Source organism: Bradyrhizobium sp. GW821-FHT12B03 (genome assembly GCF_058807535.1).
Genome location: NZ_JBXAQU010000001.1, coordinates 724,839 through 839,018 on the forward strand (window position 1 = coordinate 724,839; position 114,180 = coordinate 839,018).

Annotated in this window: 107 protein-coding genes and 1 pseudogene (2 of these 108 running past the window's edge); 54 read left to right on the plus strand and 54 right to left on the minus strand. The window is 62.4% G+C overall.

The features are described 5' to 3' along the window. The 6 genes from AC1RUR_RS03525 to AC1RUR_RS03550 all read right to left on the minus strand — a co-directional run. On the minus strand, positions 1–64 hold the 5' portion of the coding sequence (locus tag AC1RUR_RS03525; RefSeq protein WP_492841338.1) for a PfkB family carbohydrate kinase. Its footprint begins 827 nt before the window's first position; only the first 64 of its 891 coding nucleotides appear in the window; its start codon is at positions 62–64; the stop codon falls past the left edge of the window. Positions 65–106: 42 nt separating this feature from the next. Further along, entirely contained in the window at positions 107–964 is an 858-nt protein-coding gene (locus AC1RUR_RS03530) for a MurR/RpiR family transcriptional regulator (RefSeq protein WP_492841340.1), read from the minus strand. Beyond that, the gene (locus tag AC1RUR_RS03535; RefSeq protein ID WP_492841342.1) at positions 961–1,917 is read right to left on the minus strand and encodes an ABC transporter permease; all 957 of its coding nucleotides are present in this window, start codon (positions 1,915–1,917) and stop codon (positions 961–963) included. Before AC1RUR_RS03535 ends, AC1RUR_RS03530 begins: the two co-directional genes overlap by 4 nt. Before the next feature lie 47 nt (positions 1,918–1,964). Beyond that, a complete protein-coding gene (locus AC1RUR_RS03540; protein ID WP_492841344.1) occupies positions 1,965–3,461 on the minus strand; it encodes a sugar ABC transporter ATP-binding protein in 1,497 nt (498 codons plus the stop codon). A gap of 156 nt (positions 3,462–3,617) precedes the next feature. After that, on the minus strand, positions 3,618–4,685 hold the full coding sequence (locus AC1RUR_RS03545; protein WP_492841346.1) for a sugar ABC transporter substrate-binding protein: 1,068 nt from the start codon (positions 4,683–4,685) through the stop codon (positions 3,618–3,620). Between the two features lie 42 nt (positions 4,686–4,727). Beyond that, positions 4,728–5,714, minus strand: a complete 987-nt coding sequence (locus AC1RUR_RS03550) for a TIM barrel protein (RefSeq protein WP_492841348.1) — start codon at positions 5,712–5,714, stop codon at positions 4,728–4,730. A 259-nt stretch (positions 5,715–5,973) separates the two neighbouring features. On the opposite strand from AC1RUR_RS03550, the gene AC1RUR_RS03555 reads away from it, so the two are divergent. The 3 genes from AC1RUR_RS03555 to AC1RUR_RS03565 all read left to right on the plus strand — a co-directional run bounded on the left by AC1RUR_RS03555 (position 5,974) and on the right by AC1RUR_RS03565 (position 9,803). Continuing rightward, positions 5,974–7,632 carry an ABC transporter substrate-binding protein gene (locus tag AC1RUR_RS03555; protein ID WP_492841350.1) on the plus strand — a complete coding sequence of 553 codons (1,659 nt, stop codon included), beginning with the start codon at positions 5,974–5,976 and terminating at the stop codon, positions 7,630–7,632. 92 nt (positions 7,633–7,724) lie between these two features. Further along, entirely contained in the window at positions 7,725–8,840 is a 1,116-nt protein-coding gene (locus AC1RUR_RS03560) for a carbohydrate ABC transporter permease (protein WP_492841352.1), read from the plus strand. Between the two features lie 102 nt (positions 8,841–8,942). Further along, positions 8,943–9,803, plus strand: a complete 861-nt coding sequence (locus AC1RUR_RS03565; RefSeq protein WP_492841600.1) for a carbohydrate ABC transporter permease — start codon at positions 8,943–8,945, stop codon at positions 9,801–9,803. 204 nt (positions 9,804–10,007) lie between these two features. Here the strand turns inward: AC1RUR_RS03565 and acmB are convergent, their stop codons facing one another. Continuing rightward, positions 10,008–11,204, minus strand: coding sequence for a methyl acetate hydrolase AcmB (acmB, locus tag AC1RUR_RS03570; protein ID WP_492841354.1), 1,197 nt, complete (start codon positions 11,202–11,204; stop codon positions 10,008–10,010). 272 nt (positions 11,205–11,476) lie between these two features. Between acmB and AC1RUR_RS03575 the strand changes: the two genes are divergently transcribed. After that, a complete protein-coding gene (locus tag AC1RUR_RS03575; protein WP_492841356.1) occupies positions 11,477–12,478 on the plus strand; it encodes an AraC family transcriptional regulator in 1,002 nt (333 codons plus the stop codon). 52 nt (positions 12,479–12,530) lie between these two features. Here the strand turns inward: AC1RUR_RS03575 and AC1RUR_RS03580 are convergent, their stop codons facing one another. From AC1RUR_RS03580 to AC1RUR_RS03595, 4 genes are all read right to left on the minus strand, one after another. Further along, a complete protein-coding gene (locus tag AC1RUR_RS03580) occupies positions 12,531–13,619 on the minus strand; it encodes a PQQ-dependent sugar dehydrogenase (protein ID WP_492841358.1) in 1,089 nt (362 codons plus the stop codon). Beyond that, positions 13,616–14,020, minus strand: coding sequence for a DUF2255 family protein (locus tag AC1RUR_RS03585; RefSeq protein WP_492841360.1), 405 nt, complete (start codon positions 14,018–14,020; stop codon positions 13,616–13,618). Before AC1RUR_RS03585 ends, AC1RUR_RS03580 begins: the two co-directional genes overlap by 4 nt. A gap of 15 nt (positions 14,021–14,035) precedes the next feature. After that, the gene (locus AC1RUR_RS03590; protein ID WP_492841362.1) at positions 14,036–15,052 is read right to left on the minus strand and encodes a zinc-dependent alcohol dehydrogenase family protein; all 1,017 of its coding nucleotides are present in this window, start codon (positions 15,050–15,052) and stop codon (positions 14,036–14,038) included. 251 nt (positions 15,053–15,303) lie between these two features. Further along, complete coding sequence (locus AC1RUR_RS03595; protein WP_492841602.1) at positions 15,304–15,831, minus strand: LexA family protein; 528 nt, start codon at positions 15,829–15,831, stop codon at positions 15,304–15,306. Between the two features lie 177 nt (positions 15,832–16,008). Between AC1RUR_RS03595 and AC1RUR_RS03600 the strand changes: the two are divergent. The 5 genes and pseudogenes from AC1RUR_RS03600 to AC1RUR_RS03620 form a co-directional block, all read left to right on the plus strand. Continuing rightward, positions 16,009–16,169 (plus strand): annotated as a pseudogene (locus AC1RUR_RS03600) (ABC transporter ATP-binding protein); the annotation flags it as partial. A gap of 262 nt (positions 16,170–16,431) precedes the next feature. Next, positions 16,432–17,361 carry an IclR family transcriptional regulator gene (locus AC1RUR_RS03605; protein WP_492841364.1) on the plus strand — a complete coding sequence of 310 codons (930 nt, stop codon included), beginning with the start codon at positions 16,432–16,434 and terminating at the stop codon, positions 17,359–17,361. Between the two features lie 26 nt (positions 17,362–17,387). Then, a complete protein-coding gene (locus tag AC1RUR_RS03610) occupies positions 17,388–18,518 on the plus strand; it encodes an acyl-CoA dehydrogenase family protein (protein WP_492841366.1) in 1,131 nt (376 codons plus the stop codon). After that, a complete protein-coding gene (locus AC1RUR_RS03615) occupies positions 18,515–19,711 on the plus strand; it encodes a CaiB/BaiF CoA transferase family protein (RefSeq protein WP_492841368.1) in 1,197 nt (398 codons plus the stop codon). Before AC1RUR_RS03610 ends, AC1RUR_RS03615 begins: the two co-directional genes overlap by 4 nt. 53 nt (positions 19,712–19,764) lie before the next feature. Next, positions 19,765–21,081, plus strand: coding sequence for an MFS transporter (locus tag AC1RUR_RS03620; RefSeq protein ID WP_492841370.1), 1,317 nt, complete (start codon positions 19,765–19,767; stop codon positions 21,079–21,081). A 235-nt stretch (positions 21,082–21,316) separates the two neighbouring features. Here the strand turns inward: AC1RUR_RS03620 and AC1RUR_RS03625 are convergent, their stop codons facing one another. After that, positions 21,317–22,213 carry a LysR family transcriptional regulator gene (locus AC1RUR_RS03625; protein WP_492841372.1) on the minus strand — a complete coding sequence of 299 codons (897 nt, stop codon included), beginning with the start codon at positions 22,211–22,213 and terminating at the stop codon, positions 21,317–21,319. Positions 22,214–22,513: 300 nt separating this feature from the next. Between AC1RUR_RS03625 and AC1RUR_RS03630 the strand changes: the two genes are divergently transcribed. The 3 genes from AC1RUR_RS03630 to AC1RUR_RS03640 are packed head-to-tail and all read left to right on the plus strand — an operon-like array spanning position 22,514 to position 24,751. Further along, the gene (locus AC1RUR_RS03630; protein WP_492841374.1) at positions 22,514–22,909 is read left to right on the plus strand and encodes a (R)-mandelonitrile lyase; all 396 of its coding nucleotides are present in this window, start codon (positions 22,514–22,516) and stop codon (positions 22,907–22,909) included. Between the two features lie 40 nt (positions 22,910–22,949). Further along, a complete protein-coding gene (locus AC1RUR_RS03635) occupies positions 22,950–23,945 on the plus strand; it encodes an aldo/keto reductase (protein ID WP_492841376.1) in 996 nt (331 codons plus the stop codon). 41 nt (positions 23,946–23,986) lie between these two features. Further along, positions 23,987–24,751 carry an SDR family NAD(P)-dependent oxidoreductase gene (locus tag AC1RUR_RS03640; RefSeq protein WP_492841378.1) on the plus strand — a complete coding sequence of 255 codons (765 nt, stop codon included), beginning with the start codon at positions 23,987–23,989 and terminating at the stop codon, positions 24,749–24,751. An 823-nt stretch (positions 24,752–25,574) separates the two neighbouring features. On the opposite strand, the gene AC1RUR_RS03645 is transcribed toward AC1RUR_RS03640, so the two are convergent. The 6 genes from AC1RUR_RS03645 to AC1RUR_RS03670 are packed head-to-tail and all read right to left on the minus strand — an operon-like array spanning position 25,575 to position 32,422. After that, positions 25,575–26,558 carry an ABC transporter ATP-binding protein gene (locus AC1RUR_RS03645; protein ID WP_492841380.1) on the minus strand — a complete coding sequence of 328 codons (984 nt, stop codon included), beginning with the start codon at positions 26,556–26,558 and terminating at the stop codon, positions 25,575–25,577. Beyond that, entirely contained in the window at positions 26,551–27,558 is a 1,008-nt protein-coding gene (locus AC1RUR_RS03650) for an ABC transporter ATP-binding protein (protein ID WP_492841382.1), read from the minus strand. The genes AC1RUR_RS03645 and AC1RUR_RS03650 overlap by 8 nt, the downstream gene beginning before the upstream one ends. Further along, entirely contained in the window at positions 27,555–28,982 is a 1,428-nt protein-coding gene (locus AC1RUR_RS03655) for an amidase (RefSeq protein ID WP_492841384.1), read from the minus strand. The genes AC1RUR_RS03650 and AC1RUR_RS03655 overlap by 4 nt, the downstream gene beginning before the upstream one ends. Position 28,983: 1 nt before the next feature. Then, entirely contained in the window at positions 28,984–29,883 is a 900-nt protein-coding gene (locus AC1RUR_RS03660) for an ABC transporter permease (RefSeq protein WP_492841386.1), read from the minus strand. A gap of 2 nt (positions 29,884–29,885) precedes the next feature. Beyond that, the gene (locus tag AC1RUR_RS03665; RefSeq protein ID WP_492841388.1) at positions 29,886–30,827 is read right to left on the minus strand and encodes an ABC transporter permease; all 942 of its coding nucleotides are present in this window, start codon (positions 30,825–30,827) and stop codon (positions 29,886–29,888) included. Continuing rightward, positions 30,827–32,422, minus strand: a complete 1,596-nt coding sequence (locus tag AC1RUR_RS03670) for an ABC transporter substrate-binding protein (RefSeq protein WP_492841390.1) — start codon at positions 32,420–32,422, stop codon at positions 30,827–30,829. Before AC1RUR_RS03670 ends, AC1RUR_RS03665 begins: the two co-directional genes overlap by 1 nt. Before the next feature lie 143 nt (positions 32,423–32,565). Between AC1RUR_RS03670 and AC1RUR_RS03675 the strand changes: the two genes are divergently transcribed. Further along, positions 32,566–33,561 (plus strand): LysR family transcriptional regulator, encoded by a 996-nt coding sequence (locus AC1RUR_RS03675; RefSeq protein ID WP_492841391.1) that lies wholly within the window; start codon positions 32,566–32,568, stop codon positions 33,559–33,561. Positions 33,562–33,998: 437 nt separating this feature from the next. On the opposite strand, the gene AC1RUR_RS03680 is transcribed toward AC1RUR_RS03675, so the two are convergent. Together AC1RUR_RS03680 and AC1RUR_RS03685 are read right to left on the minus strand one after the other, a co-directional pair. Further along, positions 33,999–35,489, minus strand: coding sequence for an amidase (locus tag AC1RUR_RS03680; RefSeq protein ID WP_492841393.1), 1,491 nt, complete (start codon positions 35,487–35,489; stop codon positions 33,999–34,001). A 41-nt stretch (positions 35,490–35,530) separates the two neighbouring features. Next, complete coding sequence (locus tag AC1RUR_RS03685; RefSeq protein ID WP_492841395.1) at positions 35,531–36,181, minus strand: TetR/AcrR family transcriptional regulator; 651 nt, start codon at positions 36,179–36,181, stop codon at positions 35,531–35,533. Between the two features lie 172 nt (positions 36,182–36,353). Between AC1RUR_RS03685 and AC1RUR_RS03690 the strand changes: the two genes are divergently transcribed. Next, positions 36,354–37,664 carry an amino acid deaminase gene (locus AC1RUR_RS03690; RefSeq protein WP_492841397.1) on the plus strand — a complete coding sequence of 437 codons (1,311 nt, stop codon included), beginning with the start codon at positions 36,354–36,356 and terminating at the stop codon, positions 37,662–37,664. 110 nt (positions 37,665–37,774) lie between these two features. On the opposite strand, the gene AC1RUR_RS03695 is transcribed toward AC1RUR_RS03690, so the two are convergent. From AC1RUR_RS03695 to AC1RUR_RS03775, 17 genes are all read right to left on the minus strand, one after another. After that, entirely contained in the window at positions 37,775–38,704 is a 930-nt protein-coding gene (locus tag AC1RUR_RS03695) for a CobW family GTP-binding protein (protein ID WP_492841399.1), read from the minus strand. Beyond that, a complete protein-coding gene (locus AC1RUR_RS03700) occupies positions 38,701–40,179 on the minus strand; it encodes an amidohydrolase family protein (RefSeq protein WP_492841401.1) in 1,479 nt (492 codons plus the stop codon). The genes AC1RUR_RS03695 and AC1RUR_RS03700 overlap by 4 nt, the downstream gene beginning before the upstream one ends. Positions 40,180–40,264: 85 nt before the next feature. After that, a complete protein-coding gene (locus AC1RUR_RS03705; RefSeq protein WP_492841604.1) occupies positions 40,265–41,875 on the minus strand; it encodes an ABC transporter substrate-binding protein in 1,611 nt (536 codons plus the stop codon). Between the two features lie 17 nt (positions 41,876–41,892). Then, positions 41,893–43,560, minus strand: coding sequence for an ABC transporter ATP-binding protein (locus tag AC1RUR_RS03710; protein ID WP_492841403.1), 1,668 nt, complete (start codon positions 43,558–43,560; stop codon positions 41,893–41,895). Beyond that, complete coding sequence (locus AC1RUR_RS03715) at positions 43,557–44,444, minus strand: ABC transporter permease (protein WP_492841404.1); 888 nt, start codon at positions 44,442–44,444, stop codon at positions 43,557–43,559. Before AC1RUR_RS03715 ends, AC1RUR_RS03710 begins: the two co-directional genes overlap by 4 nt. Positions 44,445–44,456: 12 nt before the next feature. Next, positions 44,457–45,398: an ABC transporter permease gene (locus AC1RUR_RS03720; RefSeq protein WP_492841406.1), complete on the minus strand. Its 942-nt coding sequence runs from the start codon at positions 45,396–45,398 to the stop codon at positions 44,457–44,459. A 113-nt stretch (positions 45,399–45,511) separates the two neighbouring features. After that, on the minus strand, positions 45,512–46,279 hold the full coding sequence (gene cnbZ / locus AC1RUR_RS03725; RefSeq protein ID WP_492841408.1) for a 2-amino-5-chloromuconate deaminase CnbZ: 768 nt from the start codon (positions 46,277–46,279) through the stop codon (positions 45,512–45,514). A 1,237-nt stretch (positions 46,280–47,516) separates the two neighbouring features. Next, on the minus strand, positions 47,517–48,296 hold the full coding sequence (locus AC1RUR_RS03730; protein WP_492841410.1) for an SDR family oxidoreductase: 780 nt from the start codon (positions 48,294–48,296) through the stop codon (positions 47,517–47,519). A 46-nt stretch (positions 48,297–48,342) separates the two neighbouring features. Beyond that, positions 48,343–49,203: a VOC family protein gene (locus AC1RUR_RS03735; RefSeq protein WP_492841412.1), complete on the minus strand. Its 861-nt coding sequence runs from the start codon at positions 49,201–49,203 to the stop codon at positions 48,343–48,345. After that, positions 49,200–50,108, minus strand: a complete 909-nt coding sequence (locus AC1RUR_RS03740) for a VOC family protein (protein WP_492841414.1) — start codon at positions 50,106–50,108, stop codon at positions 49,200–49,202. The genes AC1RUR_RS03735 and AC1RUR_RS03740 overlap by 4 nt, the downstream gene beginning before the upstream one ends. Beyond that, entirely contained in the window at positions 50,105–50,788 is a 684-nt protein-coding gene (locus AC1RUR_RS03745; protein WP_492841416.1) for a TetR/AcrR family transcriptional regulator, read from the minus strand. Before AC1RUR_RS03745 ends, AC1RUR_RS03740 begins: the two co-directional genes overlap by 4 nt. Before the next feature lies 1 nt (position 50,789). Beyond that, a complete protein-coding gene (locus tag AC1RUR_RS03750; protein WP_492841418.1) occupies positions 50,790–51,104 on the minus strand; it encodes a non-heme iron oxygenase ferredoxin subunit in 315 nt (104 codons plus the stop codon). Positions 51,105–51,113: 9 nt separating this feature from the next. Beyond that, complete coding sequence (locus AC1RUR_RS03755; RefSeq protein WP_492841420.1) at positions 51,114–51,875, minus strand: SDR family oxidoreductase; 762 nt, start codon at positions 51,873–51,875, stop codon at positions 51,114–51,116. A 12-nt stretch (positions 51,876–51,887) separates the two neighbouring features. Continuing rightward, complete coding sequence (locus AC1RUR_RS03760; RefSeq protein WP_492841422.1) at positions 51,888–52,373, minus strand: aromatic-ring-hydroxylating dioxygenase subunit beta; 486 nt, start codon at positions 52,371–52,373, stop codon at positions 51,888–51,890. 14 nt (positions 52,374–52,387) lie between these two features. Beyond that, on the minus strand, positions 52,388–53,659 hold the full coding sequence (locus AC1RUR_RS03765) for an aromatic ring-hydroxylating oxygenase subunit alpha (RefSeq protein ID WP_492841424.1): 1,272 nt from the start codon (positions 53,657–53,659) through the stop codon (positions 52,388–52,390). A 22-nt stretch (positions 53,660–53,681) separates the two neighbouring features. Then, complete coding sequence (locus AC1RUR_RS03770; protein ID WP_492841426.1) at positions 53,682–53,981, minus strand: oxidoreductase C-terminal domain-containing protein; 300 nt, start codon at positions 53,979–53,981, stop codon at positions 53,682–53,684. After that, entirely contained in the window at positions 53,923–54,900 is a 978-nt protein-coding gene (locus AC1RUR_RS03775; protein WP_492841428.1) for an NAD(P)/FAD-dependent oxidoreductase, read from the minus strand. Before AC1RUR_RS03775 ends, AC1RUR_RS03770 begins: the two co-directional genes overlap by 59 nt. 173 nt (positions 54,901–55,073) lie before the next feature. Between AC1RUR_RS03775 and AC1RUR_RS03780 the strand changes: the two genes are divergently transcribed. The 3 genes from AC1RUR_RS03780 to AC1RUR_RS03790 all read left to right on the plus strand — a co-directional run bounded on the left by AC1RUR_RS03780 (position 55,074) and on the right by AC1RUR_RS03790 (position 57,696). Continuing rightward, on the plus strand, positions 55,074–56,057 hold the full coding sequence (locus tag AC1RUR_RS03780; RefSeq protein ID WP_492841430.1) for an amidohydrolase family protein: 984 nt from the start codon (positions 55,074–55,076) through the stop codon (positions 56,055–56,057). Positions 56,058–56,150: 93 nt separating this feature from the next. Beyond that, entirely contained in the window at positions 56,151–56,549 is a 399-nt protein-coding gene (locus AC1RUR_RS03785; RefSeq protein ID WP_492841432.1) for a hypothetical protein, read from the plus strand. A 172-nt stretch (positions 56,550–56,721) separates the two neighbouring features. Continuing rightward, on the plus strand, positions 56,722–57,696 hold the full coding sequence (locus AC1RUR_RS03790) for a Bug family tripartite tricarboxylate transporter substrate binding protein (RefSeq protein WP_492841434.1): 975 nt from the start codon (positions 56,722–56,724) through the stop codon (positions 57,694–57,696). Position 57,697: 1 nt separating this feature from the next. On the opposite strand, the gene AC1RUR_RS03795 is transcribed toward AC1RUR_RS03790, so the two are convergent. Next, complete coding sequence (locus AC1RUR_RS03795) at positions 57,698–58,552, minus strand: MaoC/PaaZ C-terminal domain-containing protein (protein ID WP_492841436.1); 855 nt, start codon at positions 58,550–58,552, stop codon at positions 57,698–57,700. Between the two features lie 245 nt (positions 58,553–58,797). On the opposite strand from AC1RUR_RS03795, the gene AC1RUR_RS03800 reads away from it, so the two are divergent. After that, positions 58,798–59,988: an ABC transporter substrate-binding protein gene (locus AC1RUR_RS03800; protein WP_492841606.1), complete on the plus strand. Its 1,191-nt coding sequence runs from the start codon at positions 58,798–58,800 to the stop codon at positions 59,986–59,988. Between the two features lie 40 nt (positions 59,989–60,028). After that, positions 60,029–60,931 carry an SDR family oxidoreductase gene (locus AC1RUR_RS03805; RefSeq protein ID WP_492841438.1) on the plus strand — a complete coding sequence of 301 codons (903 nt, stop codon included), beginning with the start codon at positions 60,029–60,031 and terminating at the stop codon, positions 60,929–60,931. A 46-nt stretch (positions 60,932–60,977) separates the two neighbouring features. On the opposite strand, the gene AC1RUR_RS03810 is transcribed toward AC1RUR_RS03805, so the two are convergent. After that, on the minus strand, positions 60,978–61,502 hold the full coding sequence (locus AC1RUR_RS03810) for a MarR family winged helix-turn-helix transcriptional regulator (protein WP_492841440.1): 525 nt from the start codon (positions 61,500–61,502) through the stop codon (positions 60,978–60,980). A 236-nt stretch (positions 61,503–61,738) separates the two neighbouring features. Here AC1RUR_RS03810 and AC1RUR_RS03815 point away from each other — a divergent pair, with 236 nt between their 5' ends. The 3 genes from AC1RUR_RS03815 to AC1RUR_RS03825 all read left to right on the plus strand — a co-directional run bounded on the left by AC1RUR_RS03815 (position 61,739) and on the right by AC1RUR_RS03825 (position 65,223). Further along, positions 61,739–62,620, plus strand: coding sequence for an SDR family oxidoreductase (locus tag AC1RUR_RS03815; RefSeq protein ID WP_492841442.1), 882 nt, complete (start codon positions 61,739–61,741; stop codon positions 62,618–62,620). A gap of 54 nt (positions 62,621–62,674) precedes the next feature. After that, positions 62,675–63,475 (plus strand): enoyl-CoA hydratase/isomerase family protein, encoded by an 801-nt coding sequence (locus tag AC1RUR_RS03820; protein ID WP_492841444.1) that lies wholly within the window; start codon positions 62,675–62,677, stop codon positions 63,473–63,475. Between the two features lie 122 nt (positions 63,476–63,597). Beyond that, positions 63,598–65,223 (plus strand): AMP-binding protein, encoded by a 1,626-nt coding sequence (locus AC1RUR_RS03825; protein WP_492841446.1) that lies wholly within the window; start codon positions 63,598–63,600, stop codon positions 65,221–65,223. On the opposite strand, the gene AC1RUR_RS03830 is transcribed toward AC1RUR_RS03825, so the two are convergent. Then, positions 65,224–66,027: an enoyl-CoA hydratase/isomerase family protein gene (locus AC1RUR_RS03830; protein ID WP_492841448.1), complete on the minus strand. Its 804-nt coding sequence runs from the start codon at positions 66,025–66,027 to the stop codon at positions 65,224–65,226. Positions 66,028–66,163: 136 nt separating this feature from the next. Here AC1RUR_RS03830 and AC1RUR_RS03835 point away from each other — a divergent pair, with 136 nt between their 5' ends. Then, positions 66,164–67,039: an SDR family oxidoreductase gene (locus AC1RUR_RS03835; protein ID WP_492841450.1), complete on the plus strand. Its 876-nt coding sequence runs from the start codon at positions 66,164–66,166 to the stop codon at positions 67,037–67,039. An 11-nt stretch (positions 67,040–67,050) separates the two neighbouring features. Here the strand turns inward: AC1RUR_RS03835 and AC1RUR_RS03840 are convergent, their stop codons facing one another. Further along, positions 67,051–68,064: an NADP-dependent oxidoreductase gene (locus AC1RUR_RS03840; RefSeq protein WP_492841452.1), complete on the minus strand. Its 1,014-nt coding sequence runs from the start codon at positions 68,062–68,064 to the stop codon at positions 67,051–67,053. 127 nt (positions 68,065–68,191) lie between these two features. Between AC1RUR_RS03840 and AC1RUR_RS03845 the strand changes: the two genes are divergently transcribed. The 3 genes from AC1RUR_RS03845 to AC1RUR_RS03855 are packed head-to-tail and all read left to right on the plus strand — an operon-like array spanning position 68,192 to position 70,699. Continuing rightward, positions 68,192–68,644 (plus strand): MaoC family dehydratase, encoded by a 453-nt coding sequence (locus AC1RUR_RS03845; protein WP_492841454.1) that lies wholly within the window; start codon positions 68,192–68,194, stop codon positions 68,642–68,644. Next, the gene (locus AC1RUR_RS03850; RefSeq protein WP_492841456.1) at positions 68,641–69,522 is read left to right on the plus strand and encodes an HpcH/HpaI aldolase/citrate lyase family protein; all 882 of its coding nucleotides are present in this window, start codon (positions 68,641–68,643) and stop codon (positions 69,520–69,522) included. Before AC1RUR_RS03845 ends, AC1RUR_RS03850 begins: the two co-directional genes overlap by 4 nt. Next, positions 69,515–70,699: an acyl-CoA dehydrogenase family protein gene (locus tag AC1RUR_RS03855; RefSeq protein WP_247490542.1), complete on the plus strand. Its 1,185-nt coding sequence runs from the start codon at positions 69,515–69,517 to the stop codon at positions 70,697–70,699. The genes AC1RUR_RS03850 and AC1RUR_RS03855 overlap by 8 nt, the downstream gene beginning before the upstream one ends. Before the next feature lie 18 nt (positions 70,700–70,717). Here AC1RUR_RS03855 and AC1RUR_RS03860 read toward each other — a convergent pair whose 3' ends face one another. The 5 genes from AC1RUR_RS03860 to AC1RUR_RS03880 form a co-directional block, all read right to left on the minus strand. After that, a complete protein-coding gene (locus tag AC1RUR_RS03860; RefSeq protein WP_492841458.1) occupies positions 70,718–71,863 on the minus strand; it encodes an acyl-CoA dehydrogenase family protein in 1,146 nt (381 codons plus the stop codon). Between the two features lie 24 nt (positions 71,864–71,887). Continuing rightward, positions 71,888–72,817 carry a 3,5-dioxohexanoate:acetyl-CoA acetone transferase gene (gene kce / locus AC1RUR_RS03865; protein ID WP_492841460.1) on the minus strand — a complete coding sequence of 310 codons (930 nt, stop codon included), beginning with the start codon at positions 72,815–72,817 and terminating at the stop codon, positions 71,888–71,890. 42 nt (positions 72,818–72,859) lie between these two features. Next, positions 72,860–73,651, minus strand: a complete 792-nt coding sequence (locus AC1RUR_RS03870) for an enoyl-CoA hydratase-related protein (protein WP_354117747.1) — start codon at positions 73,649–73,651, stop codon at positions 72,860–72,862. A gap of 29 nt (positions 73,652–73,680) precedes the next feature. Beyond that, entirely contained in the window at positions 73,681–74,439 is a 759-nt protein-coding gene (locus tag AC1RUR_RS03875) for an SDR family oxidoreductase (protein WP_492841463.1), read from the minus strand. A gap of 64 nt (positions 74,440–74,503) precedes the next feature. Beyond that, a complete protein-coding gene (locus AC1RUR_RS03880; protein WP_492841465.1) occupies positions 74,504–75,685 on the minus strand; it encodes an acyl-CoA dehydrogenase family protein in 1,182 nt (393 codons plus the stop codon). 125 nt (positions 75,686–75,810) lie between these two features. Here AC1RUR_RS03880 and AC1RUR_RS03885 point away from each other — a divergent pair, with 125 nt between their 5' ends. Then, a complete protein-coding gene (locus AC1RUR_RS03885; protein WP_492841467.1) occupies positions 75,811–77,109 on the plus strand; it encodes an enoyl-CoA hydratase-related protein in 1,299 nt (432 codons plus the stop codon). Between the two features lie 26 nt (positions 77,110–77,135). Next, the gene (locus AC1RUR_RS03890; protein WP_492841469.1) at positions 77,136–78,326 is read left to right on the plus strand and encodes a CaiB/BaiF CoA transferase family protein; all 1,191 of its coding nucleotides are present in this window, start codon (positions 77,136–77,138) and stop codon (positions 78,324–78,326) included. Between the two features lie 32 nt (positions 78,327–78,358). Here the strand turns inward: AC1RUR_RS03890 and AC1RUR_RS03895 are convergent, their stop codons facing one another. From AC1RUR_RS03895 to AC1RUR_RS03905, 3 genes are all read right to left on the minus strand, one after another. Next, a complete protein-coding gene (locus tag AC1RUR_RS03895) occupies positions 78,359–78,748 on the minus strand; it encodes a Zn-ribbon domain-containing OB-fold protein (RefSeq protein WP_492841471.1) in 390 nt (129 codons plus the stop codon). Next, positions 78,748–79,905 carry a thiolase family protein gene (locus tag AC1RUR_RS03900; RefSeq protein WP_492841473.1) on the minus strand — a complete coding sequence of 386 codons (1,158 nt, stop codon included), beginning with the start codon at positions 79,903–79,905 and terminating at the stop codon, positions 78,748–78,750. The genes AC1RUR_RS03895 and AC1RUR_RS03900 overlap by 1 nt, the downstream gene beginning before the upstream one ends. Positions 79,906–79,981: 76 nt before the next feature. After that, the gene (locus AC1RUR_RS03905) at positions 79,982–81,178 is read right to left on the minus strand and encodes an ABC transporter substrate-binding protein (protein ID WP_492841475.1); all 1,197 of its coding nucleotides are present in this window, start codon (positions 81,176–81,178) and stop codon (positions 79,982–79,984) included. Between the two features lie 262 nt (positions 81,179–81,440). On the opposite strand from AC1RUR_RS03905, the gene AC1RUR_RS03910 reads away from it, so the two are divergent. After that, positions 81,441–82,613 carry a phosphotransferase gene (locus tag AC1RUR_RS03910; RefSeq protein ID WP_492841477.1) on the plus strand — a complete coding sequence of 391 codons (1,173 nt, stop codon included), beginning with the start codon at positions 81,441–81,443 and terminating at the stop codon, positions 82,611–82,613. A gap of 26 nt (positions 82,614–82,639) precedes the next feature. Here AC1RUR_RS03910 and AC1RUR_RS03915 read toward each other — a convergent pair whose 3' ends face one another. Then, a complete protein-coding gene (locus AC1RUR_RS03915; protein ID WP_492841479.1) occupies positions 82,640–83,506 on the minus strand; it encodes a MaoC/PaaZ C-terminal domain-containing protein in 867 nt (288 codons plus the stop codon). A 236-nt stretch (positions 83,507–83,742) separates the two neighbouring features. On the opposite strand from AC1RUR_RS03915, the gene AC1RUR_RS03920 reads away from it, so the two are divergent. From AC1RUR_RS03920 to AC1RUR_RS03940, 5 genes are read left to right on the plus strand one after another with little or no spacing between them, the layout of a single operon-like run. After that, positions 83,743–84,753, plus strand: coding sequence for a branched-chain amino acid ABC transporter permease (locus tag AC1RUR_RS03920; RefSeq protein WP_492841481.1), 1,011 nt, complete (start codon positions 83,743–83,745; stop codon positions 84,751–84,753). A gap of 11 nt (positions 84,754–84,764) precedes the next feature. Then, positions 84,765–85,784, plus strand: a complete 1,020-nt coding sequence (locus AC1RUR_RS03925) for a branched-chain amino acid ABC transporter permease (RefSeq protein WP_492841483.1) — start codon at positions 84,765–84,767, stop codon at positions 85,782–85,784. 1 nt (position 85,785) lies between these two features. After that, positions 85,786–86,484, plus strand: a complete 699-nt coding sequence (locus AC1RUR_RS03930; protein WP_492841484.1) for an ABC transporter ATP-binding protein — start codon at positions 85,786–85,788, stop codon at positions 86,482–86,484. Then, positions 86,481–87,176: an ABC transporter ATP-binding protein gene (locus tag AC1RUR_RS03935; RefSeq protein ID WP_492841486.1), complete on the plus strand. Its 696-nt coding sequence runs from the start codon at positions 86,481–86,483 to the stop codon at positions 87,174–87,176. Before AC1RUR_RS03930 ends, AC1RUR_RS03935 begins: the two co-directional genes overlap by 4 nt. 33 nt (positions 87,177–87,209) lie before the next feature. Next, positions 87,210–88,427, plus strand: a complete 1,218-nt coding sequence (locus AC1RUR_RS03940; RefSeq protein WP_492841488.1) for an ABC transporter substrate-binding protein — start codon at positions 87,210–87,212, stop codon at positions 88,425–88,427. A gap of 19 nt (positions 88,428–88,446) precedes the next feature. Here AC1RUR_RS03940 and AC1RUR_RS03945 read toward each other — a convergent pair whose 3' ends face one another. Then, positions 88,447–89,466, minus strand: a complete 1,020-nt coding sequence (locus AC1RUR_RS03945; RefSeq protein ID WP_492841490.1) for a zinc-binding dehydrogenase — start codon at positions 89,464–89,466, stop codon at positions 88,447–88,449. Between the two features lie 179 nt (positions 89,467–89,645). On the opposite strand from AC1RUR_RS03945, the gene AC1RUR_RS03950 reads away from it, so the two are divergent. From AC1RUR_RS03950 to AC1RUR_RS03980, 7 genes are all read left to right on the plus strand, one after another. Next, positions 89,646–91,304, plus strand: coding sequence for an AMP-binding protein (locus AC1RUR_RS03950; RefSeq protein WP_492841492.1), 1,659 nt, complete (start codon positions 89,646–89,648; stop codon positions 91,302–91,304). Then, the gene (locus AC1RUR_RS03955) at positions 91,301–92,062 is read left to right on the plus strand and encodes an SDR family NAD(P)-dependent oxidoreductase (protein ID WP_492841494.1); all 762 of its coding nucleotides are present in this window, start codon (positions 91,301–91,303) and stop codon (positions 92,060–92,062) included. The genes AC1RUR_RS03950 and AC1RUR_RS03955 overlap by 4 nt, the downstream gene beginning before the upstream one ends. A 10-nt stretch (positions 92,063–92,072) precedes the next feature. After that, positions 92,073–92,858 (plus strand): SDR family NAD(P)-dependent oxidoreductase, encoded by a 786-nt coding sequence (locus tag AC1RUR_RS03960; protein ID WP_492841496.1) that lies wholly within the window; start codon positions 92,073–92,075, stop codon positions 92,856–92,858. 40 nt (positions 92,859–92,898) lie between these two features. Then, positions 92,899–94,143: an acyl-CoA dehydrogenase family protein gene (locus AC1RUR_RS03965; RefSeq protein WP_492841608.1), complete on the plus strand. Its 1,245-nt coding sequence runs from the start codon at positions 92,899–92,901 to the stop codon at positions 94,141–94,143. 5 nt (positions 94,144–94,148) lie between these two features. Continuing rightward, positions 94,149–95,189, plus strand: a complete 1,041-nt coding sequence (locus tag AC1RUR_RS03970; RefSeq protein ID WP_492841498.1) for a phosphotransferase family protein — start codon at positions 94,149–94,151, stop codon at positions 95,187–95,189. 20 nt (positions 95,190–95,209) lie between these two features. Further along, positions 95,210–95,872, plus strand: a complete 663-nt coding sequence (locus AC1RUR_RS03975; RefSeq protein ID WP_492841500.1) for a nitroreductase — start codon at positions 95,210–95,212, stop codon at positions 95,870–95,872. Positions 95,873–95,947: 75 nt separating this feature from the next. Beyond that, on the plus strand, positions 95,948–97,099 hold the full coding sequence (locus AC1RUR_RS03980; RefSeq protein ID WP_492841502.1) for a CaiB/BaiF CoA transferase family protein: 1,152 nt from the start codon (positions 95,948–95,950) through the stop codon (positions 97,097–97,099). 29 nt (positions 97,100–97,128) lie between these two features. On the opposite strand, the gene AC1RUR_RS03985 is transcribed toward AC1RUR_RS03980, so the two are convergent. Together AC1RUR_RS03985 and AC1RUR_RS03990 are read right to left on the minus strand one after the other, a co-directional pair. Further along, the gene (locus AC1RUR_RS03985; RefSeq protein WP_492841610.1) at positions 97,129–98,331 is read right to left on the minus strand and encodes an ABC transporter substrate-binding protein; all 1,203 of its coding nucleotides are present in this window, start codon (positions 98,329–98,331) and stop codon (positions 97,129–97,131) included. 46 nt (positions 98,332–98,377) lie between these two features. After that, a complete protein-coding gene (locus tag AC1RUR_RS03990; protein ID WP_492841504.1) occupies positions 98,378–99,517 on the minus strand; it encodes an acyl-CoA dehydrogenase family protein in 1,140 nt (379 codons plus the stop codon). Between the two features lie 81 nt (positions 99,518–99,598). Here AC1RUR_RS03990 and AC1RUR_RS03995 point away from each other — a divergent pair, with 81 nt between their 5' ends. The 5 genes from AC1RUR_RS03995 (at position 99,599) to AC1RUR_RS04015 (ending at position 105,413) form a co-directional block, all read left to right on the plus strand. Continuing rightward, complete coding sequence (locus tag AC1RUR_RS03995; RefSeq protein ID WP_492841612.1) at positions 99,599–100,465, plus strand: FadR/GntR family transcriptional regulator; 867 nt, start codon at positions 99,599–99,601, stop codon at positions 100,463–100,465. 48 nt (positions 100,466–100,513) lie between these two features. After that, on the plus strand, positions 100,514–101,326 hold the full coding sequence (locus AC1RUR_RS04000; protein WP_492841506.1) for an enoyl-CoA hydratase/isomerase family protein: 813 nt from the start codon (positions 100,514–100,516) through the stop codon (positions 101,324–101,326). 257 nt (positions 101,327–101,583) lie between these two features. Then, entirely contained in the window at positions 101,584–103,575 is a 1,992-nt protein-coding gene (locus tag AC1RUR_RS04005; RefSeq protein ID WP_492841614.1) for an acyl-CoA dehydrogenase family protein, read from the plus strand. A 10-nt stretch (positions 103,576–103,585) separates the two neighbouring features. After that, a complete protein-coding gene (locus AC1RUR_RS04010; protein ID WP_492841508.1) occupies positions 103,586–104,782 on the plus strand; it encodes a CaiB/BaiF CoA transferase family protein in 1,197 nt (398 codons plus the stop codon). Positions 104,783–104,915: 133 nt separating this feature from the next. Beyond that, on the plus strand, positions 104,916–105,413 hold the full coding sequence (locus AC1RUR_RS04015) for a cytochrome P450 (protein ID WP_492841510.1): 498 nt from the start codon (positions 104,916–104,918) through the stop codon (positions 105,411–105,413). 3 nt (positions 105,414–105,416) lie between these two features. Here AC1RUR_RS04015 and AC1RUR_RS04020 read toward each other — a convergent pair whose 3' ends face one another. Continuing rightward, on the minus strand, positions 105,417–105,911 hold the full coding sequence (locus AC1RUR_RS04020; RefSeq protein ID WP_492841512.1) for a MarR family winged helix-turn-helix transcriptional regulator: 495 nt from the start codon (positions 105,909–105,911) through the stop codon (positions 105,417–105,419). A 209-nt stretch (positions 105,912–106,120) separates the two neighbouring features. Here AC1RUR_RS04020 and AC1RUR_RS04025 point away from each other — a divergent pair, with 209 nt between their 5' ends. The 8 genes from AC1RUR_RS04025 to AC1RUR_RS04060 all read left to right on the plus strand — a co-directional run. Beyond that, positions 106,121–106,432, plus strand: coding sequence for a hypothetical protein (locus tag AC1RUR_RS04025; RefSeq protein ID WP_492841514.1), 312 nt, complete (start codon positions 106,121–106,123; stop codon positions 106,430–106,432). Positions 106,433–106,468: 36 nt separating this feature from the next. Continuing rightward, positions 106,469–107,788, plus strand: a complete 1,320-nt coding sequence (locus AC1RUR_RS04030; protein ID WP_492841516.1) for a Rieske 2Fe-2S domain-containing protein — start codon at positions 106,469–106,471, stop codon at positions 107,786–107,788. Between the two features lie 54 nt (positions 107,789–107,842). Beyond that, a complete protein-coding gene (locus tag AC1RUR_RS04035; RefSeq protein ID WP_492841518.1) occupies positions 107,843–108,805 on the plus strand; it encodes a PDR/VanB family oxidoreductase in 963 nt (320 codons plus the stop codon). A gap of 117 nt (positions 108,806–108,922) precedes the next feature. Further along, entirely contained in the window at positions 108,923–110,062 is a 1,140-nt protein-coding gene (locus AC1RUR_RS04040) for an ABC transporter substrate-binding protein (protein ID WP_492841520.1), read from the plus strand. A 66-nt stretch (positions 110,063–110,128) separates the two neighbouring features. After that, on the plus strand, positions 110,129–111,421 hold the full coding sequence (locus AC1RUR_RS04045) for a CaiB/BaiF CoA transferase family protein (protein WP_492841522.1): 1,293 nt from the start codon (positions 110,129–110,131) through the stop codon (positions 111,419–111,421). Next, positions 111,418–112,614: a thiolase C-terminal domain-containing protein gene (locus AC1RUR_RS04050; protein ID WP_492841524.1), complete on the plus strand. Its 1,197-nt coding sequence runs from the start codon at positions 111,418–111,420 to the stop codon at positions 112,612–112,614. The genes AC1RUR_RS04045 and AC1RUR_RS04050 overlap by 4 nt, the downstream gene beginning before the upstream one ends. Continuing rightward, positions 112,611–113,057: a Zn-ribbon domain-containing OB-fold protein gene (locus tag AC1RUR_RS04055; protein ID WP_492841526.1), complete on the plus strand. Its 447-nt coding sequence runs from the start codon at positions 112,611–112,613 to the stop codon at positions 113,055–113,057. The genes AC1RUR_RS04050 and AC1RUR_RS04055 overlap by 4 nt, the downstream gene beginning before the upstream one ends. A 329-nt stretch (positions 113,058–113,386) precedes the next feature. After that, positions 113,387–114,180, plus strand: partial view of a methyl-accepting chemotaxis protein gene (locus AC1RUR_RS04060; protein ID WP_492841528.1) — the 5' end (the start) only. It continues 1,300 nt past the right edge of the window; the window shows 794 of its 2,094 coding nt (coding positions 1–794); it begins with the start codon at positions 113,387–113,389; its stop codon lies beyond the right edge, outside the window.

Consider the following 114,180-nt stretch of genomic DNA (forward strand, 5'->3'; position numbering starts at 1 on the left):
CGTGGACCATGATGTCGAGATGCAGACTGCCGCAGACGATGACGTCGAACTTCGGTCCAGGCATGAAGTGTCCTCTCGACGGGGGCCGGTCAGGCCCACCCTTGGGTTAGCGTCGTTTGCCCTGGACGGCTGCCATGGTGCTGGCAAGGTTCTTTTCGGCCTGGCCGTAACCCTTTTGCGCAACCGCGATGAAGATCGCATCCATGATGTTGAGCTGGGCGATCCGGGCGGCGGCATTCTCGCCGGTCAGCGGCGACCCCTGCGCCGTCGAGCACAAGACGACGTCGGCAAGTTCGGCGATGGGGCCCGTATCATAGTTCGACACGGCGATGATGGAGGCGCCTTTGCTTTTCGCGAATTGCACGGCGTCGACAAGGCCAGAAGAGCGGCCCGAATGGGAGAAAGCGATAGCAAGATCGCCGGGCCCGAGCAGGTTTGCGGACATCGCCATCATATGCGTGTCATCGAATACCGAGGCGCGGATGCCGATTCGCAGGAATTTATGTGCCACGTCGCGTGCGATCTGGGCCGAACCGCCGAGACCGTAGAAGTCGCGCTGCCGGCTGGTATGGATCAGATCGGCGGCGCGTTTGAACGCCTCGATGTTGAGGATGGCAAGGGTTTCCTCGAGCGCCTGGATCGAGGTCCGGAACACCTTTTGGAGGATCATCTCCGCCGTATCTTCCGGCGTCACCTCCTGGTGCAGATCGACCGAAGGCAGGTGCTTGTATTCGACGAGCGCCGCGCGCAACTCTCGAAATCCCTCGAAGCCGAGCTTCTTGGCCGTCTTGACGACCATCGCCTCCGAGACTCCGGAATCGTCCGCCACCCGCTTCAGAGGAAGGGTGTCGTCGAAATCCGTCCGTAACAGGAATTCGGCTATGCGGACCTCGAGAGGCGACATATCCGGCAGCATCATGCGGATTCGTGGTCCCACTGCACGTGGATCGATCGGTACACTCATTCCTTGCCTCGGGTCAGTCGGTCGATCAGCATCGCCATGATGATGATGATACCCGTTGCGAGCAATTGATAGAAGGCCTGGACATTGAGCAAGGTCAGGCCATTGCGCATCGTACCGAGCACGATGGCGCCGATGATGGTGCCGACGATCGAGCCCTTGCCGCCCGAAAGCGACGCACCGCCGATTGCCGCAGCGGCGATGGCTTCCAGTTCCCAGAGATTGCCGAGCGTCGGCTCGGCTGCGCCGAGCCGGGCGATCAGGATGAGTGCGGCTATGGAGGCGAGAACGCCCGAGATCACATAGGCGGCGATCTTGGTGCGGGCGATTGGGACACCGCTGACTCGGGCAGCTTCTTCATTGCCCCCCACAGCCAGGATATATTCACCCAGCGGAGTGCGGCCGAGAACGACCCAGACAATCGCGCCGATGATTGCGACGATGACCACGGGCACCGGCAGGATCCAGATCGACGACGAGAACAAGGTGCGGAAAGCCGTGGGCACGCCCAGCACCGGCGTGCCGCCTGTGTAGATGAGCGCAATCGCGCGTAGCAGGCTGAGCGTTCCGAGCGTAACGATGAATGGCTGCAGGCCGGCAAACGCGATGAGGCAACCGTTGAGCAGACCACAGGCCGCACCGATTGATAGCGCCAGCATGGCCACCACCGGGATGGGATAGCCCGCCACGAGCGCGGTCGCTGCGATGACAGCGCTGAGCGCCGCCGTCGGCCCCACCGACAGATCGATGCCTCCCGAGATGATCACAAGCGTCATGCCGATGGCAACGCAGGCGTTCAGGCTGGATTGCTGAAGGATGTTGATGAGGTTGCGCTCGGTCAGGAACACGCTCGAAAGGTTTGAAAACACGAGAACGATCAGCACGAGCCCGATCAACGTTCCCATGTCGCGTAGGCCGATCGGAAGGAATTTCGTGCGCGGAGGCGCGGCGGTCATGGTTTGGTCCGTGTTAATGGTCATGGTGTCGCTCGGAAAGTTGGAAGTCAGACGGCGAGGCGCATCAGTGCCTCTTCATCGAGGTCCCGGCGCTCGACGACGCCGGCGAGTTCGCCCCGCCGGATGACGAGTGCCCGATCGGAGAGCCGCAGGATTTCAGGCAGATCGGAGGAGACGACGACGATGGCGCGGCCCTCGCGCGCGAGATCTTCGATCAGTTGGTAGATCTCGGCCTTGGCACCAACATCGATACCGCGGGTCGGCTCGTCGAAGATCAGCACGTCAGCCTGGGCCATCTGCCAGCGACAGATGATGGCCTTCTGTTGGTTGCCGCCGGAGAAGTTCTTGATTTGTTGATCGATGCCGGACGGCCGCAGGGCGACGCGCTTGGTGAGGGTCGCGACCGTGTCGCGCACCCCGGAGAGATTGATCATGCCAAGGCGGGTGAAGCGCCCCAGCCGCGGCAGCGCGACGTTGGAGACGATCGAGCGCATCGGCACGATTCCCTCTTTCTTGCGGTCTTCCGGTAGCAGCGAGATTCCGGCACGGATGGCCTCCCGCGGGGTCCTGAACCTCAGCGCCCGGCCCTTAACCGTGATCGTTCCGCTGGTCGGCTGGTCGAGGCCGGCGATCAGGCGCACGAGTTCAGTCCGCCCTGCGCCGACGAGGCCGGCAACCCCCAGAATCTCACCTGCGTGCAATTCGAAGCCGACGCCGCGTACGACTTCGCCACGCCCGAGATTTTCGACCTTGAGCACGACGTCGGACCGCGTGTGGTTCTGCCGATGGTTCTGTTCGAGTGCGCGGCCGACCATGAGGCGAATCAACTCGCTCTCGCTGGTCGCGCGGAGATCCGTGCGACCCGCCACCTTCCCGTCGCGCAGGATCGTGGCCCGCGAGGCGACGCGGAATACTTCGTCGAGCTTGTGGGAGACATAGATCACCGCCACGCCGCGCGCGGCGAGCTGATCGATGATGCCGGTGAGTTTCTCGAATTCATGCGGCGTCAGGCTCGAGGTCGGTTCATCCATCGCGATGACGCGAGCGTCTGCGAGGAGCGCCTTGGCGATTTCGACGATCTGCCGCTGGGCGACCCGGAGCTGCTTGATCGGGGTCGTTACATCGATCGAGGGATCGAGCCGGGCCAGCAGGGCGCGGGCCTCGCGCCGCATGCGCGCCCTGTCGGTGAACAGTCCAAGATGCAGATGCTGATTGCCGAGGAACATGTTCTGAGCCACGTCGAGTTCAGGGACCTGCTGCAGCTCCTGGTGGATCAGGGAGATGCCGGCCCCGCGTGCCGCTCGCGGGCTGGTGATGTCTCGCGCCGCCCCGCCGATGCGGATCTCGCCCTCGCTCGCGCGATAGACGCCGGACAGGATTTTCAGCAACGTCGATTTGCCCGCGCCATTCTCTCCGATCAGCGCATGGACCTCGCCGGCATGGACGTCGAAGCTCACGTCTTTCAGCGCCTGGACGCCGGGGAAACTCTTGGAGATACCCCGCAAGGACAGGTGCGGCTCCGCATTCGGGGCAGGCTGGTCCATCTCAACTCCGCTTCCAGGTTCGAGCTCTCATCGACCAATTCGTCCAGAGCCCGGTTGCCTCGAACTTGCTCAAAACATGCCGCCGGCGGGAGAAGGTCTCGGGCCGGCGGCATGGGTCCACTGCGGGAGGACAGTGGATCGGCGGCCGTCGGCGCCTTATTTGGCGGCGGCGTCCGCGATCAGGTTTTTCCGCACCGATGCCTCGTCGCCGGTGTAACGGGCCATATTGTCCTTGTTGACGAGGGCCTGTGGGGTCGCGACGACACGGGGCAGCTTCTGGCCGGCGCGAAGGCGAAGCGCAACCTCGACGGCCACCTCGCCGGTCAGCACAGGGAAGGAATCGACGGTGGCGGTGAGCTCGCCAGCCTTGATTGATTTGTAGGCGTCCGAAATGCCGTCCGTGCCGATGACCGCGATCTGCTTCAGCTTGCCGGCAGCCTTCACGGCCTCGACCACGCCGAGCGCCATGCCATCATTGTTGCAGTAGAACCCGGCGATGTCGGGATGCTGCTGGATGATCGTCGACGCCGCATCATAGGAAATCTGGCGATCCCAATTGCCGGGGACGCTCGCCACGACGCTGAGCTTCGGCCCTTCAGCGGCAATGGTTTCCTTGAACCCCGCCGTGCGTTGCACGGCCGCATAGACTCCCGCCATGCCTTCGATAACGGCGATCTTGCCGCCTTGGGGCCGGTTGGCGATGAACCAGCGGGCGGCACGCACGCCGTTGTCGCGCTGCACGTTGCCGACATAGTTCTTGGCTGCGCGTAGTACTGCGTCATTGACGTTGACGACGAGCACCTTGGCCTTCTCGGCGGCTTCGACGGCGGGAACGAGATTGGCGTCGGTCTGCGGGGAAACGAGAAGGATGTTGTAACCGCTGGTCAGCATGTTCTCAGCGATACCGAGCTGCCCGAGTTGATCTCCCTCATCCTGGGCAGCCTGGAGGTCGACCGGAACGCTGAAGCTCTTGCCGGCCTTCTTGTAGCCGTCACCGAGACTGCGCCAGTATTCGTTGGTCAAGGTCTTGGCGATGGCGCCGATCTTGACGCTCGGATCACTCTTCGGCATCGCGCCGAACTTGGTCTCAAGCTGCGACCAGTCGAGCCGATCGGTATCGCGGTCGGAATCGAGCGGTTTCAACGCCTGCGCCTGCGCGGCAACAGACAGGCTTGCCAATAGGGCGGACGTCAGGATGGTCCGCTTCAACCCTAGCTTCGACATTCATTTCCTCCTGGTTTATTTGTTGTTCGACTTTCGCTTTTTTCAGAGCGCAAATAGCGCCGCCTGCACGATCTTCTGGCTGGCCACCGCGTTCTGGGTGGCGATGGCCTGGCTGAGAGCCGGTGCCTTGCGGAGCCGCTCGACGACGTTTCTCATGGCGAGCACGCTGTCGATATTGGCAGCGCATTCGGCGACGGGATCGAGCCCGGAAACATCCGGGAAAGTGTCGAAATAGAGCAGGCCGTCATAGCCGACGCTGTCGAGCGCATGGAGCAACTCGATCGTCTGCTGAGGATGAACCGCGCCGACCATCAGCCCATCGTCGCGCTTGCCGTAGCCGTCATTGAGATGGACGCCGAGCAGACGGCTGTGACGAGCCGCGAGCATCGCCGCATAGGCCGGCATTTCTTCCGCGTAGAGCACGTGGGCGAAATCGAGGGTGACGCCGAGGTTCGGTCTGTCGGCCTCGCGAATCGCCAGAAGCGTGGTCGCGACATCGGGAAGGAGCGCGAACGAGCGCGGCTCGTTGGGCTTATATTCGAGGCTGACCTCGACGGCTGGATCGTGCGAAGCGACCTCGCGTATCGCCTCGACCTCCATCTCCCACAAGGCTTTGTAGTCGACCTGGAAGGAGTAATCGAAGCCGTCCTGCCCGAGCCAGAGCGTCATGGTTCGGCCACCGGCCTCGCGCATCGAGTCGATGCCCTTGCGGGTCAAGTCGATCGCCTTGCGCCGGACCACAGGATCTGGGTTCGTGAAAGCGCCGATCTTGAAGCCGGGATCGGTGTAGTAGCGCATGGCATAGCCATTGAGCCCGACTCCGGAGCCTGACAGCCGCTCAACGAGTTCTGCCTCGGTATGGCCGTCGAGGTGATCAGGGTAATTCAGATCTACGGCGTTGAGGCCGGGAACGGTGGCTGCGCGCTCGATGAGATCGAACGTGGTGGCTTTACCATTCTTGAATGGCCAGTATTTTTCAGCGCCGACTCGAAACGAGTTCAGACGAGCCGCAAACTTAAATTCGGGCAAATTAGCGTCTCCGATCTCCTGCTTCCGTTCTCAATTCATAACGCGAAACTTCACGACTTTACAATAAAAAATAAACTAGTAAAGTTTCCCTGTGTCTCTTGCGACCACCCTTCGCGATGCATGCCGGCGGAAAGTCGTCATGCTTTGAACGGGGTCGATGAGGGCCGACCAAACCAAGAAGCTGGCCTCAAAGGGCTGCTCGATCTGGTCCGATGGATTGACCCGTCGGACTGGACATCATCAAAGGGAGGGCTTTGTCGTGAGAACGAGTGATTTTGAGCGTCTGACTGGTTTGCATACGGATCGTCGCAGCCTGCTAAAGGGTGCGGCTGGGCTCGGCGCCGTTGCTCTCGGCGCGAGTGTGCAAAGTGCACCTGCTGCCGCGCAGGGCGGCAGCGTTCTCGACCAGATTCTGCAAATACCTGGAGTCGGGAAAGGGTCGCCGACGGATGCCGATTGGCAGAAGGTCGGTGAGTTGTGCCTCGGCGCGACCAAAGCCAGCGTCAAGCCCGGAGAATTCAAAGGCGTTGAGCTGTCCTTCATGGGGCTCAACAACCAGAACCTGCATAATCTGCTCTTCCGCGGTTTTCTGCGGCCATGGGAAGCCTACACTGGCGCCAAGATAACCTGGATCGATCTCGCGCAGGCCGACTACAACCCGCGCCTGCAGCAGGCAATCGCAACCAGCACCGTTGATTTTGATATTCTCGAAATGGGCGCTCCTTTCGAAGGCGACGTCTGCGGCAAGGGGCTCGCATCCGAGATGCCTGACTGGGTCAAGAAACAGATCGAGATCGACGATTATGTCGAGTATCTCAAGCCGCCCGTGGGCACCTGGGACGGCAAGGCCTACCGCGTCACTGTCGACGGCGATTGCCACAACTTCAACTACCGCACCGATTACTTCACGGATGCCGATCTGAAGAAGGCCTGGACAGCTGAAGGGCACAGGGGCGAGTGGGGTGTGCCGAAGACCTGGCAGCAGGTGCAGGAGGTCACGAAGTTTCTCAAGGGCAAGAAGATCAAGGGCAAGGATGCGGTCGGCTATCTCGATGCACCCAAGGCCTGGGGTGGCTTCGGCTTTTATTTCCTGGGCAGCCGTGCGTCGGCCTACGCCAAACATCCCGATGACAAGGCATGGCTGTTCGACGTCGAGACGATGAAGCCGCGCATCAACAATCCAGCCTGGATTCGCGCGATCAAAGATGTCGTCGATGCGCTGCCGGCCGAGCCCGCAGACCAGATCAATGCTGATCCCGGTACAACGGCGTTTCAGGAATTCCTGGCTGGCACGGGCTCGATGCTGTCCTGGTGGGGCGACGTCGGTCAGATGGCCAATACCAGCGACACCTCGGTGATCGGCGACGTGGTCGGCTTCGATATTCTGCCCGGCTCGGAAGACGTCTATAATTCCAGGACGGGCAAGTGGGACAAGTTGGCCAGCGGGCCGAATTATGCGCCCAATTGCGCCTATCTCGGCTGGGGCGTCTATGTCATGGCTCGCGTCGACAAAGATGCTTTGAAGCACAAGGCGGCCTGGAGTGCCGCCGCCCATTTGGGCGGCAAGGAGCTCTCGCTCTGGACCGTGATGTATCCGTCCGGCTTCCAGGCTCATCGCCAGAGCCACTTCAAGATCGATCAATGGGGCCAGGCGGGTTACAAGAAAGACTACATCGCCTCCTATCTGAATTCGCAGTCCGGCTCGTACAACCACCCGAACCGGGCGGTAGAACCGCGCATTCCCGGCATCTTCCAATATTACAGCTTGGCGGAAGACGAGTTGGCCAAGATCTTTGCCGGCAAGGTCGATGTGGAGACCGGGGCGAACGCGATTGCGGCGGCTTGGGAAAAACTGACTGACCAGTTGGGTCGATCCAAGCAGATCGCGTTGTACAAGGCTTCGCTGGGGATGTCGTAGACATCAGCCCACCGTGCAACTCCCCTCCCCAAGCAGGGGCGGGGGTTACCGGTTGGCCTGATCTTGGTTCGAGATAAGACCGCAGGGGTCCAATGACGAGTGTGCCTTCTGGGGCAACCAAGCCGCGTGACCAGTTCGAATTTCTCGATATTTCCGAGGAGCGTCGCTGGTGGGGGCGGATACTGCTCATCGCCGCCACGCTCGGCCTTCTGGCGGCTGTCCTGTTTCAGGGCCTTCATGCCGCGAACGTCATCACGATCGGCTTCGAGACCTGGCGGCCGATCCTTTATGTCTACATCGCCTGGGCCGTGATCCTTGGCTCGGCCCAAGTCATCACGCGCGGAGCGGACGGGCAGAAGGCGCTATTCGTCTTGCCCGCCATTCTCTTCACCGCGCTGATGGCCATTTTTCCAACCGTCTTTGGCATCTACATCGCCTTCACGGACTGGAATCTCAGCTCAGCCTCGGGGCGGCAGTTCAACGGCCTCGATAATCTGCGCTCGCTGATGCAAGACGTGTTCTTCTGGAACGCGATGCTGAACATGGTCTATTACGTTCTGGCCGTGGCGGTCCAATATGCGATCGCCTGGGGACTTGCCTTGCTTCTGAACGCCGAGATCCGCGCGCGAAAATTCTTCCGTGTTGCTTTTCTCATGCCCTTCATGCTGAGCCCCGTCGCCGTGAGCTGGATGATCGGCAAGTCGATCATGGAATATCGGTTCGGCCCGGCCGCGACGCTGGCCCGACTGCTTGGCTGGGACAATCCGGCCTTCTTCGCTAGTCCCTGGATCGCCCGCCTCAGCATCATGGCGATGGACGCGTGGGTCTCGATCCCCTTCATCACAATTCTGCTGCTCGCGGGCCTGCAGGCCATACCAAAGGAGCTCCTCGAGGCCGCCAAGGTCGACGGCGCTAACAGATGGCAGACGTTCTGGCGGGTTATATTCCCGCTGATGCTGCCGATCAGTACCACGGCCATTGTTCTCCGCGTCATCTTCGAGCTGAAGCTCGCCGATGTCGTGATCAACATGACCGGTGGCGGACCTGGTGGCGCAACGGACACGGTCTCAAGCTTCATTTTTCGCGAATACCGCGACCGGTCGAATGTTGGCTACGGCACCATGCTGGCGGAAGTCTACTTCGTGTTCATAGCGATTTTCGTCTCTCTGCTTCTCAAGCTCGCCAGTCGCTGGACGCGCAACATCTGAGTTAATGATAGCCGCACGTCTAACGGAGAAGGTTAATTGACCATCATCGCAAAGAGCCCGGCAGTCGCCGTCGGCTCGAGCCCAACAGGCTTCAGCAAGGCCCTGATCGGCCGAGTGCTGGTCTATGGTGCATTGTTGTCATGGGTTTTCGTCTCGCTGTTTCCGATCTACTGGACGGTATCGACCTCATTTAAGGTCGCGGTAGATGTAACGCAGGGACATCTCGTACCTTGGTGGGATTTCCAGCCGGATTGGAAGGGCTGGCGCTCGCTCGGCATGTCGCCCGACACGATCTTGACGACTTCGAACGTCCGCGACGAGTTCATTCTGCGCTTCGAGAACAGCATCATCATGTCGATTGGCGGGTCATTCGTCGCCTGTGTCATCGGCTCACTTGCCGCCTACGGCCTTAGCCGATTTTCCTACAAATTCCTGGTCTGGCGCAACAAGGACATCTCCTTCTTCTTCCTGTCTCAGTTGATCCTACCGCCGGTGGTTCTGGCGATGCCGTTTCTGGTTCTCTACAAGGAACTGGCCCTGCTCGACACGCGCGTCGGCCTCATGGCCGTCTATACGCTCACAGTCTTGCCCATCGTGATCTGGATCATGCGCGACCAATTCGACACTATCCCTTTCGAGATCGAGCAGGCGGCTTATGTCGATGGCTGCTCGGTCTGGGGCGCTTTCCTGCGCATTGTATTGCCAATCGCGCTCCCTGGCATGGTCGCCGCCTTTGTGCTGTCAGTCATCCTGTGCTGGAACGAATACTTCTTCGCCGCGCTGCTCACGAGCACAAATGCCAAGACCCTGCCGGTGATGGTTGCGAGCCAGACCGGCTCGCAAGGCATCAACTGGTGGTCGATGGCCGCACTCTCGACCTCCGCGATCGCGCCACTGGCCATTCTTGCCGTATTCCTGGAACGCTACATCGTGCAGGGGCTGACGGCGGGGGCCATTAAATGAGAGCTCGGGAAATCCGATCGGCGCCATGTCACGAGCGATCAACGCCGACTTAGATTTGGTCCATCGCGGTGGATGGAGTTCTCGACGTGCGCGGTGGCGGGTATGAGGCCGCGGCGCACAGATGAACCATGTTGCTCGTCAGGCGCTGTGAGGGGCCATTTCGACCTGCGGCGACGTTGTCGCCACAGGTCCCTTTCGTTGTGACTAGGCTGCGGCCATCATGGCGTGATCGTATACGGCCTTCTCGAACTCCAGGTAGCCGCCGACCGAGGGAGGATCGACGAAGGGCAGTATCTGCGTCGCCCAATATCCGCCGATGCCATTCTTCCGGTCGATCCAGTAGTAAAGATTGGCGAGGCCGGCCCAGGCGAGCGAACCCGCCGGGCGCCCCGTCGGCGCATCCTTGTCGTTGATCATGAAGGTGAGCGCCCAGCTCTTCGGCATGCCGGGGAAGAACTCGGCATAGTTCGACAGGCTCGGGATGACGCCGGGCAGGCCCTTGATCTTCATGTCACCCTGCAGACCATTTTGGGCGGCCATGTCGATCGTTTCCCTTTTTAGGACGGGCCCGCCCGGTGCCTGTCCGTCATTCAACCACATCCGGATGAATTTCACGTAGTCCAGCGGTGTCGAATAGAGGCCGTGCCCGCCCATCTGGACCTCCGGGTCCTGCGGAAGCGTGAAATCTGTCAGCGGCGAGAGCTCTCCGCTTTCGTCGCGCTGGTGCATCGTCGCCATGCGCCGGCGCATCGACTGGTTCATCGTGAAGGCGCTGTCGTTCATGCCGAGCGGCTCGAAGATGCGTTCCTTCATGACCTCTCCGAGGCGCTTGCCGGCGATGCCCTCGACGACTTGCCCCGCCCAGTCGATGTTGGTGCCGTATTCCCAGCCATCACCTGGATCGAACAAGATCGGCGTGTTGATTGAGGCCTGCGAGGATGTGATCACGCTCGGCTGGCCATGCTCCTGCGCCAGCCTGTTGTAAGTCTCGTTGAAGAAATCGTAGGCAAAGCCCGCGGTATGGAGCAGCAGCATCCGTGTGGTGATGTCGCGCTTTGGCGCCCGCAGCTTCGGATTGCCGCTATCGTCAAAGCCGTCGATGACCCGCAACTTGCCGATCGCCGGCGCATAGGACTTGGCCGGCGCGTCGAGATCGAGCTTGCCGTCCTCGACGAATTGCAGGCATGCGGTGCCGGTGATCGCCTTCGTCGTGGAGAAGATCGCAAAAACGCAGTCGGTCGTCATCGCCTGCTCGCCGCCGAGTGCGCGCTTTCCGATCGCTCCTTCGTAGATGTTGCCGTTGCGGTCGGTCGCCACCGCCGCCACCCCGGGAACGCCCGGCGTCGAATTGACTGCCTTGTTCAGGACGGCGTCGCACGCCGTCTGCAATCCAGTACTCATGCTTTCCTCCTTTGGTGCAGCCGCTCGCGATCTGCCGGGATCCGGCAGTCGGGCAGTCTGCTGTCGTTGGCATATTGCCCGGGCCTGCCCGGGCGGCGTCTTGGATAACCCGCCGCGGGCCCTGGCTGTGTCTGGAAACGGAAAAAGATGTCTGTGGTCGGCAATTTCTTTTGCCGAGCTCAGGCGGGCAGTGGCTGGTCCACTATTCAAGCCATGGGGGGATAGGTAGGGTTAGGCCGCTTTGCAGACGACTTTTCAAGGAGGGAATGTCGATGTTGAGGCAGGCGCTGCTTTTTGATGCTCAGGGAAATCCGATCAAGCAGAACCATAAAGTTCTATCTGACGACTGGGACGAAATCCGCGACTGGTCCAACAGAGTCTACATGCCCTACCGGGTGTCTCCGACGGGCAGATTGGCGCGTCCTGACTCGACCATGCATTCCGCACAGATCGGGCGCATCACGGTTACGCGCTTTGCATATGGAATTCCCGTCAATATCAAGGACTGGTCGCAAGAGGCCGGAAATGCGGTGGTACTTACCACGATAGGCGGCAACGCCCGCCACTTCCTCGACCGAAGTCGTGCGGAGGAAACGGCGGTCGGTGAAAGCTTTGTCGTGGATTGCAGTCGAACCGATTACAATGTCGACTTTGACCCCGACCACCTCCAGCTCAATCTGACGATCCCGCATAGCGTGTTGGAGCAGGTGTGCCGGGACTGGTTCGGCTTCGTGCCTGACAACGCGCTCTGGCAATACAAGACCCGGATCGGCGGCAACAATTCGAGTTGGCTGGCGCTGATGGAATACCTGGTGCGCTGCATCGCAGAAGCGCCCGGCCGCCTCGCGCGGGACCGCGTGGGCCAACATCTCGAGCAGACGATATGCATCCATTTGTTGAACGAATGGGCTGACCGCGCCGGCATGGACCTTCAAAATCCTGCCAACAACCTCGCCCCGCGCGCGGTAAAGATCGCTGAACAATACATGGCTGACCATGCAGTCGAGCTACCGCCGATGACCGAGGTTGCGCGCGCCGCCGGGGCGAGCCTTCGGACATTAACAAGCGCCTTCAAGAAATTCCGTGGCTACGCGCCGAGCCAGTTCCTGAGAGAACAGCGGCTCCAGGGCGTCAGGCGTGACCTTCAGTGCGCAGGTGCCGGCCAGACTGTATCGAGCGTCGCGCATGTCTGGGGTTATATTAATCTTGGCGAGTTCGCGCGTGCCTACCGGGCGCGATTTGATGAACTGCCATCGGAGACGATCAGACGCTGATTGTCGTTTCAACGTCTGCTGATCGGCACGTTCCCGCGAGGGCAGTGATAACCTAGCCCTTCAGTGAGAGCTTGAGCAGACGATCAGGCGACGGACCTTGTGCTCTCGGAGACCTGTTTGTCGTAATGACATAGAGGTGATCTTCGACCGACATGACCATCCGCAGGCGGTCTCCCGAACTGAAGATGAGTTTGAGGGACCGATCTTTCAGATCGAGAACATAGAGCCCCCGACTGCCGAGCGCTGCGACGAGAAGATCGTTTCCGGAAAACGCGATTCCGGACGGCGCCCATGTCTCGTTGCCCGACTGCACGAAGGGGGCCCGCATTCCCTCATACTGTTGATCACCCTGCACAAGCGGCCAGCCATAGTTGCTTCCAGGCGTGATGAAATTGATCTCGTCGTGCCCGGATTGGCCGTGCTCGGCGACATAGAGGTCGCCCGCCGTGTTCCAGGCGAGGCCCTGCGGATTGCGATGGCCGTAGGAGAAGACGTAGGAGTCCGGAAACGGATTGTCACCCGGCACCTTGCCGTCGAACGTCATGCGCAGGACCTTGCCCGCCAGGCTGCCGCGATCCTGCGGCGCTGCGTGGTCCTCGACCCATCCCGTCGTGACGTAGAGATTTCCGTCGGGTCCTATCGCGATGCGTCCGCCGTTGTAGAGCGGGTGACCGGGAATGCGATCCAGCAACACGCGGGTTTCTCGCCACGCTTGTCCGTCGAAACGGGCCCGGATGACCTTGTTGGTCAGCCGACCTTCCGAACGGTAGGTATGATAGAAATACGCCACCCCGCTGTCGGTAAAGTCCGGTGCCAGCACCATGCCCAGAAGGCCGCCGCCATTCTCGTCGACGACGGGATCACTGGTCTGGAGCGTATAGCGGGACAGGCGGCCATGCTCGACGATGACGATGTTGCCGACCTTTTCCGCGACGATGATCCGGTCGCCGGCGCGTGCGATATCCCATGGATAGTCGAGATCATCGGTGACCACCTCCACGGCCCAGTCTTTTGTCGCAGTGCCCAACAGCGGCCGCGACTCGGATGTCCGCTGCGTTGCACGTTCCTGTGCCAACGCACTCATCCCCCACAGATGGGCCGAGACGACGAAAGCGATCAGAACGATCGACGCGCGTTTCATGATCGCTTTCCCTTTGATGGGCTCGTGGCGCCGCTCGGCGTGATCTTGACGGTCGCAGCGCGCGCACGCGAGCCGATCATGGAAGCCAGATACGAACTGCTTGCATATTTGACCCGGTATGCGTCGTCGATCCGATCGTTGATCGGCCCGTCGACAGACTCGAAGCTGACATCGTTTGTCATGCCGGCGGCGAGGATGCGTCCGCCACGCTGCGTCATCGCCGACTGGTGCCAGCGGGAGTTCCGACCGTTATATGCCCGGACATAGAGGCCATCGTCCACGGCCACCGACCATATCCAGGTCGGTGTACCGAATGTCTTTCCGTCCTCGCGGAGCGGCGCGATGTGCAGATCGTCTGCCTTGGCAATCCTGCTCAATTCGTCTTTCGTCCATTCGGACATGTGTTCGCCTCCGTCCTAAGGCTGCAGCAGGGTCTTGATGGCCCGGCGCTCATCCATTGCTTTGTAACCTTCGGTCACCTGATTGAGCGGAAGCGTCAGGTCGAAGACCTTGCCGGGATTGATCTTCTGCTCGAGTACGAGGTCGATCAGCTTCGGCAGGTAACGCCGCACCGGGGCGGGACCGCCATGCAGATGGACATGGGCGAAGAACAACTGCGCGCCGTCGAGTTCGACACCGTGCGGGACGCCCACATAGGAGGTATGGCCGCCTTTGCGGGTGGAGCGGATCGCTTGCAGCATCGATTCCTGCGTGCCGACGCATTCGAGCACGCAGTCCGCACCGATCCCGTCCGTCATTTCCATGATGCGGGCGACGCCCTCATCGCCGCGTTCGATCACGATATCGGTCGCGCCGAATTCGCGGGCAAGCTTCTGTCGCGTCTCGTGACGGCTCATGGCGATGATCCGCTCTGGGCCCATCTGCGTGGCCGCAAGCACAGCCATGAGGCCGACGGCGCCGTCGCCGACCACGGCGACCGTTGCGCCAGGCTTCACATTAGCAGCGTCGGCAGCAAACCAGCCGGTGCCCAGCACGTCGGAGGTCGCGAGCAGGCTCGGGATCATATCGTCGGACGGCATGCCGGGCGTCGGCACAAGCGTGCCGTCGGCCAGCGGGACCCTCAGAAGCGGGGCCTGCGCGCCGCCGACGAACTCCCGATGCCGGCAGGACGACTGGTAGCCATAGGCGCAATTAGGGCAGGTGTTGTCTGAGGCGAAGAACGAGCCGATGACAAACTGTCCGGGCCGGACCGCGGTGACGGCGCTGCCGACCTCCTCGACTACGCCGCAATATTCGTGGCCCATCGGCGTCGGCTGTTCCGTCCTCTGAATACCGCGATAAGGCCACAGGTCGGATCCGCACACACAGGTGGCCGCGAGCCTGATGATGGCGTCGGCCGGATGAAGGATCTTGGGGTTCGCCACCTCTTCACAGCGAATGTCCCTCGCGCCGTAGAGGATCGTTCCGCGCATTTAAATCTCCTTCGTCATGCGAACATGGTAACCCGCTTACCGAGGCCCTTGACGATCTCGATCGCGTTTCAAGCGGTTCCGCCGCTTGCAGCGTGACTGCGTGTTAGCCTCGCGTCAGGCGTCGTTCTGCTCTTCGCCGGCAGTGATCTCCACCGCGCTCTTCCGAATGATGCTCGCAGCGGCGCTGATATAAGGAAGCCGTCGGGCTGCGAATAGCCGGTAGAATTCGCATAAACCTATGAGCGTTGTTTCTAAATCCAGATGAGCGCAGCAGCACAGTACCTAAAGAGCTCAGCTCTTCGGCGACCATGGCTGCTCAAAAGCATTCGGATAGCCATCAAAGTATCCTCGACATGCTTGAGCAGAGTTCGCAGCCAAGTCATTCCGCTTGACGTTTTGATACCGAGCCATTCGAGGATCGGCAAGCTTTCCGGCGGCACGAGGATTTCGATGCTTCTGGGTACGCCGGGTTGACGTCGGATGAAGCCGTTTCGTTCGAGGGTGACGATCATCTGGTGGACCGAAGGCGGGCTGACGCGGAAGTGGCGCTGGATGTCGGCTTCGGCGGGTGGACGTCTCAGCGAGACTTGGGAAAGTTCCGAGAGAGCGCGGCGCGAGATACCCCTGCGTTCGCGTGCTTCGCGTATGCGTTCTCCAACTAGGGCTACGAATGTCTTCGCGTTTGTCTCGAGCAGTACCTTTCTCGCGTTCAGCCTCTTGTTGGTGCGTTTTTTTGTGCGGTTTTCATACGTGCATGGGGGCGGAGGCCTCGGACGCAGCCCTTACCGTACAGGATAGAAAGTCATCCACGCAGCAGCCTACGTACCTTTTTCCCGTCAAACGTCGGCGAACCGAACCCTGCTGGACCATCACCAGTCTGCAGTCGGTGTCAAAGATAGTGCAGTTCAGCAATGGAAGCCCAAGAAACGATTTTCTGGGTACTGCTTGCGCCTGACTCCTTGGGCGACCAGCTCTGCGGTGGCGAGCAGCAGCTGCTGGTGACTGGCCGCCGCTGATGACCAACCAGAAACTTCCGATCCTGGATGAGGCGACCGAAGGCCTCGCTCCGCTGATCCGCGAAGATATCTGGGAATTACCTGTCGCTGCTAAAGAGCGTCCCCGGCTTGCACCCGACACGCGGAGTTCGTCCCGCTCGAAAGCGCGAGTGCGCGCAAGAACCAAGTCAGCTGCATCGACGTTCCTCCCAATCCCGGTTCTGCCGGATTTCTCCTTGCACGCACGTTTTCGCGGGCGCGGGATTGCGCGATATGCAGGCGACAAAGAAGATAATTGTCAACTATTCAAAAATGATGTATGATTTATGTCAACTATGTTGATAGACACGATCGCGGAATTCGAGCAGCAAGATGGATGTTGGCATGCCGCCCAATCGCAGACTCAGCCCCCCCGACACAAAGGCTCGGAAGAAAGGGGCGGGGCAACGCGACCGGTCCAAGTCGTCCGCCGCGCCGAGACGATCCGATGCAGCGTTTGCGACGACGCTTGCGAACGGGTTGGCTGTCCTCGAAGCCTTCTCGCCGGGGAGCCCGCGCCTCGGCAACACCGAGATTGCTCAGCGCACCGGTCTCTTGCGTCCCACCGTGGCGCGGCTGACCCACACGCTTACCGAACTCGGCTATCTCGCGTATGAGCCGCAGCGCGCGAAGTTTCGACTCTGGGCACGCGCGCTGACGGTCGCGCACCCGCTGCTGGCCAGCATGAAACTGCGGCAGATCGCTCGACCGTTGATGCAGGAACTCGCCAACAGCGTCCGCGGCACGGTGTCGATCGGCCTGCTGGATGGCACCAACCTTGTCTATGTCGAAAGCGCGCGGGCCGCTGAACCGGCATCCCACACGCCCGACATTGGTTCGACGATTCCGCTGCCGCGCGCAGCCATGGGGCGTGCGCTGCTGTCGATGCTCGACGCAGCCGAACTGGCATCCGTCGAGTCGCGATTTGCCGCCGAACTCGCAACGACGTGGGAAAGTTATCGCAAAAAGACGCGAGATGGCGTCCGACACTGCGCGGAACAGGGATTTTGCGTTTCCTTTGGCGACTGGGTGAGTGAGATCCACGCGGCGGCGGCCCCGCTGTTCCGCGATCCCGAATTCGGCGAGGCCTGCTTTGCGCTCAACTGCGGAATCCCCGCATTCCGGCTGCGTTCCGGTGAAATGGAATCCGAAATCGGGCCTCGTCTGGTGCTCCTCGCCAATGCAATTCGCAACGCGTCCGGCCATGGTGATGACGCTCCGACTTTGAAGCACGATCTCCGCCAGTCGGGACGGATGCTGAAGGTCGATCAATGATTCGCGATAAGGCAAAATTTGAAGGCTTGCTGGCCGACGTGCGTGACTTCGTCCGCAACGTTGCCATTCCGAATGAGGACCGCGTCGAGCAGGACGACTGCGTTCCGGATGACATCGTCCAGGAGATGAGGCGCCGGGGCTATTTCGGCTGGTCGATTCCTGAAGCCTACGGCGGCGCGGGACTGACGACCGAAGAACTTGCACTGGCAAACATCGAAATGTCGCAATGCTCCGTCGCCTATCGTGCCCGCGTCGGCATGAATACCGGTGTTGGGGCGGAAGCGCTGGTGCAGGACGCCAGCGAGGAGCTCAAACGCAGATACCTGCCGCGCCTGGCTTCTGGCGAACTCACCGGCGCACTGGCGCTCACGGAGGTGGAGGCGGGATCCGAGGCGTCCGCGCTGAGGTCGACCGGAGCCGCTCTGCCCGACGGCTACTTCCGGCTCAGCGGCCACAAGAGGTACATCACGCTTGCACCGATCGCCGACCTGTTTACCGTATTCGTGCGCACCGAACCGGAGAGTAAGAAATCCGACGGCATCACGGCGTTTCTGGTGGAACGCGGCACCGCGGGCTTCGGCACTTCCGGATCGACGCCGAAAATGGGGCAGGAAGGCGCGCCGATCGGCGAGGTCTTCCTGACCGACTGCGTGGTGCACGAGGCGTCGATCGTCGGCGTCCGTGGCGGCGGCTTTCGCACCGTGCTGAAGGCGCTGAATAAGCAGCGCATCAACCTTGCGGCGCTGTCGACCGGGCCGGCGATTCGTCTGCTCGACGAAGCGATCTCGTTCGCCAGGAGCCGGCGTCAGTTTGGCCGCGCCATTGGCCAATTCCAACTCGTCCAGGCCATGCTCGCCGATTGCAAGGTCGAGATCGAGGCGGCGCGCGCTTTGATTCTCGAAACCGCGCGAAAGCGGGACCGCGGCGAAGACGTCACGATGGACGTGTCGCTCTGCAAATACTTCGCGACCGAGATGTGTGGCCGCGTCGCCGATCGCGTCGTCCAGATCTTCGGCGGCCAGGGCTATGTCAAGGAAAGAGGCATCGAGCGCTTCTACCGGGATGTTCGCGCGTTCCGCATCTACGAAGGCACGAGCCAGATCCACCAGTTGAACATCGCGCGCCTCCTGCTCCGCGATAGCGAGGAGATGAGATGACCGGACCGCTGGCGGGACTTCGCGTCCTCGATCTTGCGACCATCGTCGCCGGTCCGTTCGCAGCGACGCTGCTGGCGGACTATGGTGCGGAGGTCCTGAAGGTCGAACTCCCGGGTGCTGGCGATGGCGCCCGAGGTTTCGGACCGTTCAAGGAGGGGAAATCGCTGTGGTGGAAGGTGATCAACCGTAACAAAAGCTTTCTCAGCCTCGACCTGCGCAGGTCTGAGGGTGCGGAACTGCTCAAGCGTCTGTTGCCGCGCTTTGATGTTCTCATCGAAAATTTTCGACCTGGCACGCTGGACCGTTGGGGCCTGACCAAGGAAGTGCTGTGGGAGATTCAGCCGCGCCTCGTAATTCTGCGCACCACTGGATATGGACAGGACGGGCCATATCGAAGTCGGCCCGCGTTTGCGCGGGTCTTCGAGGCGATGGCCGGCCTGACTTACATCACAGGGGAGCCGGACGGCCAGCCCATGCACGCCGGCTACCCCATTGGGGACGCGCTCGGGGGGCTCTTCGGTGCGATCGGCATCCTGGCAGCGTGCTGGAAGCGGGCGAAAGATCCCACCGCGACCGGCGAAGAAATCGATCTCTCGCTGTGCGAAGCGACGCTTCGCATTCTGGAATTCCTGCCGATCGAGTTCGATCAGCTCGGGGCGGTACGACAACGTTCGGGCAATCTAAACCAGTATTCCGCGCCATCAGCCGTGTTCCGCACGAGAGACATGCATTGGGTCACGCTTTCGGGCTCCACCAACGCGATGTTTGCCAACAATTGCCGGGCGATCGGCCGGCCGGATCTGATCGAAGATCCACGTTTTGCGAGCAATGGCAAGCGCTGCGAGCATGCGGCCGAACTGAACGCGGTCTTCTCGGATTGGTGCGGGGCGCACGATCTCGCTGACATACTTGACACGTTCGAGCGCGCGCAGGGCACGCTCGCGCCGATCAACTCGATCGATCAGGTCTTCGCCGATCCACAAATGATTGCCCGCGGCGCCATCACTCGCGTGCCGGACGATGATTTCGGCAGCGTGCGCATGCAAAACGTCGTTCCGCGCTTCGTGCGTGACGGCAGCTCGTTGACGCACGCCGCGCGAGATCTCGGGCACGACAACGCAAGAATCCTGGGCCAGTGGCTCGGAGTCTCCGCTGCCGAGCAGGAACGATTGAGACGGATCAAAGTGATCTGACCAGCCAAATATTGGGGAACGGCGGAGAAAAAGCCGTCCTGAGGGAGAAACGCATGACCGAACTCGTGGGCGACCCCGTCGCATCCCAGCTCTATCGCAAGATATCCTGGAGGCTCATTCCGTTCATTTTACTGCTCTATCTCATTTGCTACATCGATCGCGTCAATATCGGCTTTGCCAAGCTGCAATTTCTGTCGGATCTCGGATTGAACGACGCCCATTATGGCTTTGCGACCGGACTCTTCTTCGTCACCTACAGCCTATTCGATATCCCGAGCAATCTGATGCTCGATCGCGTCGGTGTTCGAAGAACGTTGCTCAGGATCATGGTCCTCTGGGGCGCATTGACGGCGATGCAAATGCTGATCCGAACTGCAGGCGAGCTTTACGTGCTTCGCCTGCTCTTTGGCGCGGCCGAAGCGGGCTTCATTCCGGGCATCATGCTCTATCTCACCTACTGGTTCCCGGACCACTACAGGGGCCGCGTAACCAGCCTGTTCTTGATGGGCATTCCGCTGGCTGGGATCGTGGGCGGGCCGCTGTCCGGCCTGATCATGGAAAATTTCGAGGGGCTCAGCGGACTGCGCGGGTGGCAGTGGTTGTTTCTGCTCGAAGGGTTGCCGGCCATCGTTCTGGGTGTCGTTGCGTTCTTCTATCTCGACGATGGTCCGGCGACTGCCAAATGGCTGAGCGAGGCGGAGCGAAAGGCGCTGCAGTGCGATCTCGATGCTGACCGGGCGTCTGATTCTAAAGGAACGCAACACAGCTTCGCCGCAGTGCTATGCGATCCCATGATCTACGCCCTCGCGGCGATGAATTTCACCGTCAATTGCGGAGCGAACGCCGTGAGTTTCTGGACGCCGACCCTGCTCAAGAGCGCCGGCATGACCGGTTTCAGCAACATCGGCTGGCTAACTGGGCTTATTTCGTTGGTGTCGGCGATCGCAATGATCCTGGTCGGCCAGCGTTCGGATCGCATGATGGAGCGCCGCTGGCACTTTGCGGCCTGCGGGATATTGGGGGCAGCCGGTTTCCTGGCATTGCCGTTGGTCGCGGGCAGCCTTCCGCTCACCGCCGTCATCCTGACCTGCGCCGCGGTCGGCAATTTCTGTGTGCTGGCCATTTATTGGACGATTCCGACGTCGTACCTGCGAGGCAAGGGCGCCGCCGGCGGAATCGCGGTAGCCAGCATGGTGGGTGCGATTGGAAGCGGGGTGAGTCCATCCATTATTGGTTGGCTGAAAGTGGAAACCGGAAGTTTGTACGTGGGCTTGGCAGCCGTGGCGCTGATCGTCTTGGCTGGCGTGGTCCTGGCCCTGCTAACGTTGCCTGCAAAGACCGTCTCCAGAACGCGGGTTGCAACCGTCTGACCGATTGTGGCTCATCGAGCTTTCTCTGGTGGTTGCATGTGCAATCTCCCTGAGCATCGCGTTATCGAGCGTCGCCTCGGCCCAGGACCGATTCATGTCGACATGTGGCTCTATGGCTGGCGCGGACCCCTGGGCAGACCGCATGTCCTATTTTTCCTTGGGGGCGCGCGCCGGCAACTGATGCGCGGTAAAGCAAATCCGGGGGACGCTGCCCGCGACGCTTCGTCATTACAGACTATCGGTCGCGGTACCTCAGCGCTTCAACGAACAGCGAAAAGGCTGCGGAAGGTTGACGGCGGCTCGGATAGTAAAGGTGGTAGCCGGGATAAGGCGGGCACCAGTCCTCGAGCACCCGTTTGAGTCGACCTTTGTTGATATACGGCCGCACGAGACCCTCCGGCAAATACGCCAACCCTAGCCCTGCGAGTGCCGCGTCCAACATTTGCGTAGTGGTACTGAAGAACAATTGGCCTTCGACCCGCACCTTAAGTTCGCTGGATCCCTTTTCGAACTCCCACGCGTACAGCCCGCCATGCGTCGGCAAACGCAGATTGATGCAGTTGTGATCCACTAACTCCTGCGGTCTTTTCGGCCCTTGCCGACCGCGGAAGTAGGACGGAGCGCCGACGACGGCCATGCGTCCGTCGGGGCCTATGCGTACCGCGATCATGTCCTTCGCAACTTGCTCGCCGTCGCGGACGCCGGCGTCGAAGCGCTGGGCCACGATGTCGGTCAACCCGTAATCGTTGACGATCTCGACCTTGATGTCTGGATGCGCGCGCAACAACTTCGTAAGCTTGGGCAGCAGGACGGCGCTGGTGACATATTCCGTTGCCGTCACGCGGATGGTGCCAGAAGGCTTTTCCCGAAGCTCGCTCAGTGCTGCGAGTTCGGCTGCGATCTCTTCCATGCGAGGCCCGACATTGCGCAGGAGGCGCTCGCCCGCCGCAGTCGGAGAGACGCTCCGCGTCGTACGTGTGAGCAGGCGAAGCTTCAGTCGCGCTTCCAGCTCCTTGATCGTATAGCTGAGGGCCGACTGGGAAACGCCCAACTTGGCTGCCGCCTTCGTGAAGCTTCCTTCGCGCGCCACGATCAGGAAGGCCGAGAGATCGTCGAGGTTACCGCGCTGCATTTATCGAATCCGTTTATAGGTCCATGCCGATTATAGCGGCTAATCTGCATAGCCGCGCGCGCTAAATGTAGCGCAGCGACAAAGGACCTCGGGGAACGTCCCCGGGACGGAGTTGGACGGATGGATCGATTGGCTGCGCCTTTTCCTGCTGGTGCGAGCGACGCTGCCAAACAGTATCGCCTGCTTACGCGAAGGGGCATCCTCTCGAGCGCGGCGGGATTGGTGCTCCAGGCATCGACTCGTTCCAGCTTCGCACAGACGCCGGCGTTGAACCTCTCAACGACTGGAAGGAACCTAAAAATGGACATCAAACGTAACGGCACACGCCCTTCGGCCAAAGGCCCAGAGACATGGTTCACCGGCACGGTCCGTGTTGATCCGCTGTTTCAGGTGGGCGAACCCCTCCGCGTCAGCGGCGGCCAGGTCACGTTCGAGCCGGGTGCCCGCACCATGTGGCACACCCATCCGCTGGGCCAGACACTCATCGTGACGTCCGGCCTGGGTTTGGTGCAATCCGAGGGCGGGCCGATCGAGGAGATCCGGCCTGGCGACGTCGTTTGGTTCCCGCCCGGCGAGAAGCATTGGCACGGCGCCACCGCGACCACCGCGATGACCCATATCGCCGTTACTGAATCGCTCAACGGCAAGAATGTCGACTGGATGGAAAAGGTCAGCGACGAACAGTATCGCGGCTGATTGTCTCCCGCCGGCGCGACCGACCAACAAAGGAACGAAAATGCAGACACGCACGCTCGGCGGAAACGGCCTGAAGGTCTCGGCCATCGGTCTGGGCTGCATGGGCCTGAACTACCACCGTGGCCCAGCGCCGAACCGCGACGACATGATCGCACTCGTTCGCGGAGCGGTGGAGCGCGGAGTTACTTTCTTCGACACCGCGGAGGTCTACGGCCCGTTCACCAATGAGGAGCTTGTTGGAGAAGCGTTGGAGCCATTCCGCAACGAAGTCGTCATCGCCACCAAGTTCGGGCATGATCTCGATCCCAGCGGCTCGCGCGGTTCTGACGGACTCGACAGCCGGCCGGAACGCATCCGCGTCGTGGCGGAAGCCTCGCTGAAGCGGTTGCGCATCGAAGCGATCGACCTGTTCTACCAGCACCGGGTCGATCCCAAAGTCCCGATCGAGGACGTCGCTGGAGAGGTCAAGGATCTGATCGCCCAAGGCAAGGTCAAGCATTTCGGCCTCAGCGAAGCGGGCGCCTCGACCATCCGGCGCGCACATGCGGTGCAGCCGATCGCGGCGATCCAGAGCGAATATTCCCTCTGGTGGCGCGAGCCCGAGGCGGAGGCCTTGCCGGTCTGCGCAGAATTGGGGATTGGCTTCATCCCGTTCAGCCCGCTGGGAAGGGGCTTCCTCACCGGCAAGATCGATGAGACGACGACCTTCGGCGGCAATGACAATCGCTCCAGCCTGCCGCGCTTCACGCCCGAAGCGCGCAAGGCGAACCGACCCGTCGTCGACCTTCTGGAACAGATCGGCGCACGTAAGCAGGCCACGCCCGCCCAGATAGCCCTGGCCTGGCTGCTGGCACAAAAGCCGTGGATCGTTCCCATTCCCGGCACGACGAAGCTCGACCGCCTCGACGAGAACATCGCCGCGGCTGCGCTTGAGCTCACACCCCACGACATCATGCACATTGATGCCGCCGCCGCGCAGATCACCGTGATGGGCGATCGCTACCCCAGGGCCGAGGCCGAACGTACCAGGCGCTAAAGAGGCGCAACCAAACAAGCAATGCGACAGGAAAGACATCCATGAACATTTCATTCGAGGGAAAGGTCGCGCTGGTCACGGGCGCGGCGTCCGGTTTGGGCCTCGCGACGGCAAAGGCGTTTGCCAAGTCAGGGGCGTCCGTCGCCCTCGCCGACTGGAACGAGAAGGCGGCGCGTGCCGCAGCGGATGAACTCATCGCTCAGGGCCACAAGGCCCTCGCGATCCGTTGTGACGTCGCGGACGATGCGCAGGTCGAAGCCATGGTCAGCCGGACCATCGCTGCCTTTGGCAGGCTTGATGCCGCCTACAACAATGCCGGCGTTCAGAATGTCTTGGCTGAGACGGCCGATACGACCCGCGAGGATTACGACCGCGTCATGGGGATCAATCTTCGCGGCGAATGGAGCTGCATGAAGTTCGAGCTTCAACACATGCGCAAGCAGGGAAGCGGTGCGATCGTCAATTGCTCGTCTCTCGGGGGGCTTGTCGGCGGCGCCGAGCGCGGCATCTACCATGCCGCCAAGCACGGCGTGCTTGGGTTCACCAAGAGTGCGGCTCTCGAATATGCAGGGCGCGGAATTCGCATCAATGCGATATGCCCAGGGCTTATCTGGACGCCGATGGCCGATGAAATGGTGGCTGGAGGTCAAGGCGATGCGCTCAAAGCAATGGAAGAGAGCATCCCGATGGGACGGGTCGGCCGGCCCGAGGAGATTGCGGATGCGGTTCTATGGCTGTGCAGCGACGCGGCCAGCTACGTGACGGGCCAATCAATCTCGGTGGACGGCGGCTTCATCATGCGCTGAGGAGGACGAGGCTAGTTCCACCGCTGTGCGGACGGGCAGATTCGAAGTATTGGATGCGACGCACTTGAGATGTCGCTCCATCTCCTTCACGGCCGCATCGTCGTTTCTCGCCTCGAAGTGTTGCATGAACCGCTTGCGCGATGGGAGCACATAGTCGGCGATCTGCTGCGGGCCGATGGAGTGGACGAATTACCGCATGATGCCGATGAGCGCTTCCATCACGAGGGGGCCACACGATAGCGGCGTCGTGATGCTGCTGATGTGGTTTCGATGATTGGACCGGGCAGCCTCAATGTCGAGTGTAACCAATGAACTACAATCGTCCCCACGTCTATCTTGATGGCGGCGCCAAACTTCTTGATCGACGGTAAGCCGGTTCCCGCGGCCTCAGGACGCACGTTCAACACCATCAATCCAAGCAATGGCCAGACAGGATATTGAGGCGAGCAAAACGGACAATCTGTTCTGCTCGTCGCCGCAAGGTGCCACTTGCTGCAAAATCAGAACCGGATTGTGCAATGAGCGCTTCAAGCTCACGCCGATTGCAGACTGTTAGCGGACAGCCGGTGGCAGGTGTCCTGCAGTTCAGAAGTACCCGGACAGGCGCCGCCATCGATGAGGATGTCTTGCCCGCTGATGCAGCCGGTCTGAGCCGAGCACAGAAGGGCGCAGGTCGCTCCAAACTCGTCGGGATGAGCCGAACCGCTTTGTGGGGGCCGTCCTAATCTCCCTAGTAACGTCTGCGACACCGCGCGACGAATTTGTCAAGCAGTGGATTTGCCAAAATATGGCGCCCTCGCACAACGCCTTTCCCCGGCTCAGGCTATTGCGACCTCACGAGGTGACAGGCGGACATATGCCCACGCCCCGCTTTCCCCGCGCCGCGCGGCTTGAGAGGCGGGATTTCCTCGGCACATCTCGGTTCGGCGAGCGGGCAGCGCGTGCGGAACCGGCAGCCGGAGGGTGGATCGATCGGGCCGGGCACATCCCCCGAAAGCCGAATCCGCGCCTTTCGCTCGGCCGCCACGTCGGGGTCCGGGATCGCCGAGAGCAGGGCTTGCGTATAAGGATGCTGGGGCGCGGTCATGATGTCTTCCACCGGCCCGACCTCGACGATGCGCCCCAGATACATCACCGCGATCCGGTCGCTGATGTAGCCCACCGCGGCCAAATTGTGCGCCACGAAGACATAGGTCAGGCCAAGCTCGCGCTTCAAGTCGCCCATGAGGTTGAGGATCTGTGACTGCACCGAGACGTCGAGGGCCGAAATCGGCTCGTCCGCGACGATCAGCCGTGGCCGCATGATCAGCGCCCGCGCGATGCCGATCCGCTGCCGCTGTCCGCCCGAAAACTCGTGCGGGAATCGGTCCATCGCGTCCACGGGCAGGCCGACCTGGCCCAGCACTTCGGCAACCTTGTCCGTCAGCTCCGGCTTCCCGATGCGCCCCTGCGCGCGCAGCCCCTCGGAGACGATCGCCCGCACCTTCATCCGCGGATCCAGGGAGTCGTTGGGATCCTGGAAGATGTATTGCAGTTGTCGCCGCGCCAGTTTGCGCGCCTTGCGGCCGAGTGCTGCGAGGTCGTTGCCCTCGAGGCTCACGTGCCCCCGGGTCGGCGTCGTCAGGCCGACGATGAGCTGGGCCGTCGTCGTCTTGCCGCAACCGGATTCCCCCACCAGCCCCAGCGTCTCACCCTCGTAGACGTCAAGGTAAAGATCGTCCACCGCCTGGACCACCGCCTTGCCCTTCGGCGAGCGCGTGGTGAAATGCTTGGTCAGGCCGCGCAGCTGCAACAGCGATTCAGCCATTGGAGGTCTCCACGGCGGTGGCATCGGACACCAGCAGCCAGCAGGAGGCCTCGTTTTCACCGAGGCGCACTTGGGGCGGGGCGGCATCGCGGCAGCGTGCCATGGCCTGTGGGCAACGATTGGCGAAACGGCAGCCCACCGGCCAGAGCTTCGAGCTCGGCACGATTCCGGGGATCGAGCTGAGGCGCGTGGTGCGGTCCATCCCCAGACGGGGGATGCAGGCCATCAGCCCGCGGGTATAGGGATGGCGCGGCGCGGACAGCACCTGTTTCACCGGGCCGGTCTCGACAACCTGGCCGCCATACATCACCGCGACCTCGTCGCAGATCTCGGCGACGACACCGAGATCATGGGTGACGAACATCACGGCCATGCCAAGCTCCTGGCGCAGCTTGACGATCAGTTCGAGGATCTGGGCCTGGATCGTGACATCGAGAGCGGTCGTTGGCTCGTCGGCGATCAGCAGGCTGGGATCGCAGGTCAACGCCATCGCAATCACCACCCGCTGGCGCATGCCGCCCGACAATTCGTGCGGGTAGCTGTCGACACGCTTTTCCGGAGCGGGAATCCCGACGAGACGCATCAGCTCCACCGCGCGCTCCCGCGCCGCGCGCCGGGAAATCCGCCGGTGCAACTGCAGATTCTCGATGATCTGCTCGCCCACCGTGAAGACCGGGTTCAGCGAGGTCATCGGTTCCTGGAAGATCATCGCGATCTCGTTGCCGCGCAGGCCGCGCAGCGTCCGCTCGTCCTCCCGCACCAGATCGCGCCCCTTGAACAGGATCCGGCTGCCGGGCTCGATCCGGCCCGGCCTCTGGATCAATCCCATGATCGAGGCGCCGGTGACACTCTTTCCTGAGCCGGACTCGCCCACCACCCCCATGATGCGTCCGGGGTGAATCGTCAGATTGACCCCGTCGACCGCCTTGGCGACGGCCTCGCCGGTGTAGAAATAGGTGCGCAGATCACGTAGCTCGAGAAGGGCGCCCAATTCCGTCATGAGGCCATGTCCAGTTCCGCCAGCGGGTGACGCGCGTTCCAGTTCAGCGCCTTCTCGAACTGGCGGCTGGCCCGCAGCACCAGCGCCTCCTCGTTGGGGCGACCGATGATCTGGAGCCCGACCGGCATGCCGCCGACGAAGCCGCAGGGCACGCTGGCCGCGCAGTAGCCGGCGACGTTCACCGGCAATGTGTAGGAGACGAGTGCCGGAATCCGTTGGCTCATGTCATTCGGATTGATGACGGGCGAGGTGATGCCGATGGTGGGCGCAAGGATCAGGTCGGTCTCGGCGAAGAGCCCGTCCATGTGGCGAATGAACTCCGCACGGCGCATCACCGCGAGGGAATATTGCGAGCCAGTCACTTCCGCAGCCCATTCGAAGCGGGTGCGCGCATAGGGCGTGAGCTGGCTGAGGGTCGCTTCGTCGCGCATCAGTTGCTCGCCCAGCGTGGCGTGCCGGTCGACGAACTCCAGCACCCGCCAGGCTTCGTCGAGACCCTCCGTCGCAAGGACGACCGCCTCATCGCGCAGATCGGCGCCGAAGTCGGTGATGAGCTCAGCGGCGGCGCGTACCGTGCGCAGCACCTCCGGATCGGTGAAACCCTGCGCGAACTTGTTGTCCCACCAGGTCGCACGCACGCCTTCGATGCCGTTTTCCAGACTGCTGAGATAGTCGGGCGGCGTGTCGGTCCGGCAGAACGGGTCCTCCGGCATCGGTTCGGCGATGATCTGCAGGAGCGTCGCCGCATCACGGACGTCCCGTGCCATCGGCCCGACCGCGGTGCAGAACACCGCAGAGCCCAACCCGCCATGGCGCGGCACTCGCCCGAAGCTCGGCAGAAGGCCGAAGATGCCGCATTGGGCCGATGGCAGACGGATCGAACCGCCGGAGTCGCTGCCGATGGCCAGCGGTCCGAAGCCCGAGGCCAGCGCGGCCGCCGCGCCGCCGCTCGAACCGCCCGAGGTCTTCTTGCGGTTCCAGGGATTGCGGCATTCCTCGGAAATCAGCCCCACCGTCCGCCAATACATGCCGAATTCCGGCGTATTGGTCTTGCCCAGGATCACGCCGCCGGCGGCACGGATGCGCGCGGCGCAGTTGCTGTCCCACTCGGGCACGTGATCGACGAAAGCCTTCGAGCCGCTGGTGGTCCGCAGCCCCCGGGTGAAGAACTGATCCTTGATCGTCACGGGAACGCCGGCCAACGGGCCCAACGTCTCCCCGGCGGCGATGCGGCGGTCGACGGCGCGCGCCTCTGCCAGGGCCATCTCGCCCGCCACGGTCAGGAACGAATGGATGCCGCCGTCGTAACGCGCTATCCGCGCCAGCAGCAGGCGGGTGATCTCTTCGGCGGAGCTTTCACCGCTGGCCACCAGCCCGCGCAGACGCCAGGCCGGTTGCCAGTGAATATCGTTTTCCAGATTCATGTCACTTCTCCGCTTTGGGATCGAATTTGTCGCGCAGTCCGTCGCCAAGCAGCAGGAAGCCAAGCACGATGAGCACGATGGCTGCGCCGGGGGCGAGCACCAGCCAGGGGGCATGCGTCATGACCGAGGTGGAGTCCGCGATCATCGCGCCCCAGGTCGGGGTCGGAGGCTGAATCCCCATGCCCAGGAAGGAGAGGGCGGATTCCGTCAGCAGGGCGGCGGTGATCGTCGAGGCGGTCTCGATGATCAGGGGGGTGGAGATATTAGGCAGCACATGGACGAGCAGGTTGCGCCAGGCCGGAACGCCCAGCACCTGGGCCGCCTTGACGAACTGCCGCTCGCGCAGCGCCAGGGTTGCTCCACGGGACACCCGGGCGAATGGCGGCACGAAGAGCACGCCCATCGTCATGATCAGATTGCCCAGGCTGTTCCCCAGCACGGCAACCAGGGCGATCGCCAGGAGCAGCGGCGGAAAGGCCTGCAAGACGTCAAGGAGACGCATCAGCAGCAGGTCCGCCTTGCCTCTGGCATAGCCCGCGGCCATGCCCCAGCTTGTCCCCACGACAAGGGCGAGGGCGGTCGCGGCGGCTGCCACGATCATCGAACTGCGGGCGGCGTAAAGCGTTCGCGTCATCACGTCACGGCCGAGCAGATCGGTGCCGAAGGGATGCGCCGCAGAGGGCGGCCGCATCGACATTCCGACGAGATCATTCGGACCGAAGGGCAGGAGCAACGGCCCGAGCAGGGCACATGCCAGCAGGATCAGCAGCAGCGCGGCCCCGGCCTGCACCAGCAGGTTCTGACGCCGGAAAGCGGCCAGCGGGTGCAGAGCAAGCCGCCTCGCTGGCCGTGCGCGCGCCGCTTCCGGGGCAGCGGCGCATGGGATCGTGTTGTCCGTCATGGTCATATCCGCGGGTCGAGGCGGTGATAGGCCAGGTCGACGGCGAGGTTGATCAGCACCACCATCGCGCCGACGACGATCACCGCCCCCTGCACCAGCGTGTAGTCCCGGCTGCTGATCGCGCTCAGCATCAGCTGGCCGAGCCCCGGCAGGCCGAAGACCTGCTCGACCACCACCACGCCGGAAATCAGCTGTGCCGCGATCAGACCCGAGGCGGTGACCACCGGCAGCAGTGCCGTTCGCAGCCCGTGTTTCAGCAGGACCCGCCAGGGGCCGGCTCCCTTGGCCCGGGCCATGGCGATGTATTGCTCGCGCATGACTTCCAGCATCGCGCCGCGCGTGTAGCGCATGATCGTCGCAGCGGCGGCCAGCGACAGCACGGCGGAGGGCAGCAGCAGCCCCTCGATCGCCCCCCAGAAATCAGCCTGGAAATCAATGCTGCCGAAAAGCTGCACCGACGGCAGATACAGCGAGAAGAACAGCACCGCGGTGACGCTGGCCACGAAGGTGGGGACCGCCATCCCGGCCAGCGAGACGATCCGCAGCGCGGCGTCCGACTTTCGCCCCCGTCGCGCGGCGGCGAGTACGCCGGCGGGAATACCGATCACCACGGAGATGACGAGCGACATCAGCGTCAGCGCCAGGGTCACCGGCAGATGCGCCAGAATCTCATCCGAGACCGGCACGTTGTGCACCAGCGATTTGCCGAGATTGCCGTGCACCACCCCGTCGATCCAGGTGACATATTGCACCGTCAGGGGCTGGTCGAGATTGAGGCTGCGGCGGATGTTCCGCGCCTCGTCGGAATCCGAGGCAATCTCGCCCCCGGCGATGACGCTCACGACATCGCCGGGAATGAGATGGACGAGCGAGAAGCTGACCATCGACATCCCGATCAGGACGGGCACCAGCAAAGCCAGGCGGCGCAGAAGATGGGCGAACATCATGGGCCTCTCGATCGCATGCCGGAGGCGAGCCAGGCCTGACGCAGCAACACGCGCTGTGCGTAGGGGGTTGTGTGGTAGCCGCGCAGCTTCTCGCTCCAGATCTCGAACTGCAGCGGGATCGCGGCGGGGAACAGCGCATAGGCCTGATCGGCGATGCGGTGCTGCATCTCACGGTAGATCGCGACCCGCTTGGCGACATCGGTGGTCGCCCGTCCCGCGGTGAAGAGGGCGTCGATCTCCGGATCCTTGGTCTTGCCGGGGTTGACGCTCGACGCGGAGGCAAACCGGATCCTCAGATTCGACTCCGCGTCGGGCGCCGGTGCCAGGTCGGCCATGCTGATCGGGCTCAGCGTGCCCTGGAAATCCTTGACCAGGCTGCCCCAGTCCTTCTGCTCGATCTTGATGCGGATGCCGATCCGCGCCACCTGCTGCTGCACGATCTGCGCGACCGCCACGTCGCTGGACGTCTGCGGAGAGACTGCGAAGACGGTGTCGAATCCGGCCGCATGGCCGGCCTCTGCCATCAGCGCCTTGGCCTGCGTCAGATTCGGGGTCTGGTAGGGCAGCGCCAGAACCTCGGCGCTTGGAACCGCATAGGGCGCCTGCGCCGGCGGGATCGCCGCCGAAAGTACGGCCCGCCCACGCCAGACGATATCGGCGATCTGCTGGCGGTCGATCGCCAGACTGAAGGCGCGGCGGACCCGAACATCGTTGAAGGGCGGCACCCGCTGGTCGAGCTCCATCAGCAGCACGGCATTGTTGTCCTGCTGCTTGGGCGTGACGAACCCTCTGGTTTTTGCCAGCTGGTCGACCACTTCCGGCGTGTTGAGCCAGGTCAGCGCCGCCGATCCGCTGCGCAGGGAGGCCACCCGGCTGCCTTCATCCGGAATGATGCGGAACTCCAGCCCGTCCAGGTAGGGCAGGCCGGGCTCGTAGTAATCCTCGTTGCGCGACAGCTTCAGCACCGAATTGGAGACGAAGCTCCCGAACTTGAACGGGCCGGTCCCGGCCCCGCCGGAGATCAGGTCGCCACGCTGGGTCACGTCGGCCTGCGAGACGATGGCCGAGTATTTCACCGTCGCCAGGTAGTTCAGCAGGGGCGAGAAGGGCGCGGACAGATGGAAGATGACGCTGCGCGCGTCCGGCGTCTCGACCGACTGGATGGCGGCAAAGAGCGACTTCCACGGCGAGGCGGTGTCCGGGTTTGCAATCCGGTCAAAGGTGAATTTCACATCCGCGCTGGTCAGCGTCTGACCGTTGTGGAATTTCACGCCGTCGCGCAGCGTGAAGCGGTAGGTCAGATCGTCGACCATTTCGTAGGAGGCGGCCAGGTCCGGTTCGACCTTGGTGCCGCTGTGATCCCAGCGCAGCAGACAGCCGTAGATCTGTTCGGTGATGTTGGTCGTCGCGAACGCCGCGGATTTGTGCGGGTCGAGGCTGGGAGGATTGGCGTCCTGGGCGATCACCAGGATCCCGCCGCGAACCGGATTGTCAGTCGACTGGGCGCGCGCTTGCCTCGACAGCACCGTCCCGGAGAGTGCCAGCAGCGAGGCTCCGCCGCGCAGGAATGTCCGCCTGTTCACGTTCAACATCGTCGTTCCCGTTGCCAAATGTCAGAATTCGATTGCGCTCCGGCGAACCGCCGACGCCTTTCAAACATCCTGCTATTGGAGCGAGATCGACCCCATGCAACAATGGCCGCCGACGCAAATAACTATAACCGAAAGGCTATAGAGTGGAGCTGCAGCAGCTGCGGTACTTCCTGGTGGTGGCGAACCACCTGAATCTTTCTCAAGCCGCTGAAACATTGTGCATTTCTCAACCCGCGCTGTCCAAAATGATGGCACGGCTGCAGCAGCAGCTGAGCGTTCGGCTCTATGTCCGGAAAGGCCGCGGAATAGCCCTGACGGATGCGGGCATCGCGCTGAGAAGTCGCGCGGAATCGATCATCTATCGGATGGATGAAGCCGAACAGCTGATGACCGATATGCGGGCAGGCCTTTCCGGTCACGTCCGTATCGGCGCGGGACCGTCGTTCCTGACACAGGTCCTTCCCGAGGCGATTGCCGAGCTGGCCGAGAAGCAGCCCAATGTCCGCTACACCGTCCGCGAGGGGAGCACGGACGAGCTCTTCGAATGGATCAAGACTCGCGAGATCGACTGTGCCCTCCTGGGCTGGGTCAAGTCGGACCATACCAGGGCCAGCCTGGATTCCGCGCTGGCCTATAACCGTTTGCTGGTCGACGACCTGGTTATCGTCACCCGCAAGGACCACCCGCTCCAGCTTCGACCGCCGCAATCCTTCAAAGAACTCGCCCAATACAGGTGGTTGCTCCCGCGGATGAGTACCAATCTGCAGGACGAGTTGAACCACGTGTATGTGAGCAAGGGTGAAGAGTTACCTGCGGCCCATATCCTGACGAGTTCGCTTTTCATGACCTTCGCGTTTCTGCGCCGAACCAATTTGGTGACAATTCTTGCGCGCAGTGCGCTGTCAGAGATCGACACCGCCGGGATTGTCCCGCTCGAACAGCCCTGGCTCCGGCTGGAGCGCGAGGCCTGTCTGGTGACCTTGAAGGGCACGCAACTCCCGGCCGCGGCGAGCGCCGTGATGGAGAAGGTCCGCAACAGGCTCGTGACAAGGTCGGTCAGTGGCAACGAAACCGTTCTGGAAGGCTCTGAGGTTCGTCCTGCCGGTGAGCCGGATGGTCGGCGATACGGGCAACGATAGGCCCGGGGATCGATGCCGTTCATTTCGGCCGTGACGATCAGCGCCGCGCTGGCAGTGCTCTGGACCGTCGGTGTCGATAGCGGCATGTTTCTTTGCATTGGACAGCGATGGTGCGTCACGTTCTTCGCCACGGCTTTGAGGGATGGAGCCCGGCAAGATCGGCGCTTATTTGCACCGTGTCCATCATGTACCCAAACCGCCAGCATTTGGCTTCGCTGGTGCGGGCGTTCACCGATTTGGATCGGCGAGACGTTCAATACGCCGTAATGCTGCAGATCTCACGGCCGCCGCCCGCGCAGGCGCTCCTGCGGAGCAAGACTGTTGATCTCACATTGCTGAGCCGCGCGAGATCAAAGAACTTGCGCCTGCCGTGAGCCCGGCACGCGGCCTCGCCCAACCGCTTATGGGTACAGAACTGGCCTCGGGAAGGCTGCATTTTATGCGGAATGACTGATCATGGGCGGCGTGCACTGAGCCAGCAGACATCGCGCTTCGTAGATCTGGGCTGCCTGAAGCAGCAATGTCTCCGACCTGGGAGGCCCAATGATCTGAAGTCCGGTCGGCAGTCCGTTCTCGTTGAAGCCGGCCGGCACGCTGATCGCCGGACATCCCGCCATGGTGGCGCCGATCATCACTTCCATCCACCGATGATAGCTATCCATCGTCCGTCCGTTGATCTCCTTCGGCCAGTGCGTCTCGGCATCAAAAGGAAAGACCTGGGCCGCCGGCATCAACAGAAAGTCAAAGCGCGCGAATTGAGCCATCAGGGCCTTGAACCAGGCGCCGCGATCGAGGCCCGCCCTGTGCACGTCCAGTGCCGAAAGGTGGTGACTCCCCTCGATTTCCCATTGCGTCTCGGGCTTCAACAATTGTCGTTTTGCCGGATCGCGCCAAGCCTCGTCGTGCCGGCCGCCGATGGTCTGCTGGCGAAGGGCGACAAACGCGCGCCAGAGACGCTCCGGATCGAAATCAACCGCCGCGGGCTCGACCGACGCGCCCGCCTGGCTGAATATGGCCATCGACTGCCAGCAGAGCTCCAGGATGCCCGGCTCCAAGGACAGATGCCCACCGAGATCGCCCAGCCAGCCGAACCGGAGTTTCGTGGGGTCGAGCGGGGACGGTTCTTCGGTCAGGAATCCCGGTTCATCAAAAGACAGCGGCGCACGAGGATCGTAACCCGCCTGCACCGCGAGCAGCAGCTTCAGATCCTCCACACTGCGAGCCATCGGGCCCACGACCGACATCTGTCCGTAGAACGGGTCCGGACCATCCGCTGCCACGCGCCCTTGAGAGGTTCGCAGACCGAGCACATTGTTGAAAGCTGCGGGGTTGCGCAGCGAGCCGCCGGTATCGCTCCCGTCGGCCACAGGCAGCATGCGCATGGCCAAAGCGACGCCTGCACCGCCGCTCGACCCGCCGCCGACGCGAGACTGATCCCAGGCGTTGCGGGTCAGCCCAAAGATCGGATTATAGCTATTGGACCCGTATCCGAATTCCGGCACGTTTGTCTTGCCGATGATGATCGCCCCAGCAGCCCGCATGCGCGCGACATAGATGGCATCAACGTCAGGCACGAAGTCCGCATAGAGCGGCGAACCGAACGTCGTCCGCAGCCCCCGCGTCATCGCGATGTCCTTGATCGCGACCGGCAGGCCATGTAGCCGACCAGACCTTTCGCCGCGCGCGAGGGTCCGATCGGCCTGATCGGCTTCGGCGAGCAGTTCGGCGCGCGGCCGAAGCGAGACGATGGCATTGACCGACGGATTGACCTGCTCGATGTGATCGAGATAGGCGGCCATCGTCTCGCGGACCGACACTTCGCGGCACCTGATCATCCGAGCGAGAGGCGCCGCGTTCAGAAGACAGAGCGAGGACGGTGCCAAGGAACGAGTGTCAGGCGGCGACGTCATATCCGGCTTTCGTCTCATGTCCTGGTCGGAGATTGGTGAATGAAGTCGTGGCGCAACGCCTACCGGTCGTCTCGCCGCGACTCGATTGACCTGCGATCCGCCGACGCTGCGGGCGATTCGTCCCCCATGTCTCCGCCGTCAGCCAACTGCAACAGTTTCCTGACAATCTTGCGCCTTTCCATCACAGTGAAAGGCGACACGTCCGCCAATTCCATATACCAGAGGCCCTCGACCGCGAGATGCACGATGGCCGCTCGTTCGAAGTTCATCCCCTCGCTCATTTCGCGGAAACGTTGCGCATAATACGCTTTACCCAGGCGATTGTCCTGAAGGCCGGCCATACGAAGACGCGCGCTTGCACGATCGGCTTTGGACCGGTTGTGCATCGAAGCGATCGCATAGCCCTTGAGTTCCCGGGAGGGCGTTTCGGGGAGGCCTTCCGTGGTCCGGCGCCGGGCCTCGGCGTAGCGCTCGATCAACCGTTCGGCGAGAGCCTCGATCAACAATTCCTTGCCCGAGAAATGATATAGCAGCCCTCCCTTGCTGACGCCGGTACGCTCGGCAAGTGCGTCGAACGTCAGTGAGCCGACGCCGTCTTCAGCGATGAGGTCCAACGCAGCATCGAGGATGACGGGCCGCATGCTGGGCCGCCCGACGTTGCGTGCCGCGCGTCCCGGATGGACCGGCTTCGGGCTGGATTTTCTGGTCATCGAACGAGACGTCGCTCCTACTCCGGTCGAAACGATTAATTACTATACCGGTCGGACGGGTTCTGGCAATCGCCGCGAATGATCGTTTGACAGCCATTCCGGCCGGTGATTTATGTACCGTCCGGTCGGTATTGTAACGTGGCAAAGGCGACCGCTGAACACGGAAGTGGCGATGGGTATGATCGAACTGAGCTCCAGGGACGACGAGAGGCCGATCGACGCGACCGAGAAAGGCGGCCCGGGGCTGAGCCGCGACGTACCGCTGACCGCAACTCGGACTCAAAACTGGAACATCCTCGCCGAAGACCTCATGCTTCCCGTCGCCGTTTTGAAGCAGGACGCGCTGTTGCACAATGTCCGTTGGATGCAGCGATTCATCGAGGAGAGTGGAACGTCGATCGCACCTCACGGCAAGACCACGATGAGCCCCGCTCTTTTCGATCTCCAACTCGACGCGGGCGCCTGGGGACTGACCGTCGCAACCGTCCACCAATTGCAGGTCGCACGGCGCTTCGGCTATTCGCGGATCGTGCTCGCCAACCAACTGGTCGGCCGTCGCAACATCGATTACGTCCTGGAGGAGTTGAAACGTGACCCAAACTTCGAGTTTTGGTGCCTGATCGATTCACCCGAAAACGTGACTGTGCTCGCCGAGGCCGCACGCCGAGCAAACGCCGGGCGCCCCCTCAAGCTGCTGCTCGAGATCGGATATGTGGGCGGGCGGACCGGGTGCCGTACCATCGATCAGGCGCTGGCCGTCGCTCGCGCGGTTGGAGCAGCGGCCCCCTATCTCGGTCTCGCCGGGATCGAGGGGTTCGAAGGCATGATTCATGGCGAAACGATCGCACAAAGTGTCGCCATGGTCGCAGACTTTCTCGATCGGATCGCCTCCGTGGCTGAAATCTGCGGACGGGAAGGCCTGTTCGCGCCGGGTGAGGTGATGTTGAGCGCAGGCGGCTCGATCTACTATGATCTGGTCGCCGCCCGCCTTCGAAGTGTGGAGGTCGGCCAGCCGACCCGCGTCGTGCTCCGCAGTGGCTGTTACGTCACCCATGACGACATCCTCTACCGTCGCGTGTTCGAAGCTCTGCGGATGCGTCGCCCGGAATTGGCGGCAATGGACGGCGGCTTGCGTCCGGCTCTGGAGATCTGGGCCTATGTACAGTCGCGGCCCGAAGCCGAGAAGGCCATCATCGGCTTCGGAAAGCGCGATGCATCCTACGATGATCCGCCGGTGGCGCTGAAATGGTTCCGCCCCGGGGGTGCAATGTCGACCCCGGCGGCGATGCCGGAAGGCCATCGTGTCACACAGCTGAACGACCAGCATTGCCATCTGACGATCCCGGCGAGTTCTCCGCTCGCCGTCGGCGATATGGTTGCGTTCGGAATCTCGCATCCCTGCCTGACCTTCGATAAATGGCGGTTGATGCACGTCGTGGATGATGACTACGACTGCGTCTCATCGATCCGGACCTACTTCTAGATCGGCGATCCCCCGTCGGGCGGACGCGACATCGCGCCAACTCGGTCGAGGTTCGTCCTGATCGGAACCCGACGTGGAGGAGACGCCGCTCCAGGCGCGGCGTTTTTCTGTCAACCGAGTTCGGCCTGCCGAAGCAGATCCGCGATTGCGGCTTGATCGAGCGATGCCTCGCGGCCGATGAGCACGATTCTCGCCGTCAGGCCGTCCGGAAGCGAAGCGGGAGATTTCGCAAATGTTGCGCGCATCCCGACACACTGGAACAGGATCGACTCCGCCGGCCGTTCGACGAAAGTCATGATCCCCTTGATCCGCAGCGTGCGGGCGGCGAGCCGCTCTATCAATGACTGGAATCGGGCGATCGATATCGGTCGCCGGGACGTCCAGGTCATTGTCGCGAACGGCTCGGACGCGAACGGAATCCTCTGCGGCATGCTGCGCGTATCCGCAGCCTGGCGGCCAAACAGAAGATCGGGCGGCACGTTTCCAGAGCGCACATCGAAGACAACGGATGCCGGCTTATCGCGCGCCACAATAGCGCCAACCCGCCGGCTGGATTCGTCATCGATCAGATCTAGCTTGGTCAGCAACACCAGATCCGCCGCACGAAGTTGCGATCTCCACAGCGGATCACGCACCAAGTCCGGTTCATCCGTCACCCGTCTGGCATCAATGAGAGTCACCACAGTCTCCAACGGAGCGATCCGGAAGATGACCGGATCCATGAGCGCGCGGATTATCTCCGCCGGATCGGAAACTCCGGACGTTTCAATCGCGATAGCGTCGGGCGGGTTCGCGCGTTTCAGGACGTTGGCGAGGGTGCGCAGGAGGTCGCCCTGCAGCGAGCAGCAAATGCATCCGTTCTTGAGGCTGACGACTCCATCCGACACCGTACTCAACAGCGAGGCGTCGATATCGACGGCGCCGAAGTCATTGACGATGGCGGCGATGCGCCGTCCAGCCGGATTCGAGAGAAGATGATTTAGGAGGGTGGTCTTTCCTGCGCCAAGGTAACCGGAGATGAGCAGGACCGAAGCCATCATGGCGCAACAGCTCTCCGGACGGGTCGACCAGGCCGGGCATCAGCGACAAGCGAACCATCGGCGATGACACGCTGGCCGTGAACCAGGAGATGCCGGACCCCGTCCGCCGGCCGATTCATGTTGGCGAAATCGGCCCGGTCGCGCAAGGCGTCCGCATCGAATACGACAATGTCGGCGTCGCAGCCGGTCTGCAGACGGCCCTTTTTCTTCATGCCCGGTGTCGAGTCCGCCAGGATTTCCGCCGGAATCAGGGTGCATTTCCCGATCCCCTCCATCAGCGGGATGTTCTTCCGGTCGAAGACCCAATCGCGCAGAAATTTCGTGAACGTGCCCGACGAACGCGGATGGGACACGGCGTCCTCCGGGAGCGGCCAGGCGTCGCCCTCGTAGGAGACCCCGTTCGCCAGTACCCATGGCATCGCGTCGGAAGCGATCGCACCGCCGGGGTACAATACTGATACGTCGAGCAACTCGCGATGACGAGGATCGATGTCGACATCGAGAAAGTGGATCAGGACCAGAGAACTCGGATCCCGTTCCTGGACTTCGAGCAACTCCTTCCGGTTGGCGAAGCGACGACGCTCGGTGACCAGTTCGACCGCGCCGAAATGCTTGAATGTCGGGCTAGACAGAAAGTCGGCACCAACGAAGGTCGAGCCGGTGCCGTAAGGATAAGCTTCGACCGAGACCTTCAGACCCTGCGCTTGCGCGGTTTTGACGAGAACGGCGGCGCGCTCGACGTCCCGTTGGCTGGAACTGTTGAAATGGCAGATGTGCATATGGGCGCCCGTCGAACCAGCGAGCCCGATCAGTCGCGTATACGCATCGATCGAGCTTCGCGGATCTTCGTGCGACGTGTAGGCAATATGGGTAAAGGTCGGAACGCCGTGCGCGGCCGCCAGGCTGCACAGCTGTGACAGTTCCTTGACGCCGGTTCCCGGCGCGTATGCGTTGGGAAAGGCGATACCGATCGCGCCTTGCGCAAGCGCGGAATCGACACGCTCGAGGATTTCAGCGAGCTGATCGGGAGCGGCGACGTCCTCGATCCATCGCCTGTCACCCGACGCACGCCCCATTCCCCCGACACCCGACACGACCTGTTGCTCGGTCATCGTGGCAATGCGCGCGAAGACCCAGCCGGCCGATGCCCCGTAGTTCAGCGTCCGCCCGAGCGCCGCCTGTTCGTCGTACCATTTTGCGACCGGCAGCACGCCGACCTCGAGTTCGAGCGTCGTGGTCACGCCATCGAACGCTTGCATCCGATCGGCGGGCAGCGATTGGCCATGCGCATGAAGGTCGATGAATCCCGGGCTCACGACGAGGCCGTCGGCATCGATAGAGATGTCGGTTCTCCCGCCGACATCGCCAATCGCAGCAATGACGCCATCCTTTATGGCGACATCTGCGATCCCGTCCCTATTGGTCTCCGGGTCAAGCACGCGTCCGCCCCGGATGATCAGATCGAATTGGTTCATGGCGCAAACAGTTCCATAAGGCAGCGACAATCGTTCGTTTTCGAGAAGCGGAGCGGCGAAGGGCTATCGATGCCGAGCCCAAGGGTCAGTCCGTCTTGTCGACATTCCAGAAAAATGGCGCGACCGCGCATTCGAGCACGCCGGTCAAGGATTTCCGCCACGCACTTGGAGAATGGAATTGACCCAACGGGACATAGATCACCTGGTCGTAGGCCTCTTTCTGGATCTCATAGGCGAGGCGTTTTTGTTCGCTCAACGTCGGCGCCTCGGCAAAGGCCTCGCGCAGCTCTTCCATCTTGGGATCATCAGACCATCCAAACCACGCAGTCTTCCCTTTGCCGCTGATCGAACCGTTGACGAGCGGATTGACCACGTCGGCGGCTCCGGAGAAGGTGAAAAACATGCTCCACCCGCCCTCCTTCGGCGACTTCATGCTCACGCGACGGCTGACTGCGGTTTGCCAATCGGTCGATTGCAGGTCGACTTTGAAGCCGGCTTCGCGAAGCAGCTGGGCGGCAACGATCGGCTGCGCCTTCTGAAGAGCGACATCGGTCGGTGCCAGGATCACGACGGGCGTTCCGTCGTAGCCGGATTCGGCGAGCGCTTTCTTTGCCAGAGCCATGCCGTTGCCCTTGATCAAAGTATCGGCCCCGACCTCGGTGGCGAACGGCGTACCGCAAATGAAGTAGGCGCCACAGACCTCGTAGTATTCGGGGTTGCCGATCTGAGCGTCGAGCATGTCCTTTTGATTGAGGGCAAGCAGAGCCGCACGACGCGCCTTCACATTGTCGAAGGGCGGTTGAATGAAGTTCATTCGTCCGATCGACTGATAACCCAGCTTGTTGAGCGTGCCGACCGTGATATCCGGATTGGCTGCCAGGATCGGGAGCATTTCGTAGATCGGAGCCTCCACAAAGTCGACGTCGCTGGCTTGCAGAGCGTTTATCGCGGTTTGCGCATCCGGCATCGTGATCCATTCGACGCGATCGACGCGAACGACCTTGCCGCCCGAAGTCCAGTTCGGCGGCTCCTTGCGAGGAACGTAATCGATGTTCTTCTCGTACACGGCCTTCACGCCGGGGCGAAACTCCGAGTATAGGAATTTGAACGGCCCGGATCCGATGTGCTCTTCAATCTGCTTGCCTTCCGGCGTCTCCGCCAGCCGCTTCGGCATCATGAATGGCACCAATGACGACGGTTTGGCGAGAGTCTCCAGGACGAATCCGAACGGCTCCTTCAACTTCAAGACGACCGTCTTGTCATCGGCAGCACTGAGATTCGCCGTCTTCGACATCAGCATCTGCGCCATGATGTCGTGCCGGCCCCATCGCTCCAGCGAGGCCACGCAATCATCCGCCATGACGGGGGTACCGTCATGCCATTTCAGGCCATCCCTCAAGGTCAGCGTATAGATGAGCTTGTCGTCGGACACCTTCCAATCGGCCATCTGCGGCCGTATCTTGAAGTCGGCGTCGATCCCGAGCAGGGTGTCGTAGATCATGTAGCCGTGATTGCGCGTGATGTAAGCCGAGGTAAAAACGGGATCGAGAAGGCGGAGGTCCGACCCCATGACCGCCGTCAGGGTCTTCTTGCCGGATGCCGCAACGGCGCTCGATGACGCGATTGCCGGAAAAGCAACAGCTGCCGGCAGAGAGCCTGCGATCTTTAGAAGCTGGCGGCGCGACACTGAAGACATATCGATCGACTCCTGGGTTAGGAAAGTGACGAAACTGCCGCGAGCGACGGCTGTCCCACCGCGCGGAAGTTGGCGAAATCCCAATTGCGACCTGGCGCCGCTTCCAGCAGCGCGCGGGTGTAAGGTTCTTTCGGATTGGTCAGGACGTCGCCGGCCCCGCCTTGCTCGACGATCCGGCCCTTCTGCATAACCACGACGTCGTCGCAGATCTGCGCGGCGACCCGCAGATCGTGGGTGATGAACAGGATCGCGATGCCCAGACGCTGCTGGATCACGTCGAGCAGGTCCAGAACCTGCGCCTGCACGGAGACGTCGAGTGCCGACACCGCCTCGTCGGCAACCAGCACCTCCGGATCGAGCGCGAGCGCCCGTGCGATGGCGACGCGCTGGCGTTGGCCGCCCGAGAACTGGTGCGGGAAGCGCGAGATGGAATCAGCGGATAGTCCGACCAGTTCCAGCAGCTCCCGGGCGCGCGCCATTGCCTGGGCGCGCGGCGCGCCGTAATTGATCGGTCCTTCCGCGATGCTCTCGCCGACCGGCAGCCGCGGATTGAGCGAACGATAGGGATCCTGGAACACGATCTGGATCCGCTTGCGATGCGGCTGCAGTAGCCGGCGCGTCAGGAACGAGATTTCGTGGCCGGCCAGGCGCACGCCGCCCGAGGTCGGGTCGATCAGGCGGACGATACAGCGCGCCACCGTCGACTTGCCGGAACCGCTTTCGCCAACGATGCCGAGTGTGCGCCCCTTGCGCAGCGAGAGGCTGACCTTCTGGGCAGCCGCGACCTCGCGGGCTTTGCCGAACATCGACCGCTCGCGATAGACCTTACCGAGTTCGTTGGCCTCCAGCACCACTGGCTCCCTGGTCTCGGGCCGGGGTGGCCGCGGAACCAAGCTCGGCACGGCGGCGAGCAGATTGCGCGTATAGTCCATCGTCGGCCGACGCAGGATTGCTTCCAGCGTACCGGTCTCGACCAGGCGACCCTGGCGCATCACGGCGACGCGGTCTGCGATCTCGGCCACGACGCCCATGTCATGGGTGATGAACAACACCGCCGTGCCGTGGCTGCGCTGCAGCTCGCGGATCAGGCCCAGGATCTGCTTCTGCGTGGTGACGTCGAGCGCGGTGGTGGGCTCGTCGGCGATCAGGAGTTTGGGTTCGAGCACCAGCGCCATCGCGATCATGATGCGCTGGCGCTGGCCGCCGGAGAGCCGGTGCGGGTAGGATCGGAAGATGCGCTCGACGTCGGGCAGATGCACCTGGTCCATCATATCCAGGATGCGCCTGCGGCGGGCGCGGGCATCCAGCAAGGTATGCGAGCGCAGCACCTCGTCGATCTGCTTGCCGACCGGCACCACCGGGTTGAGCGCGGTCATCGGCTCTTGAAAGATCATCGCCATGGTGCTGGCACGCAGCTGCCGCAGCCGGCGCTCGGTGGCGGCGAGGAGCTCCTCGCCGACCAGCCGCACGCTTCCGCCGATCGGCTGCAGCGTTTGCTTCGGCAGCAAGCCCATCGTAGCCAGCGAGGTCACGGACTTGCCGGAACCGCTTTCGCCGACCACACAGAGCGTCTCACCCCTGGCGACCTTGATCGAGATGCCGTCGATGATTCGGGGACCCGCAGTCTTTCTGGTCTTGCCGAGCGCGACAACGAGGTTATCGATGTCGAGTATGGTGTCCGTCATCTGCCTTCTCGCTGCTTCATGCGCGGATCGAAAGCGTCGCGCGCGGCGTCCCCGATCAGGTTGATCGAGAGGATCGCGATCGACAGCAGCAGGCCCGGCCAAAAGATCAGCGACGGCTTGATCTGGAAGTATGCCCGTCCTTCGGCCATGATGTTGCCCCAGGTCGGGGTTTCCGGATTGATGCCGGCGCCGAGAAAGGACAAGATCGCCTCGGTCAGGATTGCCGCGGCGCAGACAAAGGTGCCCTGGACGATCAAGGGCGCGACCGTGCTCGGCAACAGATGCCTCCACATGATCTTGGGCAGCGACGAGCCAAGCGATATCGCGGCTTCGACATACGGCTCTTCTCTCGCCGACAGTACGACGGCGCGCACGAGGCGCGCGACCCGCGGAACCTCCGGGATCGTGATGGCGATCAGCACGGTCGTCACGGTGGCACCGGACAGGGAGACGACCGCGATCGCCAGCAAAATCGACGGGATCGCCATCAGGCCGTCCATGACGCGCATCATTACGGCATCGACCCACTTGAAGAACCCTGAGACGAGGCCGATCACGAGACCGATCACGGTGGAGATAATCGCTGAGCCAATTCCGACCAGCAGCGAAACGCGGCCGCCGTAGATGGTGCGTGACAGCAAGTCACGTCCCATCGCGTCCGTCCCGAGAAGAAATTGCGCACTTGGCGGCTTGAGACGCTGTGCAGGCGCCAGCAACATCGGATCATGCGGCGCGATCCACGGTGCAAAAAGGGAGAGCAGCACGATAGCTGCCAGACAGATTGCCGCGATTAGAATGATAGGGGTCGAGGTGAGAACGCCGAACCGCCCGCTCAGACGCGTTATGAGCGGGATCGACTGTTCCGTGTGCGTGACGATCGCCATTGACGACAGACCTCAATAACGGATGCGAGGATCGAGCAGAGAATAGGCGAGGTCGATCATCAGATTGACAGCAAGATAGATAAAGGAGGTCAGAAGGATCATCCCTTGGATGACCGGATAATCGCGCGCAAGCACCGCGTCGACGGTGAGACGCCCGATGCCGGGCAGGTTGAACACGCTCTCGGTGACGACGACGCCGGAGATCAGAAGTGCGAAGCCGGAGCCGATGACGGTAATGACGGGGACGGCAGCGTTGCGGAGGGCGTGCGCCAATAGCACTCGGGTCTCGCCAATTCCCTTGGCGCGAGCGGTGCGGACGAAGTCTTCACCGAGCACGTCGAGCATCGCAGCGCGCGTCATCCGGGCGATCAACGCGACATAGATGAAGGACAGAGTTATCGTCGGCAGCACGATCCGCTGGACGAACGGGCCGGCTCCGTCGGCAAGGCTCCTGAAACCCTGGACCGGCAACCAGCGCAAATCGATCGAAAATATCTCGATCAGCACATAGCCGAGCACGAACGCCGGCGCCGAAAAGCCCAGGACCGAAAGGGCCATCACGAAGCGATCGATCCAGGTGCCGTGCCTCCACGCGGCGACCACACCGAGGGGCACCGCGACCAAGACGGACAGCACGATCGTGGACAGCGCGACCGACATGGTCGGCTCGATCCGTTGACCGATCATCCGCAGCACGGGAACGCGGGAAATCAGCGATACGCCGAGATCGCCCGACAGAAGCTGCTCAACCCAGTGTGTGAACTGGATATAGATTGGTTCATTCAGTCCGAGCGAGGCACGGATATGCGCCAGTTGTTCCGGCGTCGCGTTGTCGCCGGCAAGGATCGCGGCCGGGTCGCCGGGTGTCAACCGTAGCAGCAGGAATACGAAGATCGCCACGACGCACATCACCGGTATGGTGGCGACGATACGGCGCAACAGATACCAAGACATCGTGGCGCTCCGGTCCATCGATCAACGGCCGGCTGACGGATCGACCGGCCTGTGCGTGAGATGCTGCGAGGTGCGCCGCGCCGGTCCTCCGGCGCCGGGCGACCGATGGCGGGCTACGGGATGACCGTCATCTCATCGGCCAGCCCCCGGCAATCCATTTCGAAATCCACGTCCTTCACCGGGGGCCGGCACGGACACCAGTTCAGCCCGTTTCTGGCGGCTCCGGCGCGGACGATCAGGTCCATGAAGGCGGAGGAGAAGTCGAACACCGTGTAGGCGCGGGCCGCGGTCGTATCGGACCAGGAAAGACCGAGTGATGCGAGCCGATCGGTGATTTCCGAGAACGTGCGCTCGGCCTTTTTGCGCATGCCGGCCGCAGATGTATCGCGAAACGCGACGACGGACTCCTCCATGGTGCTTTTTCCAGCGATCGTCTCGGCCCCGCCGGAAATCACGAATGAGGGATTTTTGCCGTCACCGGCGGCATCCGGAGCGACATAACTGAAGGCGTAAAAGCAGGATTCCGCCGGCGGATCAATTTCTGGACAGACATTGCTGCGGGCGATCGGATTGTCATCTCCAACGAAGATGCCCCAGCTCCGCAGCGTGTCAGCATAGATCTTGTTGAACTCAACGAATCCGTCCGGACTGAACGGGAGGGCAGAGCGAAGCTCGCAGGCCACGAAGGACGTCAGAGGCAGCTTCTTCGATTTCAGGTAATTCTCGATCCAGGCAAAGCCCTCGGACATCGGAAGCAGCCTGGCAAAGCAGATTCGATGGATGCGAAAGCCGGGAAGAGCCTGGACACCCGATGAGTACTGAAAGGCATGCGGAATGTAACGATATCCGCGATCGTTGAGGGTCTTAACGGCAGAGGACATATCAGGCTCTCATCGGTAGTGGCACGACAGGAAGGCGATTGTTCCCGACGCCAGAAAACGGCGGCAGGACTTCACGAATTCGAGGCGGCTTTCTGCCGACCATCGCCGGCTCCATGTCACCAAGAATGGGCGCGTAGACGTTTGTTGGCGTCGGCGTATGTGACGTCACTAGCTTCACGAAGTTGCAAACAAAGGGCAGCTGCAGCCGCCATTTATATACCGACCATATGGTATATAAAAGCAGACTCAAACTGGGGTGTCAACGGTCTCCTCGTTCGGGAGGATGCTCGTTCTCGCGTCCGAGCAACTCCAAGAGCAAGGTCGTGCCGTAGTGGCATCGAGGTCTCCGGCGAGCTCAAAGAATAGATTGCGAACCGCGGCGAAATCGATGATCGGCGAAGGTACAAGGTACAATCGGCCGCGCGCGTGCTGCGGTGCTATCGCCTTTATTTTCATGGACGTGGCTGCCACCAGCGTAAGGGAGCGTGTCCCGTTCCGCGCAGTGCTTCGAGCATCGCTCGAGCCGGGGTTCGACCAAAGCGCCGCCTGCTGATCCTTCAGCGAGGCCGCCTGGACCACGGTATCGGCGTTCCGAGCAGCCGAGGCAGTGCCCGTCGGATCAGCCAGGTCGCCGAGCATAACCACGAACTCTGCTCGACCGCTTCCTTGGCCGCGACCCGCATGAGCCCTATCAAAGCGTGCTTCATCGTAGTGTGGCGCAGATTCAGAAATCGTAGAGAGGCGCCGGTTTTGAACTCTTAATCAGCGGGTCCCAGGTTCGAGCCCTGATGCGCCCACCACCCTCAAGAGGCTGGCCCGCAAGGGCCTTTTTCTTTCCTCGATCGAAGAAGTCTGGTGTCGTACGACGTTTTTGCGGTCTGACCCGGCATGGCCGGCTTGCTCCACGACTTTTCCTCGCTTCTCTGGCCTTACCCCTCCGATAGAGCGCTTAGATCAGATGCTGCAGGTCGAGGGCGTGCTTGTCGTAGAATGGGATACTAGGGCGAGCAAAACGGGCGATCTGTTCTGCCCCGTCTCCGTTTAGAGAAGCCGAAATTGTGCGATCCCAAGTGATCAGCGTCGTATCGATGTGGATGCGACCGTGGCCTTACGGTCGGGCCGACCGAAAGCCGCGAGCTTGGACGCGCTGACCGCCGAGGTCGTGCCATCAGAGCCGATTCCGACACTCACCAGGATGAGGGACAAGAGCCCGTCGCTATTCTGGTGCTGAGAGGGATCAAAACGTACCGGGATAGGCGCCCCCGTCGATCAGGATGTTTTGCCCGGTGATGTAGCCGGCATATGCCGAGCAGAGGAAAGCGCAGGTGGCGCCGAACTCGTCCGGATGGCCGAAGCGCCTGGACGGATTGCTGGCTCTGACCTCCTCGGTCACTTCAGTCACGCCGCGCGATGAGTTCTTGGCGAGCGCCGCGAGGTTGGACTTCAAACGATCGGTATCGAACGTGCCGGGAAGGAGATTGTTGAGGGTCACATTGTGCTCGGCAATGGAGCGCGCCAGGCCCGCGGCGAAGCCGGTCAGGCCGGTACGGGCGCCATTCGACAGCGCGAGCATCGCGACCGGTGCCTTCACGGCGTGGGAGGTGATGTTGACGATACGACCGAATTTGCGCGCGATCATGCCGTCGACCGTGGCCTTAATGAGTGCGATCGGCGCCAGCATGTTGCCGTCGATCGCCTTGATCCAGTCGTCGCGCCCGAAATTCCTGAAATCGCCGGGCGGCGGTCCGCCGGCATTGTTGACGAGAATGTCGGGATCGGGGCAGGCGGCGAGAATGGCCTCGCGGCCGTCGCTGGTCGTGACGTCAGCCAGGACGATCCCGGGGCGATGGCCGCTGGCCTGCGCAATATCATCGGCGGCGCTCTCGAGCACGTCGCGCCGCCGTGCCACGATGACGAGCTCGACGCCTTCACGCGCCAGGGCCATGGCGGAAGCCTTGCCCAAACCCTGGCTAGCGGCGCACACGATGGCCCTGCGGCCTCTCAATCCCAGATCCATAGTCCCTCGTGAGGTCTGCCCGCTGCTCGCGGCTGTTCGATTGCGCTTATTTGCTCGGCAGCGTCATGCCGGCGGGCTTGGAGCCCCACATGCAGAAGCTGGTCGGCTCGAAGCCGAATTGCCGCTGCCGGTGCGTCGCTTCATCCTCGATCTCATCGACGCCGACCGAATATTCGAAGATCATGCCGTCCGGTCCCCTGAAATAGAGGAAGCGCGCGCCGGAAGTCGGATGACGGCCCGGACCGAACACAATCGGCACGCGCTTCTCGTTCAAGAAGTAGTAGGAGCGCAGCACGTCGTCATTGCTCTCGACCTGGTGGTTGATGTGCTGGATACCGGCCTGGGGCGCGCGCACCAGCGCGATAGTGTGATGAATTGCACTCACGCGCATCAGCGGGATGTCGCCGATGCGGTCGCTGACACGCGCATTGCACACTTGCGTCCAGAACCGCTCATCGCGCGCGGGATCGGTCGAATTGAGGCCGATATGGCTGAAGCCGGTGATGCCGGCGTCGCGGCTGGCGAAATAGCGCCGCCCGCTTCGCTCGGGGCGAACCACCAGCTCGATATGATTGCCGGTTGGGTCGCGGAACCCGATGAAGGCCTTGACCTTGCGCTGCCCGGCTTCCTGCGCGGTGCCGGCATGGACGGGATGGCCGAGCGATTCGAGCGTCGTGGCCGCATCCTGCAAGCTGGCTTCGTCTTCCACCTCGAAACCGACGGTCTGGTCGCGCGGATCGCCTTCCGAATAGCACAGGGTGTGTGCGCGTTCGTCGGATCGCAGATAGAGAGCCTTGTCGCCGCGCTCGGCGACCTGGAGGCCGAGGCAGGCGGTGGCAAAATGTTCGGCTTGCTCTAGGTCGGGCGAACCGAGGCGGACATAGCTCACGTCCTTCAACTGGATCATGCGTTGCTCCTGTTCGATGATGCGGGCGCGCCGAGCTCGGGAACGTTCTTGCTTTCGCTGCCCCAGTTGCAGAGCGAGGTGGCGTGAAGCGGAAATTGCCGGGCCGGCCGCGGCTTGTCGCCGATCTCGGCCATGCCGTTGACATAGGACAGGATCAACCCGTCGGGGCCTTCGACATGCAGGAAGACCTGGTGCGAGGCCGACTGGCGGCCGGGCCCTTGCACGATCCTCACCTGGTTGTCCTGCATGAAATAGCTGTTCTGCATGATCTGATCGAGCGCTTCGACCTCGAAGGCGGCGTAGAGCAGGCCGTTTTGCGGCGACGGATAGAGCGCGATGCGATGATGCAGATGATCGATGCCGAGGTAGGCGATATCGCCGACCCAGTCAGTGACCTCTGCGCCGAGCAGGCGCCAGAACGTGAGGTCGCGGACATGTTCGGTGCTGCGCAGGCCAATTCCCTGGAACTGGACGATGCCGGCATCGCGCGGCGGAAAATAGCGCCGGCCGCTGCGGGTGGGACGGGTGACGAGATCAATGCGATTGCCGGAGGCGTCGTCCGCAAGCAGGGCCGACTGCACATATCGCCGCCTGCATTCGTCCAGGCTTGCCGGCCTCACGGCAAAGTCCTGCGCGCGCAGCCGCTCGCCGATCACTTGCAGCGCGGCGTCATCCCAGACCTCGATGCCGATGCTGGCGCCGTCGTGCTGATTGTGGCTCAGGCTCACGGTGCGGAAGCGATCGTCCGAGCGGAAGGCCAGCTCGTCGTCGTGGCCGGCAACCTGCTGGAGGCCGAAGATCTCGGAGACGAAGCGCGCACAGGCCTGCGGCTCGCTGATGGTGTGGCGGACGTAGCAGACCGATGTGATGAGCGGCGTGCTTCGGCTTGGGGCTGGATTGCTCATCGCAGCCGGCTCCGATTTTGTTTGGATTCGAGGAAGACCTTGATCATCTGCCGCCAGAGCTCGAACAGATGCTCAAACCATTTCGGATCGTTGTCCCAGAGCGTGCGCAGCGCCATGCCGCGGACGACACCGAGGGTGAGCGCCACGACGTCGGCCGCGACCGCGGGGGGAACGTTGCTTGCGGCCAGCGCCTCCGCCCAGGCGGCCTCGACCGGACGGCGCGCCTTCCGCGAGATGTCGAGGATCTTCTTACGCACCGCCTGGTCGGTGGAGGTCGAAAGCACGATATCGATCGCGACCATGAAATGCTGGCTGAAGAAGAACTCCTTGGCATCCTCGATCACGGCCTCGATCAGGTCGCGCGGGCGATTGACGGCGGCCGCGCGGCGGCGGCTGAGGATCTGCGCCTGCTCGAAGACATATTCGAGCGTGGCGACGACGAGCGAATCCTTGGTCGGGAAGTGATGCAGCTGGGCGCCGCGAGAGACGCCGGCCTCGGCGGCAACTTCAGCGGTGCGAAATCGCGCGTAGCCGCGACGCCGGATCAGATTGGCTGCTGCCTTCAGGATCCGCAGCCGGGTCTCGGCTGTCCGCTCTGCCTGGGTGCGCCGGCGTGGCGGCGCCAGCGATCGGCGCGCGGATTTGAGCGGGGAAGGCGAGCGGTTGGGGAGGGGCGGCATGTCAGACCTCAATCTGGACGTTGCCGTCAACGACCGTGACCGGATAGGTCTTCAAGGCGATTTCACAAGGCATGCCGGTAGGCTCGCCGGTGGTGACGTCGAACGTTCCGAAGTGGAAGGTGCACTCCACGATCTTGCCGCTGATGATGCCTTCCTCCGCTAGCGACGCCTCGCCGTGCGTGCACATGTCGGCCGTGGCGTAGATGGTGCCGGCCACGCGATAGAGCGCGACATTGGTGCCGTCTGGCAGGGGCGCCTGCTTGATCTCACCCTCGACGACTTCGTCGGCAGTGCAAAGAATGATCGTTTCAGCCATGAGCTAGACCTAGAGCATGGTGCTGCCGCCGTTGACGCTGATGACCTGGCCGGTCACGAACGACGCTTCGGCGGAGGCGAGATAGGAGACCATCGAGGCGACTTCCTCCATCTCGGCCGGACGGCCCATGGGGATAACGCTGACGAATTTCGCGGCAAGCGCTGGGTCGCTCTTGGTGATCGCAACCATTTGTGGCGTGTTCACCGCGCAGGGAGCCACCGTGTTCACGGTGATGCCATCCTTGGCGAACTCGCGCGCCATTCCGGTGGTGAGACCATGCACGCCGCCTTTGGCGGCGTTGTAGGCGGCATGATCCCACAACCCGTTGCGCACCGAATCGGCGCCGAGATGGACGATGCGGCCATAGCCCTGCTTGCGCATCACAGGCACCGCGTACCAGGAGCACCACAGCACGGTCCACAAATTGCGGTCGATCGTGGTCTTGAGCGTCTCCGGCGTGTGTTCCGCGAACGGCTTGATGATGCCGCCGCCAGCATTGTTGATGAGGATATCGAGGCGACCGAACCGTTCGGAGGCCAACTTGATGGTCATTTCGGCGACGCCCTGTTCAGAGAGATCACCGGCCTGCGTCGCAACCTCCGCGTCGAATTGGCTGGTAAGATGCGCGGCGGCCTGTTTCAGCCCGGTCTCGTCAAGGTCGGCGAGGACCAGCTTGGCTCCGTCCTTCGCCAATCGCTCCGCAATCGCAAGGCCGATGCCCTTTGCGGCTCCGGTGACCACCGCGATATTATTCCTGAGTTTCTTGTCCACGATCGGCGTTTCCTACAGGATGATGCTGACGCGACCCTGCGTGCGCAGGCCTTCGCTATCAAGCAAGCAGCGTTTCTCCTTGATCCGCAGTCGGCCGTTTTTGGCAACTAGCCGATAGCGGGTGCTGCCGAAATAGGTGTCGGTGACGCCATCCTTGGTGCGGTAGGTGATGAAGGCCGCAGCGACTTCCAGTTCAGTGTCGCTACGGCCGCGAATTCGCACATTGCTGATGAGATGTCGGGTGCGGGAGTGCGGGAATTCGGCATGCGCGGTGCGCTTCATCAGCCGCTTGACGCGCTCGCTGAGGCGGAAGCGATCGTCGGCGACGTAGAACAAGTTCTTGTCGGGCGAGGAATCGGCGGGAACGTCGGTCGATGGCACGTAGTAGTTCGCGTCGTCCGTGAACAGCTCAAGCCATTCAGGCAGCCGCCATTCGTCGAGTAGCTCGGCCTCGGCGAACAGGAAGTCCTCGACATCGGCACGCGAGATATTCTGCATCTGTGCCTCCTGCCTCACGCCGATGCCGCGAAGACGTGCTTGTTCCAGTTCGACCAGAACGCCCGCATCTGCAGCTCGTCGTCGTACGCCGGCGTTTCCTTACCCATGCCCTTGGAGATGTCGTTCCATTGCGCCTCGGTGGCGTTGCGGAAACCGCGCTGGCATTGTTCGAGCGCCTCGATATCATCGGGGGTCGCGAAGCCCCCGGGGCCCAGGAATTCCAGAAAGTTGAACAGGCGGTATTTGCGTGCCCAATCGGTCTCCTCCTTGGGCGCCAGCGCCCAGGCGCTGACCGTCATGAAATCGGGCGCCTGCGGATAATAGGTGCGGATGGTCACGGCCATGATGTCGTTGACCACGAGGTTGGGGAAGACGAACAGGTTGCGATTGTAGAGCGCGATCCGCTTGGCGCGCTCTTCGCCGAATCGCGCGACCAGGCCCTGGTAAAGCCGGTCGATCTCGCGCTTGCCGTCGTCGCCCCACATCGGAACCCATTGTGCGACGGGGCGTCCCCACGGTGCCTTGTATTCCAGTACAGCATGTCCCTTGCCGAGATCGCGCGCGGCGCCTTCCAGCGGCACCGGCGCCAGCCCGCCATTGGTGGCCTTCAGGTAATCGAAGTAGGTCGCATGCGTGGTGAGCGCGTGATAGCCGTCGATCGAGTTCTCGGTGAGCAGCTTCCAGTTGGCGCGCATGGAATATTCCTGCGTGCCGCCGACGATAGTCATACCCATCTCGGCCTGATCGGCGATGATGTCGAGATAGTCCTTCACCGGGCCGAGGTAGCTGTCGAGGGACTCGGCATTTTTGTCGAAGCAGACGAAGCCGAAGTCGCGAAAAGTCTCGAATCGCGGCACCTGCTGCATGTTCGAGGTGCTGCGCTCCTTGAAATCCGGTGCATAGGAAGCCTCGCCCGGCTGGCTGCGCAGCGCACCGTCGAGGCCAAACACCCAGCCGTGATAGAAGCACTGGAAGGATTTTGCATTGCCGTGCTTCTCGCGGCAGACCTGAGCGCCGCGATGCGGACAGGTGTTGAACATGGCGCGCAACGTCCCTTTTGCATCGCGCGCGAACAGGATGCTGCGGCCGCCGACCTGCCGGGTGACGAAATCTCCGGGCTTGGGCAGCTCGGAGGCGTGGCCGAGATAGAGCCAGCACTTTTCGAAGATGCGCGCGCGCTCGGCCTCGAGGATGTCGGAATCGACAAACGCTTGCCGCGAGACCCTGAAGATTTGCTTGGTCTCGTCGACCATGAGCGCGGTGTTCATGCGTTCGAACGCGTTCATTGCACTCCCTCCCTCGAAATTCTCATTGTGATCTCAACGCGGCCCGGAGGTCGTAACCCGGCGACTCCAGATCGCCGCGCGACGGCTTGGCGTTGGCGGCGATGATCCGCCGCAGCATGGCCATGTCCTTGGTCGAGTTGACCGAGAGCGCGCCGACGAGTTCGGTGCCGCGCATGGCGATGATCGAGAACTTTGCGCCATCCGGATCGCCGCGCGCGACGTGGTCGGCATCACGCATGTCGCCGACGACCTGGATGTTGAGGTCATACTGGTCGGTCCAGAACCATGGCGGGTCGTTGTACGCGCTGATCTCGCCGATCATGTTGGCCGCCACTGCAATGGCCTGGTTCTGTGCATTTGCCCAGGGTCTCGACCCGGATCGCCCGGCCATGGCATCGGCTCCATTGCAGGGCGGCGTCGCCGGCACAGAAGACGTCTGAAACAGCGGTGCGGCCGTAGGTGTCGACCGCAATGCCGTCTGCGCTGGGTACGCCGAGCCGAGCGGCGAGATCATCCGACGGCCTCACTCCGATACCAACCAAGACCAGGTCGGCACCAATCTCCGTCTGATTGCTCAGCTGAACGGAACGAGGCGTGGCGCCGGTTACCGTTGTGCCGAACACGAAATGAACACCATGACTGCGATGCCTGTCGGCGACGAGATCGCTGACCGCGGCAGGGAACGCGCGGGCGAGTAGCCGCGTCTCGCTTTCGATCACCGTAACGAGGCAACCGCTCTTGGCTGCCGCGCAAGCTGCTTCCAGCCCGACAACGCCGCCGCCGACGATGACAATGCGTGAGCGGGTCGCGATATGACGGCGAAAACGCAATGCATCCTCGACGTTGCGAAGATACTGGACGTCGAGCGGGCCGCCATCCAGCGCGGCGAGCCGTCGCGGACGGGTGCCGGTCGCGAGCAGAAGCCGGTCGAAAGCAAAGCTACGGCCGTCGGCGGTGGAAACGACACGGCGGTCCGCGTCGCAATCGACGGCTGCCGCGCCCGTCTCGAGACGCACGCCCAGCGCTTCGTTCCAGTCGCGCGGCTGCTTGATATAGGCGAGTGGCGCATCGGAGGATAGCAACATGGCCTTGGACAGCTGCGGCCGTTCGTAGGGAGGGTGGGGCTCGTCGCCGATCATCGTGATGGCGCCTTTGAAGCCCCGCGCCCGCAGCGCTTCCGCGGCACGCGCGCCGGCCTGGCCGGCTCCTGCGATCACGATGTTCTCGATCGTTCGCGCCACGTTCGCTTCGCTCCCGGATGCGTTATCGACGGCATCTTGTTAGATCGTGCACTAGCATACGAATACGGGATTGCATAGGAAATAAAAACAGTCCAACCTGCTTGTAAGTTGGTGCGACGCTCGGGCTTGGTTTGTCGGCGCGTGCGCCGCAAAAAAAACGTCGAGGAAACGTCTTGGTCGAAGCGATCGACACTCATACCCATTTCGTTCCGCGGGACATCCCGGCGGAGTCGGGTCGCAATCCGCTCTGGCCGTCGGTCGAGCTCAAGGACACATCCGCAGCAGTCATGGTCGGCGGCAAGGTGTTTCGGATGATCGATTCCCGCAGCTGGGATGCGCGCCGTCGGCTTGATGACATGGCGGTTGACGATGTCGACGTGCAGGTCGTCTCGCCGATGCCGGAACTGCTGTCGCATTGGTTTCCGCCTGACGATGCCGACGCGCTGTGTCGCTACGTGAATGAGGGTATCGCGGCGCTCTGCGCCGATCATCCCCGACACTTCATCGGGATCGGGATGGTGCCTATGCAGGATGTGGCGCTTGCGGTGCGTGGCATCGACAGCATCAAGTCACTCGGCCTGCGCGGTTTCGAGATCGGAACGCACATCAATGGTATGGCGCTCGGCGACACGCGCCTGAACGACGTCTATGCAGCCGCCGAGCAGGCCGGGTTGGTGGTCATGATCCATCCGCTGCATCCGCTCGGACTGGATCGGATAGGCGGCCGTCCGGAGCTTGCGGCCGTAGCGGCATTCCCGCTGGAGACGGCCTTCGCCGCCGTGTCGCTCATGACTCATGGCGTGCTCGAGCGTTTTCCGAAACTGCGGATACTGCTCAGCCATGGCGGCGGGGCGTTGTCCTGGCTGCTGCCGCGATTACGCCATGCCTATGATATGGGGCCGCCGCTGCAGACTCTGTTTGCGCGCGATCCCGCGGAGATCGCTCGATCCTTTTATTACGACACGATCCTGTATGACGGACCGGCGCTGCGATACCTGGCCGACAAGGTCGGCAACGACCGGCTGGTCGTCGGCTCGGACTATCCGTTCACGATCAAGCAGGACAGGCCTGCGCAGTTCGCCGAGCAGGCCTTGGCTGTAGGGCGTGAAGCACTCTGCGCCAATGCAAGGCTGCTGTTCGGGTTCGGCCAGGGCTAACGGGAGGGACCATTGGGAAGCTGTTATTCCTATCGCCAGTTCTGCTCGCTCGGGCCGTTGCCGCCGCGCACGCCGGCGCGGCCGGATCCGCAGGTGCCGAAGGACCGCAAGCTCGGCCCGTGCTCACACGGCAAGATCGGCGCGTTCTATTTCTACGCCGAGGGCTCACAAGATGATCCAGCCTTTGGATTTTGCGAGATCGAGCTGTCGCTTCAGCGCCTGGCGGAGAACAAGGTGCGGCTCGAGCTCTACTGCATCGCCGACGGCTACCAGAGCGCGCGTGGCGTAGGCGCACGACATCCGCTGAAGATCGCGGTGCTTGCCGGAGAGGAAATCTTGGGCCGCGCTAGCTGGCATTTCCCGAACGTGATCTCTGGCCATGCTGATCCCATGCATTTTGCGGCGGACCTTGAGATCGATGACGGACGTTTTGCGCAGATCGATCGTGTCGAGCTGAGCCGGACCAGCGGCGAGTCGGAACCGTGCGGGTAGATCGCTCCTCAGAGATCGTCTGCGACGCGGCGCACCGGGACGCCGGCGCTGAGCCTGCAAACGAATGTTCTCAGTAATAGTAAAGTAGAGTACGATCAGAACAAATCGGGACTGCGGTTCGCGCCGGACCGCAGCGTGGAAACGTTGGGCATCTCGGACTCCAGGAGTATTCATGCGGCTTCGCATTGCAATCGCGATATGGCTTGTTGCCGCATTGACCGGAACGGCGCATTGGCGGCAGGCGTCGGCGGAATCCTACCCGTCGCGCCGCATCAACCTGATCGTGCCGTTCCCCGCGGGCAGCGCGACGGATGCGGTGACGCGGCGCCTGGCCGAAAGCATTCGCATCGAGACGGGCATGACGGTTCTGGTCGAGAACAAGCCGGGCGCTGACGGCAATCTTGCTGCGCTCGCGGTTTTGAAGGCGGAGGCCGACGGCTACACCGTCTTCGTCACCACGAACTCGACCCAGGCGGCCAATATCAACCTGTTCAACGCGATGCCCTACGATCCCAAGGCGGACTTTGCGCCGGTGGCCGGGATCATGACCATTCCGATGATGCTGGCCGTGAAGCCGGAATTCCCGGCAAAGACCGTTGCTGAATTCATCGCTCTGGCGAAGTCGCGGCAAAGGCCGCTGTCGTTCGGCAGTGGCAACACGTCGAGCCGTGGTGCCGCAGAACTGTTTCGTTCCCGCGCCGGCATCGAGATGCAGCATGTCCCGTACCGTGGCATGCCGCAGGCGCTGACGGATGTGCTGGCGGGCGAGGTCGATTGCGTGTTCGCCGATCCCGCCAGTGCGCAGGGGCTGATCCAGGACGGCCGGTTGCGGGTGCTTGCGGTGACGAGCAGCGAGCGGCTGGCGGGCCTGCCTGATATCCCGACTCTGGCACAGACCGGCCTGTCCGGGGCGGAGCTGAGCGCCTGGGTCGGAGTCTTTGTGCGGTCGGGGACGCCCTCTGATGTCGTGGTAAAACTCGGTCAGGTCGTGCTCGGCTTCGTCAACAACAAGGACACTGCGGCCTATCTGGAGTCCATCGGCGCCAAGCCGTTTCCGGTCGGCCCGGACGAACTCGGAAAGTTCGAGGATGCCAACACTCGGCGTTGGGCCGAAATCGTCGAGATTGCGAAGATCGAGAAGAAATAACTCAATCGCCCAAGGCTATCGTACCGCGATCAAGCACGACGACATCGCGTTCGACCACCCGGGAGCGGAAACGGATCTGGCCGCCGATGGTGAAGAACTCGGTGCGGACCGTCTCGCCTGGAAATACCGGACGGCTGAAGCGGACCGACAGCGCTCTGAGACGATCGGGCCTGCCATTCAGCAGTGTTGCGAGGACGGCGCGCGTCGCGATGCCGAGCGTGCACAGGCCGTGCAGGATCGGTCGTTCAAAGCCGGCCTTCGCGGCGGCCTCGGGATCAGCGTGAATCGGATTGTAGTCACCGCTCAGCCGGTAGATCAGCGCGCTTTGCGGCAGCGTGGCGATGTCCAGGGTCTGCGAGGGCGCTTGTTCGGGCAGGGCGCTGGCCTCGGTCGGAACACTGCCGAAGCTGCCGCGGCCGCCGTCTCCACGCAGGAACAGCACGCTGCGGATGGTTGCCAGCTTCACGCCTGCGATAGCGTCGTTGAGCGTCTTGACGAGGTGAAGAATGGCGCCTTTGCCGGCGCCCTTGTCCGCCACCGCTGCGATCTCGTAGCTGGCTGTGACAGTTCCTTCCGGCGGAATTGGATAATGGATCTCGAAGCTCTGCTCGCCATGCAGCAATTTCAGCCAATCGATGCCGAGCTCCGGCCGCTTGGCCCAGAAGCCGGGATGCGCCAGCACGCAGCACATCGAAGGGACTACGTGCAGGTCGCGCTCGTACACGAAATCAAGCTGCACCTGGTCGAGCGGTTCGGAGCCATATCCGAGCCCCAGCGCGTACAGCATCGTGTCACGGCGAGAATAACTGTGCGTGACGGGTTCAAAACGGAAATTCCTGACGGCTTCAAGGTTCAAGGCGTCCTCCCTAACCGGGCTCATCACGCATGCCGGGGCGACCGTTCACGATCGCGCCAATGGCGGTTGCAAAGATATTCTATCATATAGTACACAAGTGTACGACATGGAAGCGGTCGGCGCCGGATGTGCCGACGGGGAGTGACGCCGTGGTTTGCTGCGCTGGCCGATCGGGCCTTTGCGAAAGAAAGTCGCCTGGATGGACTGTCTTCAGGAGCGGCGGCGGCGCTGCGTGGGCCACCACGCTGATCCTGGCCGTCGTGCTTGCGGCACAAGCTGTCGCCGGCGAGAGGAAATACGGCCCGGGCGTCAGTGACACCGAGATCAGGATCGGCAACACGTCGCCTTATAGCGGTCCGGCCTCTGCCTTCAGCATGGTCGCCAAGACCGAGGAGGCCTACTTCCGCAAGATCAATGCGGAAGGCGGCATCAATGGCCGGCGCATCGTCTTCCTGTCCTATGACGATGCCTATTCGCCGCCCAAGACGGTCGAGCAGACGCGGCGGCTGGTCGAGAGCGACGAGGTTCTGCTGGTTTTCAACGCGATGGGCACCGCGGCCAACTCGGCCGTACAAAAATATCTCAACGCCAGGAAAGTGCCGCAGCTCTTCGTATCGAGCGGGGCGGCCAAGTGGAACGATCCGCAGAATTTTCCATGGACGATGGGATTCACCCCGAGCTACGAAGCCGAAGGCTTCATCTACGCCAAATTCGTGCTGGAGCAGCGTCCCGGCGCGAAGATCGCGATCCTGTTCCAGAACGACGACTTCGGGAAAGATTATCTCAAGGGGATCAAGCGGGGTCTCGGCGACAAGGCCGCGTCAATGATCGTGGCGGAAGAGGCGTTCGACGTGTCGGAGCCAACCATCGACTCGCATCTCGTCAAGCTGCGATCGACCGGCGCCGACGTATTGTTCGACATTGCGACGCCGAAATTTGGAGCGCAGGCGATCAAGAAAGTGTCGGAGCTCGGCTGGAAGCCGCTGCACTTCTTGAGCTACGTTTCGGCCTCGATCGGCAGCGTGATCAAGCCCGCAGGATTCGAGAACGCGCAGGGTTTGATCTCGGCGGCCTATTTCAAGGATCCAAATGATCCCATTTGGAGGGACGATTCCGGCCTCAGGGATCTCAGCGGATTCCTGGACGGCTATTTTCCCGCCGCCGATCGCAGCGACACGCTGATCGTGAACGGTTACAACACGGCGCAGGCACTGGTTTATCTCCTGAGGCAATGTGGCGACGATCTCACGCGAGAAAGCGTGATGCGGCATGCCGCCAATCTGAAGGACGTTGAATTGGGGATGCTACTTCCTGGTATCCGCCTCAACACCTCGCCGGGCGATTTCGCGCCGGTCAAGCAATGGCAGTTGATGCGCTTCGAAGGGACAAATTGGCATTTGTTCGGCGACGTCATGAGCGGCGACGCCAAGAATTAGAGACAAGAACTAGAGACAAGAACTAGAGAGGAGACGAGAAATGGGACGACTATGTGCCGGACGGGTCGCGATCGTCACGGGAGGCGGCCGCGGGCTCGGGCGCGAATACGCGCTGATGCTGGCGGAGCAGGGCGCCAAGGTGGTCGTCAACGATCTCGGCAGCACGGCTGCGGGAGAGGGCGCCGATCTTTCACCGGCGCAGCAGGTCGTCGACGACATCAAGCGCAATGGTGGCGAAGCCATCGTGAACGGCAATGATGTCAGCGACTGGGCCGGCGCCAAGGCGCTGATCGATGACGCGATCAATACATTTGGCCGACTCGACGTCTTGATCAACAACGCCGGCATCCTGCGTGACCGCATGATGGTCAACATGACCGAGGTTGAGTGGGACGCGGTGATCAAGGTGCATCTCAAGGGCACCTTCGCGCCGTCGCACCATGCCGCGCAATACTGGCGGCAGGAGGCCAAGACGCGCGGTGCGCCGGTCAGCGCCCGCCTGATCAACACCTCGTCGGCTTCCGGGTTGTTCGGCAATGTCGGCCAGAGCAACTACGGAGCCGCCAAGGCGGGCATCGCTGCTTTTACCATCATCAGCGCCACGGAGCTTCGGCAGTATGGCATCACGGCCAACGCGATCGCGCCGCGGGCGCAGACGCGGATGACTGAGGGACTGAGAGAGCGCACCGAGGAGGAGCTCAAGCGACGCAACCCGCGTTGGGTCGCCCCGATCGTGGTCTGGCTCGCCAGTGAGGAGTCACAAGACGTGACCGGCCGCGTATTCGAGGCCGGCGACGGGATTCTCAAGGTTGCCGAAGGTTGGCATGCAGGCCCGGGAATCGATCCGGTCGACGATCCCAACGAGCTCGGCCCTCAAGTCATGGAATTGGTGCGGAAAGCTCGCCCCAACGCCGACATCTGGGGACGCGATATCGTCTCATGAGACTTCCACGAACTCCTCCCGGAGCACCTCAGGCGGGTGGCTGGCCTCAGGCCGCCGCCCGCCGCTTTTTCCGGGTCTTGGACGGCTGCGCATCCTCCTCCACGTCCGCTTCGCTGTCGGTCTCCGTACCGCCCGACATGGCGAGGAGGTTGTGCTTCATGGCGAGCAGCGCGTCGGAGGCCGCTTCGAGTTGCTTCCGGTCGATCCCGTTGACGATCCTGGCGTTGAATTTGTCGGTCTCTTTGCGGAGCTTCTCCAGGAAGCCGCGCGCTTGCTTGGTCACATAGACGCGCTTGACCCGCCGGTCGACGGGATCGGCCTGGCGTATGACAAAGCCGGACGACTCCAGGCGGTCGATCAGGGCTCCGACGGCGACCTTGCCGACATCGAGCTCGTTGGCGAGCTGCACCTGGGGAAGGCCGTCCTTGCGCGAGATGAACGCCAGCACCCACCATTGCGAGCGGGTGATCCCGAGCGGCGCCAGCGCGCGGTCGAACATCATCCTCCTGAGTCGCGACACGTCGTGGATGAGATATCCGAGACGCAGATCCCAATCGGGCAGTTCAACCATCGATGTTTCCCTTGAGGGCCGAGTCGGGGCCGGAGGTGCAACTGATACCATACACCAGCGTATTTTAAAGGGAAGGCTATGAAATGGGCGTGGAAACGGCTTTCCAGCGCCGCGGGCGTCGACCGATTTACAAAAGAAGTACGCTAGTGTATTAAATCGGCCGGGCGCGGTGCTTGTTCTGTCCAGCCGGGACGCGCCGACCGCAACGAAAATCGATCGCAGGAAGGGAGCCGCCCATGTTCGACGCCGCCGTGCTCAAGGGAAAGCGCATCCTGATTACGGGTGGAGGAACCGGCCTCGGCAAGGAGATGGCGATCGGTTTCGCCGCTCATGGTGCCCACGTCTACATCTGCGGCCGGCGCAAGGACATCCTCGACCAGGCCGCCCAGGAGATTGGCACGCGAACGGGAGGGCAGGCGACCGCGCTGCTCGCCAATGTGCGCGAGCCCGACAGCATCGAAGCGATGATGACCAGCATCTGGGCGGATGGTCCGCTCACGGGCCTCGTCAACAACGCCGGTGCCAATTTTCTGGCGCCGACCGAGACGCTGTCGCCGCGCGGCTACGAGGCGGTGCGGTCGACCGTGATGGACGGCTCGTTCTACACCTCGCTCGCCTGTGGCAAGCGGTGGATCGCGGCTGGCCTGCCGGGCGTGATCATCAGCAACCTCGTCACCTGGGTGTGGACCGGATCGGCCTTTGTCGTGCCGGCGGCGATGGCGAAGGCGGCGGTCCATGCCATGACCATGTCGCTCGCGGTCGAGTGGGGGCCGAAGAACATTCGCGTCAATGCGATCGCACCCGGACCATTCCCGACCGAAGGGGCATGGGACAAGCTCAACCCGCTGGCGGAGACCGGTGTCGGCGCAACGCAGGCGGACGACGTGCCGCTGCGCCGCTTCGGCAAGATGGACGAGCTGCGTAATCTCCTGATCTTCCTGATGTCGGATGGTTGCAGCTACATCACCGGCGATACGATCAGCATCGATGGCGGTCATCATCTGGCCGCACCCAGCACCTTTGCAGGGCTGTCAAAACTGTCGCCCGCCGACTGGCAGCGTGCGCGTGAGGCGATCCAGGCTTCGGTGCAAAAGGAAAAGCAGGCACGGTCGATCTAGGCCTCGAGAGGCGCAAAGATCTGCAAGCGCTTTGTCGTGAAGGGAGGAACGCCGATGGGACTCGCCATATCGACCAAGAGTTTTGAATGCACCATCGATAATGGTCTCGCCCATATCATTCTGGATCAGCCCACCCGCGGCAATCCAATCGACGGCGATTTCTGTCGCGAGTTTGGCCTGGCTATCGCGGAATTGAGCGAACGTGCCGATGCGCGGGCGGTGCTGCTATCCGCGCGCGGCCGGCTGTTCAGCGTCGGCGGTGACCTGACGTCGCTGGTGAAGCAGGGGGATGCGCTGCCCCAAACGATCAAGGCCTGGACCGCCGACATTCATGTCGCAATCGCAAGGATGGTCCGGATGCGCGCGCCGGTCGTCGCAGCGGTTCACGGTAATGTCGCGGGCGGCAGCGTGTCGCTGATGGCGGCCGCGGACCTCGTGGTGATGGCGGAGTCGGCGCGGATCTCGGCGGCGTTTTCCAAAATCGGCTTCAGTCCGGACAGTGGGTCGACCACCATGCTTACACGCCGGATCGGCGTCGCGCGCGCGAGACGATTTTTCCTGCTCGGTGAGACGTTCGATGCCGCCACGGCGCTGTCGCTCGGCCTCGTCGACTTCGTCGTTCCGGATGATGCAGTACCGTTCGAGGCGGCGCGGATCGCCAAGGAGCTCGCCGCCGGCCCGACCGAGGCGTTTGGTGCAATCAAGCGGCTGTTCGCCCAGACCAACGATCGATCGTTCGAAAGCCAGCTCGAGGAGGAGGCGCAGACGCTCGCCGCGATTTCGAGAACGGCGGATGCACGGGAAGGCGTCAGGGCTTTCGTCGAGAAGCGCAAGCCGGTGTTTACCGGAACGTGACGCTCGCGGTGGCGCCGGAGCGACAAACTGACCATTGGCAGCAGATCGTACGCGCCAATAAGGTACGCTGATAAACGAAATCCGGCGCGAAGTCGGAAATGACGACACCGCAGGAGGGAGACATGACCGTGGCCGCCGCCTTACGAGACGCGCCTCACGCCAGCTTTCGCGAAGCCGGCTATTGGCTCGACAAAAGTGTCGATCAATTGCTGACCGAGGCCGCCGCACGGGCGCCCGACAAGGTCGCGATCGTCGCCGACCGGGCGGATCGCGAACCCGCGCCGAGGTTCACCTACGCGGAACTGGCAAGGCTTGCGGATCGCGCCGCAAGCTCGCTGCTGGAGCTCGGTGTTGGGCGCGGCGATGTCGTTACCGTGCAATTGCCCAATTGGTGGGAGTTTGTGGTCACGGCATTTGCCTGCGCCAAGATCGGCGCAGTGATGAACCCGGTGATGCCAATCCTGCGCGAGCGCGAGCTGCTCTACATCCTGAATTTCTGCGAGGCGAAAGTCTTCATCGTGCCGAAGAGCTATCGGGGGTTCGACTATGCCGCGATGGCGCAGGGCATGCGCCCCGATCTGCCCCATCTCAAGCACGTCATCGTCGCCGACGGCGAGGACGAGATCGGATTTGAGCGGATGCTGCTGTCGTCCGAGCCCGGCAGGCTTCCAGCGGGCCTGCGTCCGGACGACATGGCCGTGCTGATGTTCACCTCGGGCACGACGGGCGAGCCCAAGGGCGTCATGCACACCTCGAATTCGCTGATTGCCTGCTGCAAGGCACTGTCGGGACGGTTCGGACTCGATGCGGGCGACGTGCTGCTCGTCGCCTCTCCGGTCGGTCACATGACTGGCTACGCCGCGATCGTGCTGCTCTCGGTCTATCTCGGCGGCACGATGATCCTTCAGGACGTCTGGGAAGCCAAACGCGGCGTCAACCTGATGGCCCGCGAAGGCGTTACATATACGGCAGCTTCGACACCGTTCCTCAGCGACATCTGCGATGCCGTCAAGGCCGGAGCCCCCGATCCGAGCAGCCTGCGTTCCTTCCTGTGCGGCGGCGCACCGATCCCGTCCGTCCTGATCGGGCGTGCGGCCGACGAACTCGGCCTCACAGTCTGTTCGTTGTGGGGCATGACCGAGGTTCTGTCCGGCACGCTTACCGAGCCCGTCCGCGCTGCGGAGAAATCGGCGCACACGGATGGTCGGGCACAGGACGGGATGGAAGTCAGGATCGTCGATACCGAGGGACAACCCGTGCCGACAGGAGAGTCGGGACGGCTCCTGGTTCGCGGCGCGCAGATGTTCAAGGGGTACTACAAGCGGCCCGAGTTGCCGACGTTCGACAGCGACGGCTGGTTCGATTCCGGCGATCTCGCCTACATGGACAAGGACGGCTATATCCGTATCTCGGGCCGCGTGAAGGACATTCTGGTACGGGGCGGGGAGAACGTGCCGGTCGTCGAGATCGAGAACCTGCTCTACAAGCATCCGGCCGTGTCCGCGGTTGCTGTCGTCGGCTTTCCTGATGCACGGCTCGGCGAGCGCGGCTGTGCCTTCGTCGTTCCGCGCGCGGGAAGCACGATCGACCTGGCGGCGGTGCAGAGCTATCTGGGCGAGGCCAGGATGGCCAAGCAGTTCTGGCCCGAGCGGGTCGAAATCGTGGCTGAGTTGCCGCGCACGGCGAGCGGCAAGATCCAGAAGTTCAAATTGCGCGAGTTCGCCGCCGCGTTTGCCGACGCCAAATAATCATTGGTCGGAATAGGTCGGATCCCGTCGCTCGCGAAACGCGGCGACGGCCTCCGCGTGATCGTGGGTCTCAAGCAGGATGACCTGCTGCCGGTCTTCGATCATCAGTGCCGCATCGAGGCTCGGCGCATCGATCAGCGTGTTGAGCGCCTGCTTCGTCATGCGAAGCCCCATCGGGGAGACGCCTAGCATGTCTTCGGCGAACGCAATTCCCTTCGCCAGAAGCTCATCAGCCGGCGTGATGTCGCTGACCAGTCCGATCGCTTTGGCGCGTTCAGCCTTGATGAAGCGCCCCGTGAGCAGAAACTCCGAGGCCACGGACAATCCAACGAGACGGGGCAGGAGATAGCCCGAGCCCATGTCGCAGCCGCCGACGCCGATGCGGATATAGGCGGCATTCATCCGCGCGTCCGGTGCTGCGAAGCGGACGTCGCAGGCGAGCAGGAAGGAAAAGCCCGCGCCGCAGGCTGCGCCATGCACGAGCCCGACGATTGGCTGGGGACACGACCGCATCAGCCGGATCACGCCGGAGTAGCTTTGCTGCATCTTGAGTTGCCGCTGTGGCCGTCCCTTGCCAGGTGCAGCAAACGCATCCGATCCGAGTTCGGCACCCGCGGAAAATTGAGGCCCGTTGCCGCGCAGGATCACAACGCGCGTGGTCGGCCGATCATGCAGGTCGGCGAAGTAGGCGGTCAGTTCCGCGATCATGTCCGGGGAGACGGCGTTAAGCTGGGACGGGCGGTTCAATGTCAGGATATCGATCGCGCCGCGGCTCTCGATCGTGATGGTGTTCGGCTGCGTCATGTTCGCGCTCCCATCGTTCATTGTTCTTGATGGCATATAGTAATATAGTGTACGATCATCAAGCGCAATGCTCGTCGAAGCCGCCGACCGATCGGGGCTGCAGCGGCTGTCGCCAATAATCTTCAGGGAGCGCAGAATGCCATATCAATCCGTGTTCAGGCCGGATCTGTTCAAGGGGCAGACGATCATCGTCACCGGTGGCGGCAGCGGGATCGGGCGCTGCACCGCCCATGAACTCGCCGCCCTTGGGGCGAACGTGGCGATCCTCGGCCGGACCGTGGAGAAGCTCGTCGAGGTGCAGCGCGAGATCGAGGAGGATGGCGGGCAGGCGATGAGCCACGCCTGTGACATCCGCGACGAGATCATGGTGGTCGGCGCCGTCGACGCCGTGCTGGCGCGCTATGGCCGCATCGATGGCCTGATCAACAATGCGGGCGGGCAGTTTCGGGCGCCCTTGAAGGCGATCTCGACCAAGGGATTCGAGGCGGTCGTGCGCAACAATCTCACCGGCGGCTTCATTTTCATGCGCGAGGTCTATAACCGCTGGATGGAGGCCAATGGCGGGGCAATCGTCAACATCATCGCCGACATCTGGCACGGCTGGCCCGAGTTCGGCCATTCGGCCGCCGCTCGCGGCGGCATGCTGACCCTGACCGAGACCGCTGCCTGCGAATGGTCGGCCTCCGGTGTCCGCGTCAACGCGGTAGCTCCCGGCGGCATTGTGTCGAGCGGCTTCGATACATACACGCCGGAGATGCAGAAGAAGCTGCATGATTTCACCGAGCGCGTGCCGCTGCAACGGTTTGGAACGGAAGCAGAGATATCGGCCGCTATCACCTACCTGCTGTCGCCGGCGGCGGCCTACATTACCGGTTCCTGTCTTCGCGTCGACGGCGGTACACCCAATGCGCGCACGACCTGGGAGCTCGAGCCGCACAGCCGCAGCGCGCCGTTCGAAGGCTTCCATCGCGCGAAGCTGCCGGAGGTGATGAAGCATAAGGCCAGCGCGTAGCTGTCTGATGCCTAGTCGACCGCGATGATCAGCTTGCCGTGGTTCTCACCACGGTAAAGTTGCGCGATCGCGCCGGGCGCGTGTTCGAGACCCGGCAGGATCTCTTCGTCGTGGACGATCTTGCCGGCCAGCGCCAGCTCGGCGAGGCGGGCCGCGGCCGCCTCGAACTCGGCGAGATGATCGAAGATGATGAATCCGGACCAGCGCAGGCGGCGGGTGAGAATTTCGCGCTCGGGACGCGGACCGGTGGGGACGGGGGTCCAGGACGCATTCGCGGCGGTGCCGCACTGGATCACGCGCCCGCGCAGCCGCATGGTGCGGATGGCGGCATCGGCGATCGCTCCGCCGGTGTTGTCGAAGAAGATGTCGTTGCCGTCAGGACACGCCGCGCGGATGGCCGCGCCGAGGTCGGTCGCCTCGCGATAGTTGATCATATCCTGATAGCCGTAGCGCGCTTTTGCTTGCGCGGCCTTGTCGGCCGAACTGGTCAGCCCAACCGCGCGGCAGCCAGCGATATGCGCGAGCTGGCCGACAAAGCTTCCCACACTGCCGGCTGCCGTCGAGACCAGCACATGCTCGCCGGGCTTGGGATCGCCCAGACCATGAAAGGCGAGATAGGCGGTGATGCCGTTCATGCCGAGCACGCTCAGATTGGCGCTGAGCGGCAGGCTGGACGGAACGACGCGGCGCAGCACCGATTCCGGCGTAGTGACGCAATAGCGCTGCCAGCCAAACCATCCGTAGACGTGCTCGCCGGGTCGATATCCCGGCACGTTGCTCTCGAGGATTTCGCCGACCGCGAGCGCACGCATCGGCGTGTCGAGCGGCACGGGTGGGCTGTAGTTCCCCTCATCATTGGCCCATCCGCGTTGTGCCGGATCGACCGAGAGATAGCGATTTGCAATCAGGATCTCGCCCTTGCCGGGTGTGGTGGCCGGTTCTGTGACCAGCGAAAAGTGCTCGACTTGCGGTATCCCGCGCGGCCGGGTCACGAGCCGCACCTGCCGATTTTCACGAAGGGCCATGAGCGATCCTCATAGTTAGTACGCTTGTGTACGATATGACTATACGGTAGAAATCGGGCGGGAGACAAGGACGTCCCGGCCGGCTGAAAGCCTCGGGATCCCGGCAAGACATAAAGAGGCAAGCAAAATGGCGGGGCTCTATTTCGAGCAATTTTCGGTCGGACAAACCTTTGTTCATGAAATCCGGCGCACCGTGACCGACATGGACAACATCCTGTTCTCGTCGCTGACCTACAATCCGGCGGCGGTGCATATCGATCACCACTATGCTGCGGGCACCGAGTTCGGAAAGCCGCTGATGAATTCGATCTTCACGCTCGGGCTGATCATCGGCCTCTCGGTGCAGGACACGACGTTGGGAACCACGGTCGGCAATCTCGGCATGGAGGACACCCGGTTCCCGAAGCCGGTGTTTGCCGGGGACACGCTGCGCGCCGAGACCAAGGTCGTCGCGGTCAGGGAGAGCAAGTCACGTCCGACGCAGGGCATCGTCACTTTCGAACATCGCGGCTTCAATCAGCGCGACGAAGAGGCGGTCTATTGCCGCAGGAATGGATTGATGATGAGGAGGCCGGCATGAAACTACGTTCGCTCCTCTTCGTACCGGCCGACAGTGAACGCAAATTCGCCAAGGCAGGCGGCATCGGCGCCGATGCGCTGATCCTCGATCTCGAGGACTCCGTTGCGCCCGGCCGCAAGGCCTTCGCCCGCGATGCGGTCAAGGCGTTGCTGGGCGGAGGCGCGCGGAACTGGTCGTTCCTGGTCCGCATCAATCCGTTCGGCACGGGGTTGACGCTGGAAGATCTGGCCGCCGTGGTTCGTCCCGGCCTCGACGGCATCCTGATTCCCAAGGTCAACGGCATCGAGGATGTCGATCTCGTTTCGCATTATGTCGATGTGCTGGAGGTCGCGACCGGTGTCGCGCCCGGTCACGTCAAACTGCTGGTGGTGGCAACGGAAACACCGGCCGCGATGATCGGCTTCAGCGGCTATGCTCGCCAGAACAAGCGCCTGGTCGCGATGACCTGGGGCGGCGAAGATCTCAGCGCAGCGCTTGGCGCGCTGACGCCGCGCGAAGCCGATGGAAGCTGGACCTTTCCCTATCAGGTGGCGCGTGCGCAGTGCCTGTTTGCCGCCGGCGCTGCCAATGCTGCGGCGCTCGAGACCCTGTATGTCGACTTCAGGGATCAGCAGGGGCTGGCCGAAAGCTGCAAGATCGCGCGACGGGACGGATTCGTCGGCCGAATCGCGATCCACCCCGATCAGGTCGCAACCATCAATGCATGCTTCACGCCGTCGGACGCCGATATCGAACACGCGCGCCAGGTCGTGGCGGCGTTCGCGGCGAATCCGGATGTCGGGACCGTCGGCATCGACGGCAAGATGTACGACATGCCGCATCTGGTTGCAGCACGAAGAACCTTGGCGTCGATCGGGGAGGGCACCTCTCATGGATAGGTCGTTCGCCAACCAGCTCGATGTGCCGGACGATCACGCGGCGATCCGTGAAGGCGTTCGTGCCGTCGTCTCGCGTTTCGACGACGAGTACTGGCTTGCCCGCGACGAGGACGGCGAGTTTCCGCGTGCGTTCCACCGTGCCATGGCGGATGCCGGTTGGCTCGGCATCACCATGCCAGAGGAATATGGCGGCTCCGGTCTGGGCGTCACCGAAGCGGCGATCATGATGCACGAGGTGGCCAGCCACGGCGGCGGCATGACGTCGGCATCCGCCGTGCATATCAACCTGTTCGGACCGCACCCGATCGTGGTGAAGGGAACGGACGACCAGAAGCGGCGCTGGGTGCCGCGGCTGGTCGCGGGCGACGACCAGTGCTGCTTCGGATTCACCGAGCCGGACGCCGGGCTGAATACCACGCGCATCAAGACCTTCGCCGAGAAGGTGCCGGGCGGCTATCTCGTGCACGGCCAGAAGGTCTGGACGTCAACGGCGCAGATCGCCAACAAGATCATGCTGCTGACCCGCACCACCAAATTCGAGGACTGCAAGCGGCCGACCGATGGCATCACCATTTTCTACACCGATCTCGACCGTTCGAAGATCGAGGTGCGCCGAATTCCGAAGATGGGACGCAAGGCGGTCGATTCCAACGCCATCTTCATCGACGGCCTGTTCATTCCCGAGGCCGACCGGATCGGCGAGGAGGGCAAGGGTTTTTCCTACATCCTGCACAGCCTCAATCCCGAACGCATCCTGATCGCGGCCGAAGCCATCGGCATCGGCCAGGACGCGCTGCGCCGGGCGACGCGCTATGCCAGGGAGCGCGTGGTATTCGACCGTCCGATCGGCCAAAATCAGTCGATCCAGCATCCGCTCGCCGAGAACTGGATGTATCTGGAGTCGGCGTGGCTGATGGCGATGCGTGCCGCCTGGCTGTACGATTCGGACAAGCCGTGCGGTGCCGAAGCCAACAGCGCCAAATTGCTCGGCGCGCGCGCCGGCCACGATGCGGCCTGGCAGGCCATCATGACTCATGGCGGCTTCGGCTATGCCAAGGAGTATCACGTTGAGCGGCTGTTCCGCGAAGTCTCGATCACCCGGCTCGCGCCGATCACGGAGCAACTCATCCTGAGTTTTATCGCCGAGAAGGTGCTCGATCTGCCGAAAAGCTATTGAGCCACGCTGCGGCGTGCGTCAGAGGTTGCGCGAGATCAGCTCACGCATGATCTCCGACGTGCCGCCATAGATGCGCAGCACGCGCGCATCTGCAAACAACCTGCAGATCTCGTACTCGCGCATGAAGCCGTAGCCGCCGAAGAATTGCAGGCACTGGTCGACGAGACGTCCATGCATCTCGGTGACCCAGAGCTTGGCTGTCGATGCGGCATAGGTGCTCAGCTCACCACGAATGTGCTGGCTCAGGCACTGGTCGACATAGGCCCAGCCGACCTGGAGGTCCGACTTGAGATCGGCCAGCTTGAAGCGCGTGTTCTGATAGGTTCCGATCGCCTGTCCGAACGCCTTGCGCTCAAGCACATAGGCCTTGGTGATGTCGAACGCCTTTTGGGCCGATGCGATCGAATGAAGTGCGATCGTCAAGCGCTCCTGCGGCAACTCACTCATCAGCGCGCCCATCGCGCCACCTTCGGACCCCAGCAGATTGCTCACGGGAACGCGGACCTGGTCGAAGAACAGCTCCGAGGTGTCGGAGGAGAGATGGCCGAGCTTGTCGAGGTTGCGGCCGTGCCGAAAGCCGGGGCGGTCGGTCTCGACCAGGATCAGGCTCATGCCACGCGAGCCGCCGTCCGGATTGGTGCGGGTGACCGCGATGACGAGATCGCACATCTGGCCGTTCGAGATGAAGGTCTTCTGACCGGAGATGACGTAGTCGTCGTCGTCCCGAACCGCGCGCGTGCGAATGCCTTGCAGGTCGCTGCCGGTGCCGGGCTCGGTCATCGCGATCGCGCAGACGATCTCGCCCGAGACCATGCGCGGCAGCCACTTTGTCTTTTGCTCCTCTGTCCCGTAACTCAGGAGATAGCCGCAGCAGACGTCGTTATGGACCGAGAAGTCGGTCGCTGGCCCTGCAAAGCCGGAATAGGCGAGCTCTTCGATGACGACGGCGTTGTGGCGGAAGTCGCCGCCGATGCCACCATATTGTTCGGGCACTTGCGGGCAGAGCAGGCCGGCATCCCCCGCCGCCGGCCACAGCGCGCGATCGATGATTCCGGCCTTCTCCCATTCCTGGAAGTGCGGCGCGATCTTCGCCGCGGCGAAGCGGCGGACGCTTTCGCGCAGGAGTGCGTGTTCTTCGTCGTAGACCGGGCGATGTGGCAACATGTCTGTCGAGCCGTCGGTTGAGCCCTAGAATGCGACCTTGTCGCCGCCCTTGAGCTGGAGGATCTCGCGTGCTTCGTCCGGGCTCGCGATCTCGAGCCCGAGGCCTTCGATGATCTTGCGGACCTGCGTCACTTGCGCCGCATTGGTTTCGGCGAGGCGGCCGGAGCCGATCCACAAACTGTCTTCCAGACCGACACGGACGTTGCCACCCATCGCCGCCGCCATGGCCGCGACCTGCATCTGGGCGCGGCCGGCGCCGAGCACCGACCAGCGGTAGTTGTCGCTGAACAATCGATCGGCCGTCCGCTTCATGTGCATGACATCGTCAGGGTGGGAGCCGATGCCGCCGAGCAATCCAAAACAGGTCTGGATGAACAGCGGCGCCTTCACCAGGCCCTCGGTCCAAAAATAATGCAGGTTATAGAGATGGCTGGTGTCGTAGCATTCGAACTCGTATCGGGCGCCGGAGCTGTTCAGCGTTTCCAGCGCGTAACGGATATCCTTGAACGAGTTGCGAAAGACGAGGTCGTGGGAGCCTTCCAGCATCTGCGGCTCCCAGTCATGCTTGAACGACTTGTAGCGCTTCAGCATGGGGAACAGACCGAAATTCATCGAGCCCATGTTGAGGCTTGCGACCTCCGGCTTCCAGGTCGCCGCCGGGCGCACGCGCTCTTCCACCGTCATGTAGGGCGAGCCGCCGGTCGTCAGGTTCACGACGACGTTGGAGCTCTGCTTGATGACGCGCAGGAAGGGCTCGAAGGCTTCCGGCGATTGATCCGGTCTGCCGTCGGCTGGATTGCGCGCGTGCAGATGCACGATCGCTGCCCCCGCTGCCGCAGCGCCGAGCGCGGACTCGGCGATCTCGGCCGCCGTCACCGGCAGATGCGGCGACATCGACGGCGTGTGGATCGATCCCGTGACCGCGCAGGAGATGATGACCTTGTGGGGCGCCATGGCCGCCTCCTCAGCTTGCGGTTGCTACCGGCACATGGGCCATCATGTGAACTTATGGAAGTCCGGATCGCGCTTCTCGTTGAAGGCCGCGACGCCTTCCTTCGACTCCGCCGTGTCGTAGAACATCTTGACGGCGTGCAGCGCGAAATTGCTGATGCCGCGGATGTTGTCGGAATCGGCGTTGAAGGATCGCTTCGCGAGCGCGATCGCGGTCGGCGATCGCTGCGCGAGCTTGTCGGTCCAGTCCTTCACGGCGGCGTCGAGCTGCGCCATGGGCACGACCTTGTTGACAAGGCCCATCTCGCGCGCCTGCTCGGCCGTATAACGCTCGTTGAGGAACCAGATCTCGCGGGCCTTCTTGTCGCCGACGTGACGGGCCAGGAAGGCCGTTCCCCAGCCGGCATCAACCGAGCCGACCTTGGGGCCGACTTGACCGAATTGGGCGTGATCCGCAGCGATGGTGAGATCGCAGAGTGTTGCGAGCACGTTGCCGCCACCGATCGCAAAGCCGTTGACCCGGGCGATCACCGGTTTCGGCACGTCGCGGATCAAGCCCTGGATTTCGTCGATCGGAAGTCCGACCACGCCGCGGCCGTCATACTGGCCCTCATGCGCAGATTGATCGCCGCCGGTGCAGAAGGCTTTCTCGCCCGCACCGGTCAGGACGATGCTTGCGACCTTTCGGTCGTTGGCGGCGAGGTGGAAGGCCTGGATGAGCTCCTCAAGCGTCTGGCCGCGGAAGGCGTTATAGACCTTTGGCCGGTTGATGATGATCCACGCGGCACGGTCGCGGACTTCATAGATGACGTCGGTGAATTGCTTGGGGTCGGTCATGACGTTTCCTTGGCGTTTCCTGGCGCGATCTAGATCATGTTCATTCCGCCGGAGACGGAAATGGTTTGTCCGGTGATGAATTTGCCGTCGTCGGAAGCGAGCATCGCGACGATCCCGCCGTAGTCGTCGGGCTCGCCCATCCGCTTCAGCGGAATGCCCCGGACCATGGCGTCCTTCCATTTCACGGCGTGCTCGCCTTCGCCAAGGACCGACGCCATCATCGGCGTGTTGGTCGGGCCGGGGCAGATGGCGTTGAGCAGCACGTTCTTGCGTGCCAGCTCGCGCGCCAGCGACTTGGTGAAGGAGATCAACCCGCCCTTGCAGGCGGAATAGACGGCTTCGTCGCTGGTGCCGACGCGCGCGGCGTCGGAGGCGATATTGACGATGCGGCCGCCGCCGCGCTCGGCCATCAAGGGCGCGATCGCCTTGTGGGTGTTGAGCGGTCCGTAGAGATTGATCCGGATGATCTTGTCCCAAAGCTCTCTGTCGGTCTTCAGGAACGGCATCGGGCGGTCCCAGCCGGCATTGTTGACCAGGAGCCAGATCGGGCCGAGCTCCGCTTCGACCTTGCCAACCGCCGCCTCCACGGAAGCGGCATCTCCCACGTCGACCGCGTAGGTCTTGATGACCGCCTGCGGCGCGAGCTTTGCGGTTTCGTCGCCGCCTTGCGGATTGATGTCGAAGATCGCGATCTTGCAGCCTTCTTCGGCGAGCCGCAGCGTCAATCCTCGTCCGATGCCCTGTCCGCCGCCGGTCACGACGGCAACTTTTCCAGATAGGCCCTTCAACGCTGATCTCCCTTGTCGTTTATATTTTCGCCGGCGACCTTCGATGCCTCGAAGGAGAGGGGGCTTATGAGGCCGCCCCGTTCTTCTGAATGTCATACCCGCGCTGGGAATACATCTGCCGCGCGATGATCGTCTTCATGATCTCGATCGAGCCGCCGGCGATCTTCACCACGCGCGCATCGGCATAGGCTCTGGCGATCGGGTATTCCCACATATAGCCCCAGCCGCCGAACAACTGCAGGCATTCGTCGACGGCCTCGCAGTGCAGCTCAGAGGTGAACATCTTGGCCATGGCGGCGTCGACGGGATCGAGCTTGCCCTCCATGAACAGGGCAATGCACTTGTCGGTGAAGACGCGGGCGACAGTCGCTTTGGTCTTGAGCTCGGCGAGCTTGAACTGGGTGTTCTGGAAGTCGGCGAGCTTCTGGCCGAACGCGCTGCGTTCGGAGGTATAGTGCAGCGTCCAGTCGATCACGGTTTCGGTGACGGTCGCCGAGCGAATGGCCTGCGCCAGGCGTTCCTGCGACAGTTTGGTCATCATCTGAGCGAAGCCCCTGCCTTCCGCCCCCAGCATGTTGCTGGCGGGAATGCGGACATTGTCGAAGAATAGCTCGGACGTATCTTGCGCCCTCATGCCGAGCTTTTCCAGATTCCGGCCGCGCTTGAAGCCGTCCCGGCTGCTCTCGACGATGAACAGCGTTACGCCCTTGGCGCCGGCCTGGCTGTCGGTCTTGGTCGCCAGCACGATGAAGTCGCAAAGCTGGCCGTTGGAAATGAAGACCTTCTGGCCGTTGATCAAGAAGTCATCGCCGTCACGCGAAGCGCGGGTCCGGATCGCCTTGAGATCGCTGCCGGCATGGGGCTCCGTCATGCCGAGCGAGCCGATTGCTTCGCCCGACACCATTTTGGGCAGCCATTTGCGCTTTTGCGCCTCGCTGCCGAACGACAGCAGATAGGTCGCGACGAGGTCGGTATGGATGAGAAAGCCGGGACCGCTTGCGCCGGCGCGCCAGAGCTCCTCGAACACGACCACGTCGAAGAGGTAGTCGAGGCCCATGCCGCCATATTCCTCGGGCACGGTGCAGCACAGGAGGCCGGCGGCGCCGGCCTTCAGCCAGAGGTCCCGCGGAACAATGCCGTCCTCTTCCCATTGGGCGTGGAAGGGAACGATCTCGCGGTCGACGAAACGACGTACCGTCTGCCGGAAAATCTCATGTTCTTCGCGAAAGATCGTGCGCTCGATCATTGTCAAAAAGCGTCCCGTCTGATTTAGTTTGCTAGTGTACAGTATTTGGTTTGGGTATACAACCTGAAAACCGGCGAAGGCAAGTACGATCGTACACCAATGAACTGTTGTGAGAGGAGGGAGCGATGGTGATCGGAGCGGCGCTGAAACAATTTCGAACCGAGATGTCGACGAGCGGCGTCGTGCACTTGATCTTCGACATGCCCGACCGCTCGATGAACGTGTTCTCGAACGCCGCGATCGACGAAATTGGCCTGTTCGCGGACTGGCTCAAGCAAAGCGATGTGATGGGCGTCGTGATCCGGTCCGGAAAGTCTTCGGCGTTCTGCGCGGGCGCGGATCTCGCCGAGCTGGAGACTGCCTATGATATGATCATGGCAGCACCATCCGCCGAACGCGATCGTCTCGCTTTCGATCATTTCTTCCGGTTGAGTCATGGCTTGCGTCGGCTCGAGACCGCTGGCAAGCCGATTGCCGTTGCCGTTGCTGGCCTTGCCCTGGGAGGCGGCTGCGAATTCGCTCTGGCCGCGCATCGTCGGGTGATCGCCGATCGCCCGCAGGCGGTGTTCGGTCTGCCGGAGTCGCTGGTCGGATTGCTGCCGGGCGGGGGCGGAACCCAGCGGCTGCCGCGCTTGATCGGGATTGAGGCTGCGCTGCCGGTGTTGCTCGACGGCGCGCGCATCGGTGGGCAGGCGGCTGTCGCGGCCGGGCTTGCGGATGAATTGGCGGAACCAGGCGAAGAGGTCGCCGCCGCCGAGCGCTGGGTGTTGTCGCATCCGGCGGCCACACAGCCGTGGGACCGGCCGGACAGCCGTGCGGCTGACATGTCGCGCGTCGCGGCAATCATCGGCGCAAGCCGGAGCAAAATGTTGGCAGAGACGCTCGGCCACTATCCGGCACCATTGGCCATTCTGGACTGCGTCGAGCAGGGTTTGCCGCAAGACTTTGATAGCGCGATCCGAACCGAGATGCAGATCTTCGCAAGACTGATCCAGCGGCGCGAGCCACGCAACATGATCCGGACGCTGTTTCTCGGGAGGCTCGATTATGAGCGGTTGAAGAAGAAAGGTATGAATCCCCGGATCACCGAAGCGGTCGCCGCGATATCGAACGTGCTTGGTGCTCATTCCGAACGCGGCAAGGAGCTCTCCGATGCCTTTGCGCGTGCGGGTTTTCGCGTCGAGCAGCCGCGCCGGGTCGACTTCGACGGCCGTATCACTGATGCGGTCTATTGGCATGACGACGAACCGAGGACCTGGGGCAAGGATCTCTTGCGCGCGCGGCTGGTGGACGCCGAAGCCGCAGCCGTGGGCTGGCGTACACAGCTTGACGAGGCGGAGCGGCGGGCTGCCGATTACGTCCTGGTCACGCAGGCAGGCTTTCCCGCCTATCTCGGCGGATTATTCGCCGCAGGATTGAACTAGTCGAGCCTTCGGCAAGGAGAGAAATCGTGCCAAAACCTCTTGACGGTATCAAGGTTCTCGATCTTTCGAAGGTGCTCGCAGGCCCGCTCTGCGCGCAGTATCTCGGCGATCTCGGCGCCGAAGTCATCAAGGTCGAAGCGGTGGGGCAGGGGGATGAGACCCGCGGGTGGCCGCCCTTTCCCGCGCCCGGCCTCGGCACAGTGTTCCTGAGTGCCAATCGCAACAAGCGAAGCATCGCGATCAACATGAAGTCGGACAAGGGGCGGAAACTCGTGCAGGAGCTCGCGCGAGCCTCCGACGTCGCCATTGAAAGCTTCGGTACCGGCGTTGCCGAGCGGCTGGGCATCGATGCGCCGAGCCTTTGCGCGCTCAACGACCGGCTGGTCCATTGCAGCATCTCCGGATTCGGCCGGACCGGACCTCTGAAAAATTCGCCCGGGTACGATGTGATCCTGCAGGCCTTTGGCGGCATCATGTCGATGACCGGCGATGAGGGCGGCGGCTATATCCGCAGCCCCATTTCCCCGATCGATCAGATGACAGGCGTGCACGCCTTCAGCGGCATACTTGCGAGCCTGTTTGCGCGTGAGAAGTCGGGCAAGGGCGCGGCGATCCAGGTGTCGCTGTTCGATACTGCGCTTGGGATCTTGGGCTACAATCTCCAGACCTTCTGGGAGCGGGGGACGCAACCGGCAAAGTGTGGCTCCAGCCATGAGTCGCTCTGCCCATACCAGGCGTTTGAGGCGTCGGACGGACCGATCATGATCGGGGTAGCCAACGACAATCTCTGGCGCAAGTTCTGCAGCGTTGCCCGCCTGAATGCGATCGTGGATGACCCGAAGTTCCGCACCAATGCAGAGCGGGTCAAGCATCGCGCTGAGACGCTTCAGCACGTCCAATCGGTGATCGCCACCAACACCGTTGCATACTGGAATGAGGCGTTGAACGAGGTCGGTATTCCCTGTTCGCCGATCAATACGCTTGCCCAACTCCTGGACCATCCGCATACGAGGGCGGACAAGCTGATCATGCAGTACGATCATCCCGCGGCTGGGCGCCTGAATTGCGTCGGCCATCCCGTGACATTCGTTGGGGAGGAGCGGGCTCCCGGGCTGCCCCCGCCCACCCTCGGGCAACATACCGATGATGTCCTGAAGGAAATGGGCCTTTCCGACGCGAGCATTGCCGAATTGCGCCGTGACGAGATCATCAGTTGATGATCTCGGGGCACGGCGGTGCTTCCTTGGTGTCAGACGGGTGTGAAGAACGGTAGTGGTGCGCCGTCGGTCGGCTTGAACACCAGCTTCACCTTTTGGCCGATCTCGAGCTTTTCAAGATCGCAATCGACGAAATTGGTCTGGAGCGACGGTCCTTCCTTGAGCTTGACGTAGCCGATGGCGTAAGGACCGGTCGGCGACTTCCGCATCAGGCTCCAGGTGTAGATCGTCCCCTCGCCCGACGCCTCTTCCCACACTGTCTTGTCGGAGTAGCAGAACGGACAGATCGAGCGCGGAAAGTAATGCGCTTCGCCGCAGGCGGTGCAGCGCTTGATCATGAACTTGCCTTGCTTCGCGGCGTCCCAGAACGCCGCGGTCTCGGGGTTCGTGACCGGGGCGGGATATTTCTTGGCTTCGCTCATCACACGCGCTCCAGAATGGCGGTCGAGGCGGCGTGGCGAACTCCCAGAAGGCCGCCGGTGCCATGGGCGATAGCGAGATCGCAATTCCTGACCTGCACCTTCGGATGCGCCTCGCCGCGCAGCTGCCGGACGGCTTCGATGATCTTGGTCATGCCGCCGCGATTGACGGGATGGTTGCTGCAGAGCCCACCGCCATCGGTGTTGAACGGCAGCTTGCCGACGCCCGAGATCAGATTGCCATCAGCGACGAACTTGCCGCCCTCGCCCTTCTTGCAGAAGCCGAGGTCCTCGAGCTGCATCAGCACCGTGATGGTGAAGCTGTCGTAGATCGAGGCGTATTTGATATCCCTTGGCGTCACGCCGGCTTCCTCGAAGGCGCGCGGCCCGGACCATACGCCGGCGGAATAGGTCAGATCGAGATCCTTGCCACCGTTCGGCCCCTTCATTGCTTCGCCGTGACCAATCAATCGGACCCGCGGTTTATTCAGGCTTCGGGCGATGTCCGGAGAGGTCACGATCAATGCGCCCCCACCATCGGTGACGACGCAGCAATCGAGCCGGTGCAAGGGATCGGAGATCATCGGCGAGTTCACGACGTCCTCAACGGTGACGACGTCCTTCAGCAGCGCATGGGGATTGTATTGCGCGTGATGCGAGGCCGCGACCTTGATCCAGGCGAGTTGCTCTGAGGTGGTGCCATAGTCGTGCATGTGACGCATCGCGCACATGCCATAGGCATTGTGCGTGGTCGCGCCATAGGCCGACTCGAAATCGGCCTCGGCGCCAGGTGCGCGTGGTGGGGTGTGGCTGGTGCGCGGCTTGCCCGCGAGCGTGATCAGGGCAACCGAGCATTTGCCCGCAGCAATGGCTTCTGCCGCATGGCCGAGCTGGATGATGTAGGAGGAGCCGCCGGTATCGGTGGTGTCGATATGGCGGAATTTTTTGGTGTTGAGGCCGAGATAGTCGACCATCGGCCAGGCGCCGCCGGGCGCGTCGCCGGAGAGAAAATACCCGTCAATGTCGTCCTTGCTCAGCCCGGCATCCTCGATCGCGCCCTTGGCGACCTCGACATGAAGCTGGGCGGTGGATTTATCCGGCGCATGCCGGGTCGGGTGTTCGTAGATCCCGGCAATGTAGGCCTTACCTCTGATGGTCAACTCGCTCTCCGCTGGCGTTTGCTGCTCGGTCGGACCTGCCGGGCGATGCCCGGTAGGCCTGGAATTGATCCCAGCGCTACTCTTCGAGCAGCTTCCAAGATGTCTTTTCGAAGATAGCCATGCGCAGGGTGTGGTAGGGAGCGTAGTTCTCCTTTGAATTGGTAAGCTCAATTCCCGGAAGCAGCATGCCGACGCGCTCCTTGTTGAAACTCGTTGCCTGGGCGAGCAGGTTCTCACGTGTCAGATTGTCACCGCATCGCTCGAGGCCCTTTGCGATCGCTTGCGCATTGATGTAGCCGGACAGGGCGATGAAATCGTTCGGGCTGTCGTTCGGTACCCATCTCTTCATGAAGGCGACGTAGTCCTTTACGTCCGGGTCGTCGGCCCAGGCCGGATCGCCGGCTTGCTTGGTGAACTGGGTGGTGTAGGCGCCCTGGACGTTTTCGAGTCCGGCGGGGGTGAGAACGCCCTGGATCGAGTTGACTGGGCTCGCCAGGAACTGAGCTGGCTTCCAGTTCAGCTCATTGGCTTTCTTGATCGCCTGCGCAGCAAATTTTGGCGTTGCGAAATAGACGATCGTATCGGCGCCGGCGGCCTTGAGCTTGAGGACTTCGGAATCGACCGTTGGATAGCTCAGCTCATAGGATGCCTCTGCGATGATCTTCGCCGTGCTGTCGGGGCCGAGGCCGGCCTTGAAGCCTGTGAGGTAGTCCTTGCCGTAGTCGTCGTTCTGATAGAGTACCGCGATCTTTGCGTTCGGTATCGTCTTGACGATGAATTTGCCGAATGTGGCGCCCTCCATCTCGAACGCCGGATAGAACGGGACAGTCCACGGAAAATTGTGCGGGTCGTTGAAGCGCCGACCGCCGGCTGAAATGAAAACCTGCGGCACCTTGTTCTGGTTGAGGTACTTTTGGACCGCGATGTTGGGTGCGGTGCCGACCGTTCCCACTTCGGCAAGGACGCCGTCGTCGTCGATCAGCTTGCGGGTCTGTTCGATCGCCTTTGGCGGGCTGAACGCGTTGTCCTGCGAGATCAGGTTCACCTTCCTGCCGTTGATGCCTCCCTTCTCGTTCAACATCTGAAAATAGCCGGTCATGACGCGGCCATAGCTCGAAAAGGCAGAGGCTGGCCCGCTGTAGGGGATGGTCTGGCCGATCTTGATTTCCGTGTCGGTGACACCCGGGCCGTACTGCTTTTCACCGGCTCGAGCGCTGAAGACGGCGCCGCCGAGGACAAGGGCCGACACGCCGGCCAGTATCGCGATCCTCATGTTTTCTCCCATGCCGTTCTTTTTGGTGCAGCCGCACGCGGCCGCGAAATCAGTACACTCGTATATCATATTGCAGGAAACGAAAATAGACGCGCGCCGAAAATTAGCGGCCCCAACGCCGCGGCTTTGCCAAATTGCGGCGCATGAAAACCAACGCGCCGTCTTGAACCCGAGTTCGATTGTGCTATAGATAGTACATAAGTGTACTAATTATCGGCTGCGCCACGATCGAGACTGGTTGCCGCCGGCGAAGGGAGGAACCATGGCTGCTTCGGGCGCAACGGCGCTGGCTGCGCTGAAGATTGGCGGACGGGTTGCCTTTGAGCGGCTGGTTCGGCCGAAGGCGCGCCGGCTCGGGGATGTTCCATGCTCGCCCGACGCCATCACGCCTGAGTGGCTGACGGCCGTGCTCTGCCAGAAGGTCCCTGAAGCCGTCGTGACGGGAGTCGTCGTCAAGCCGGCCAGCGCGGGGACCCACGAACGCCATCAACTGCTTGTCAGCTACAACGAGGCCGGCCAGCGCGCAGGCCTGCCGAAGTCGATGTTCACCAAGTCGCTGCCGAGCGTCGTCACGCGCATGATCGGCGGGTTCAACGGCACTGCGCGGGTCGAAGGCCGATTCTACATGCAGCTGCGGCCGCAGCTCGAGATCGAAGCGCCGATCGGTTATCACGCCGCGTCGGACCGCCAGACGTTTGCCTCGATTCTTCTTCTTGAAGATATGGTTGCAACAAAATCGGCGACGTTTTGCAACTACCGGACCTACGTCTCTCGCGAGACGGCAGAGGATATGGTCGACGTTCTTGCCTCATTGCACGCGCGTTTCCACGGCGATGCTGAGCTCGCCACGCAATACCGCTTTGTCGCGAGCTATCCGCGCTGGTTCACGATCGGTGCAGAAAAGATGAGCCTCGAATACTATACCCGAAAGGCGTTCGATGCTGCGTCTCACGTCATTCCCGAGAGTATCCTGGCGCAACGCGATGCAGTCTGGCCGGCTGCCGTGCAGGCTCTTGCCGTGCACGACAGCGAGCCGCAGGGATTGATCCACTCCGATGTGCATATCGGCAACTGGTATCGCACGGGGGCGGGGAAGATGGGTCTGTGCGACTGGCAATGCCTTGCGCGCGGCCATTGGTCGCGAGACTTTGCCTATGCCGTGACTGCGGCGCTCACCCCCAACGATCGCCGCAAGTGGGAGAAGGATCTGCTGCTCCGCTATCTCGACCGGTTCGCCACTTTGACCGGCACCAAGCCGGACTTTGACCGGAGCTTCCTACATTACCGGCAGCAGATGGTGCACGCGCTGTTGATGTGGACCATCACCCTTTGCCACTCTCCGCTATTGCCGAACATGCAATCGGAGGAAACGACGCTGGCTATGATGGAGCGGATCTCGACCGCAATGGCTGACCTGGATTCGCTTCGCAGCTGATCGGCTCCCTGAGCCGACGCGACGCTTCAGGTTGCTACAAACCGGCATTCGCCGCGATCGAGCACCATCATTTGCCGCTCGACCGCCCACGCTCTGAAGCGAACGGTCTCGCCGTCCTCGAACAGCTCGATCCGAATGGTGTCGCCGGGGAAGGCTGGCGAGACAAACCGCACCGCCATTGCGCCGATCCGCTCGGGATGTCCCGGTGCGTGGCGCTTCAGGATCGCGCGGCAGGCCAGACCCATCGTGTTCAAGCCGTGCGAGATCGGCCGGTCAAAGCCGGCTTCGCGGGCCACGATAGGGTCGGCGTGGATCGGCATATAATCCCTGCTGACAAGGCGATACAGTAGCGCCGCCTGCTGCGGCGTGCGGTATGTGATCGCGGCGCTCGGTCTTGCATCGGCGCGGATCCCTGTGATTTGTCCAGGTGACGTACCGTAGCTGCCACAGCCACCGTCGCCACGCAGGAATTCCGTCGCGCGCAGGCTGGCCAATCGTTCGCCGCTAACCGCGTCAAACAGCTCGGTATCAAAATAGACCAGCGCGCCTCGTCCCGGCCCCTTGTCATCGATGGCGCTGACTCGATGCTCGGCCCGGACAGATCCGCTGACGGCGAGGGGGCGATGCAGCGTGAATCGTTGCTCCCCGTGCAGCGCCTTGGTCCAGGCGATCCCGGTCTGCGGTTCAGCGATCCAGAGCGGCGGCCAGCCGAGCGTCACGCACATGCTGGGCACCACCCGCTGATCGCGGCCCTCGTAGACGTAGGCCAATTCGTCCTCGTCCAGCGGATCGTCGCCAATGCTGAGCCCGAGCGCATACAGGGCGCAATCACGCCAATCGTAGGATTGATGGATCGGCGCGAAGTGCCGCGAGACGACGTGATCCAAATTCATCGCAGGTGCTCCCGACGTTGCCCGGCAAGGCGCGTAAGCGGCCGCGCCCGCCGAAGTTCTGAAATATCGTTGCGGTGCGTACGAGTTTCGTCAAGGCGATCATGGAAGCGGGATGCTCGGGGGCGCACGATGCCGCAGCACGCCAGCTCGATTAAGGTTTGCGGCAAACATCAGTATATGATAAGCCAGTGTACTAATCGGGCATCGAACCCGAAATCGTCCGGCAGGACGGGGAAATGCTGCAGGCTGGCGTTGCGCCCGATTTGAATATCGGCGGCGGACGCCGGGCAATGGCGGGAGGGCCGTTTGCGAGGTCAGGCGCGCGGATTGGCGGTGCACCGGATGGCTGCGTGCCGTCGTGCGATGCAGCGTGGCAGGGGAGCGCTGTCGTGATCGCACTGCTGATCGCGAATTCGCTGGCACTCGCCTCGCTGCTGATCATGCTGTCGAGCGGACTCGCTCTGATCTACGGCCTGCGCGACGTCATCAATTTCGGCCACGGCGCGATCTATATGTTTGGCGCCTATCTCGGCTACACCATCGCCCTTGTCGGCGGGTTCTGGCTGGCGCTGCTTGTCGTTCCGATCCTGCTCGCGCTTCTCGGCATCGCGTTCGAATACCTGGCGCTGCGGCCGCTGCAGAGAAGGTCGCATATCGAGGTGGCGCTGGTTACCCTGGGGTTGGGCATCATCCTTGGGCAGGTCATCATCTATTTTTACGGCGGCGAGGCGCGCAGCGTGGATGCGCCAAAAATCCTTTCCGGCTCGATTACCGTCCTGAACCTCTCCTATCCCGTCTATCGCCTCTTTCTGATCGTGATGGGGCTTGGCTCGTGCGCGCTGCTTGCAGTTTGGCTCCGGTATACGCCGTCCGGACTGTATGTCCGCGCTGTGAGCCAGGATCCATCGGTGGCACGGATGATGGGCATCGATGCCGATCGCCTGAGCCTGCTCGTCACCAGCCTCAGCACCGCCTTCGCCGGGATCGCCGGCGTGTTGGCCGGGCCTTATCTGTCGATCGATCCGGGGATGGACGTCGCGATGATCGTGAACTGCCTGATCATTGTGGTGATCGGCGGTACCGGCAGCATTGGGGGGGCGATCGTTGCCGCGTTGCTGTTCGGTTTCGTTCAGGTGGCGGGATCGGTCTTTCTGCCCAACCTTGCGGCGCTCGTTCCCTACATCCTGCTGATGGTCGTGCTGCTCGTCGCGCCCGGCGGCATCGGACGCGGGAGGGTTCTGAGTTGAGCAATGGCACGATGACCGGTGACTTGCACGGGACTGCGACCGGGATGTTCGGCAGCCATATCTCGCGCGTGTGGTTCGCGATTGTCGCCGGCGCAACCGGGCTCGGGGCCGGCGCCCTTGTCCCGACATACCTTGCCAGCGACTTCGTGCTTCGCCTCGGCAGCGAAGGTTTGCTGCTGGGCATGCTCGCGCTCAGCGTCGCCTTCCTGATGAGCCAGGCAGGGCTGGTCGCGCTCGGCGCGGCCAGCATTTATGGCGGGGCCGGATATCTGTTTGCGATTGGCATGAGCGAATGGGATCTGACACCGACGGTGGCGTTGTGCACCGCGTTCCTGATCATCATCGCTTACGCGACCGTGCTGGGAGCATTGATCGTGCGGACCAATCCGCTCGCTTTCATGATGTTGACGCTCGCAGCCGGCGAGATGCTCAGCCATGCCGTCCTGCTCGAGGGATTGCGCGACTATACCGGGGGCGCCGACGGGCTGGTTGTCCGCATGAAGGGTTCGATCCTGGGTATCGACGTCGCGGACTTCGCCGATCCGGCGCGGTTCTGGACAATGGCCTGGATCGTGGCCGTCCTTGTCGGCGTGGCGTTCTGGATCATCGCGCGCTCCCGTCTCGGCGCGATCCTTCGTGCGATACGGGAGAACGACGAGCGCATGCGTTTCTCCGGTTTCAACACCTTCGTGCCGCGACTGATCGGATATGTGCTTGTCAATGTCGTGGCCGCGATCGCCGGCTTCCTGCATGTCCTCAACGCCGGTTTCGTCTCGCCCGAGAGCCTTGGCCTTTCGGTCAGCACCAACGCTTTGGTTGCAGCACTGATGGGAGGCATCTCCGGGGCGCTCGGGCCGATCCTGGGCGGGCTCATCTTCTCCTTTGCGCAGGATGAATTCGGGGCACGCGGGCTGACGCAGCTCCTGACCGGGATCGCCATTGTCGTGTTCATCGTCGTATTTCCGCGCGGCGTCGTCGGCGGGCTGTCGAGCGCGTTACGACTGCTTGGCTGGCGCGGGGAGGCCCCCTGACATGCTCACAATCGAGAGGCTGTCGGTGAGCTATGGTTCGGTGCGGGCGCTGACGGATGTCGACCTCGATGTGCGCGGCGATGGCCTGCTTCACGGCGTCATTGGACCAAACGGTGCCGGAAAGTCCACGCTGCTCGATGCGATCTGCGGCCGCCGGCGCCCGACCGCGGGACGCGTTCGCTACTGCGGCGAGGATATCACGCGACGTTCGATCAGCTGGCGTCGTTGTCAGGGCATGTCACGATCGTTCCAGCGCACCAGCATCTTCCAGGACCTCACCGTCCACGAACAGCTCCAGCTGGTTGCGCGACATCTCGGCGACGATCGGCTCGACGACGTAATCGAGGTCATGGACCTCGGCGGCTATCTCGGCCAGAAGGCGGGGCGCATTGCCTATGGCGTGCAGCGGCGGGTCGATGTGGCGCTGGCCTTAATCGGGCGGCCACGCCTTCTGTTGATGGACGAGCCGGGCGCCGGCCTGTCTGCCACGGAGACGCTGCGCCTGTTCGAGCACGTCCGCGACCTCGTGCGCGAGCGCAAGATCTCGGCCATCGTGGTCGAGCACGATGTCGATGCGGTGTTCGCCTGTTGCGGCATGGTGACCGTGCTCGATCTTGGCCGGCACCTGGCGACAGGCGTGCCCGAAGCCATCCGGACCGATCATCGGGTCATCGCGGCGTATCTGGGGACCGCGGCATGAGCGCATTGCGGATCGAATCCCTGTTTGCCGGCTATGGCGCATCGACCGTGCTGCGCGGCATCGATCTCTCCGTCGAAGAAGGGGAATCGGTTGCCCTGGTCGGCCGCAATGGTGCCGGAAAGTCGACGTTATTGCTGTCGGTCTTTCGCGAGACCAACATCGTCTCGGGTGCCATCTGGGTGCATGACCGTCGGATCGATGGCTTGCCGGGCTACATGGCGGCCAAGCTGGGTCTATCCATCGCGCCGCAGGGACGGCGCATCCTCCCGAACCTCACAGTCAAGGAGAACCTGCTGCTTGGCAGGGCGACGGGCAGGGCAGGGCACTGGAGGCTGAAGACCATCTTCGATCTTTTCCCGGTGCTGGAGGAGCGCGCCGACCGGCTCGGTACCATGCTGAGCGGTGGTCAGCAGCAGATGCTGGCGATCGGCCGTGCCTTGATGGCCAATCCCAGTCTCATCCTTCTCGATGAGCCGTCGGAAGGTCTTTCACCGGTGCTGATCGACGGATTGGTCGAGACGCTCAACCGCATTCGCGGTGCCGGCACCGGCGTGCTCGTGGTCGAGCAGCACTTGAGTCTCGTCAAGCGTGCGACGGATCGATTCGTGATCCTGGCGAAGGGAGAAGTCGTCGGGGCAGGCGCCATCGGCTCCATCGGTGAGCCGGAGAACCAGGCCTTGATGGCCGTATAGCCGAGCATCTGAAAAGGCGGAGGGGAGTGAGAGATGAAGATATCGTCCATCGGTCCAGCATTGGGCGCGTTGTGCGCGGTGACGATCGGCGCCGCAATGTCTATCGCAGTTACGACGGCAGCCTTGGCTGAAGACACCGTCAAGATTGGTGTTCTGCTGATCGACAGTGGACCGCTCGCCGGGCTGAAGGACACTCAGGTCAAAGCGGTCAACCTTGCGATCGAACAGATCAACGCTGCCGGCGGAGCCGCCGGTAAGAAGCTGGAGGCGACCTTCATTTCCTATCCGGGCACGCCCGACACCGCAGTGGACGGCGCCACCCGCGCTGTCCAGAAGGACGGCGCGATGTTCATCACCGGCATGGACACGTCGGCCGTCACGCCGGCGCTGCAGGCCAAGCTTCCCGCGCTGAAAGTCCTGATGCTGGAGGTGATGGCCAATGCCGACGGTTTGACCGGAAAGAACTGTTCGCCAAACTTCTTCCGGGTCAATGCAAATGACTCGATGATCATGGGCGCCTTCAGGGAGTTCCTGAAGGATCAAGGCATCAAGAAATGGGACATCATCGCCGTCGACTACGCAGCCGGGCGTGACTCCGCGGACAAGTTCAAGGTCTTGGTGACCTCGCAAGGCGGAACCATCGGCAAGACCTTGTTCTCCCCTTCCGGCACGCCGGATTTCGGTGCGAAGATTTCGGAGCTCGGCGCGGATCCGGCCGACGGTCTATTCGTGACGATCTTTGGCAGCGACGCTATCAATCTTGCCAAGCAGCAGCAGCAATTCGGCCTGTTCAAGAAGTACAAGATGGTGCTGGGCAATTCCTTCGTGATCCCGCAAACGCTGCCCGCGCAAGGCGAGACGGTGCTGGGCGTCTATCAGAATATCGGATTCGTCGCCGGTTTTCCCGGCGCCCAAGCCGAGGCTTTCGTGAAAGCCTACAAGGAAAAATACAACGGCGAACTGCCGCCTTACACCAGTGCTGACCAATACGCGGCGATCGAGCTCATGGCTGCCGCGCTTCGGAAGGCCAATTCGACCGATATCAACGCGGTCCGCGCCGCGCTGTCAGGCCTGAAGATTGAAACGGTTCTCGGGGATGTCGAAGTTCGGGCGGGCGATCATCAGACCGCGCGGCGGATGGCGATCAGTCAGATCGCAATCGGGCCGGACGGAAAGCCCGGTTACCAGATCAAGAAGCTCGAGCCGGGGCAGGACATCATTCCTCCAGTGGATCCCGCCTGCAAGATGTGACCGTTTCTGTGCAATGAGGTTAGGCCATGAGCGACACTTTGCCGAACTGTGCGCCGGAGGCGAGGCGCGCGAGGGCCGAGCCGACATCGGCCATTGCAAACGATGAATCGATCACGGGCCTGACCATGCCGCGATTGAAGACATCGAGCAATTGGCGGAATTCGCTGACGCTGCCGCCGGTCGAGCCGTAGATTTCGAGCTGGCGAATGAACACGCGTTGCAGATCGGCCGGCGGATTGGAGCCGGTCGTGGCGCCACAGGTGATGAGCCGCCCGCCACGACGCAACGAACGCAGGGATTCGCCCCAGCTCGCTTCGCCGACGCTGTCGATCACCATGTCGACACCGCCACCGCTCATCTCCTGGACGGCAGCGGAAACCCGATCGTGCCGGTAATTGACGCCGCCGTCTGCGCCTAGCGCTTTCGCCCTGGCGATTTTCTCGTCGCTGGAGGAGGTGACGAAGACGCGAGCGCCCACGATTTTCGCCAATTGGAGGCAGGCAACGGCCACGCCTCCGCCAATACCGACGATCAAGACAGTTTCGCCGGGTTGCAGCGCCCGTTTGCCGAACAGCATCCGCCAGGCCGTCAGATGGCCCGTCATCAGGGCACCTGCGGCCGGCAGATCAGCGTTGTCGGGGAGGGGAAAGAAGCAGGTGCTGGGCATGGCAATGTAGTCGGCAAAGCCGCCATGCCGATGCTCGCCCATGATCTTCACATTCTCGCAGAGCGGCTGGTCGCCTGCCTGGCAGTAGCGGCATCTACCACAATAGGCCTCGGAGAAAAGGACAGCCTTCATGCCTGGTCTCAGTCCGGTACCGGGAGCGGCCTCGACGATCTCGCCGGCGGCTTCGACCCCCATCACCTGCGGAAACGCATGGGTGATCCCGTTGCCGTTGTCGCGCATGTAGAGATCGACGCGATTGACAGAGGAGGCCGCGACCCTGAGCACGGACTCCCCCGGAGCCGGCACGGGATCCGGAAAATCCCGCCAGGTCACGCCATCGATCCCTCGCCGTTCCAGAACCGCCGCCTTCATTGCGACCTCCCTTGTTGGTTCGGTATAATTAATGCACTAGCACACGAAATTGAGAAGAAGGCGTTCTTCGAAGCCAGCGTGGACCGGTCCATTTAGGTATTGCAGTCCATTTCCAATATAATACACTAGCGCACTAAAGCGCCGTCAAGTGCGCGATCAATCGTCATGGAGGCGACGTCATGAGCGAGCATCGTTTCGATCCCGTGGCGCATGCGCGCGCGATGCGAGCGAGCGGATTTTGGGTCGACAAGAGCTTCGACGAGTTCCTGCAACAGACGATCGCCGCAACGCCAGAGAAGCTGGCGCTGATGGCGGATCGCGCCGACCGGACCGAGCCGAAGCGTCTCACCTATGCGGAGCTCGGGGATCTGATTTCGCGTGTGGCCGCCGCGCTGCGCCGTCTTGGTATCGGCCAGGGGGACGTCGTGTCGGTCCAGTTGCCGAACTGGTGGGAATTTGCCGTCATTGCGCTCGCGGCCTTTCGCGTCGGGGCGGTCGTCAATCCGCTGATGCCGATCTTCCGCGAGCACGAGCTCGCCTACATGCTGGGCTTTGCCGAGACGAAGCTCCTGGTTGTTCCGAAATTGTTTCGCGGATTCGATCATGAGGTCATGGCCCGCTCGCTGCAGCCGGGGCTGCCGAGGCTCAAGCACGTCATCGTCGTCGATGGCGAGGGGCCTGCAAGCTTCGATCAGGCCCTGCTGTCCGGCAGCGAGCGTCTCGGTCCGCCGCCAGTCGGCGAGCTCGGCGCGCTTCCCGCCGATGAAATGGCCGTTCTGATGTTCACCTCGGGTACGACGGGTTCGCCCAAGGGCGTCATGCATTGCCTGAATACGCTGATGGGCTGTTGCATCGCGCTTGCCGGACGATTTGGCCTCGACGCAAGCGATACGATGCTCGTTTGCTCGCCGCTCGGCCACATGACCGGCTTTGCGGCCGGCATGCTGCTCGGTTTGAAAATTGGCGCGACCGTGATTTTTCAGGACATCTGGGAGCCCAAGCGCGGGGTCTCGATCATGGCCAGGGAAGGCGTCACCTATTCCGCCGGTGCAGCTACGTTCCTTGCCGACATGTGCGAGGCGGTCGCAGCCGGCGTGCCCAAGCCGGCCCAATTGCGCAAGTTCCTGTGCGCGGGCGCGCCGATCCCGCCAGCACTGATTGATCGCGCCTATCGCGAGCTGGACCTCAAGGTTTGCTCGCTCTGGGGCATGACGGAATCGCTGTCGAGCACACTGACCGAGCCGGAGCGGGCGCTGGAGAAATCGTCCAAGACGGATGGGCGCCCGGTGGAGGGCGTGGCGGTCAAAGTGGTTCGCATGGACGGATCGCCGGCGTCGGTTGGAGAGAAGGGCCTGCTCAAGGTCCGCGGCGCGCAGATGTTCCTTGGCTACTACAAGCGCGAGGACATGGAGCCGTTCGACGCGGACGGATGGTTTGACACCGGCGACATGGCCTACATGGACGACGAGGGCTATATCCGGATCGACGGCCGCATCAAGGACATCATCATCCGCGGTGGCGAGAACGTTCCGGTCTTCGACATCGAGAATCTGCTGTTCAGGCATCCGGCCGTGCTTTCGGTCGCAATCGTCGGCTATCCGGATCCGCGTCTTGGAGAGCGGGCCTGTGCCTTCATCATGCTGCGTCCGGATCAGAAGCTCGATCTGGCGGGCGTGCAGGCTCACCTGGCCGAGCACAAGGTCGCCAAGCAATACTGGCCGGAGCGTGTCGAAATCGTCACCGATCTGCCGAAGACGCCGGCCGGCAAGGTCCAGAAGTATCAGCTGCGCGAGATCGCCAAGGCATTCGCCGAACCGGCACAGAAGGCCAGCGCATGAACGCCCGTCTCAAGGACCGGGTCTGTGTCGTCACCGGCGCGGCGCGCGGGATCGGTCTTTCGATCGCGGAGCGATTTGGCCGCGAGGGCGGACGCCTTGCCTGTGTCGATGTCAGCGCGCGACGGCTGGAGCCCGCGGTCAGCCAGCTGAAGGACATGGGGTTCGAGGCGAGGGGATACGAGGTGGATATCGGCAAGCGCGATCAGGTTCACGAGCTCTTTGCGCGCGTCGAGCGTGAATTCGACGCACCCGCGGCGGTCCTCGTCAACAATGCCGTGTGGGCGCGCTTTGAACCATTGCAGCAGATCGAGCTTGGCACGGTCGAGCGGATGTTCGCGGTCGGCCTGCACGGCCTGATCTGGGCCACGCAGGCCGTGGCTCCGCAAATGGAGCGTCGCGGCGGTGGATCGATCGTGAATCTCAGCTCGGTATCGGCGTTTCATCCCGCCAAGGACTCGATTGCCTATTCCGCGCTGAAGGCCGGCGTCGTCGGTCTGTCGCGGGCGTCTGCCATCGAGCTGAGCGCAAAGAAAATCCGCGTCAATGTGGTCGCGCCGGGCATGATCGGAACACCTGCTTCCATCGCGCAGTTCGATGAAGCGACGATTGCGGCGCGGCAGGCCGAGATGCCGGCCGGCCGCTTCGGCGCTCCGGAAGAGATCGCCGCGCTCGCAGCGTTCCTTGCGAGCGATGACGCGAGTTACGTCCAGGGTGCGGTCATCACCGCTGACGGCGGTTGGACGATTCCTGCCAGATAGGAGAAGGCGCATGAAGCGGCTCGAGGGCAAGCGCGCGGTCGTCACCGGCGGCGGAAGCGGCATCGGTCGTGCCAGCGCCATTCGTTTCGCGCGCGAAGGCGCGGCTGTCCTCGTGGTCGGCCGGGCGGGTAATGCCGAGGAGACCGCTGCGGCCATCCGGAGCGAGGGCGGCGTTGCATCCGCCCTGATCACGGACGCCTCGATCGAGGAGAACGTCGCCGCGATCGTATCTCGCTGCCTCTCGGAGTTTGGCGGGATGGAGATATTCTTCGCCAATATCGGCGTCACCGGGACCAACACGCCGCTGCTGGAACAGACGGTGGAAGAATGGTCCGAGGTCTACCGGATCAACACGATTAGTTGCTTTCTCGCCATCAAATATGCCGGCCGTCACATGACCACGCAGGGTTACGGCTCGATCATTCTGACCTCATCAGCCGCATCGCTGCGCGCCAACGCCGGCGCGATCTCCTACAGCGCGAGCAAGGCGGCCGTGAACAATCTCGCGCAGACGGCGGCCAACGCCTTCGCCGGGACCGGTGTGCGCGTCAATGCGGTGCTGCCGGGGCTTGTCGAGACCCAGCTGACCCGCAAGGTGTTCGAGGACGCCCGTGCGCGCGGCGTCGAATCCAAGCTCGGGCACGTGACGCCTCTGAAGCGTCCGGGGCGTTCCGAGGAGATCGCGGCTGCCGCGGCATTCCTGGCCAGCGACGATTCCTCATACGTGGATGGTCAATTGCTGTCCGTCGATGGCGGCGTCAGCAGCACCCATCCCTATGGCCGGATCGCACTCTAGCAATCCGGCTCTTCAAAATAATAAGAACAGGAGAAGCGCCGTGGATTTCGAACTGCCGAAGGAGATCACCGACAAGCTCGCCGAACTTGACGCGTTCATCGAGGCGGAGATCAAGCCGCTCGAGCGCGATCATAAGCAGTTCTTCGACCATCGTCGTGAGAACGCCCGCACCGACTGGGACAACGACGGCCGCCCCCGCGATGAATGGCGCGCGCTGATTGGTGAAATGGAGCGCCTTGCCGACAAGGCCGGGCATCTGCGCTACGGCCTGCCCAGATCGTGCGGCGGTCAGGGCGCCTCGAACCTCGCGATTGCGGCGATCCGCGAACATTTGGCTGCCCGCGGACTGGGTCTGCATAACGATCTGCAAGATGAATCCTCCATCGTCGGCAATTTTCCGATCGTCCCGGCGCTCGCCGACTATGGGACCGAGGAGCAGAAGACCTATATCGAGGGCATCATCACGGGGAAGAAGCACCTTTCCTTCGGTCTGACCGAGCCCGGGCACGGCAGCGACGCGACCTGGCTCGAGACCACCGGCGTGCGCGACGGCGGCGATTGGGTCATCAACGGCCGCAAGCGATGGAACAGCCAGGTGGCACGTGCGCATGCCAATCTGGTGTTTGCCCGTACCTCGGGCAAGCCGGGCGAGGCCAAGGGCATCACTGCATTCATTGTGCCGACCGACACGTCCGGCCACAACATCCTCTACAATCACTGGACCTTCAACATGCCCAGCGATCACGCGGAGACGGAACTCGTCAATGTGCGGGTGCCCGACAGCGCGATCCTGCACCGGGAAGGCGAAGGCCTCGTCGTCGCACAACGCTTCGTGCATGAGAACAGGATCCGTCAAGCCGCGGCCAGTGCGGGCGCCGCGCGCTATTGCATCCAGGAAGCGGTCAAATACGCGAGGTCGCGCGTGGCCTTCGGCGAGCCACTGGCCAAGAAGCAGGCCGTTCAGTTTCCCCTGGTCGAGCTCTGGGCGGACTACCAGATGGTTCGCAACTTTATCTTCCGCACAGCCTGGCAGATGGATCGCCAGAATCCGCTGTCCATCAGCGACATGGTTTCGATTTGTAATTTCCGCGCCAACCGGCTGTGCTGCGAGGCGGCGGATCGCGCCATGCAGGTGCACGGCGGCATGGGTTATAGCCGCGCATTGCCGTTCGAGCACATTTATCGCCATCATCGCCGCTATCGCATCACCGAAGGAACGGAGGAGGTGCAGATGCGCCGCGTCGCGCAGTACCTGTTCGGTTTCAGCGGCAAGAGCGCGAGCTGACCGTGATGGGTGCGCAGACGAGCGATGGCGATGTTGATTTCGACGTTCGTCGGCTCGAGGCCTACCTGAAGGATTGGCTCGGCGGCGACGTCGCGGTGTGCGTGAGGCGTACCAGCGGCGGAATGTCGAACCCAACCTACTTCGTGACGCGGGGCGATTGGCGTGCGGTGCTGCGCAAGCAGCCGAACGACGTGCTGATGCCGTCAGCCCATGCCATCGATCGCGAATACCGGGTGCTGACGGCGCTCCAGGGTAGCGCCGTCCCGACGCCGAAGCCGTATCGCTATTGCGAGGATCGGGCCGTGCTGGGAACACCCTTCTATCTCATGGAATGGCTCGATGGGCGCGTATTCTACGACTACGCGTTGCCCGGTCTTGCATGCGATGAGCGGGCGTCATGCTATCGCTCGATGTGTGCCGTGCTCGCCGCCACTCATAAGCTCGACTATCGGGCCGTGGGGCTCGGGGACTTCGGCAAGCCCGGAAATTATTTTGCACGGCAGCTCAATCGCTGGTCCAAATTGTGGGCGGAGTACCGGCGCGGTGACGACGACAACCCCGCACTGGACCAGATGGTGCGCTGGCTATCCGAGCGAGTGCCGACGAGCGAGACCCTTGCGCTGTGCCATGGTGATTTCCGCATGGCGAATCTTGTGTTCCACCCGTCCGAGCCGCGCGTGATCGGTGTGCTGGATTGGGAATTGTCGACGCTCGGCCATCCCCTCGTCGATCTCGCCTTCAACGGCCAGGCCTGGCGCATGGCGCCGGACGAGAACGGAGGGCTGCTCGGACTGCCGCTCGATGACATGGGAATCCCGAGCGAGCGCGATTATCTCGATCGCTATTACGAATGCGCCGAAGCGGCCGAACGCCTGACCGTGTTCCACCAGGTCTTTGCGATGTTCCGAGGTGCGGTCGGAAGCGCTGGCGTGGCGGCGCGCGGGGATCTCGGTAACAACGTTTTGCCCGATGCCGCGAAGGTGGGCCGCCGCCTCGCGCGCGCCTATGCGACGCGCGGGATGGCATTGATCGGGAGCGAGGCATGACCGTAATGGAGCGCTCTGCCATGAGCGTCGACGAGGCCATCCGTCTCCGCCGGTCCGTGCGCGGCTTCCTGGCGCGTGAAGTGCCCGAAGCGACGCTGCGGGAGGTGTTTGCCCTTGCGCAATGCGCGCCGTCGAACTGCAATGTGCAGCCATGGACGCCGCATGTCGTGTCGGGAGACAAGCTCAAGCGCCTCCGCGAGGCGCTCGTCTCGGCGGGGATGCGTGACGAGCCGATCAAGCCGGACTGGCCGGCCGACGGCAAGTTCACCGGGGTCTATCGCGAGCGGCAGGTCGGTGCGGCGCAGGCTCTTTATGGCGCGATGGGCGTCGCGCGGAACGACACGGTCGGACGGAAGCTGGCCTATATCCGCAATCATGCCTTCTTCGATGCCCCCCACGCGGTCCTCATCTTCATGCCGGAGCCCTTCGACACGCGCGAGGCGGCCGATATCGGCATGTATGCACAGACCCTGATGCTGGCGCTCACCGCGCGCGGAATCGCATCCTGCGCGCAAGGGGCGCTCGGCCTGTTTCCCGACATCGCTCGCGCGCACCTTGGGATTCCCGACCATTACAGGCTGCTGTTCGGTATTTCGTTTGGCTATGAAGACCGCGACGTCAGGGCCAATGCTGCGCGCGTCGACCGGGCAACGATCGATGACGCCGTGCGTTTTCACCGTTGAGGTTGTTTGGTCACGAATGCAGCTCGGCAACCTTGAGCTGAAGTTCCCTGATATCTATGAAGAGGAGAGTTCGTCGTGACCGGCCCCCTGGAAGGTTTTCGTGTCGTCGAAATGGGCGGGATCGGCCCGGCGCCGTTTGCGGGCGCGCTGCTCGGCGATCTCGGGGCCGATGTTGTCCGCATCGATCGTATTGCGAAGCCGGGCGTCGAACCGGACCTGCCGGCGCAGTTCGACTTCTACAATCGCAACAAGCGCTCGGTTGCGCTCGATCTCAAGCAGCCGCAGGCGATCGCGACGGTGTTGAAACTCGTGGCGCAGGCGGACGCGCTGATTGAAGGGTTCCGTCCTTCGGTGATGGAACGGCTGGGTCTTGACCCTGAGGTCTGCCACGCCGCGAATCCGCGTCTGGTCTACGCGCGCATGACGGGATGGGGGCAGGACGGCCCGCTGGCGCAGGAAGCGGGGCACGACATCAACTACCTGGCGTTGACCGGGGCGCTGCATTGTCTGGGCGATGCCGACCGCCCGCCTCCGCCTCCGCTCAATCTCGTTGCGGACCTCGGCGGCGGAGCGCTTTACTTGACCGTTGGACTGCTTTCGGCCGCCATGGAGGCGCAGCGATCCGGGCAAGGGCAGACGATAGATGTCGCCATGATCGACGGGGTGACGCATCTGATGTCGGCCTTTCAGGCCTTCCGTCAGCAGGGAAGCTGGACCGAGCGCCGGTCGGACAACATCGTCGACGGCGGCGCGCCGTTCTATCGAAGCTACGCGACCAGCGACGGCAAGTTCATTGCGGTTGGAGCGATCGAGCCGCACTTCTACGTCAACCTGCTCGAGGTGATGGGTCTCGGCGGGGAGGGTCTGCCGGCCCAGAACGATCGGTCGGCATGGCCGCAAATGCGCGAACGCTTCGCCAGGATATTCGCCGGACGAACCCGTGACGAATGGGTCGCGCTCGCCATGGGGCACGACGTCTGTCTTGCACCGGTCTTGACGGTCGATGAGGCACCTGCGCATCCCCAGATGCAGGCGCGAAACCTCTATGCCAATTTCGATGGGCTACGCCACCCGAGCCCGGCACCGCGCTTCTCCCGCACGCGGTCCGACCTACGTCGACCGCCACCGGCGCCGGGGCGCGACAGCAGGGAGGTGCTCACCGACTGGGGCATTCCGCGGGACGAGATCGACGCACTCAGGGCGGTTGGTGCGATGGCGGAGGCCTGACACGGGCTATCGCCATCAGGGACGCTGCGCTACTCCGCCGACACCGGATCGCCCGTGAGTGTCCAGCTCGTTCCATCGAATTTGGCAATGCGAAGAATCTTGAACGGCGTGTAGTCGCCGGGCGCCGTACTGATGGAGACGCCGGGCAGCATCAGCGGCATTCGCGTGCCGTGAAGGGAGGTCGCCTGGCTGATGAGGTTCTCCCTGGTCAGTTCGTCCCCGCACTTCTTCAAAACCGTGGTCAGGGCGTTCACATTCATGTAGGCGACCAGAACCGAGTAGTCGTCGGGATTGGCCGATGGCGCGTACTTCTTCAGGAACGCCTTGTACGTCTTCATTTCCTCATCGTCCGCCCAGGCGGGATCGCCGGGCTGCTTGAGAAACTGCGTGGTGACCAGTCCCTTCGATGCGTCGAGGCCTGCCGGCTTCAGGACAGTTTCGACCGATGCCGTTGAGCCGCCGATGACGTGGAGAGGATCCCAGTTGAGTTCATGCACCTTGCGGATGGACTGGGCCGCGGCCTTGGCCGAGGATTGTTCGATCAGCGTATCGACGCCCGCCGCCTTGAGCTGAACGATCTGGGAATCGATCGTCGGGTCGGCCAGTTCATAAGAGACCGCGGCGACGATCTGCGATGCCTTCGATCCCAGGCCGGCACGCAATCCCTTGACGTAGTCCCGCCCGTAATCGTCATTTTGGAACAGGACGCCAATCTTCGCATCCGGCTTGCCGTTCAGTATGTATTTTGCGATGACCCTGCCTTCGGTCTCGAAATCCGGATAGAGGGGCACCGTCCAGGGGAACGTCTTTGGATCGTTGAAACGACGTCCGCCGGCAGTGATGAAGAGCTGGGGAACTTGCTTTGAGTTCAGATATTTCTGAATTGCGACGTTCGGGACCGTGCCAATGGTGCCGACCTCGGCGAGGACGCCGACGTCCTCAATGAGCCTGCGCGACTGCTCCACCGCCTTCGGCGCGCTGTAGGCATTGTCAAGCTGCGTAAAGCTGATCTTGCGCCCGTTGACGCCGCCCTGTTCGTTGATCATCTCAAAATAGCCGACGACGGCGCGTCCTGCGCCGGCACCGAATGCCGACGCCGGGCCACTGAGCGGCGTCGATTGCCCGAGCTTGATCTCAGTGTCGCTGGCTCCCGGACCGTAGGCCTTTTGCGCAGGGGCCGGCGTCGACGCGAGCGCTGCTGATGCCGCAATGATGCCCAGAATTCCACAAATTCTGCTGTTCAAGACGTCTCCTCCCAATGTTATTTTTTTGTAGCTCTTATCGTAGAAGCTCGCGGGCGATGACCATCCTCTGGATCTGGTTGGTGCCCTCAAAAATCTGGGTCAGTTTGGCATCGCGCATCATGCGTTCGACCGGATAGTCCATCGTATAACCGTAGCCGCCGAAGATCTGCACGGCATCGGTTGTCACCTTCATGGCCATGTCGCTGCCGACGCATTTGGCCATGCTGGCAAGGACGTTCAGACGCTTCCAATCGCCGGCGTCGCCGGCGCGCGCGCATTCATAGACGAGCGCGCGTGCTGCCTCGATCTGCATGGCCATATCGGCCAGCATGAACTGCACACCCTGAAATTCGGAGATCGATTTCTTGAACTGTTTGCGCTCTTTCGCATAGGCAACGCTGACATCGAGGGCGCCCTGAGCCAGTCCAACGGATTGAGCGCCGATGGTGGGGCGATTAAGGTCGAGGGCTCGCATCGATGCGCGGAACCCCTTGCCTTCCTCGCCGACCAGATTTTCGACCGGCACCCGGACGTTGTCGAAGAAGATCGGCGTGTTCGGTGCGCCGCGAAAGCCCATCTTGCGCTCATGGCGCCCGAAGCTGATCCCCGGCATGGCCTTCGGCTCGACGATAAAGGCGCTGATGCCGTCTGCGCCCGGACTGTCGCTGGTGCGCGCGAACACCACGATGTAGTCGGCTGCCACACCGTAACTGCACCACTGCTTGCGGCCATTGAGTACGTAGCAGTCGCCGTCCCTCTTGGCCCGGGTATTGATTGCGGTGACGTCGGAGCCGGCCTGCGGCTCAGAAATCGCGATCGCTGTTACGACGCCGCCTTTTGCGATGATCGGCAAATATTTCTTCCGCTGCTCTTCCGAACCGAAGTGGATCAGCGGCATGATGAACATAGTGTTGAGGCAGGCGATTGAGGCGCAGGCCGGCGAAAACTTTGCGATTTCCTCGCGCGCGATGCAGGCCAGGGTCAGGTTGCCGTTCGGCCCGCCATATTGCTCCGGGACCCAGAGCTGCATCAGCCCCATCTCGCCGAACAGCTTTACGATCTCGAGCGGAAACCGGTCGGTCTCGTCGATCTCGGCTGCAATCGGCGCCACGTGCCTGGCCGCCATCCTGCTGATGTTGTCACGGAAGGCGATCTGCTCCTCGGTAAAGCTCATGGAGTACCCCGGATTGTTTTTTGTCTGAAAGCCCAAAAAGGGGCTTCCATTGAATGGGTGATCCATTTAATAGTTCACTGCATGTCGTCCAAGTCAAGCCCCCGCGCACCCGTCACCCCCCGATCGCCGTCGCTGAAGCGACGGGAGCGGGCATCCGATCACCGTGCGGCGGGCGCGCCCGCTCCATTGACGTTCCGGCCTATTCACACGCGCCGCGCCTTCGAGGAGATCTGCGAGCGAATTCGCGAGCAGCTGGCGCTCGGGGTTCTCAAGCCGGGCGACAAATTGCCGCCCGAGCGCGATCTCGCGCAGCAGCTTGGCGTCAGCCGCAACGTGCTGAGAGAGGCTCTTCGCAGCCTTGAAATGGCCGGCGTGCTTCGATTGCAGAAGGGCGTCAAGGGAGGTGCTTTCATTCAGTCGGGCGACACCAGCCGAATGAACGTGGTGATGCAGGACATGCTGAGCCTCGGCACGATCTCGGTGCGCGAACTATCGGAGGCGCGGATCCACGTTCTGGATCTTGTCGTGGGTTTGGCATGCGGGAACGCGCGGCAGGCCGATTTCGCGGCGCTGGAGGCCAATATCGAGCGTACGGATATCGCGACCGCGGAGGGCCGGTTGCTAGACCGGGTCGAATGTTCGCGGGAGTTTTACAAAATTCTCGCAGCGGCGACCGGAAACAAGGTGATCGCCATCATCATGGATTCCGTCACCGAGATTCACATGCGCTTCGTCTATGCCAAGGTGGCGTCGAGCGGTGTTGCGATGGCGGGGCTGTCCGAACGGCGTCGGAAGTTCTTGACGGCGCTTCGCGAACGAAATGCCTCGTCCGCAACGCGCTTGATGCGCAGTCACCTCGAGGCCGTGCAGCGCATGCTGGAGCAGGATCCCGGCGCAATGTCGCTTCAAGTCGCGCTCGCGGAGATGCAGCCCGGCATGAGGCGGTGAGAAGCCTGCGCCCGACAAGGGTGCTGAACAAGAATAGGAACGGAGGAAATGGTGTCCCACTATAGCAAATATGAATGCCTGACCGTCGAAGTCGCCGACAAGGTCGCGACCGTGACGTTGAACCGGCCCCAGGCGCGCAATGCGATCAATCAAAAGCTGATCCGCGAACTCCGCACGATCTGGGACGATCTGGGAGACGATCACGCCGTCAACGTCGTCATCCTGACCGGCGCGGGTGAATTCTTCAGCGTGGGCGGCGACGTCAAGGCAATGTCCGAACGGCCGGGCGGCGATGTCCTGGAGGAGGGGGAGGTTCACGACCCCATGATCAGCCGCCGCGGGGTTACCCGTCAGCTCGATCTCGACAAGCCGATCATCGCCGCCATCAATGGCGACGCGATTGGCCTTGCGGCGACCCATGCGCTGTTGTGCGATATCACCGTGATGGCCGAAGATGCGCGCATTGGTGATACGCATGTGTCGCGCGTCGGCCTGGTTGCAGGCGACGGTGGCACTGTGATCTGGCCGCTGCTCGTCGGCATCAACAAGGCCAAGGAATTCCTCATTCGCGGCACTCTCTTGAAGGGAAAGGAAGCCGAGCGGATCGGGCTGGTCAATCATATCGCGCCGCGCAACGAGGTGCTGGCAAAAGCCCGTGAGATCGCGATCGAGCTCGCGAACGGTCCGACCTGGGCGATCCGCTGGACCAAGCTGTCGATCAATCAGATCCTCAAGGATCGGGTGAACATGCTGCTCGAGGCCTCGATGGCGCTCGAGCAGGTGACGTTCGAAACCGCCGACCACAAGGAGGCGACAATGTCGTTCAAGGAAAAGCGCAAGCCCAAATTTGGCAAGGGCTAGTCGGTTCCATGGACGCAGCAGAGCTCCCGGCCGACGACATTACGGAGATGCTCCGGGAATCCGTGCGCGGATTCCTCAGCGAACATTGGAATGCCGACTGCATCAGGACCGGACCGTCGCCGCGTGAGGTTGCGGCGATCTGGACCAAGCTCGTGGGACAGGGCGTTGCCGGCCTCGGCAGCAATCCCGATGAAGGCGGGCTTCGCGAGGTTGCGGTCGTGCTCGCTGAGCTCGGCCGGGCCGCGTGCCCGGCCCCGATGTTGGCCGCGGCGCTCGCGAATGTTGCGCTCTCGACGTCGGAGTCCGCAGCGGCCGTCTCTCTTCTGAGGGAGCTGCACGCCGGTTCGGCCCGGATAGCTTTGTCATTCGGGGGATTCGATCCCGATCCGGGAGTCGGCTCAATCAGTGTCAGGGATGACCGAGCGATCGGATCGCTTCGGTTCGTCGAGGCAGCGGGAAGTTGCACGCATCTGCTGGTCGCAATCGACCGGTCGGCGATGGGACTTGTCGCACTGGATGCCGCAGGCGTCGAAATTGTACCGACGCGAGCGATGGGCGCCTGGGGCTATTATGAGGTCCGATTGGCCTCAGCGCCCGTCATCCGCATTTCCGTGGACGACGGTATCCTCGATGACCTCGTGCTCAGGGGAAAGCTGGCTCTGACGGCGCGTGCCCACGGCGCGGCGCGCCGGGCGTTCGAACTGGCGACCGACTACGCTAAGGAGCGCCGCCAATTCGGTCAGCCGATCGGGCGGTTCCAGGCGATCCAGCACAAGCTCGCGGACGGCCTCATTGCACTGGAAGGCGTGCGTCTCATCGTCGAACATGCGGCCAAGCTGCATGACCTAGGCGATCTCAATTGGCGTCACTTCACCGATTGTGCGGTTGTTTTTGCGAGCGACGCTCTGCGGCGCGTCTCGCTGGAGACCCACCACGCCTTCGGGGCCATCGGTTATGCCGACGAGCACGAGGCCTCGTTGCATTTCAAGCGCGTCCATCTCGATATGATCGCATTGGGCGGATCGCCGCACGCGAAGCTGTCGCTGGCGTCGTCATTGCTGGATCCCAATAGCTCGGGCTTGCCCGAATATGACCTCGGGCCTGCAGGCAACGATCTGCGCAAGCAGGTTCGGCAATGGCTCGAGCAGAACTGGTCGGGAGACCGCAAGGCTGCATTCGACGGCAGGCCGTTCTCCAAGCGCGAGTTCGACGCGGAATTCGCGCGCGACATCGGCAACACCGGCTGGATCGGTCTCGGCTGGCCCAGGGCGTTTGATGGTCAGGCGCGCTCGCCACGCGAACAGATCGCCTTGATGGAGACGATGGAGCGGGGCGAAGCGCCGCGCATCGGTGCTGCGATCCAGGCCAACGCGCTGATGATGTTTGGAACGCCCGCGCAGCAACAGCGATATTTGCCCGAAATTCTCCGCGGCGAGGCCATGCATGGCATGGGGTACAGCGAGCCCGAGGCGGGCTCCGATCTCGCGGCATTGCGCACCAGCGCGGTGCGCGACGGCGATCATTGGGTGATCAACGGCCAGAAGATCTGGACCACGACGTGGTGGGGCAAATACATGTTCCTCGCGGCGCGAACGGATAGGGATGCGAAGCCGCCGCACGCCGGCATCAGCATGTTCATCGTGCCGATGGATGCGGAGGGAATCACGGTCCGGCCGGCGAAGACGATGTATGACGGCTCCTTTGCCAACATCTTTTATGACGATGTCCGCATCCCCCTCGAAAACATCGTCGGCGAGGTCAATGGCGGCTGGAAGGTACTGACCGGGGCGCTGGCTTTCGAGCGCGGGCTGGTCGGCGGCGGCATCGTCCTGAAGGTCGCTCATGCCTTTGATCGATTGCGACGGCACGTCATGACGAAGGACGTTGCGGGGAGGGCGCTCGGCGATGATCCCATCGTCCGCGACAGAGTGGCGACGCTTGCAGCCGAAATCGAAGTCGGGCGACTGCTGATGATGCATTGCGCGGACCTTGCGACGGACGGCGTGACGCCGCCGGAATATGGTGCGATCAGCAAGGTGTTTTCCGGCGAACTGATGGAGCGTTTCGGCGAGGCCGCGCTCGACATTCTAGGCATGCGCGCCACCTTGTCCGAGCAAATGCCGGGGACGATCGACAATGGCCGGTTCGAGCAGAACCTGCGTCACTCGCTGATGTGGGTCATCAGCATTGGCACGAACGAAATCCAGCGCAGTCTCATCGCGCAACGCGCGCTTGGGCTGCCCAGATAGGAGCGACCGCATGCCTGACTCGCAAACCGCAAGCCGGCCACTGGAAGGCATGCGCGTGCTCGACTTTTCTATCATGCTGGCCGGTCCCTACTGTGCGCGACTGCTTGCCGATGTCGGTGCCGAAGTGATCAAGATCGAGCCGCCGGAGGGCGACGACATGCGGTTGCGAACACCGCTGCGCGACGGCCACAGCACCTACTTCGGTCAGCTCAATGCCGGAAAGCGCAGCCTTGCCCTCGACTTGAAGAGCGCCGATGCAATCAAGCTGGTGTATCAACTGGTCAAGGAAGCCGACATTCTGGTCGAGAACTTCCGACCCGGTGTGATGGAGCGCCTCGGCCTCGGCTACGATGCGCTGCGCGCGATCAATCCGCGCCTCGTCTATTGCTCGATCTCCGGCTACGGGCAATCGGGGCCGGCGGCCGAACGTGCGGCCTATGCCATGATCGTGCACGCCGAGAGCGGCTTCGACCGCTCCTTGATGCGGTATGCCGGCGATCGCGATCGGCCGGCCGCTGGCGCGATTTTCGTCGCGGACGTTCTTGGCGGTATCTTCGGCTACTCGGCCATTCAAACGGCACTGGTTCAGCGTACGCGGACCGGGATGGGGCAGCGGATCGACGTTGCCTTGATGGACTGCATGCTCAATCTGCTCGTCTATGAATTGCAGGAGGCGCAATTTCCGATTGCCTCGTCCCGCGCCACCTACGGCCCGGTGCGGGCCCGCGATGGCGATATTCTTATTGCGCCGATCACGCCGCGGAATTTTGCGGCCCTTTGCGAAGTGACGGGGCAGAGTGAACTTGCCAATGACCCACGATTCAAGAGCGTGCCGGGACGCGGCGCGAATTGGACAGCAATGATGCGGGTTATCGAGAAATGGACCGAGCAACACACGGTGCGCGAATGCATGGCTGCGCTCGACAAAGCCGGCGTCCCCAGCGCCGAGTACCGCGATCCCGGTGCGGCCTTGACCGATCCGCATCTCCAGCAACGCGGCGCGTTCGCCACGATCGCGGATGCGGCCGGAGAGTTCATGGGCGTCAACGCACCCTGGAAAATGTCGGGCGCGCCGACATCGATCCGGCGTGACATTCCCGCCATCGGTGCTCATCGCGATGAGGTGCTGTCGCGGGTCCTCGGTCTGTCCGCGATCGCGATTGCAGGGCTTGCCGAAGCCGGTGCGTTCGGAAGCGGCAAGGATTAGGCGATAGGGGTACTACCCATCTGCGAGACCGGGAGTGTTGCATGAGACATAATCACTGGGGGGAACAGGATGCTCGACATCGCATTGGACAATGCATGACGAAATCTCGATTTACTATCCGCTGAGAGTCCTCATGACGATTCTCGGATTGCCGCGAGAGGATGAAGCGCGCCTGCTGAAGATCACGCAGGCTTATTTCGGCGGCGGCGATCCGGACATGCAGCAGGGCACGGATCTGATCGACGCCACCATCGCCTATGAAATGGTGCGCTGGGTGTCTCCGGTCAAGCACTTCTTCCGCACGGCTGCCGTCGACTACGAAATTCGCGGCAAGACAATCAGGACAGGGGACAGCATCCTCATCAGCTATCCCTCCGGCAACCGCGACGAAGAAGCCTTCGATCGCCCCTTCGAGTTCATTCCCGATCGTTCGCCTAACCGGCATCTCGGCTATGGTGTTGGCATTCATGCGTGTATCGGCCGGCACTTTGCCAAAGCTGAGATCGTCGCCTTTTTTAGCGAGCTTCTCAGCCGCGTCGATCGAGTCGAGCTTGCGGGCAAACCGGCCTGGACCGAAACCTCTTTCCTGGGCGGATTGAAGCGCCTGCCGGTGCGCTATTCGGGACGATAGAAATCAATGGTCCGAGGATGAGCTCTTGGTGGAGGAGGATTTTGCGATCGCCAGCAAGCATTCTAGAAAATGCGCGCGATCCTCCCTGCTCAAGGGTGCCAGCAAGGTGTTCTGAAGTTCGGACGCGGCTGGCACGACGCCCAAAAGGGCTTCCTCGCCCTTGGCGGTGATCTGCACCTGAATGGAGCGTCGGTCTTCCGAATTGCTCCGCTTCGAGATCAGCTTCCGGGCCGTCATTCGCTTGAGCATCTCACTCAGGGTATTGCGATCGCTGCTGATACGGTCCGCGAGTGCCGACGGGGTAAGCGGGCCGTCCTGGTAAAGCGCGATCAGCACGCCGAACTGTCGCGGGGTGATATCGCTCTGGCCCGTCAGGTTCTGGTAGAGCACGTCATAGCGAGCCTCGAGCAAGCGAAGGAGAAATCCGATACCGCCTTCCAGCCGCCAGTTGCGCGCAATGTCCGCGGCGCTTGCTCTCGTTCCCTTGTCGGCTGCCATGCCACGCTTGACCTGAATCGTTGCCTCGAAACACCTGAATAGCCGTTAGCAGCTTGGTCGAGGGCTCTCAACCCCGTGTCGGGTCGCCGGACTGGGTCGTCCTTCGCCCCCCAGTTCACTCGTTCGGGCTATTGCAAGGCGTGTGGAAATATAGTACGTATACGTATTAAGAGATGACGCCAGGGAAATGGCGTCGCCGGGAGGGTGACTTGGATCTGCGCGACTTCTTGTCGATTCCATACCTTCTTGAGGCCGAGGCGGTTGAGACCGGGCCCGGCAAATGGCTTGTGCGGCTTGCCTACCCAGAACTGCCGGGTTGCACCGCGGAAGGGCTCGTCATCGAGGACACCCTGAAGGAGCTGGAGCGGCGCAGGATCGAAACGATCGTGGATCTCGTCGAAGCCGGCAAATGCCCCCCGGTGCCGCGAAAGCCGCTCGCTGCAGCTGATCCACTTTGGACCGCAAGTGATTTGGGACTGTCGGGTCGCGTCGCCGCGCTCTTGGCCGGAACGCGGAAGTAGGCGCGCGGCGTCGCGCAATACAATGGAGGAACGCTCATGCTCTCGCACGAAGACAACGAACGGCTGGTGAGGGTTGGAAAGGGCACTCCGCTCGGAGAACTCTTCCGCCTTTACTGGATTCCGTTCCTGCCGTCGGCAGATCTGTCGCAGGACGGGCAGCCGAAGCGCATCCGTTTGCTGGGGGAGGATCTGGTCGCCTTCAGAGACTCCGAGGGCCGTGTCGGCCTCGTCGATCAGGCATGTCCGCATCGGGGCGCGCCCCTGATCTTCGGACGTAACGAGGATTGCGGGTTGCGCTGCGTCTATCACGGCTGGAAGTTCGACGTGACGGGCGCGGTGACGGATATGCCGGCAGAGCCCGTCCGCAGCCGCTTGAAGGAGCGCGTGCGGATCAAGGCGTATCCCTGCAAGGAGCGCAACGGGATGATCTGGACCTATATGGGGCCGGACCAGGCCGAGCTTCCGCCGCTGCCAAATGTCGAATGGAATCTGGTCCCGCACGACCAGGTGCATATCTCCGTCCGCGTCCAGGAGTGCAATTGGCTTCAGGCAGTCGAGGGCGAGATCGATTCCGCTCACGCGCCGCTGCTTCATGGCCGGTTGGATTCACAGGGCACGACGAGTGCGTGGATCCAGAAGCGTGACCTGCGACCGACCTTCGAATGCGTCAAGCAGGATTTCGGAATGAGCATCGCCGCGCGACGCAACTACGACGCCAATACGCTGTATTGGCGGGTCAACCAGTTCATGCTGCCGTTCTATACGCTCGTTCCGCCGCTCTCGCCATTCCCGGATCTGAGCGGACACGCCTGGGTACCGATCGACGACGAGAATACGCTCTGCATTATGTTCTCCTACCATCCGTCGGAGCCGTTGTTGCCGAAGACGCGGCAGATCTTCGCGGAAGGGCATAATGGTCGCGAGAGCGGGCATGCCAGCCGCAACGCGCTCGTCCAGCAACCGGTGACGGTCCCGTACGCGGACTATTGGACAAAATACAATCCGCAGAATGGCTTCCAATTCGACCATCAAGCCCAGCAAACGACCTGGTTCTCCGGCCTGCCCGGGCTTTGGGTCCAGGACGGCGCCTGCCAGAGCGGCGTGTCGCCGATCTTCGATCGGACCAGGGAGAATCTCTGTTCGAGCGACACCGGCATCGCGATGACCCGGCGATTCATCCTCGAGGCGCTCGGCGCCTACCGCGATCACGGAACAAAACCGAAGGGTGTCGCGGATCCCGACGTCTTCATGGTGCGGGCGATATCGCTGCGGTTGCCGCCAGAGGAGTCCTGGGTCGATGCCGGAGCTCCCTTCATGCAGGCCAAATTGGGCGCGGATTTTGGATACGAGCTGTGAGCACATCGAGCTGCCACCGACGCGCCGGTCATCATTCGTGGTGGGAGTGGCTCCATGGCTGAGAGCGTCGTCGAGCTCCGGGTCAGGCGCATCTGCTACGAAGCCGAGCGCATCAGTTCCTACGAATTGGTGTCTCCGACGGGCGCCGATCTTGCACCCTTCACCGCCGGCGGCCATGTCGACCTACATCTGTCGAACGGCATGATCCGCAGCTATTCGCTGGTCAATGACCAGCGCGAGCGGCATCGCTATGTCATCGCTGTGAACAAAGATCTGGCCGGCCGCGGTGGCTCTAGCTTCGTCCATGACAATCTCAAGGTAGGTGACATTGTCAGAGTGTCTGGTCCGCGCAACAACTTCGCGCTCTGCGAGAAGGCCGGCCGCTCCGTGCTGATTGCCGGCGGGATCGGGATCACACCACTTCTGTCGATGATCCGCCGTCTTGAAGCGCTGGGACTCCCGGCGGAACTGTTCTATGCCGCGCGGACACGGCCGGCCGCTGCGTTCCTCGACGACCTCAATGCACTTGCTTCGAGCGGATGCTTGACGCTGCACCTTGATTTCGACGACGAGCGGTCCGGACGCCCGTTCGATCTTACCGCCATCGTTGGTCGGGTGCCTGCGCAGGCGCACCTCTACTGCTGCGGCCCCGTGCCGATGCTTCAGGCATTCGAGGCAGCGACAGCCGATCGTCCCGCGGACCATGTGCACGTGGAATACTTCCAGGCAACGGAAGCGCCGGCGACCGATGGAGGTTTCGAAGTCAGGCTTGCGCGGAGCAACCGGACGATCGCAATCGAGGCCGGCAAGACCATTCTCGAGGCGCTGCTGGATGCGGGAATAGCGGCAAACTACGCCTGCGCCGAAGGCGTGTGCGGCACCTGCGAGACACGCGTCATCGAGGGTACGCCCGACCATCGCGACCAGTTCTTGAGCAAGGAAGAGCAGGCCGCGAACAACACCATCATGATCTGCTGCTCGGGTGCAAAATCCCGCACTCTGGTCCTGGACATCTGAATAAACAACAACATCGTCAATGGGTGGAGACATATGAAACCTCTCGCGTCGGCTTTTGGAATATCCTTCCTCGCCCTCATCGCATGCTCGACCGCCTTCGCAGATGCGACACGAACGATGAAGATCGGCGTTCTTAACGACGCGTCGGGTCCTTATTCGGACAATGCAGGCGAGGGCTCGGTCACTGCGGCCAGGATGGCGGCGGAGGACTTCATGCAGCGGCATCCGGACTTCAAGGTCGAGATCATCTCGGCGGATCATCAGAACAAGGCTGACGTCGGCGCGGTGATCGCGCGCCGTTGGATCGACCAGGAGAAGGTCGACGCGGTTGCCGACGTGCCGAACTCGGCGGTCGGTCTCGCCGTCAACGAGGTCGTGCGCGGCAGCGCGGCCGCGTTGATCGCATCCAGCGCTGCCTCGTCCGACCTGACCGGAAAGTACTGCTCGCCGAACACGATTCAGTGGACGTTCGACACCTGGGCGGCTTCGCACACGCTCGGCAGCTATCTCGTCCATCACGGAGGCAAGAAGTGGTATTTCATCGCGACCGACAACGCGCTCGGAAAGTCCATGGTTCGCGACGGAACGTCGGTCATCGGCGCGGGCGGCGGCGTCGTGCTCGGGGCGGTCAATGTCCCCATCAACAATGCGGACTATGCCTCGTTCATCCTCCAGGCTGAGGCGTCGGGCGCCGACGTGATCGCATTCGCGACGGCCGGCGGCGATACCGTCAGCCTGATCAAGCAGTCCTCCGAATTCGGGTTAAAACAGAGCGGCAAGACCTTTGCCGCACTCCTGACCACAACCAATGATGTCGAGGCAAGTGGCCTCGCCGTGGCGCAGGGCCTCATCATCACCCAGCCATTCTATTGGGACCTCAACGATGCGAGCAGGGCCTGGTCGGCGAAGTTCAGCGCGCGTCAACACGGACAGTCGCCGACCGCCTTCCATGCCGGCGTCTATTCGTCGGTGCTGGCCTATCTAAATGCGGCGCAGGCCGCCGGGACGAATGATGCGCAGGCGGTTGTCCGGAAGATGAAAGAGCGGCCGATCGATGACGCACTGTACGGACCGGTCGTCGTGCGCGCGGACGGCCGCGCCATCCACAACATGTACATCCTGAAAGTGAAAGATCCGAAGGCGTCGAAAAGCAAATGGGACCTTCTGGAGAATGTCGGCGTCCTGAGCGGTCCGGAAGCATTTCGGCCGATCGAGCAGGGTGGCTGCGCGATCGTTGAACAGGCGAAAGGCAATTGACGGCGTCTCGGCTCGACCGCTTCCGCGATCGAACCTTCCGACCCCGCAAAATCAGTGGACCCAAACATGTTGGATAAGATCGAAGAAGACTTCCCCGAACACACGGCCCGTCCGTCTCACGCGCCGAAAGCGCTCGAAGGGATACGAGTTATCGACTTCTCCCACTTCATCGCAGGGCCGTTTGCGACGATGATCCTGGCGGACATGGGAGCCGAGGTCATCAAGATCGAAGCTCCCGGCCGCGGCGACGATCTTCGTCGCTATCCGCCAGTGCATCCCGAGCTCCGGCATGGCGCGCCGTTTGCTTGGACCAACCGCAACAAGCAGAGCATCGCACTCGACCTCAAGTCGCCGGTAGGCATCGATATCGCGCGCGAGCTCATCGCGACAGCGGATGTCGTCGTCGAGAACTTTTCGACGGGGGTCATGGAGCGGTTCGGGCTCGACTACGAGTCCTGCCGCAAGATCAAGCCCGAGATCATCTATTGCTCCGTGTCGGCCTATGGACGCGAGGGCAAGTTTTCCGATCGGCTCGGCTTCGATCCGATCGCGCAGGTCGAGAGCGGCTTCGTGTCCATGAATGGCTATGCCGATCGCGAGGGCGTGCGTGCGTTGTCGCCCGTCATGGACATCAGCACGGCGATGATGGCCAGTAACGCGATTCTTGGCGCGCTCGTTGCCCGCGAGCGCAGCGGCCTCGGCCAGGCCGTCGAGATCTCGCTGTTCGACAATGCCGTGCTGATGACGGGATACGCGACCATGCAGCATTTGTTCACCGGCGCAGATCCGCAGCGCCAGGGCAACACCAGCCCGGACACCTGTCCGTCGGGCGTGTTTCAGGCGAAGGACTGCGCCTTCTACATCAATTGCGGCAATGACAAGATCTTCCAACGTCTGATGTCGCAGGTGGTCGACCGTACCGATCTCGCGTTGGCCGAGATCTACGCGACCGGTCCCGACCGGATCCAGCGGCGCGACGAGCTCTTCGCGATCCTCGGTGAAGCGTTCGCGCGGGAGCCGTGGTCACACTGGCAATCCCGGATGCGAGCGGCCGGCGTTCCCTGTGGGCAGGTGCGGACCGTCGGAGAGGCGATCCGGTCACCCGAAGCGAGGGAGCGCGGGCTGGTCACCCGGATCCCGCATGACAAGCTTGGTTGGGTCCCCAACGTCAACCTTCCGCTCCGCTTCTCGCGCACGCCGATCGTCGATCCCGTTGCGGCCCCCGCAGTTGGACAGCACACCGAAACTGTGCTGCGCGAACGGCTCGGCTACGACGACGCCCGCCTTGCAAGGCTTGCCGAGGCGGGAGCGTTCGGCGCCGACACGACGAGGTCGCCGCGGCCGGACGTCAAGGCATGATGGCGCGAGCCGACGCCGAGCGCACGCTCAGAGGCCGCGTCGCCGTCATCGGGATCGGTGAAACCGATTACTTTCGCCACGGGGCCTCGCCGGACGCAGAGTTCAAGCTCGCGCTGAAGGCGATCCTGGCCGCCTGCGCCGATGCGGGTCTCGACCCGCGCGATGTCGATGGCTTCGCGTCCTACAGCGACGATCGCAACGATGCGTCCCGGCTGGCTGCCGCGCTCGGCACACGACGGCTACGGGCCGCAACGATGCAATGGGGTGGAGGTGGTGGTGGTTGCTGTGCGGCAGTTGTGAATGCCGCCGCGTCCATTGTCGCGGGACTTGCGGACTGCGTTGTCGTGTTTCGAGCGCTTGCCCAGGGACAGTATGGCCGTTTCGGGCAGACGACGGGCATCAATACCATCTCAGGTGAGAAAGCGTACCTGATGCCTTATGGCGTGCTGGCGCCGCCACAACGCTTTGCCATGCGGGTACGGCGTTACATGCATGAGCACGGCGTCCAGCAGGAAGCGCTGCGCGCCATCGCGCTGGCGTCTTACCACCACGCCCAGTCGAATGCGCGCGCGGTCATGTATGGCAAGCCACTGGACGAAGCCAAATACGATGCGTCACGCTGGATCGTCGAGCCGTTTCATCTGTACGATTGCTGCATGGAGAATGATGGCGCCGCCGCGCTCGTGCTTGTGCCGGCGGAGCGCGCCGGGGAGTTCCGAAACAAGCCGGTCTACCTGCTCGGTGCAGCCGTCGGCTCCGGATACAGAGCCGGAGCGATCCCCCACAATTCGCCACTCTACGCCGGTGCAAGCTTCGATACAGTCGCGCCCGACCTGTTTCGGATGGCAAGGCTTGGTCCGTCTGATGTTGGCGTGGTTCAATGCTACGAAAACTTCACCGGAGGTGTGATGATGGCGTTGGCGGAGCACGGATTTTTCAAGCCAGAGGATGCTAACGACTTCCTGACGGTCGAGAATTTGACTGCTCCGTCTGGCCAACTGCCGCTCAACACCAGCGGCGGAAACCTGGCCGAGTGCTACATGCACGGCTTCGAGCTCGTGCTGGAGGCGGTGCGCCAGGTACGTGGCGTGTCGACGAGCCAGGTGCAAAGGAATGACGTGGCGATGGTCATTGGCGGTCCGATGGTCTCTCCAGTCAGCAATCTCCTTCTCGGCACGGAGGCCACGCTGTGAGCGGCCCAACATATCTTCCCGCAGGCTTGCCCATCCCGATAGCTGAGCCCGATGGCTTATCCGTTCGCTACTGGACGGGACTGCGCGAGAGCCGCCTGTTAGTGCAGCGTTGCAGTCGTTGCAGCACCTGGCAATTCGGACCGGAGTGGCTGTGCCATCGCTGCCACGCCTTTGACCCAGAATGGATTGAAATCGAGCCCAGAGGGCTCATCTACAGCTGGGAGCGCGTCTGGCATCCCTCGCATGCTGCGCTGAAGCAAACTGGTCCTTATCTTGTTGTGCTAGTGGAGGTGCCCCACGCCGGTGGTGTCAGGATGGTGGGCAATCTTCTCGGCGATCCCATGCAGACGGTCTCGATCGGAGCGAGTGTTGAAGGCTTGTTCGAGCATCACCCCGATTCCGATCCACCGTATTCGCTCTTGCAATGGCGGCTCCAGCAATGAATTGCGCCGTGTATGTGGTGAAACAAGCTGTACTTTAGTGTCGGTGCGATGGAGCCGCAGTTCTATGCGGGGCTTTTGCGGAAGATCGGGATCGATGATCCAGACTTCAAAGATCAGAAAGAGAGAGATGGCCGGTTCTTCGCAGGAAGATGCCGGACGTCTTTCTAATTCGGACCCTCGACCACATCCCGATCGCCGCCTCCGTACTCTTTTGGTTGTCCCGAGTTTATGACGTCCCACTGTTTGGGCATGCTTCTCCGCTTTACCAATTGGTAGGACCATTGAGATAATTTATAAGCCGCCCTCCAGATTCTCGGGAATTGCATCCAATGCTCGATCGCCTGACGGTGTCCGCTTTGTTGAGAGCCGTGATTGGGCTCATGACCCTCTGTGTCGTGACCGCTCTTGCCGTGAGTTCATGGACTTCCTGGAGCCGTCTTCGTGCGGCTGCTCGGATAGAGATTGTGACGGAAGCATCTGCTAACGCGTTTACGGCGATGCACAATCTGCGCACGGATAAGGCCTCCACCAACAAGACGCTGGTTGGCGAACCCATAATCGACTCAGAGATGGAAAAGGCTCTCCGGTCCTACCGCGACGCAGAAAACGCCGCCATTGGGGCCGTAGCAAACCTCGCCGCGACCGTTGAATTCGTCGATCAGAAGACCTTACTGTCCGATCTCGACCGGCTTGCGGGGACCCTGAAGGACGTGCAGGCGGCAACCTGGGATGCGATGAAAAAGCCGAAGGGGCTGCGGTCATCCAACGTCGCCAATGACTACGCGCAGACCTCCGAGGCGTTGTTGCAGACGCTGGAGAAGCTGTCTGCCCAATTGGCGAGCGCGGTCCGCCAAGACGATCCCATGGTCGATCAGCTCATGTCGGTCAAGAACGCTGCATGGCTCTTGCGCGAGGCAGGAGGGCAATCGGCCTTGTTGCTTTCGAAAGGCCTCGCAGCGGGTCATCTCACGCCGGATGCGCGCCAATCTTACTGGAAATATGTTGGCAGCACCGAAACCGCCTGGGCTGCGCTGACGGCGTCGACTTCCGGAATGCCGCTGTCGTCCGCGCTTACAAATGCTATGGCCGATGTCCGAATCGCCTATTTCGAACCCCAGTACCT

Bases quoted from the DNA above. Each gene is read 5' to 3' on its own strand.
- AC1RUR_RS03840 (WP_492841452.1), bottom strand. From the start codon at position 68,064: ATGGCCCTTCGTGAAAATCGGCAGGTGCGGCTCGTGACCCGGCCGCGC.
- AC1RUR_RS03760 (WP_492841422.1), bottom strand. From the start codon at position 52,373: ATGCAGAATATCTCGCGTGCCGATGTCGAGGACTTCCTGTTCGCCGAG.
- AC1RUR_RS03655 (WP_492841384.1), bottom strand. From the start codon at position 28,982: ATGAATCTGGAAAACGATATTCACTGGCAACCGGCCTGGCGTCTGCGC.
- kce (WP_492841460.1), bottom strand. From the start codon at position 72,817: ATGGCGCCCCACAAGGTCATCATCTCCTGCGCGGTCACGGGATCGATC.
- AC1RUR_RS03670 (WP_492841390.1), bottom strand. From the start codon at position 32,422: ATGTTGAACGTGAACAGGCGGACATTCCTGCGCGGCGGAGCCTCGCTG.
- AC1RUR_RS03885 (WP_492841467.1), top strand. From the start codon at position 75,811: ATGGTGATCGGAGCGGCGCTGAAACAATTTCGAACCGAGATGTCGACG.
- AC1RUR_RS03995 (WP_492841612.1), top strand. From the start codon at position 99,599: ATGTCGTCCAAGTCAAGCCCCCGCGCACCCGTCACCCCCCGATCGCCG.
- AC1RUR_RS03740 (WP_492841414.1), bottom strand. From the start codon at position 50,108: ATGAGCAATCCAGCCCCAAGCCGAAGCACGCCGCTCATCACATCGGTC.
- AC1RUR_RS03625 (WP_492841372.1), bottom strand. From the start codon at position 22,213: ATGCAGCGCGGTAACCTCGACGATCTCTCGGCCTTCCTGATCGTGGCG.
- AC1RUR_RS03940 (WP_492841488.1), top strand. From the start codon at position 87,210: ATGAAGATATCGTCCATCGGTCCAGCATTGGGCGCGTTGTGCGCGGTG.
- AC1RUR_RS03950 (WP_492841492.1), top strand. From the start codon at position 89,646: ATGAGCGAGCATCGTTTCGATCCCGTGGCGCATGCGCGCGCGATGCGA.
- AC1RUR_RS03710 (WP_492841403.1), bottom strand. From the start codon at position 43,560: ATGACGGACACCATACTCGACATCGATAACCTCGTTGTCGCGCTCGGC.
- AC1RUR_RS04005 (WP_492841614.1), top strand. From the start codon at position 101,584: ATGTTGGCCGCGGCGCTCGCGAATGTTGCGCTCTCGACGTCGGAGTCC.
- AC1RUR_RS04035 (WP_492841518.1), top strand. From the start codon at position 107,843: ATGGCTGAGAGCGTCGTCGAGCTCCGGGTCAGGCGCATCTGCTACGAA.
- AC1RUR_RS04040 (WP_492841520.1), top strand. From the start codon at position 108,923: ATGAAGATCGGCGTTCTTAACGACGCGTCGGGTCCTTATTCGGACAAT.
- AC1RUR_RS03605 (WP_492841364.1), top strand. From the start codon at position 16,432: ATGCCGCCCAATCGCAGACTCAGCCCCCCCGACACAAAGGCTCGGAAG.
- AC1RUR_RS03860 (WP_492841458.1), bottom strand. From the start codon at position 71,863: ATGTTGCCACATCGCCCGGTCTACGACGAAGAACACGCACTCCTGCGC.
- AC1RUR_RS03635 (WP_492841376.1), top strand. From the start codon at position 22,950: ATGCAGACACGCACGCTCGGCGGAAACGGCCTGAAGGTCTCGGCCATC.
- AC1RUR_RS03650 (WP_492841382.1), bottom strand. From the start codon at position 27,558: ATGACGGAATTGGGCGCCCTTCTCGAGCTACGTGATCTGCGCACCTAT.
- AC1RUR_RS03970 (WP_492841498.1), top strand. From the start codon at position 94,149: ATGGGTGCGCAGACGAGCGATGGCGATGTTGATTTCGACGTTCGTCGG.
- AC1RUR_RS03930 (WP_492841484.1), top strand. From the start codon at position 85,786: ATGCTCACAATCGAGAGGCTGTCGGTGAGCTATGGTTCGGTGCGGGCG.
- AC1RUR_RS04010 (WP_492841508.1), top strand. From the start codon at position 103,586: ATGCCTGACTCGCAAACCGCAAGCCGGCCACTGGAAGGCATGCGCGTG.
- AC1RUR_RS03835 (WP_492841450.1), top strand. From the start codon at position 66,164: ATGCCATATCAATCCGTGTTCAGGCCGGATCTGTTCAAGGGGCAGACG.
- AC1RUR_RS03790 (WP_492841434.1), top strand. From the start codon at position 56,722: ATGCGGCTTCGCATTGCAATCGCGATATGGCTTGTTGCCGCATTGACC.
- AC1RUR_RS03750 (WP_492841418.1), bottom strand. From the start codon at position 51,104: ATGGCTGAAACGATCATTCTTTGCACTGCCGACGAAGTCGTCGAGGGT.
- AC1RUR_RS03685 (WP_492841395.1), bottom strand. From the start codon at position 36,181: ATGACCAGAAAATCCAGCCCGAAGCCGGTCCATCCGGGACGCGCGGCA.
- AC1RUR_RS03915 (WP_492841479.1), bottom strand. From the start codon at position 83,506: ATGAATTTGGATCACGTCGTCTCGCGGCACTTCGCGCCGATCCATCAA.
- AC1RUR_RS03680 (WP_492841393.1), bottom strand. From the start codon at position 35,489: ATGAGACGAAAGCCGGATATGACGTCGCCGCCTGACACTCGTTCCTTG.
- AC1RUR_RS03540 (WP_492841344.1), bottom strand. From the start codon at position 3,461: ATGGACCAGCCTGCCCCGAATGCGGAGCCGCACCTGTCCTTGCGGGGT.
- AC1RUR_RS03855 (WP_247490542.1), top strand. From the start codon at position 69,515: ATGGATAGGTCGTTCGCCAACCAGCTCGATGTGCCGGACGATCACGCG.
- AC1RUR_RS03925 (WP_492841483.1), top strand. From the start codon at position 84,765: ATGACCGGTGACTTGCACGGGACTGCGACCGGGATGTTCGGCAGCCAT.
- AC1RUR_RS03695 (WP_492841399.1), bottom strand. From the start codon at position 38,704: ATGATGGCTTCGGTCCTGCTCATCTCCGGTTACCTTGGCGCAGGAAAG.
- AC1RUR_RS03895 (WP_492841471.1), bottom strand. From the start codon at position 78,748: ATGAGCGAAGCCAAGAAATATCCCGCCCCGGTCACGAACCCCGAGACC.
- AC1RUR_RS03545 (WP_492841346.1), bottom strand. From the start codon at position 4,685: ATGTCGAAGCTAGGGTTGAAGCGGACCATCCTGACGTCCGCCCTATTG.
- AC1RUR_RS03765 (WP_492841424.1), bottom strand. From the start codon at position 53,659: ATGAACGCGTTCGAACGCATGAACACCGCGCTCATGGTCGACGAGACC.
- AC1RUR_RS03815 (WP_492841442.1), top strand. From the start codon at position 61,739: ATGTTCGACGCCGCCGTGCTCAAGGGAAAGCGCATCCTGATTACGGGT.
- AC1RUR_RS03830 (WP_492841448.1), bottom strand. From the start codon at position 66,027: ATGACGCAGCCGAACACCATCACGATCGAGAGCCGCGGCGCGATCGAT.
- AC1RUR_RS03745 (WP_492841416.1), bottom strand. From the start codon at position 50,788: ATGCCGCCCCTCCCCAACCGCTCGCCTTCCCCGCTCAAATCCGCGCGC.
- AC1RUR_RS03805 (WP_492841438.1), top strand. From the start codon at position 60,029: ATGGGACGACTATGTGCCGGACGGGTCGCGATCGTCACGGGAGGCGGC.
- acmB (WP_492841354.1), bottom strand. From the start codon at position 11,204: ATGAGTACTGGATTGCAGACGGCGTGCGACGCCGTCCTGAACAAGGCA.
- AC1RUR_RS03770 (WP_492841426.1), bottom strand. From the start codon at position 53,981: ATGATCGGCGAGATCAGCGCGTACAACGACCCGCCATGGTTCTGGACC.
- AC1RUR_RS03705 (WP_492841604.1), bottom strand. From the start codon at position 41,875: ATGTCTTCAGTGTCGCGCCGCCAGCTTCTAAAGATCGCAGGCTCTCTG.
- AC1RUR_RS03590 (WP_492841362.1), bottom strand. From the start codon at position 15,052: ATGCGCGGAACGATCCTCTACGGCGCGAGGGACATTCGCTGTGAAGAG.
- AC1RUR_RS04000 (WP_492841506.1), top strand. From the start codon at position 100,514: ATGGTGTCCCACTATAGCAAATATGAATGCCTGACCGTCGAAGTCGCC.
- AC1RUR_RS03575 (WP_492841356.1), top strand. From the start codon at position 11,477: ATGTTGAGGCAGGCGCTGCTTTTTGATGCTCAGGGAAATCCGATCAAG.
- AC1RUR_RS03920 (WP_492841481.1), top strand. From the start codon at position 83,743: ATGCTGCAGGCTGGCGTTGCGCCCGATTTGAATATCGGCGGCGGACGC.
- AC1RUR_RS03935 (WP_492841486.1), top strand. From the start codon at position 86,481: ATGAGCGCATTGCGGATCGAATCCCTGTTTGCCGGCTATGGCGCATCG.
- AC1RUR_RS04050 (WP_492841524.1), top strand. From the start codon at position 111,418: ATGATGGCGCGAGCCGACGCCGAGCGCACGCTCAGAGGCCGCGTCGCC.
- AC1RUR_RS03665 (WP_492841388.1), bottom strand. From the start codon at position 30,827: ATGTTCGCCCATCTTCTGCGCCGCCTGGCTTTGCTGGTGCCCGTCCTG.
- AC1RUR_RS03630 (WP_492841374.1), top strand. From the start codon at position 22,514: ATGGACATCAAACGTAACGGCACACGCCCTTCGGCCAAAGGCCCAGAG.
- AC1RUR_RS04015 (WP_492841510.1), top strand. From the start codon at position 104,916: ATGACGATTCTCGGATTGCCGCGAGAGGATGAAGCGCGCCTGCTGAAG.
- AC1RUR_RS03735 (WP_492841412.1), bottom strand. From the start codon at position 49,203: ATGATCCAGTTGAAGGACGTGAGCTATGTCCGCCTCGGTTCGCCCGAC.
- AC1RUR_RS03820 (WP_492841444.1), top strand. From the start codon at position 62,675: ATGGGACTCGCCATATCGACCAAGAGTTTTGAATGCACCATCGATAAT.
- AC1RUR_RS03955 (WP_492841494.1), top strand. From the start codon at position 91,301: ATGAACGCCCGTCTCAAGGACCGGGTCTGTGTCGTCACCGGCGCGGCG.
- AC1RUR_RS03645 (WP_492841380.1), bottom strand. From the start codon at position 26,558: ATGGCTGAATCGCTGTTGCAGCTGCGCGGCCTGACCAAGCATTTCACC.
- AC1RUR_RS03945 (WP_492841490.1), bottom strand. From the start codon at position 89,466: ATGAAGGCGGCGGTTCTGGAACGGCGAGGGATCGATGGCGTGACCTGG.
- AC1RUR_RS03960 (WP_492841496.1), top strand. From the start codon at position 92,073: ATGAAGCGGCTCGAGGGCAAGCGCGCGGTCGTCACCGGCGGCGGAAGC.
- AC1RUR_RS03660 (WP_492841386.1), bottom strand. From the start codon at position 29,883: ATGACGGACAACACGATCCCATGCGCCGCTGCCCCGGAAGCGGCGCGC.
- AC1RUR_RS03850 (WP_492841456.1), top strand. From the start codon at position 68,641: ATGAAACTACGTTCGCTCCTCTTCGTACCGGCCGACAGTGAACGCAAA.
- AC1RUR_RS03530 (WP_492841340.1), bottom strand. From the start codon at position 964: ATGAGTGTACCGATCGATCCACGTGCAGTGGGACCACGAATCCGCATG.
- AC1RUR_RS04045 (WP_492841522.1), top strand. From the start codon at position 110,129: ATGTTGGATAAGATCGAAGAAGACTTCCCCGAACACACGGCCCGTCCG.
- cnbZ (WP_492841408.1), bottom strand. From the start codon at position 46,279: ATGTCCTCTGCCGTTAAGACCCTCAACGATCGCGGATATCGTTACATT.
- AC1RUR_RS03580 (WP_492841358.1), bottom strand. From the start codon at position 13,619: ATGAAACGCGCGTCGATCGTTCTGATCGCTTTCGTCGTCTCGGCCCAT.
- AC1RUR_RS03615 (WP_492841368.1), top strand. From the start codon at position 18,515: ATGACCGGACCGCTGGCGGGACTTCGCGTCCTCGATCTTGCGACCATC.
- AC1RUR_RS03870 (WP_354117747.1), bottom strand. From the start codon at position 73,651: ATGACCGACCCCAAGCAATTCACCGACGTCATCTATGAAGTCCGCGAC.
- AC1RUR_RS03910 (WP_492841477.1), top strand. From the start codon at position 81,441: ATGGCTGCTTCGGGCGCAACGGCGCTGGCTGCGCTGAAGATTGGCGGA.
- AC1RUR_RS03715 (WP_492841404.1), bottom strand. From the start codon at position 44,444: ATGGCGATCGTCACGCACACGGAACAGTCGATCCCGCTCATAACGCGT.
- AC1RUR_RS04030 (WP_492841516.1), top strand. From the start codon at position 106,469: ATGCTCTCGCACGAAGACAACGAACGGCTGGTGAGGGTTGGAAAGGGC.
- AC1RUR_RS03585 (WP_492841360.1), bottom strand. From the start codon at position 14,020: ATGTCCGAATGGACGAAAGACGAATTGAGCAGGATTGCCAAGGCAGAC.
- AC1RUR_RS03700 (WP_492841401.1), bottom strand. From the start codon at position 40,179: ATGAACCAATTCGATCTGATCATCCGGGGCGGACGCGTGCTTGACCCG.
- AC1RUR_RS03560 (WP_492841352.1), top strand. From the start codon at position 7,725: ATGACGAGTGTGCCTTCTGGGGCAACCAAGCCGCGTGACCAGTTCGAA.
- AC1RUR_RS03640 (WP_492841378.1), top strand. From the start codon at position 23,987: ATGAACATTTCATTCGAGGGAAAGGTCGCGCTGGTCACGGGCGCGGCG.
- AC1RUR_RS03905 (WP_492841475.1), bottom strand. From the start codon at position 81,178: ATGAGGATCGCGATACTGGCCGGCGTGTCGGCCCTTGTCCTCGGCGGC.
- AC1RUR_RS04020 (WP_492841512.1), bottom strand. From the start codon at position 105,911: ATGGCAGCCGACAAGGGAACGAGAGCAAGCGCCGCGGACATTGCGCGC.
- AC1RUR_RS03535 (WP_492841342.1), bottom strand. From the start codon at position 1,917: ATGACCGCCGCGCCTCCGCGCACGAAATTCCTTCCGATCGGCCTACGC.
- AC1RUR_RS03720 (WP_492841406.1), bottom strand. From the start codon at position 45,398: ATGTCTTGGTATCTGTTGCGCCGTATCGTCGCCACCATACCGGTGATG.
- AC1RUR_RS03690 (WP_492841397.1), top strand. From the start codon at position 36,354: ATGGGTATGATCGAACTGAGCTCCAGGGACGACGAGAGGCCGATCGAC.
- AC1RUR_RS03880 (WP_492841465.1), bottom strand. From the start codon at position 75,685: ATGATCGAGCGCACGATCTTTCGCGAAGAACATGAGATTTTCCGGCAG.
- AC1RUR_RS03810 (WP_492841440.1), bottom strand. From the start codon at position 61,502: ATGGTTGAACTGCCCGATTGGGATCTGCGTCTCGGATATCTCATCCAC.
- AC1RUR_RS03620 (WP_492841370.1), top strand. From the start codon at position 19,765: ATGACCGAACTCGTGGGCGACCCCGTCGCATCCCAGCTCTATCGCAAG.
- AC1RUR_RS03975 (WP_492841500.1), top strand. From the start codon at position 95,210: ATGAGCGTCGACGAGGCCATCCGTCTCCGCCGGTCCGTGCGCGGCTTC.
- AC1RUR_RS03845 (WP_492841454.1), top strand. From the start codon at position 68,192: ATGGCGGGGCTCTATTTCGAGCAATTTTCGGTCGGACAAACCTTTGTT.
- AC1RUR_RS03990 (WP_492841504.1), bottom strand. From the start codon at position 99,517: ATGAGCTTTACCGAGGAGCAGATCGCCTTCCGTGACAACATCAGCAGG.
- AC1RUR_RS03730 (WP_492841410.1), bottom strand. From the start codon at position 48,296: ATGGATCTGGGATTGAGAGGCCGCAGGGCCATCGTGTGCGCCGCTAGC.
- AC1RUR_RS03825 (WP_492841446.1), top strand. From the start codon at position 63,598: ATGACCGTGGCCGCCGCCTTACGAGACGCGCCTCACGCCAGCTTTCGC.